104 protein-coding genes, 1 tRNA gene, 1 pseudogene and 1 riboswitch (1 of these 107 cut by a window edge) are annotated in these 115,343 nt (G+C 41.8%); of the genes and pseudogenes, 58 read left to right on the top strand and 48 right to left on the bottom strand.

The annotated features are described in order from the left end of the window. Positions 1-244 precede the first annotated feature (244 nt). The 10 genes from WKF66_RS06725 to WKF66_RS06680 all read left to right on the top strand — a co-directional run bounded on the left by WKF66_RS06725 (position 245) and on the right by WKF66_RS06680 (position 11,119). Positions 245-694, top strand: coding sequence for a GNAT family N-acetyltransferase (locus tag WKF66_RS06725; protein WP_489673655.1), 450 nt, complete (start codon positions 245-247; stop codon positions 692-694). Positions 695-716: 22 nt separating this feature from the next. Further along, positions 717-1,007 (top strand): hypothetical protein, encoded by a 291-nt coding sequence (locus WKF66_RS06720; protein ID WP_489673654.1) that lies wholly within the window; start codon positions 717-719, stop codon positions 1,005-1,007. A 10-nt stretch (positions 1,008-1,017) separates the two neighbouring features. Continuing rightward, positions 1,018-2,352, top strand: coding sequence for a sigma-54-dependent transcriptional regulator (locus WKF66_RS06715; RefSeq protein ID WP_489674218.1), 1,335 nt, complete (start codon positions 1,018-1,020; stop codon positions 2,350-2,352). 276 nt (positions 2,353-2,628) lie between these two features. Next, a complete protein-coding gene (locus tag WKF66_RS06710) occupies positions 2,629-2,706 on the top strand; it encodes a potassium-transporting ATPase subunit F (protein WP_082035969.1) in 78 nt (25 codons plus the stop codon). 9 nt (positions 2,707-2,715) lie between these two features. Continuing rightward, positions 2,716-4,434: a potassium-transporting ATPase subunit KdpA gene (gene kdpA / locus WKF66_RS06705; protein ID WP_489673653.1), complete on the top strand. Its 1,719-nt coding sequence runs from the start codon at positions 2,716-2,718 to the stop codon at positions 4,432-4,434. A 12-nt stretch (positions 4,435-4,446) separates the two neighbouring features. After that, positions 4,447-6,477: a potassium-transporting ATPase subunit KdpB gene (gene kdpB, locus WKF66_RS06700; protein WP_489673652.1), complete on the top strand. Its 2,031-nt coding sequence runs from the start codon at positions 4,447-4,449 to the stop codon at positions 6,475-6,477. 17 nt (positions 6,478-6,494) lie between these two features. After that, positions 6,495-7,061, top strand: a complete 567-nt coding sequence (locus WKF66_RS06695; protein ID WP_489673651.1) for a K(+)-transporting ATPase subunit C — start codon at positions 6,495-6,497, stop codon at positions 7,059-7,061. A 5-nt stretch (positions 7,062-7,066) separates the two neighbouring features. Beyond that, positions 7,067-8,137, top strand: a complete 1,071-nt coding sequence (locus WKF66_RS06690) for a porin (RefSeq protein WP_489673650.1) — start codon at positions 7,067-7,069, stop codon at positions 8,135-8,137. A 71-nt stretch (positions 8,138-8,208) separates the two neighbouring features. Then, entirely contained in the window at positions 8,209-9,339 is a 1,131-nt protein-coding gene (locus WKF66_RS06685) for a sensor protein KdpD (RefSeq protein ID WP_489673649.1), read from the top strand. 25 nt (positions 9,340-9,364) lie between these two features. Beyond that, positions 9,365-11,119, top strand: coding sequence for an ATP-binding protein (locus WKF66_RS06680; RefSeq protein WP_489673648.1), 1,755 nt, complete (start codon positions 9,365-9,367; stop codon positions 11,117-11,119). A gap of 7 nt (positions 11,120-11,126) precedes the next feature. Here the strand turns inward: WKF66_RS06680 and WKF66_RS06675 are convergent, their stop codons facing one another. Beyond that, complete coding sequence (locus WKF66_RS06675; RefSeq protein WP_489673647.1) at positions 11,127-12,029, bottom strand: prohibitin family protein; 903 nt, start codon at positions 12,027-12,029, stop codon at positions 11,127-11,129. A gap of 227 nt (positions 12,030-12,256) precedes the next feature. On the opposite strand from WKF66_RS06675, the gene WKF66_RS06670 reads away from it, so the two are divergent. Next, positions 12,257-12,784, top strand: coding sequence for a 2'-5' RNA ligase family protein (locus tag WKF66_RS06670; RefSeq protein ID WP_489673646.1), 528 nt, complete (start codon positions 12,257-12,259; stop codon positions 12,782-12,784). Here WKF66_RS06670 and WKF66_RS06665 read toward each other — a convergent pair. Beyond that, positions 12,777-13,238, bottom strand: a complete 462-nt coding sequence (locus WKF66_RS06665; RefSeq protein ID WP_489673645.1) for a helix-turn-helix domain-containing protein — start codon at positions 13,236-13,238, stop codon at positions 12,777-12,779. The two genes, WKF66_RS06670 and WKF66_RS06665, sit on opposite strands and share 8 nt — an antisense overlap. A gap of 172 nt (positions 13,239-13,410) precedes the next feature. On the opposite strand from WKF66_RS06665, the gene WKF66_RS06660 reads away from it, so the two are divergent. Together WKF66_RS06660 and WKF66_RS06655 are read left to right on the top strand one after the other, a co-directional pair. Continuing rightward, positions 13,411-15,189 carry a PVC-type heme-binding CxxCH protein gene (locus WKF66_RS06660; protein ID WP_489673644.1) on the top strand — a complete coding sequence of 593 codons (1,779 nt, stop codon included), beginning with the start codon at positions 13,411-13,413 and terminating at the stop codon, positions 15,187-15,189. Then, positions 15,081-16,583: a DUF7133 domain-containing protein gene (locus tag WKF66_RS06655; protein ID WP_489673643.1), complete on the top strand. Its 1,503-nt coding sequence runs from the start codon at positions 15,081-15,083 to the stop codon at positions 16,581-16,583. The genes WKF66_RS06660 and WKF66_RS06655 overlap by 109 nt, the downstream gene beginning before the upstream one ends. Positions 16,584-16,591: 8 nt before the next feature. Here the strand turns inward: WKF66_RS06655 and WKF66_RS06650 are convergent, their stop codons facing one another. Continuing rightward, positions 16,592-17,443 (bottom strand): ThuA domain-containing protein, encoded by an 852-nt coding sequence (locus WKF66_RS06650; protein WP_489673642.1) that lies wholly within the window; start codon positions 17,441-17,443, stop codon positions 16,592-16,594. A gap of 304 nt (positions 17,444-17,747) precedes the next feature. On the opposite strand from WKF66_RS06650, the gene WKF66_RS06645 reads away from it, so the two are divergent. The 5 genes from WKF66_RS06645 (at position 17,748) to WKF66_RS06625 (ending at position 23,757) form a co-directional block, all read left to right on the top strand. After that, positions 17,748-19,181 (top strand): PQQ-dependent sugar dehydrogenase, encoded by a 1,434-nt coding sequence (locus WKF66_RS06645; protein ID WP_489673641.1) that lies wholly within the window; start codon positions 17,748-17,750, stop codon positions 19,179-19,181. 87 nt (positions 19,182-19,268) lie between these two features. After that, positions 19,269-20,300, top strand: coding sequence for a tRNA 2-selenouridine(34) synthase MnmH (mnmH, locus tag WKF66_RS06640; protein WP_489673640.1), 1,032 nt, complete (start codon positions 19,269-19,271; stop codon positions 20,298-20,300). Positions 20,301-20,302: 2 nt separating this feature from the next. Further along, the gene (gene selD / locus WKF66_RS06635) at positions 20,303-21,346 is read left to right on the top strand and encodes a selenide, water dikinase SelD (protein ID WP_489673639.1); all 1,044 of its coding nucleotides are present in this window, start codon (positions 20,303-20,305) and stop codon (positions 21,344-21,346) included. A gap of 98 nt (positions 21,347-21,444) precedes the next feature. After that, positions 21,445-22,698: a PQQ-dependent sugar dehydrogenase gene (locus WKF66_RS06630; protein WP_489673638.1), complete on the top strand. Its 1,254-nt coding sequence runs from the start codon at positions 21,445-21,447 to the stop codon at positions 22,696-22,698. A 57-nt stretch (positions 22,699-22,755) separates the two neighbouring features. Continuing rightward, positions 22,756-23,757: a nucleoside hydrolase gene (locus WKF66_RS06625; RefSeq protein WP_489673637.1), complete on the top strand. Its 1,002-nt coding sequence runs from the start codon at positions 22,756-22,758 to the stop codon at positions 23,755-23,757. A gap of 2 nt (positions 23,758-23,759) precedes the next feature. Here the strand turns inward: WKF66_RS06625 and WKF66_RS06620 are convergent, their stop codons facing one another. The 5 genes from WKF66_RS06620 to WKF66_RS06600 form a co-directional block, all read right to left on the bottom strand. Next, the gene (locus tag WKF66_RS06620; protein WP_489673636.1) at positions 23,760-24,902 is read right to left on the bottom strand and encodes a glycosyltransferase family 2 protein; all 1,143 of its coding nucleotides are present in this window, start codon (positions 24,900-24,902) and stop codon (positions 23,760-23,762) included. Positions 24,903-24,944: 42 nt separating this feature from the next. Next, entirely contained in the window at positions 24,945-26,084 is a 1,140-nt protein-coding gene (locus tag WKF66_RS06615; protein WP_489673635.1) for a hypothetical protein, read from the bottom strand. Positions 26,085-26,093: 9 nt separating this feature from the next. Continuing rightward, complete coding sequence (locus WKF66_RS06610) at positions 26,094-27,830, bottom strand: alkaline phosphatase D family protein (RefSeq protein ID WP_489673634.1); 1,737 nt, start codon at positions 27,828-27,830, stop codon at positions 26,094-26,096. A gap of 136 nt (positions 27,831-27,966) precedes the next feature. After that, the gene (locus WKF66_RS06605) at positions 27,967-30,408 is read right to left on the bottom strand and encodes an alkaline phosphatase family protein (RefSeq protein WP_489673633.1); all 2,442 of its coding nucleotides are present in this window, start codon (positions 30,406-30,408) and stop codon (positions 27,967-27,969) included. Between the two features lie 5 nt (positions 30,409-30,413). Then, on the bottom strand, positions 30,414-31,208 hold the full coding sequence (locus WKF66_RS06600) for a hypothetical protein (protein ID WP_489673632.1): 795 nt from the start codon (positions 31,206-31,208) through the stop codon (positions 30,414-30,416). A 184-nt stretch (positions 31,209-31,392) separates the two neighbouring features. On the opposite strand from WKF66_RS06600, the gene WKF66_RS06595 reads away from it, so the two are divergent. Then, positions 31,393-32,526 carry an alpha/beta fold hydrolase gene (locus WKF66_RS06595; RefSeq protein ID WP_489673631.1) on the top strand — a complete coding sequence of 378 codons (1,134 nt, stop codon included), beginning with the start codon at positions 31,393-31,395 and terminating at the stop codon, positions 32,524-32,526. 190 nt (positions 32,527-32,716) lie between these two features. Next, positions 32,717-32,896 (top strand): hypothetical protein, encoded by a 180-nt coding sequence (locus WKF66_RS06590; RefSeq protein WP_489673630.1) that lies wholly within the window; start codon positions 32,717-32,719, stop codon positions 32,894-32,896. 45 nt (positions 32,897-32,941) lie between these two features. Here the strand turns inward: WKF66_RS06590 and WKF66_RS06585 are convergent, their stop codons facing one another. Genes WKF66_RS06585 through WKF66_RS06570 form a run of 4 tightly spaced genes read right to left on the bottom strand, consistent with a single transcriptional unit; the run spans position 32,942 to position 34,064 of the window. Further along, positions 32,942-33,193: a hypothetical protein gene (locus WKF66_RS06585; RefSeq protein ID WP_489673629.1), complete on the bottom strand. Its 252-nt coding sequence runs from the start codon at positions 33,191-33,193 to the stop codon at positions 32,942-32,944. A gap of 20 nt (positions 33,194-33,213) precedes the next feature. Further along, on the bottom strand, positions 33,214-33,435 hold the full coding sequence (locus tag WKF66_RS06580; protein WP_489673628.1) for a hypothetical protein: 222 nt from the start codon (positions 33,433-33,435) through the stop codon (positions 33,214-33,216). A gap of 15 nt (positions 33,436-33,450) precedes the next feature. After that, on the bottom strand, positions 33,451-33,825 hold the full coding sequence (locus WKF66_RS06575) for a hypothetical protein (protein WP_489673627.1): 375 nt from the start codon (positions 33,823-33,825) through the stop codon (positions 33,451-33,453). Between the two features lie 11 nt (positions 33,826-33,836). Further along, the gene (locus WKF66_RS06570) at positions 33,837-34,064 is read right to left on the bottom strand and encodes a hypothetical protein (RefSeq protein WP_489673626.1); all 228 of its coding nucleotides are present in this window, start codon (positions 34,062-34,064) and stop codon (positions 33,837-33,839) included. A gap of 197 nt (positions 34,065-34,261) precedes the next feature. On the opposite strand from WKF66_RS06570, the gene WKF66_RS06565 reads away from it, so the two are divergent. Further along, positions 34,262-34,927, top strand: coding sequence for a DUF2243 domain-containing protein (locus tag WKF66_RS06565; RefSeq protein ID WP_489673625.1), 666 nt, complete (start codon positions 34,262-34,264; stop codon positions 34,925-34,927). On the opposite strand, the gene WKF66_RS06560 is transcribed toward WKF66_RS06565, so the two are convergent. Both WKF66_RS06560 and WKF66_RS06555 read right to left on the bottom strand, forming a co-directional pair. Then, positions 34,924-35,994 carry a permease prefix domain 1-containing protein gene (locus tag WKF66_RS06560; RefSeq protein WP_489673624.1) on the bottom strand — a complete coding sequence of 357 codons (1,071 nt, stop codon included), beginning with the start codon at positions 35,992-35,994 and terminating at the stop codon, positions 34,924-34,926. The two genes, WKF66_RS06565 and WKF66_RS06560, sit on opposite strands and share 4 nt — an antisense overlap. After that, positions 35,940-36,326, bottom strand: coding sequence for a PadR family transcriptional regulator (locus WKF66_RS06555; RefSeq protein ID WP_489673623.1), 387 nt, complete (start codon positions 36,324-36,326; stop codon positions 35,940-35,942). The genes WKF66_RS06560 and WKF66_RS06555 overlap by 55 nt, the downstream gene beginning before the upstream one ends. 160 nt (positions 36,327-36,486) lie before the next feature. Between WKF66_RS06555 and WKF66_RS06550 the strand changes: the two genes are divergently transcribed. Next, the gene (locus WKF66_RS06550; protein WP_489673622.1) at positions 36,487-38,745 is read left to right on the top strand and encodes a M60 family metallopeptidase; all 2,259 of its coding nucleotides are present in this window, start codon (positions 36,487-36,489) and stop codon (positions 38,743-38,745) included. Positions 38,746-38,769: 24 nt separating this feature from the next. On the opposite strand, the gene WKF66_RS06545 is transcribed toward WKF66_RS06550, so the two are convergent. Further along, positions 38,770-39,033 carry a hypothetical protein gene (locus WKF66_RS06545; protein WP_489673621.1) on the bottom strand — a complete coding sequence of 88 codons (264 nt, stop codon included), beginning with the start codon at positions 39,031-39,033 and terminating at the stop codon, positions 38,770-38,772. A gap of 104 nt (positions 39,034-39,137) precedes the next feature. Next, the gene (locus tag WKF66_RS06540) at positions 39,138-39,518 is read right to left on the bottom strand and encodes a Dabb family protein (protein ID WP_489673620.1); all 381 of its coding nucleotides are present in this window, start codon (positions 39,516-39,518) and stop codon (positions 39,138-39,140) included. 133 nt (positions 39,519-39,651) lie between these two features. On the opposite strand from WKF66_RS06540, the gene WKF66_RS06535 reads away from it, so the two are divergent. Continuing rightward, positions 39,652-40,455, top strand: coding sequence for a CHAD domain-containing protein (locus WKF66_RS06535; protein WP_489673619.1), 804 nt, complete (start codon positions 39,652-39,654; stop codon positions 40,453-40,455). A 2-nt stretch (positions 40,456-40,457) separates the two neighbouring features. Then, on the top strand, positions 40,458-40,952 hold the full coding sequence (locus tag WKF66_RS06530) for a CYTH domain-containing protein (protein WP_489673618.1): 495 nt from the start codon (positions 40,458-40,460) through the stop codon (positions 40,950-40,952). Here the strand turns inward: WKF66_RS06530 and WKF66_RS06525 are convergent. Beyond that, a complete protein-coding gene (locus tag WKF66_RS06525; RefSeq protein WP_489673617.1) occupies positions 40,949-42,013 on the bottom strand; it encodes a type 1 glutamine amidotransferase domain-containing protein in 1,065 nt (354 codons plus the stop codon). The genes WKF66_RS06530 and WKF66_RS06525 overlap by 4 nt on opposite strands. A 10-nt stretch (positions 42,014-42,023) precedes the next feature. After that, positions 42,024-42,179: a hypothetical protein gene (locus WKF66_RS06520; protein ID WP_489673616.1), complete on the bottom strand. Its 156-nt coding sequence runs from the start codon at positions 42,177-42,179 to the stop codon at positions 42,024-42,026. A gap of 367 nt (positions 42,180-42,546) precedes the next feature. Between WKF66_RS06520 and WKF66_RS06515 the strand changes: the two genes are divergently transcribed. The 4 genes from WKF66_RS06515 to WKF66_RS06500 all read left to right on the top strand — a co-directional run bounded on the left by WKF66_RS06515 (position 42,547) and on the right by WKF66_RS06500 (position 47,315). After that, positions 42,547-44,499, top strand: coding sequence for an LTA synthase family protein (locus WKF66_RS06515; RefSeq protein ID WP_489673615.1), 1,953 nt, complete (start codon positions 42,547-42,549; stop codon positions 44,497-44,499). Positions 44,500-44,546: 47 nt separating this feature from the next. After that, complete coding sequence (locus tag WKF66_RS06510; RefSeq protein WP_489673614.1) at positions 44,547-45,221, top strand: response regulator transcription factor; 675 nt, start codon at positions 44,547-44,549, stop codon at positions 45,219-45,221. Continuing rightward, positions 45,218-46,258, top strand: a complete 1,041-nt coding sequence (locus tag WKF66_RS06505) for a sensor histidine kinase (protein WP_489673613.1) — start codon at positions 45,218-45,220, stop codon at positions 46,256-46,258. Before WKF66_RS06510 ends, WKF66_RS06505 begins: the two co-directional genes overlap by 4 nt. 160 nt (positions 46,259-46,418) lie before the next feature. Then, positions 46,419-47,315 (top strand): winged helix-turn-helix domain-containing protein, encoded by an 897-nt coding sequence (locus WKF66_RS06500; RefSeq protein ID WP_489673612.1) that lies wholly within the window; start codon positions 46,419-46,421, stop codon positions 47,313-47,315. Positions 47,316-47,581: 266 nt separating this feature from the next. Here the strand turns inward: WKF66_RS06500 and WKF66_RS06495 are convergent, their stop codons facing one another. The 3 genes from WKF66_RS06495 to WKF66_RS06485 form a co-directional block, all read right to left on the bottom strand. After that, the gene (locus WKF66_RS06495) at positions 47,582-48,001 is read right to left on the bottom strand and encodes a hypothetical protein (protein WP_489673611.1); all 420 of its coding nucleotides are present in this window, start codon (positions 47,999-48,001) and stop codon (positions 47,582-47,584) included. A 490-nt stretch (positions 48,002-48,491) separates the two neighbouring features. Then, on the bottom strand, positions 48,492-48,647 hold the full coding sequence (locus WKF66_RS06490; RefSeq protein WP_489673610.1) for a DUF2256 domain-containing protein: 156 nt from the start codon (positions 48,645-48,647) through the stop codon (positions 48,492-48,494). Between the two features lie 63 nt (positions 48,648-48,710). Further along, positions 48,711-49,703 (bottom strand): alpha/beta fold hydrolase, encoded by a 993-nt coding sequence (locus WKF66_RS06485; RefSeq protein WP_489673609.1) that lies wholly within the window; start codon positions 49,701-49,703, stop codon positions 48,711-48,713. A gap of 119 nt (positions 49,704-49,822) precedes the next feature. Here WKF66_RS06485 and WKF66_RS06480 point away from each other — a divergent pair, with 119 nt between their 5' ends. Genes WKF66_RS06480 through pstB form a run of 5 tightly spaced genes read left to right on the top strand, consistent with a single transcriptional unit; the run spans position 49,823 to position 54,306 of the window. Further along, positions 49,823-50,947 (top strand): metallophosphoesterase family protein, encoded by a 1,125-nt coding sequence (locus WKF66_RS06480; protein ID WP_489673608.1) that lies wholly within the window; start codon positions 49,823-49,825, stop codon positions 50,945-50,947. A gap of 36 nt (positions 50,948-50,983) precedes the next feature. Continuing rightward, positions 50,984-51,829: a substrate-binding domain-containing protein gene (locus WKF66_RS06475; RefSeq protein WP_489673607.1), complete on the top strand. Its 846-nt coding sequence runs from the start codon at positions 50,984-50,986 to the stop codon at positions 51,827-51,829. After that, positions 51,826-52,716 carry a phosphate ABC transporter permease subunit PstC gene (gene pstC, locus WKF66_RS06470; RefSeq protein ID WP_489673606.1) on the top strand — a complete coding sequence of 297 codons (891 nt, stop codon included), beginning with the start codon at positions 51,826-51,828 and terminating at the stop codon, positions 52,714-52,716. Before WKF66_RS06475 ends, pstC begins: the two co-directional genes overlap by 4 nt. Further along, positions 52,713-53,555, top strand: a complete 843-nt coding sequence (gene pstA, locus WKF66_RS06465; protein WP_489673605.1) for a phosphate ABC transporter permease PstA — start codon at positions 52,713-52,715, stop codon at positions 53,553-53,555. The genes pstC and pstA overlap by 4 nt, the downstream gene beginning before the upstream one ends. Continuing rightward, positions 53,548-54,306: a phosphate ABC transporter ATP-binding protein PstB gene (pstB, locus tag WKF66_RS06460; RefSeq protein ID WP_489673604.1), complete on the top strand. Its 759-nt coding sequence runs from the start codon at positions 53,548-53,550 to the stop codon at positions 54,304-54,306. The genes pstA and pstB overlap by 8 nt, the downstream gene beginning before the upstream one ends. A 542-nt stretch (positions 54,307-54,848) precedes the next feature. On the opposite strand, the gene WKF66_RS06455 is transcribed toward pstB, so the two are convergent. The 7 genes from WKF66_RS06455 to WKF66_RS06425 all read right to left on the bottom strand — a co-directional run bounded on the left by WKF66_RS06455 (position 54,849) and on the right by WKF66_RS06425 (position 63,934). Next, a complete protein-coding gene (locus WKF66_RS06455) occupies positions 54,849-56,534 on the bottom strand; it encodes a sodium:solute symporter family transporter (RefSeq protein ID WP_489673603.1) in 1,686 nt (561 codons plus the stop codon). Positions 56,535-56,556: 22 nt separating this feature from the next. Further along, positions 56,557-58,047 (bottom strand): L-arabinose isomerase, encoded by a 1,491-nt coding sequence (araA, locus tag WKF66_RS06450; RefSeq protein ID WP_489673602.1) that lies wholly within the window; start codon positions 58,045-58,047, stop codon positions 56,557-56,559. A 27-nt stretch (positions 58,048-58,074) separates the two neighbouring features. Then, the gene (locus tag WKF66_RS06445; protein ID WP_489673601.1) at positions 58,075-58,773 is read right to left on the bottom strand and encodes an L-ribulose-5-phosphate 4-epimerase; all 699 of its coding nucleotides are present in this window, start codon (positions 58,771-58,773) and stop codon (positions 58,075-58,077) included. Continuing rightward, complete coding sequence (locus WKF66_RS06440; protein WP_489674217.1) at positions 58,766-60,448, bottom strand: ribulokinase; 1,683 nt, start codon at positions 60,446-60,448, stop codon at positions 58,766-58,768. Before WKF66_RS06440 ends, WKF66_RS06445 begins: the two co-directional genes overlap by 8 nt. A 70-nt stretch (positions 60,449-60,518) precedes the next feature. Beyond that, a complete protein-coding gene (locus tag WKF66_RS06435) occupies positions 60,519-61,226 on the bottom strand; it encodes an NUDIX hydrolase (protein ID WP_489673600.1) in 708 nt (235 codons plus the stop codon). 92 nt (positions 61,227-61,318) lie between these two features. Continuing rightward, complete coding sequence (locus tag WKF66_RS06430; protein ID WP_489673599.1) at positions 61,319-63,463, bottom strand: glycoside hydrolase family 43 protein; 2,145 nt, start codon at positions 63,461-63,463, stop codon at positions 61,319-61,321. A gap of 165 nt (positions 63,464-63,628) precedes the next feature. Next, positions 63,629-63,934, bottom strand: coding sequence for a DUF4385 family protein (locus WKF66_RS06425; protein ID WP_489673598.1), 306 nt, complete (start codon positions 63,932-63,934; stop codon positions 63,629-63,631). A gap of 163 nt (positions 63,935-64,097) precedes the next feature. Here WKF66_RS06425 and WKF66_RS06420 point away from each other — a divergent pair, with 163 nt between their 5' ends. Further along, complete coding sequence (locus tag WKF66_RS06420; RefSeq protein ID WP_489673597.1) at positions 64,098-64,625, top strand: cupin domain-containing protein; 528 nt, start codon at positions 64,098-64,100, stop codon at positions 64,623-64,625. Between the two features lie 190 nt (positions 64,626-64,815). Here the strand turns inward: WKF66_RS06420 and WKF66_RS06415 are convergent, their stop codons facing one another. Beyond that, positions 64,816-67,035, bottom strand: coding sequence for a response regulator (locus tag WKF66_RS06415; RefSeq protein WP_489673596.1), 2,220 nt, complete (start codon positions 67,033-67,035; stop codon positions 64,816-64,818). 600 nt (positions 67,036-67,635) lie between these two features. Here WKF66_RS06415 and WKF66_RS06410 point away from each other — a divergent pair. Next, positions 67,636-69,170 (top strand): annotated as a pseudogene (locus WKF66_RS06410) (IS1182 family transposase). Between the two features lie 176 nt (positions 69,171-69,346). Here WKF66_RS06410 and WKF66_RS06405 read toward each other — a convergent pair. From WKF66_RS06405 to WKF66_RS06385, 5 genes are all read right to left on the bottom strand, one after another. Then, a tRNA-Ser gene (locus tag WKF66_RS06405) sits at positions 69,347-69,433 on the bottom strand. Between the two features lie 94 nt (positions 69,434-69,527). Beyond that, positions 69,528-70,526 (bottom strand): YihY/virulence factor BrkB family protein, encoded by a 999-nt coding sequence (locus WKF66_RS06400; protein WP_489673595.1) that lies wholly within the window; start codon positions 70,524-70,526, stop codon positions 69,528-69,530. 6 nt (positions 70,527-70,532) lie between these two features. Then, positions 70,533-70,940, bottom strand: coding sequence for an acyl-CoA thioesterase (locus WKF66_RS06395; RefSeq protein ID WP_489673594.1), 408 nt, complete (start codon positions 70,938-70,940; stop codon positions 70,533-70,535). A gap of 1 nt (position 70,941) precedes the next feature. Continuing rightward, positions 70,942-71,997 (bottom strand): endolytic transglycosylase MltG, encoded by a 1,056-nt coding sequence (gene mltG / locus WKF66_RS06390; protein WP_489673593.1) that lies wholly within the window; start codon positions 71,995-71,997, stop codon positions 70,942-70,944. An 11-nt stretch (positions 71,998-72,008) separates the two neighbouring features. Beyond that, on the bottom strand, positions 72,009-72,776 hold the full coding sequence (locus WKF66_RS06385; protein WP_489673592.1) for a PASTA domain-containing protein: 768 nt from the start codon (positions 72,774-72,776) through the stop codon (positions 72,009-72,011). A gap of 102 nt (positions 72,777-72,878) precedes the next feature. Between WKF66_RS06385 and WKF66_RS06380 the strand changes: the two genes are divergently transcribed. From WKF66_RS06380 to WKF66_RS06370, 3 genes are all read left to right on the top strand, one after another. Beyond that, positions 72,879-73,865 (top strand): D-alanine--D-alanine ligase, encoded by a 987-nt coding sequence (locus WKF66_RS06380; protein ID WP_489673591.1) that lies wholly within the window; start codon positions 72,879-72,881, stop codon positions 73,863-73,865. 182 nt (positions 73,866-74,047) lie between these two features. Continuing rightward, the gene (locus tag WKF66_RS06375) at positions 74,048-74,635 is read left to right on the top strand and encodes a Crp/Fnr family transcriptional regulator (RefSeq protein WP_489673590.1); all 588 of its coding nucleotides are present in this window, start codon (positions 74,048-74,050) and stop codon (positions 74,633-74,635) included. A 74-nt stretch (positions 74,636-74,709) separates the two neighbouring features. Next, the gene (locus WKF66_RS06370) at positions 74,710-75,120 is read left to right on the top strand and encodes a DUF983 domain-containing protein (protein WP_489673589.1); all 411 of its coding nucleotides are present in this window, start codon (positions 74,710-74,712) and stop codon (positions 75,118-75,120) included. Here the strand turns inward: WKF66_RS06370 and WKF66_RS06365 are convergent. Together WKF66_RS06365 and WKF66_RS06360 are read right to left on the bottom strand one after the other, a co-directional pair. Further along, the gene (locus tag WKF66_RS06365) at positions 75,107-76,507 is read right to left on the bottom strand and encodes an MATE family efflux transporter (protein ID WP_489673588.1); all 1,401 of its coding nucleotides are present in this window, start codon (positions 76,505-76,507) and stop codon (positions 75,107-75,109) included. The two genes, WKF66_RS06370 and WKF66_RS06365, sit on opposite strands and share 14 nt — an antisense overlap. 4 nt (positions 76,508-76,511) lie before the next feature. Further along, entirely contained in the window at positions 76,512-76,931 is a 420-nt protein-coding gene (locus WKF66_RS06360; RefSeq protein ID WP_489673587.1) for an acyl-CoA thioesterase, read from the bottom strand. Positions 76,932-77,054: 123 nt separating this feature from the next. On the opposite strand from WKF66_RS06360, the gene rpsO reads away from it, so the two are divergent. The 6 genes from rpsO to WKF66_RS06330 all read left to right on the top strand — a co-directional run bounded on the left by rpsO (position 77,055) and on the right by WKF66_RS06330 (position 84,847). Continuing rightward, complete coding sequence (rpsO, locus tag WKF66_RS06355) at positions 77,055-77,357, top strand: 30S ribosomal protein S15 (RefSeq protein WP_489673586.1); 303 nt, start codon at positions 77,055-77,057, stop codon at positions 77,355-77,357. A gap of 117 nt (positions 77,358-77,474) precedes the next feature. Beyond that, on the top strand, positions 77,475-79,622 hold the full coding sequence (gene pnp / locus WKF66_RS06350; protein WP_489673585.1) for a polyribonucleotide nucleotidyltransferase: 2,148 nt from the start codon (positions 77,475-77,477) through the stop codon (positions 79,620-79,622). A gap of 88 nt (positions 79,623-79,710) precedes the next feature. Beyond that, positions 79,711-80,385, top strand: coding sequence for a ribulose-phosphate 3-epimerase (rpe, locus tag WKF66_RS06345; RefSeq protein ID WP_489673584.1), 675 nt, complete (start codon positions 79,711-79,713; stop codon positions 80,383-80,385). Positions 80,386-80,388: 3 nt separating this feature from the next. Then, on the top strand, positions 80,389-82,776 hold the full coding sequence (locus WKF66_RS06340; RefSeq protein WP_489673583.1) for a TonB-dependent receptor: 2,388 nt from the start codon (positions 80,389-80,391) through the stop codon (positions 82,774-82,776). A gap of 46 nt (positions 82,777-82,822) precedes the next feature. After that, entirely contained in the window at positions 82,823-83,887 is a 1,065-nt protein-coding gene (serC, locus tag WKF66_RS06335; protein ID WP_489673582.1) for a 3-phosphoserine/phosphohydroxythreonine transaminase, read from the top strand. Between the two features lie 9 nt (positions 83,888-83,896). Then, a complete protein-coding gene (locus WKF66_RS06330; RefSeq protein WP_489673581.1) occupies positions 83,897-84,847 on the top strand; it encodes a D-2-hydroxyacid dehydrogenase in 951 nt (316 codons plus the stop codon). A 188-nt stretch (positions 84,848-85,035) separates the two neighbouring features. On the opposite strand, the gene WKF66_RS06325 is transcribed toward WKF66_RS06330, so the two are convergent. Together WKF66_RS06325 and WKF66_RS06320 are read right to left on the bottom strand one after the other, a co-directional pair. Next, on the bottom strand, positions 85,036-85,560 hold the full coding sequence (locus WKF66_RS06325; protein ID WP_489673580.1) for a hypothetical protein: 525 nt from the start codon (positions 85,558-85,560) through the stop codon (positions 85,036-85,038). Positions 85,561-85,611: 51 nt separating this feature from the next. Further along, positions 85,612-86,391: an SAM hydrolase/SAM-dependent halogenase family protein gene (locus WKF66_RS06320; protein ID WP_489673579.1), complete on the bottom strand. Its 780-nt coding sequence runs from the start codon at positions 86,389-86,391 to the stop codon at positions 85,612-85,614. Between the two features lie 102 nt (positions 86,392-86,493). On the opposite strand from WKF66_RS06320, the gene WKF66_RS06315 reads away from it, so the two are divergent. The 4 genes from WKF66_RS06315 to WKF66_RS06300 are packed head-to-tail and all read left to right on the top strand — an operon-like array spanning position 86,494 to position 89,765. Continuing rightward, complete coding sequence (locus WKF66_RS06315) at positions 86,494-87,462, top strand: PhoH family protein (protein ID WP_489673578.1); 969 nt, start codon at positions 86,494-86,496, stop codon at positions 87,460-87,462. A gap of 35 nt (positions 87,463-87,497) precedes the next feature. Beyond that, positions 87,498-88,448, top strand: a complete 951-nt coding sequence (locus WKF66_RS06310; protein WP_489673577.1) for a phosphoribosylaminoimidazolesuccinocarboxamide synthase — start codon at positions 87,498-87,500, stop codon at positions 88,446-88,448. A gap of 19 nt (positions 88,449-88,467) precedes the next feature. After that, on the top strand, positions 88,468-88,854 hold the full coding sequence (locus WKF66_RS06305) for an STAS domain-containing protein (RefSeq protein WP_489673576.1): 387 nt from the start codon (positions 88,468-88,470) through the stop codon (positions 88,852-88,854). Then, positions 88,854-89,765, top strand: coding sequence for a ribonuclease Z (locus WKF66_RS06300; RefSeq protein WP_489673575.1), 912 nt, complete (start codon positions 88,854-88,856; stop codon positions 89,763-89,765). The genes WKF66_RS06305 and WKF66_RS06300 overlap by 1 nt, the downstream gene beginning before the upstream one ends. On the opposite strand, the gene WKF66_RS06295 is transcribed toward WKF66_RS06300, so the two are convergent. Genes WKF66_RS06295 through WKF66_RS06285 form a run of 3 tightly spaced genes read right to left on the bottom strand, consistent with a single transcriptional unit; the run spans position 89,766 to position 92,463 of the window. Beyond that, complete coding sequence (locus WKF66_RS06295) at positions 89,766-90,719, bottom strand: MlaD family protein (protein WP_489673574.1); 954 nt, start codon at positions 90,717-90,719, stop codon at positions 89,766-89,768. It abuts the gene before it with no gap. 7 nt (positions 90,720-90,726) lie between these two features. Next, complete coding sequence (locus WKF66_RS06290) at positions 90,727-91,572, bottom strand: N-acetylmuramoyl-L-alanine amidase family protein (protein ID WP_489673573.1); 846 nt, start codon at positions 91,570-91,572, stop codon at positions 90,727-90,729. 12 nt (positions 91,573-91,584) lie between these two features. Next, positions 91,585-92,463, bottom strand: a complete 879-nt coding sequence (locus tag WKF66_RS06285) for an N-acetylmuramoyl-L-alanine amidase family protein (RefSeq protein WP_489673572.1) — start codon at positions 92,461-92,463, stop codon at positions 91,585-91,587. A 57-nt stretch (positions 92,464-92,520) separates the two neighbouring features. Between WKF66_RS06285 and WKF66_RS06280 the strand changes: the two genes are divergently transcribed. Genes WKF66_RS06280 through WKF66_RS06270 form a run of 3 tightly spaced genes read left to right on the top strand, consistent with a single transcriptional unit; the run spans position 92,521 to position 97,805 of the window. After that, positions 92,521-95,211, top strand: a complete 2,691-nt coding sequence (locus WKF66_RS06280) for a putative LPS assembly protein LptD (RefSeq protein ID WP_489673571.1) — start codon at positions 92,521-92,523, stop codon at positions 95,209-95,211. Positions 95,212-95,220: 9 nt separating this feature from the next. Continuing rightward, positions 95,221-96,468 carry a competence/damage-inducible protein A gene (locus tag WKF66_RS06275; protein WP_489673570.1) on the top strand — a complete coding sequence of 416 codons (1,248 nt, stop codon included), beginning with the start codon at positions 95,221-95,223 and terminating at the stop codon, positions 96,466-96,468. A gap of 50 nt (positions 96,469-96,518) precedes the next feature. Next, the gene (locus tag WKF66_RS06270) at positions 96,519-97,805 is read left to right on the top strand and encodes a dihydrolipoamide acetyltransferase family protein (RefSeq protein WP_489673569.1); all 1,287 of its coding nucleotides are present in this window, start codon (positions 96,519-96,521) and stop codon (positions 97,803-97,805) included. Between the two features lie 57 nt (positions 97,806-97,862). On the opposite strand, the gene WKF66_RS06265 is transcribed toward WKF66_RS06270, so the two are convergent. The 4 genes from WKF66_RS06265 to WKF66_RS06250 all read right to left on the bottom strand — a co-directional run bounded on the left by WKF66_RS06265 (position 97,863) and on the right by WKF66_RS06250 (position 103,097). Then, the gene (locus WKF66_RS06265; RefSeq protein WP_489673568.1) at positions 97,863-99,104 is read right to left on the bottom strand and encodes a homoserine dehydrogenase; all 1,242 of its coding nucleotides are present in this window, start codon (positions 99,102-99,104) and stop codon (positions 97,863-97,865) included. A 5-nt stretch (positions 99,105-99,109) separates the two neighbouring features. After that, a complete protein-coding gene (locus WKF66_RS06260; RefSeq protein WP_489673567.1) occupies positions 99,110-100,168 on the bottom strand; it encodes a homoserine O-acetyltransferase family protein in 1,059 nt (352 codons plus the stop codon). Between the two features lie 24 nt (positions 100,169-100,192). Continuing rightward, a complete protein-coding gene (locus tag WKF66_RS06255) occupies positions 100,193-101,497 on the bottom strand; it encodes an O-acetylhomoserine aminocarboxypropyltransferase/cysteine synthase family protein (protein WP_489673566.1) in 1,305 nt (434 codons plus the stop codon). 195 nt (positions 101,498-101,692) lie between these two features. Continuing rightward, positions 101,693-101,805, bottom strand: a riboswitch (SAM riboswitch). A gap of 170 nt (positions 101,806-101,975) precedes the next feature. After that, a complete protein-coding gene (locus WKF66_RS06250) occupies positions 101,976-103,097 on the bottom strand; it encodes a trans-sulfuration enzyme family protein (protein WP_489673565.1) in 1,122 nt (373 codons plus the stop codon). Positions 103,098-103,211: 114 nt separating this feature from the next. Here WKF66_RS06250 and WKF66_RS06245 point away from each other — a divergent pair, with 114 nt between their 5' ends. The 6 genes from WKF66_RS06245 (at position 103,212) to WKF66_RS06220 (ending at position 109,591) form a co-directional block, all read left to right on the top strand. Continuing rightward, entirely contained in the window at positions 103,212-103,700 is a 489-nt protein-coding gene (locus tag WKF66_RS06245; protein ID WP_489673564.1) for a hypothetical protein, read from the top strand. 145 nt (positions 103,701-103,845) lie between these two features. Then, complete coding sequence (gene mqnE / locus WKF66_RS06240) at positions 103,846-105,039, top strand: aminofutalosine synthase MqnE (RefSeq protein WP_489673563.1); 1,194 nt, start codon at positions 103,846-103,848, stop codon at positions 105,037-105,039. Beyond that, the gene (locus tag WKF66_RS06235) at positions 105,040-105,663 is read left to right on the top strand and encodes a histidine phosphatase family protein (RefSeq protein ID WP_489673562.1); all 624 of its coding nucleotides are present in this window, start codon (positions 105,040-105,042) and stop codon (positions 105,661-105,663) included. It begins immediately after the preceding gene. After that, on the top strand, positions 105,656-106,381 hold the full coding sequence (locus WKF66_RS06230; RefSeq protein WP_489673561.1) for a menaquinone biosynthetic enzyme MqnA/MqnD family protein: 726 nt from the start codon (positions 105,656-105,658) through the stop codon (positions 106,379-106,381). Before WKF66_RS06235 ends, WKF66_RS06230 begins: the two co-directional genes overlap by 8 nt. Before the next feature lie 118 nt (positions 106,382-106,499). Beyond that, complete coding sequence (gene mutS, locus WKF66_RS06225; protein ID WP_489673560.1) at positions 106,500-109,076, top strand: DNA mismatch repair protein MutS; 2,577 nt, start codon at positions 106,500-106,502, stop codon at positions 109,074-109,076. Positions 109,077-109,102: 26 nt separating this feature from the next. Next, the gene (locus WKF66_RS06220) at positions 109,103-109,591 is read left to right on the top strand and encodes a C40 family peptidase (RefSeq protein ID WP_489673559.1); all 489 of its coding nucleotides are present in this window, start codon (positions 109,103-109,105) and stop codon (positions 109,589-109,591) included. A 120-nt stretch (positions 109,592-109,711) separates the two neighbouring features. Here WKF66_RS06220 and WKF66_RS06215 read toward each other — a convergent pair whose 3' ends face one another. Both WKF66_RS06215 and WKF66_RS06210 read right to left on the bottom strand, forming a co-directional pair. After that, the gene (locus WKF66_RS06215; protein ID WP_489673558.1) at positions 109,712-111,616 is read right to left on the bottom strand and encodes a DUF3857 domain-containing protein; all 1,905 of its coding nucleotides are present in this window, start codon (positions 111,614-111,616) and stop codon (positions 109,712-109,714) included. A gap of 1 nt (position 111,617) precedes the next feature. Then, the gene (locus WKF66_RS06210; protein WP_489673557.1) at positions 111,618-113,591 is read right to left on the bottom strand and encodes a transglutaminase family protein; all 1,974 of its coding nucleotides are present in this window, start codon (positions 113,589-113,591) and stop codon (positions 111,618-111,620) included. 111 nt (positions 113,592-113,702) lie between these two features. On the opposite strand from WKF66_RS06210, the gene WKF66_RS06205 reads away from it, so the two are divergent. Continuing rightward, positions 113,703-114,719 (top strand): exonuclease domain-containing protein, encoded by a 1,017-nt coding sequence (locus WKF66_RS06205; RefSeq protein ID WP_489673556.1) that lies wholly within the window; start codon positions 113,703-113,705, stop codon positions 114,717-114,719. 17 nt (positions 114,720-114,736) lie between these two features. Here the strand turns inward: WKF66_RS06205 and queG are convergent, their stop codons facing one another. Next, positions 114,737-115,343, bottom strand: the 3' portion of a protein-coding gene (queG, locus tag WKF66_RS06200; protein WP_489673555.1) for a tRNA epoxyqueuosine(34) reductase QueG. The gene runs 329 nt beyond the window's last position; only the last 607 of its 936 coding nucleotides appear in the window; its start codon lies beyond the right edge, outside the window; its stop codon occupies positions 114,737-114,739.

Below are 115,343 nucleotides of genomic sequence, written 5' to 3'. Positions count from 1 at the left end.
AGCAACCCCCTAGCAACCCCCTGGCAACCACAGACAAAAATACGGCATGTACAAGGTGTCTCGTCCTGATTTGGCTATACACCAAAACGGAAATTACCCTACTATTTTGAAGTGGCACCCGGTGCTGGTAAATGGTACTAAAAATATTTTTTAGTCGACTCTCACCTTTTCAAGCCCGTTTTTCCAATATCCTTAAAGGAAGGCATCGCTTTTGGAACACGCGCTTCAATAAGAAAGATGAGAAATGAACAATGAAATAATATTTGTGCGTATTGCTACCATAAATGATATCAAATACGTCGATGAAATTATTAGAGAAACAGAGGCATCTGCTGTCGCAAAGGGAACCGGCATCAGCAAAAGAACCCCTGAATCTGTTGCACAAAAAATGCGTGATGGCAAAGCGGTCATCGCACTAACCAGCGCTGGGAGATGGGTAGGGTTCTCCTATTTTGACACATGGGAAAATGCGAAGTTCGTTTCTAACTCAGGGCTGATCGTGGCACCTGAATTTCGTCAGTCAGGAGTAGCAAGGTCAATAAAGGACCGCGTTTTTAAAATCTCGAGAAGGACTTATCCAACAGCCAAAATCTTCAGCATCACATCAGGTACTGCAATCATGAAGATGAATTCATTTGATCATACCTATACATCGAACGAAATTTTCAATACCATTAAATCACACTTTTTGTGACACCACACTTAGGGCCAATGTAATGACGCCATCTTCAATAGATAAAATGCATCCGGTAGTTAAAGCTGGACTTGCGATAGGAAGAAGAACCTATGCTTCACCAACAAGTTCCGACCAGGGTTGGTTAAACATGCCATCGATAAAAATGGGCCCTGGCGACTCTGCGAGGTCTCATAGCGCAAATGAATACATCTATCTCTCGGAGGTTAGCGATGGGATCACTGTTTATATAGATTTGTTAGATTCTATAATTTCCTATCTTGCGCTGAATAATTTAGGGGATTTAGAAATATATGAATCACACCACCAATAAGAATCCGGTAATGCAAGATACAGTGCTGATCATTGACGATGAGAAAAAGCTATGTGGCCTCTTGGCCCGTATTATCGAATTGGAAGGCTTCAAAGTTTTTCAAGCTTTTACTGGAAAAGAAGGGCTTAAGATTCTTAAAGCCGAAGATGTATTGGTTGTTTTAAGTGATGTAAAACTGCCTGATTACAATGGTGTTGAATTGGTTACAGAGATAAAAAAAATCAATCCGATTATAGAAGTCATTAATCTAACTGCGTTTGGCACCATATCAGATGGTGTTATGGCTATGCGAAATGGCGCTTTTGACTACATCACCAAGGGGGATGATAACGACAAAATTATTCCACTTGTCTACAAAGCAATGGATAAGGCAAAGCTGAATGCCCGCGTCTATGAACTGGAGAAGCGAATTGTAAAAAAGTATGACTTTGATGGTATTCTAGGTACGTCCAATTCAATTAAGGAAGCCATTTCATTAGCTCAAAAAGTTTCTGCCACTAGTACAACGGTTTTATTACTTGGGGAGACGGGTACCGGCAAGGAAGTATTTGCCCAGGCCATTCACTATGAAGGTCCAAGGAAGCTGAAGCCTTTTGTAGCAGTAAACTGTAGTGGATTCAATTCTGAATTACTGGAAAGCGAATTGTTCGGCTATAAAGCAGGGGCTTTTACGGGGGCAACCAAGGACAAGAAAGGTCTGCTGGAAGAAGCAAATGATGGTACTATATTTCTCGATGAAATAGGAGAGATGAGCCTGGATCTTCAAGCTAAACTGCTGCGGGTTCTCGAAAATCAAACCTATATCAAAGTGGGAGATACGCAAACCAGTCAGGTTAATGTTAGGATTATTGCCGCCACCAACAGAGATTTGAAGAATGAGGCCGAAGCTGGGCGGTTTAGATTGGATCTGTTTTACCGGCTCTCCATATTTTCAATTGAATTGCCACCACTGTCTCACAGGAGGGAGGATATTCTGCCAATCGCTATGCACTATCTCGCTGAATTTACAGCAAAGGTAAACAAGCCTGCATTCTCTGTTGACAAGGAATTTGTGAAATTGCTTACCGGGCACAACTGGAAAGGAAACATTAGGGAGCTTAAGAATGTAATGGAGCGCGTAGTTATCCTTGCTGATGATGTAAAAATCACGGCTAGCCTGCTGCCTTATGAATTTCACCATCAATCCACCGTTGCAGATCCTATGAATATGCAGACGATGGAAAAGCAGCACATTATAAAAGTTCTACACTTTACTAAAGGCAACAAGACAGAAACAGCGCGGCTACTTGGAATTGGGCTTACAACTTTGTATCGAAAAATTGATGAGTATCAAATAGAAGCTTAATAGGTAGTTGCGATAAATCATCGCCCCAGTTTGATAAAAACCCTTCCATAATGGAAGGGTTTTTACGTTTAGAACAGATTTCAATTTCTCATTTACCAATGTAATTATTTGATTAACAGTTAGTTAATAGTGTTTGTTAAATGCTTGGCACCTGTATTGGAATAGGGGTTACAACATATAAACATATCATGCTAACAATCCTATTATTCGTCGCCCAGCTGATCCTTTGCTGGGTAGTTTACAAATCCATCGACTGGTTCGAAAAAATCTAAAATTATGATCGCATTATTCATTATCGCAATCGCCGTTTTCATTTACATGATCTACGTGCTGATTAAACCTGAAAAATTTTAATTGAACGCCATGAACACAGAATTACTTGGAGTAATAGCCACCTACGGGCTCACGCTCCTGATCGCTATTCCGCTAGGGAAGTACCTGGCAAAGGTATTTGCCGGAGAAAAAGTCTGGACAGACTTTTTAAAACCTATTGAAGCAGGAATCTATAAGCTTTCTGGAATCAATCCTAAAGAAGAAATGAACTGGAAGCAGCATATGAAAGCGCTTCTTACCATTAACCTGGTATGGTTGGTATACGGATTTTTTGTACTGATCTTTCAAGATAAGCTTCCTCTTAATCCGGACGGAAACCCGGGCATGACCGCTGATCTTTCTTTTAGTACCATTATCAGTTTCGTAGTTAACTGCGATTTGCAGCATTACTCTGGAGAAAGTGGGGTCACTTATTTAACGCAACACATTGTGATGATGTTCTTGATGTTTGTAAGTTGTGCGACAGGTATCGCCGCTGCAGTGGTATTCTTTAAAGCCTTCCGTGATAAGACCAGTGAGAAGCTTGATAACTTTTGGGAGTTTTTCGTGAAATCAATCACCCGGTTATTATTGCCTCTGTCTTTAGTAGTAGCGTTGATCCTAGCCTTTAATGGTACACCAACAAGCTATGAAGGTAAGGATCAATATATTTCGCTTCAGGGAGATACGGTAAATGTTTCCAGAGGACCTGCTGCGGGTATGATCGCAATTAAACACTTGGGTACAAATGGTGGTGGCTGGTTTGGTGCCAACTCTTCTCATCCGCTTGAGAACCCTAATTATGTGACCAATTCAGTAGAATTGATCGCACAAGTAATTATTCCTATAGCCATGGTTATCGCTTTCGGTATCTTCATTAGGAGAAGAAAACTTGGCTGGATCATCTTTGGTGTAATGACCATTGGGATGTTTTTACTGCTCATTCCAACGATTAGTTCAGAACTTGGTGGAAGTCCTGCCCTTGAAAAATTGGGGATCTCTCAATCGACCGGTGCAATGGAAGGTAAAGAGGTTCGCTTTGGTCCTGCAATTACAGGATACTGGAGTACGGTTACTACCATCATCTCCACTGGTTCTGTAAACAGTATGCACGATAGTGCAATGCCATTAACAGGCATGTGGCAGTTGTTAGGCATGATGGTGAACTCCTTCTACGGAGGTTGTGGGGTTGGTGTCTTAAACTACTTTATTTACTTGATTATTGCTGTATTCATATCTGGTTTAATGGTAGGTAGAACACCTGAGTTCCTTGGTCACAAAGTAGAAGCAAGAGAGGTGAAGATAGCAGCGATCATTACGCTTTTAAGTCCTTTCTTGATATTGGCAGGAACAGCAATCGCCAGTTACACCTTTATTAGCCATGGGGACGCTGCCTGGGCAGTGCAACCACAAAACTGGCTGAATAACCCTGGCTTCCATGGCTTCTCCGAAATGTTGTACGAGGTTACTTCTTCCAACGCCAACAATGGTTCTGGATTCGAAGGTTTGGGAGATAACAACGTGTTCTGGAACGTACTAACAGGTTTCGTTCTATTGATTGGTCGTTTTATTCCAATCATTGGTCCAGTTGCTATCGCCGGTTTATTGGGTGCAAAAAAATACATCCCAGAATCTGCAGGTACCTTAAAAACAGACACGCTTACTTTCGGTCTGATGACCTTTGCAGTAATTGTTGTCTTAAATGCACTTTCTTACTTCCCTGCCCTGGCTTTAGGTCCATTAGCAGAATATTTTACCATGCTTAAATAGAAATTTACAGACATGAAAACTTCATCAAATAAATTATTTGAACCTGCTTTAGTGCAAACTGCATTAAAACAGTCTTTCATCAAGCTTGATCCAAGAGTGATGATTAAAAATCCGGTCATGTTTACTGTTGAGATCGGAACTTTAGTCATGGCTTATATGACCGTATACTCGATCAGCCATGAAGGTCAGGGATCACCTTTTTACAATTTCTTTATATTTCTTCTTCTTTTACTTACAGTGCTGTTTGCCAATTTTGCAGAGGCGATCGCCGAAGCCAGAGGTAAAGCCCAGGCAGATTCCTTACGGAAGACCCGTGAAGAAACGCCTGCAAAAGTGGTGTTGGAGAACGGCACTATTGAGACACGTTCTTCTGCACTGTTAAAAAAAGGTGATGTATTTATCTGTGAAGCTGGTGATACGATTCCGACAGATGGTGAGATTATTCAGGGTATAGCTACCATTGATGAATCTGCCATCACAGGAGAGTCTGCGCCGGTAATCCGTGAATCTGGCGGTGATAAATCTTCAGTAACCGGGGGTACTAAAGTGCTTTCAGATCAAATCAAAGTGCAGGTGAATACACAACCTGGAGAGAGCTTTTTAGATAAGATGATTGCCCTGGTAGAAGGTGCATCCAGACAAAAAACGCCTAACGAAATCGCGTTAACCATCTTGCTTGCCAGTTTTACATTGGTGTTTATCATTGTTTGTATAACCTTAAAGCCATTCGCAGATTATGCAAATACGCCTATAACAGTTGCTGCGCTGATCTCTTTGTTCGTGTGTTTAATACCCACAACCATTGGCGGTCTTTTGTCTGCAATCGGCATCGCAGGAATGGATAGGGCGTTACGTGCAAACGTAATTACCAAATCAGGTAAAGCTGTAGAAACGGCAGGTGATATTGACGTACTGCTTTTAGACAAGACAGGTACCATTACGATCGGTAACCGTAAGGCAACCCATTTTTATCCTGCTCCAGGAGTAGATAGCAATGAATTTATAGAAGCATGCGTGATGAGCTCACTCGCTGATGAAACTCCGGAAGGTAAATCGATATTGGAGTTGGCTGTCTTGCAAGAGTTTAAAGTGATGGCTGCTCCAGCAGGATCTACGTTTATCAAGTTTACTGCGGAGACCCGCTCCAGCGGTTTAGATACAACTGATGGCAAAAGAACCCGAAAAGGTGCATTTGACTCGATCCGTAATATGGTATTGATGGCAGGCAATCCGTTTCCAATAGAAACTGAAGATCAGGTTAAAGCGATCTCCAATAATGGAGGAACACCACTGGTTGTTGCCGTTAATGAAAAAACCATGGGCGTAATTGAGCTGCAGGATATTATCAAACCGGGTATTAGCGAACGTTTTGAACGCCTTAGAAAGATGGGCGTGAAGACGGTGATGGTTACGGGTGACAATCCACTAACCGCAAAGTTTATCGCTGAGAAAGCAGGTGTAGATGATTTTATCGCAGAGGCTAAACCAGAGGATAAAATGAATTACATCAAGGATGAGCAGGCATTAGGTAAACTGGTTGCCATGATGGGCGACGGTACTAACGATGCACCGGCGCTTGCGCAGGCAGATGTAGGTGTAGCAATGAACAGTGGTACACAGGCAGCGAAAGAAGCTGGAAACATGGTCGACTTAGATAACGACCCAACCAAATTGATCGAAATCGTTGAAATTGGTAAGCAGCTATTAATTACACGTGGTACGCTAACTACATTCTCTATTGCGAATGATGTGGCTAAATACTTTGCAATTGTACCCGCATTGTTTATCGCGTCGATCCCTGCGTTGCAAAGCCTGAATATAATGGGCCTACACAGTCCGGAGAGTGCAATCATGTCAGCTGTAATCTTCAATGCGATCATCATACCTATTCTAATCCCTTTGGCACTAAAAGGAGTGGAATACAAACCGATCGGAGCAAGTGCACTCTTACGCAGAAACCTTTTGATCTATGGCCTGGGTGGTGTGATTGCGCCGTTTATCGGCATTAAACTAATCGATATGCTGGTAGGCTTATTTGTATAACATTAAAATCAATAATCATGAAAAAGTACATCTTACAATCAATACGCTTAACTGCAGTCTTAATGGTATTGCTATGCGTAATATATCCACTAATCGTAGCTTTTGCCGGTGGTTTTGCCAAAGGCAGTGGTGGTGGTGAAAAAATAACGAAAGACGGCAAAGTAGTCGGTTATGCGCTGCTGGGTCAGTCCTTTACAAAACCAGAATACTTCTGGGGAAGACCATCTGCGGTGGGCTACAATGCGGCCGGTTCTGCCGGATCGAATAAAGGGCCTTCGAATGCAGATTATTTGAAACAGGTTTCCGATAGAATAGATACGCTTCTAAAGTATAACCCGGGCTTGCGAAAAGCAGATATACCTGCTGATATGGTCACTGCCTCAGGAAGCGGACTGGACCCAAATATTTCTGAGAAAGGTGCAATAATTCAGATTAAAAGAATTGCTGCAATCCGCAATGTGGACGAGAAGAAGGTTGCAGACTTGGTTGTTAAAAACACCGAAGGCCCTTTGTTAGGCTTGTTTGGACCTACCTCTGTTAACGTACTAAAACTCAATCTTGCTTTAGACGAATTAAAAAAATAGAATATATGAAAAAACTATTATTACTAGCTGCAGCATTAACTACAGGAACAATTGCTTACGGCCAGGAAGAGCCTAAAATTAAAGTATCAGGCTATCTGGAAACCTACTTTGGCTATGACTTTAACAAGCCGACTGATAATAACAGACCGGGCTTTGTTTATTCTCACAATAGACACAATGAAATGAACCTTAACCTTGGTTTTATAAAAGGGAATTATGAGAATGGAAGGATCAGAGCAAATCTGGCGGTAATGGCTGGTACTTATTCCAATGCCAATCTTGCTGCTGAACCTGGGGTATTAAAGAATGTGTTTGAAGCGAACGCTGGATTTAAACTATCCGAAAAAGCCAACTTATGGATAGATGCCGGAGTGTTCTCCTCACACATAGGTTTTGAAAGCGCGGTTTCGAAAGATTGCTGGGTACTCACACGCAACATTTCTTCGGAGAATACGCCATACTATGAGTCAGGTGCTAAGATCACGTACGGAACCAACGATGGGAAATTTACGGTTGCAGGATTCTATTTAAATGGATGGCAACGGATGACCCGTCAAAACGGAAATAGTCAGCCTGCCGGAGGGGTCCAGTTAACCTGGAAACCAACTGGAAAAATAACGGTAAATTACAGCAATTATATGGGTACAGAGGGAGCGGATTCAGTTCGTGTACAACGCATATATCACAACGTATATGGTATCTTCCAGGTAACAGACAATTTTGGCGTTACGCTTGGATTAGACTATGGAACGCAGGAAAAATCAAAAGGCAGTAATGATAACAATGAAGTATTGTCTCCAGTTGCTATTGCTCAATACAGACTTTCTGAAAAATGGGCAGTTGCAGGCGGAGTTGAATATTACGAAGACAAAAATGGTGTCTTTATATCAACAGGCACACCCAATGGATTTAAAACAACTGGTTATTCATTAAATCTGGACTATGCGCCAATAAGTAACGCGGTAATCAGGTTGGAAGGCAAAGTTTACGACAGTAAAGACAAAGTGTTCACGAGGGACTTAAATGCGGTTAACCATAATGCAGCGCTTACCGCGAGTATTGCAGTCTCTTTTTAAAATGACAACAATGGCGCCGGAGCTTTTTAAACAAAGAAGGTTACATCAATTCAAAATGGTAACGTTATACGATGGAAGATGAGAACAAATCTGGTTCCGTAAAAAAATTCCTTGAATTGGTAAAAAAATCAAGGAGAGGAAAGTTTAAGGTCTATATAGGCATGAGTGCCGGCGTAGGAAAAACTTACCGGATGCTCCAGGAAGCTCATGCATTGCGAAAGAATGGTATAGACATAAAAATTGGCTATATCGAGACGCACAATAGGGTGGAGACGCATGCACTCTTAGACGGTATCAGCATCATTCCGAGGCGTAAAATCTTTTACAAAGGGAAGGAACTCGAGGAAATGGATGTCAACGCCATCATCAATATTCATCCGGAAGTAGTAATTGTTGATGAATTGGCGCATAGTAATGTGGAGGGGAGTAAAAACGCCAAGCGCTGGCAGGACGTGTCTGATATTCTTGATGCGGGTATCAGTGTGATATCAGCAGTGAACATTCAGCATTTGGAAAGTATGAATGCCGAAATTGAGACCATCACTGGAATACCAATTACAGAGCGCATACCTGATAAAATACTGGAATCGGCAGATGAGATTGTAAATATAGATTTGACAGCTGATGAGCTTATTGATCGGTTGAAAGCCGGGAAAATCTATGATGAATCTAAAATCCAGCGGGCGCTGAATAATTTCTTCCAGCCGGAAAGAATACTACAACTAAGAGAGCTGGCTTTGAAAGAAGTGGCCCATCACCTGGAAAGGAAAATTAATGTAGAAGTGCCTAAGCAGATCAAACTTCGTCCAGAAAAGTTTATGGCTTGTATTTCTACAAACCACAAGACGGCCAAAGTCATTATTCGAAAGACTGCTAGACTCGCTTCTTACTATCGCTCTCCGTGGATTGTGCTGTATGTGCAGCGAAGTGCTGAAAATGGCGATCGAATAAAATTAGATCTCCAACGGCACCTGATCAATAATTTGAAATTGGCAACAGAGCTTGGAGGAGAGGTGCTTAGAATTAAAAGTGATGATATCACAAAGACCATTACTACGATTGCTGCGGAAAAAGAGGTGACAACCATTTGCATAGGCAAACCGCATTTGAGCCTGTTTCAAGTTATAACAGGTACGGCTCTGTTTAATCAATTACTAAAAGGCATTGCAGATACAGAGACTGATCTTGTGATTTTATCTTAACAGTTTATACAGAAAGTTTATACAAATGAAAATAAAAACGAAACTACGACTGGGCTTTGGATTCTTGTTTCTGGTCATCTTAATTTTTGGAGGTATGTCCATGTATTTCATGCATCGGATTTCAGAAGGCGCGAAAGTTGTGCTAAAGGATAACTATAAAAGCTTGAAATTCAGTGGCAAGATGAGGGCTATTCTGGAAGACAATAGTCTCCCGTTATCTCCTGAAATGAAAAAAGAATTCGGCTCTCAGCTGATACTGGAAGAAAAGAACATTACAGAGCCAGGAGAAGGAAAAGCCGTGAAAATGCTTAATAGCGCTTACCGTCAATTTACGGACCCTAACAGTAGTCCAGAGGCAATTAAATCGGCACTAAGCAATGCGCGCAAGATCCTTAGATCTATCGATGATCTAAATATGAATGCCATCGTCAGGAAAAATGATGCTGCTCAACACGGTGTTGAACAGGCTGCTACTTACTTAATATTTGCCGCTTCGATGTCTTTTCTGATTCTCTTTTCATTTGTGATAAATTTCCCTGGATTTGTTGCAAACCCATTAAGAGAATTCTCCGCAGCCCTTAAAGAAATCAGTCATAAGAATTATAAACAGCGATTGGAATTTAATGGTAGTGATGAATTCGCCGAGCTTGCCGTTGAGTTTAATGCCATGACCACGCAGCTAAACAAATGGGAGAATTCCAACCTGGCAAAACTGCAGTCCGAAAAACTCAGGATAGAGGCGATCATTGAACAAATGCAAGACGCGATTATTGGCTTAAATGAGAAAGAAGAGGTACTGTTTATGAATACTGTTGCAGCACAACTGCTTAATCTAAATGAAAAAGAAGTAGTGGGTGCTAATGCACGTGAGTTGATGAAGAGAAATGATCTCCTTAATAAGATCCTGGAGATCAACAGTGGCGATAAACCAATGAAGATCTATGCAGATAGCAAGGAGTCTTATTTTCAGCTGGAGAGAAGAGAGATTACAATCCCAGTTTTGGACGACCAACCTGATGTCGTCATTAAGACAAGCAGGAAAGCTGCTGGTGAAGTATATATTCTAAAAAATATCACGAAATACAAGGAGCTTGATGAGGCAAAAACAAATTTTATAGCAACTGTTTCGCACGAGTTGAAGACACCAATATCTTCAATAAAAATGAGCTTGAAGTTAATGGATGACGACCGTGTTGGGAATATGAATCCTGAACAGAAAGAACTCGTTCAACATATGAAAGAAGATTGCGGCCGGCTCTTAAAGATAACCAGCGAGCTATTGGATCTGGCACAGGTGGAGACTGGTAATCTGCAATTAAATTTCGTAAAATCCGATCCACGCAAAATAGCTATCTACGCTTTAGATGCAGTTAGGTTCCAGGCGGAGCAGAAAGAGGTTGAACTGGAACTGGTGTCCAGAAATGATTTGCCTAAAATCAATGTAGATACTGAAAAGACTGCTTGGGTACTGGTAAACTTCCTATCGAATGCGCTCCGTTACAGTCCGCAGAAATCAAAAGTAGTGATACAGATTGTGGAGACTGGAAACAATATTGAATTCTCCGTGCGCGATTTTGGGAAAGGTATAGATGAACAATATCAGAAGCGTCTGTTTGATCGGTATTTTCAAGTGCCGACTGATGGTAATAACAAATCTGGTTCAGGTCTTGGACTTGCAATTTCTAAAGATTTTATTAGTGCTCAGGGAGGAATGATTTGGGTAGAGAGTGCAATTGGTGAAGGAAGCAGGTTTTGTTTCCTGCTTCCTGTAGTTAGTTAATTATGGCCTAATTGGCTCCCAATAAGATTGGATTCTTACTATTGCCCATGATAATGATCTTGGTATTTGGTGAAATCGCAATGTCTTTTTGAGCCAAGATGGATTCATATTGCAACTGCTTGTCGCTTAGCCCCGTTGAAAGTATGCGTTGGTAGTCGGCAATACCTTGCGCCTCGATTCTTTTGCGCTCTGCCAATTGTCTTTCTTTCTGCAATACAAACTGCATCTTTTGAGCGTCCTGCTCTGCATTGATCTTCGATTCAATGGCTTTTCTTACAGACTCAGGTAGGGTTACGTTCCTAACAAGCAGCTGTTCAAGTTTCAGTCCACGTTTAGCAAAGCTTAGGTCAATAGCAGCGAATATCTTATTCTGAAATTCCTGGCGCCTTGTCGAATAAAGTGCTACTGCTTCATAGGACACCGCATTGTCGCGTATTGCCGTTCTCGCAACTGGACGTACGATTTTGTCTAGGTAATCATCGCCGATTTCCTTCAGGATTCTCGGCGCATCCTTAGGCGTCACACTAAAAAGAACTGATAAGTCGATGGTAACCTCCAAACCATCCGAAGTAAGAATCCTTATGGCATCATCGCCCGCCTTACTGCCTTCATCATGGATGGCAGACATGGTATAATTTTGGGTTTTTACGTCAAAAGTTGTGACTTCAACCAGTGGATTAATGACGTTTAATCCACTGTAGAGTACTTGGTCATCTACTTTCCCATAGAGTGTTTTAACGCCGACCTGGCCTGCGTCGATGACCTTGAACATAGAGAGCGCGGCTCCGAGCACTACAATTAAAATTCCAGCTGCGCGAATAGCAATGCTGTACTTTGTTAATGGGCTATCGCCTCTGGCAATTAAAAAGCTCATAATTGTGATGAGCGCGCCTAAGATTAGGAGAAACATATACTTTGATTTAAGTTATGCGATTATGGGCGCAAAATGAATGCCTCAAGGAAGCATTTAATTAAAAGATTCTTAAGCGGGCTTTAAAGCAGCATTTTTAGTTCGAAAGCTAATATCCGTATTAGCTCAACCCTTTCAAAATGGATTGGTCCTTTCCATTTTGGAAGGGTTGAGTTTAACCTGAAGTATATCTCCAAGAGCGGCAAGCATTTTGCACCATTAAGTTTATGGAAGAAAATGCTAACCTGAATACAGCTGTGAATCCACTAATTCTTACATTGGGAATAGATGAGTCCAGTCAGCGCTTTTTTAATGAGATGCGCGTTAAACATTTTCCGCCGGAGCGGAATTTGTTAAAAGCACATTTAACACTCTTCCATCAGTTGCCAAATAGTGAAGACACATTTAAAACATTAAATACCATCGCTATGAAACCTTTTAATATGAAAGTGATTGGTCTCATCAATCTTGGTGCAGGTGTAGCTTATAAGATTGAAAGTCCCGAGCTCATGTCGCTACGTCAGCAGCTTTACTCCACCTTCGTTGATCAGCTTATTCTTCAGGATAAACATGGTTTCCGCGCGCACATTACCATACAAAATAAAACCACTCCGGAGCAGGCAAGATCGCTGCTTGCGGAACTATCTGCTAGTTTTGAACCTTTTAATATTGTCGCGAAAGGCTTAGACCTTTGGGAGTACCTGGGCGGACCATGGGAACATAAGATGCATTACGACTTCCAAAAAACTATTTAGACAGATAAAAGTAAAACATGGCTTTAACAATTTGGCTCATTGCTCGTTTTCCTGTTACCCAATCAGAGATGCTCTCTCTGTCAATCCCTGTTTCGAATGCAATTTGCTTGATACGGACATCTTTCTCTTTCATCTTCCTTTCCAGCCAAACCGAATTAACGATAGAAGTTGGGTTGGGAAGGTAAGGGACGGCTTCTACTTCAATCTCAAAAGTTGAAAGTGCTTTTTCGAAAACCTCTAACGTTCTTTTGATCAGGGTAGTCTGATTTGCATATTTCCCGGAGCGGGTTTCAGATTGTGTGGTTTCAATCGAAACAGAGGTTTTATCAACGCTTAAGATGCAAAACTCAATATTGGATTGTGCTTTATGTACTGCAGCGGCCTTGTCAATTTGTTCAAGTTGATCCAGGTTTAATTTATCGCTTAGTTTTTCTACCCCTAATATAGTGCTCATATTGAAATGCAAGATTGTAGGTTCTTTAACAAAGCTTTTGCCGGTTTTGTTTAGGTGGAGACGGTTTAGCGACCTCCACTGGCCTAAGCAAAATTGGAGATTAGCATTTATTAGCCTACTTTGTAAGTCATTGCCTGGTAATGTTCGCGATCTAACCAATATGAACTCATAAATGAAGAAGAGATTAAATATAGCGCTTAGAATTGGACTCAGAATTATGGCAGTTTGGCTGGTCGCCTTTGTGACCATACAATTCACAAACCTGGAGCCACCTGCGCTGACCTTGAGAAAGAACGCCCGTATCGTATTGATTGGCAATAACCTTGGCTCAAGAATGATGAATTATGGACATTTCGAAACGGAAATGCACTTGAGATATCCAGACCTTAACCTTTTCATTAGAAACATGTGTGATGGTGGTAATACGCCCGGGTTTCGTCCTCATGCCAGCCGGATTTCTCCATGGGCCTTCCCAGGTGCAGAAAAGTTTCAGACAGAATTAGCACATCCCTCAGATAGTCAAGGTTTTTTTGAAACAGAAGATGAGTGGCTTGCACGATTGAAAGCGGATATCATTATTGCGTTTTTTGGATATAATGAATCTTTTTCTGGCCCTAAGGGCCTTGAAAACTATAAAGCAGAACTCGATTCTTTTATCAAGCACACGCTAAAGCAACAATACAATGGCCACGCCATTCCACAGCTGGTGATAGTTTCGCCTATAGCATTCGAAGATTTATCTGCCCGATACGACCTTCCTAATGGTAAGCAAGAGAATATAAACCTTTCACTGTATTCGGCAGCAATGAAGGAAGTAGCCACCAGTAACTATGTACGCTTTGCCGATACCTATACGGTTACTAAAAAATGGTTTGAGGATGCGCAGAGTCCGCTGACTATAGACGGTTCACAGTTAAGCGATGATGGTTATTTACGGTTCGCACCGCTGCTGTCGGATCTTGTATTTGGTAAGTCAGGTGTCAAATCTGAACCCAACAGAGCTATGGTGCGAGAGGCAGTACAAGAGAAGAACTGGATGTGGCACAACGATTTCAAGATACCTAATGGAGTCCATGCATACGGCCGCAGGTACGATCCTTTTGGCCCTGATAACTATCCCGCAGAAATCAGGAAGCTAAGGGAATTAGCTACGATTAGGGATACCGCGATCTGGATGGCTTCAAACGGTCAGCGCATGGACCTTGCTGCAGCAGATAAGAGAACAACGCCTATACCAACGGTTAAAACGAATTATACGCCAGGACCTTCCGAGAAAATGGGATACTTATCTGGAAAGGAAGCCATTAGCAAGTTGAAGGTCGCCGACGGGTTTAAAATAGAACTTTTTGCCTCCGAACAGGAGTTTCCAGACCTGGCTAAGCCATGTCAGATCAGCTTCGATACTAAAGGGCGGTTATGGGTAGCTACCATGCCTAGCTATCCGCATTATAAACCGGGTGACCAAAAGCCGAATGACAAGCTGATTATATTGGAAGATACAGATAACGATGGCAAGGCAGATAAGCAGACTGTTTTTGCTGAGGTGCTTCACCTCCCACTCGGATTTGAGATTACAGCGGAGGGGGTATATCTATCTCAGGGCACAAACTTTACGCTGCTCAAGGATATGGACGGCGATGGGAAAGCAGATCGCAAAGAGATTTTGCTGAGTGGTTTTGACGACCATGATACCCACCATAACATTCACGCTTTCGCCGCTGATCCGTCAGGGGCAATATACATGGGGGAAGGGGTATTCCTGCATACCAGTGTGGAGACGTCTTATGGTCTGTACGCGCTACGAATGGCGGCTTTTACCGCTACAACCCTCAGCGTAGACATTTGGAGCGTACTGCTCAGCCTTATGTTCCTAATCCATGGGGGATCGCGTTTGACGATTGGGGACAAAATTTTTATGCGGAGACGTCAAGTCCTGATGTTCGTTGGATGATGCCAGTAAGTGTAAAGTCGAGATATGGCGAAGAAACTGAGGTGTCCCGCGATCTACTGCAAGCTGATCATCGTGTGAGGCCAACCTCCGGCCTGGAGTTTGTTTCCAGTCGCCACTTTCCGGACGAGCTGCAGGGTGATTTTCTAATTAACAACACCATTGGCTTTTTAGGAACCAAAGAGCATACTTTGAAAGATGAAGGGACTGGATACAAGAGCAGGCACAGACAGGATTTGTTGGTCGCTTCCGATAGGAACTTTAGACCAGTAGATATGGAGTTCGCTCCGGACGGTTCATTGTATGTGGCCGACTGGCATAATATTCTTATCGGTCATATGCAACACAATGCCCGCGATCCATTGAGAGATCACGTGCATGGTCGTATTTATCGCATAACTTACCCTTCCCGGCCTTTAGTTAAACCAGCTGTTATTGCTGGCGCGGAGATCAAGACGTTATTGGAAAACCTTAAATTGCCGGAATACAGAACAAGATATAGAACAAGGGCAGAGCTTCGTGGTCGCGAAAGCGCTCAAGTATCGCCGCTTCTAAGTGCTTGGGCAGCAGCGTTAGATAAAGCTGACCCGAGATATGAACATCACCTTTTAGAAGCACTTTGGGTAAGTTGGGGACTGAATCATGTAGACCAGCAACTTCTACAGCAATTGCTGAAAGCGAAGGATTACCATGCCCGAGCTGCTGCGGTACGCGTGCTTCGGTATACCGGACATCAGGTCAAAGATCAGCAGGAACTTCTATTTCAGGCGGCTGCGGATGTTCATGGTCGAGTAAGGCTTGAAGCGATTACTACCGCTTCCTGGTTGAAAAAAGACCGTGGATTGGCAATACTCAATGTAGCAAGTAAAGCACCAATTGACGATTGGATGCGTGCAGCTTATGAAACGGCTTTAGCGCACCTGAACGACAGATCTGTAACCGAAAAGAAAGAATCAACGCCAGAGACCGGGCTTCAGGGCGCTGGTCGTGCTTCTTACGTTAAAGGCAAAGCGATCTTTTCTAAAGAAGGATATTGTACTACTTGCCATCAACCCGATGGTAAAGGCCTTCCGGCCTCAGGATTTCCACCGCTTTCCGAAACCAAATGGGTTACAGGCAGTGAAGACCGGTTAATAAAAATTATTCTCAGTGGTTTACATGGACCAATCAAAGTGAACGGACAAGATTACGCTGGGCAGGTTCCAATGACTCCATTTGGTGGAATGCTCAAAGATGATGAAGTAGCAGCAGTCGCAACTTACGTGAGAAATTCCTTTGGCAACCAATCCTCAACTGTCAGTGCGGGAAGAGTGAAGGCGATCAGGCTTGCTACTAAAGCTAAAAAAGGTTTTTATGCACCCGCTGAATTGCTTAAGCTGCATCCACTCGAAAATTAAGAAAGGTATTAAGGTTGTCTGTATGGAACATTCATGTCTATCTTACCCGCCCATGTTTTAGGGACGGGCTTTCCTAATGACCAGTGAATTGCATTTATTACCAGCCGCTGAAGGGATGGGTCATTAAAGTCCTGAGGATGGCCTAAAGTTGTCATGAACGATCTCCCACCAGCTGCTGTTTTCCACGTCCATGCAACCGGGTTCTCTATGGCAGCCTTGTCTGGATTCACTGATTTCCCCATCAGCAACCAAGTCGAGCCTTTTACTGGATAGTCAGGTAGAACATGATACAACCAGGAAGCTGCATGAAACGTGGGAGCTACACCTGTGAGTATAGGATGTTTGCTTTGATTAGCAATGATGGATACATCAGTAGTCGAATTATGTCCGTAGTGCGTATGACCACCTTTTCCCCAACCGCCCGGCGCACCAAAAGCGAGTTCGGCGAAGCTGTTCCATTTCTCAGAAACATGGCCTGCTGGAAAATTGAATGCATGTGTGCTGGTTCTAAAGCCAACTACTGGCTTACCAGACTTCATATAATCTTCTATATATTTAAGCTGGTCCTCTGGTAAACGTCTCCAGCGAAGAAAAAATATAGCCAGGTCAGCATCTTTAAGCACCTCTAAACCAGGGATGTTTTCTTCTGAGTTGTGGTTAGGTGAAGACTTTAATACGATTGTTCTCATTCCGTAATTCTTCTCCAACTCGGCCGCAAAGAGGGGCATCGTCGCTTCGCTGCTGTACTCGTGATCTCCGGTCACAAAAACGACCACTGGTTTTTTTAGCTTAGTTTGAGCCAACGCATGAAAAGAGCTGAACAGGAAGAGTAGCAATGTAACTAAGCCAAAGTTTTTCATGATCGTCGTTTTTGGTTTTGCGTCGTTGTTATCAAAAATAAGATTATAAAGGTAAAAAGCAAGAGAAACGGTTTTGAGGTGAGCTTAACAAAACTATCGCAGTCATACAATGTTAGTTCCGTGACAGGTAGGTTTATGCGACCGTTATTATCCGATCGTCTTTATGCGATCATCCTTATCCGATCGTCATCCCGGTGAAGACCGGGACCTCGGACTAGGTGGCATCGCTGGGCCGAGGTCCTGAAATAAATTCAGGATGGCGGGGGGGTTGTAAAACCTGCCAAAATTTAACTAAAATCACAGAATGAAAATAAACCGAAGTTGTTTGCTGATTTTCCTGCTCCAAGTGGCGATAGACCTTTCGGGCTATAGTCAGGAAAAGCCTGTTCCAATCAAAGAGGGTGCTTTAGTTTACCAGACTTATTGCGCAGGCTGCCATGGCAAACAACTTGAAGGTGCTGCGGCAGCTTCGCTTTTGAACAAAGAACTCAAGCACGGAACGGATCGACAATCGATACTCCGCACCGTCCATAATGGGATACCTGGAACTGAAATGATGAAGTGGGCTGGAGTGATCACTGAAAAAGAAATCGCATCCGTTACGGACTACATTCTGGCGGTAAGGAAGTCGCCGGAGCTTGCCCAACCAAAGACTGAAAAGCCTTCAGAAATAAACACAAAACACTATAAGCTTAAAATTGAACGACTAATTATACAGGGCTTAGAGCGACCATGGGGGATCACTTTTGTTGATGCAAAAAGGGCTTTAATTACAGGCAATAAAGGGGAGCTACACTGGATGATCAATGGGAAATTGGACACCCAGCAGGTAGTAGGGATTCCAAAAAGCTACGCGTCCGATCAGGTTGGTGGAATGATGGACATTATTGTCGATCCGCAATACGCTAAAAATGGATGGGTATACCTTGCGTATAGTCATAACCGGGCAAACAATCCCGACAAAAGAACAGCAGGGATGACTAAGGTTGTTCGTGGAAAGGTGAAAGGGCATCGGTGGCTGGAAGAACAAGCGTTGTTTCAAGTAAACGATTCTTTGCTGGTCCAGGGAGGTACAAGATGGGGCTGTCGCTTTATGTTTGACAAAGCTGGGTATTTATATTTTACGATCGGCGATATGGATCGGGCGAAAGATGCTCAAATCCTATCCAGACCTGCTGGAAAAATATATCGGATAAACAAGGATGGAACTATACCAAAAGATAATCCCTTTTATAATCGGTCGGGGGTTCTCGGGGCCATTTACAGCTATGGTAATCGAAATGCTCAAGGTCTTGCTCAGCATCCAAAAACCGGACTGATCTATGCTACAGAGCATGGTCCACAAGGAGGTGATGAATTGAACATCATTAAAAAAGGCGCAAATTATGGATGGCCGATCATCACGTATGGAATCGATTACAGTGGAAGTAAGGTCTCAGACCTGACTCAAAAAGAAGGAATGGAGCAGCCGATCACCTACTGGACGCCGTCTATTGCGGTTAGCGCTATTGCCTTCAATGGTGGAAAATTGTTCCCTGCATGGCAAAACGATCTGCTGGTAGGAGCATTAAAATTTGAAGAGTTAAGAAGGTTAGTTATTGATGGGGATCAGGTTAAAGAGCAGGAGATTCTGTTAAAAGGGTATGGCCGGATAAGAGACGTTTGTATGGGGCCAGATGGCGCATTGTACGTATTAACGAATTCGCCTGATGCGGTTTTAAGACTTAAGCCGGAATAATAATCACAGCTAATTAAGCGTGTCTTAATTTTAAGAACATGATTTGGATGGTCTTGATATTTTGCATCTTTATCGCAAATCCTGATCATGATAAAACAGATATCGATTAGTAACTTTTTATCCCTGGAAAAACCAGTTCCTTTAGTCGATGTACGCACACCAGCAGAATTTGCGCAGGGCAAGATTCCCGGTGCTTTCAATATCCCAATATTTAGTAATGAGGAGCGTGTGAAAGTTGGTACGACTTATAAGCAGGTTGGTAGGGAAGAGGCGATACTACTGGGTTTTGATTTGACGGGGAACAAATGGTCTCAATTTATTAAAGAAGCTCTAAGAATTGCACCTTCGAAAGTAATAGCTGTCCATTGTTGGAGGGGAGGAATGCGAAGTGGTGCTATGGCATGGGCATTCAATCTCTACGGCTTCGAAGTGTATCTAATTGAGGGTGGTTATAAAAAGTTTCGGAATTGGACTTTAGAACAGTTCAGCAAGACTTACCATCTAACCGTCTTAGGAGGCATGACTGGATCGGGCAAGACAAAACTACTCCATCAGTTGGGCCGTATGAATGAGCAGGTTTTGGATCTTGAAGAGCTTGCGCAACACCAGGGTTCTTCTTATGGTACCATGAACTGTTTGGTTCAGCCAACGCAAGAACAGTTCGAGAATGATATGGCGCTGCGTTTGGCGAAGTGTGACTCTCTTAAACGTATTTGGGTTGAGGATGAAAGTCTTACCATTGGTAAGCTATGCATTCCAAAACCATTTTGGAATCAAATGAGAAGTTCAATGGTTTTCAAGATTGAAACTCCGTTATCACAGCGTATAACGGCCTTAGCAAAGGAGTATGGCGCACTTGATAAAGATTTCTTGATCACTTGTACAGAAAGGATCCGGAAACGATTGGGACCAGAGCAAACAAAAAATGCAATAATCGCAATTGAAGAAAATAGAATGGAGGATTTTGTAAGTCTGCTGCTCGTATATTATGACAAGACCTATAGCGCCGGGTTGAAAAAGCGTGAGTTGACAAAGATTATTGCTGTTCAACTTGAGGCTGCTGATGTCGCTTTTAATGCGAAAAAGGTTCTGACTTCAGTAGAATCAAACAAGAAATAAGAATGGAAGAAATTAAGCTTACACAATATTCTCATGGTGCCGGTTGTGGCTGTAAAATCAGTCCTGCAGTGCTAGATAAAATATTACATACGAACGTGCCAGCCGTGATCGATAGTCGATTGCTCGTAGGGAATGATAAACGTGATGATGCTGCGGTATTTGATTTAGGTAATGGTACAGGACTGATCTCGACAACTGATTTCTTCATGCCGATCGTAGACGATCCTTACGACTTCGGAAGAATCGCCTCTGCAAACGCAATCAGTGACGTTTATGCAATGGGAGGCAAGCCAGTGATGGCAATTGCTATCTTAGGATGGCCGATAAACAAGCTTCCTGCAGAGGTCGCCCAAAGAGTTCTCGAAGGGGCGCGTTCGGTTTGTGCGGAAGCGGGGATCGTCCTCGCTGGTGGACACAGCATTGATTGTCCGGAGCCGGTGTTCGGACTTTCAGTAAATGGCTTAGTTGAAATTAGTTGTTTGAAGCAGAATTCAACTGCTACCTCAGGTTGTAAACTATACCTAACTAAAGCCCTTGGCGTAGGCATTTTATCTACGGCACAAAAGCGAGGCATATTAAGGCCTGAAGATGCCACCATTGCTTTAAACAGCATGACAACACTGAACAAACTCGGAGAAACGTTTGGTAAGCTACCCGGGGTAAAAGCGATGACCGACGTGACTGGCTTTGGTTTACTTGGGCACCTTGCCGAGATGTGCGAGGGCAGCGGCTTATCTGCAGTAATTGAGTTTGAAAAAGTTCCAGTTATCCCTTCTGTATCACGTTACCTGGAGCAGAACTGTTTTCCAGGAGGTACGGAGAGAAATTGGAATAGCTATGGTCATAAGGTGCATAAACTAAGTGATTTCCAAAGATCGGTGTTGGCCGATCCACAGACTAGTGGAGGCCTGCTTGTCGCCGTTTCTCAGGATTTTATCGAAGAGTTCGAAAAGATTTTAGGGCAGCATGGACTTGATGAAGTTCACCTCATCCCTTTTGGTTGGTTAGAAGATAAGAAAGGCGAACACCTGATTAAAGTATTATAGTTTAAGTATTTGAGTTCCTCTGCATTGATTTCCAAACGCTAGCTGCAAACCAATTCTGCGTTGATGTGTTTAATTATCAGGACGAAGCATTAGAACTTATGAAAACTAACTATCAACAACTCAGAAACGTAATTGTGGCAGGTCTAACCGTCCTGGCATTAAATGGATGTTCGGACAATAAGAATTCCGGGGAAAATCCCGAAACACCATCTCCGGGTACGACAACAGCACCCGTGGAAACATTGCCTGCAAATTCCAAATACAAGCCTGCATTTGCAGGCCAGACACGGGTTGATGGCATGAAAACCAATACTGCATACCGCTCAGAAATATTGACCACAGCGCTTAAAAGTCCATGGGGGATTGCAGCACTTCCGGGAGGGAAATTTCTTATCAATGAAAAAGTCGGGAATATGCGTATTGTTAGCACGACAGGCGCAATCGGGGAACCGATTTCAGGCTTACCTGCAGTTAATTCGGTCGGGCAGGGTGGACTTTTAGGCTTGTGTCTAGATCCCGACTTTGCTAGTAACAGAATGGTCTATTGGTCTTTCTCCCAGCCATCAACAAGTGGTAACGTTACAGCAATAGGAAAGGGAAGATTATCTAATGACGAACGAAACTTGGAAAGTGTCACCATCATTTACCGAGCCACTCCCGCATATTCTGGAACCCTTCACTACGGAGGAAGGGTAGTATTTGATCGAAGCGGCAATCTCCTGGCTAGTACCGGTGAGCGTTCAGATTTAGTGACCCGTCCAGATGCCCAGTCCTTAACTTCAGGATTAGGTAAGGTCATTAGAATTACCAGGGAGGGGCAACCTGCTGCGGGTAACCCTTTTGTGGGCCAGGTAGATGCGAGACCAGAAATATATTCTTACGGACACAGAAATCCACAAGGGTTAGCTATTCAGCCGTCAAGTGGTGCCATTTGGCAAGGTGAGCATGGACCTAAAGGTGGTGATGAGATTAATAAACTTCAGGCAGGAGCCAATTATGGCTGGCCAATCATTGGCTACGGTCTGGAATATAGTGGTGAGAAAGTTGGCGAAGGCATACAGCAACGCAACGGGCTTCAACAACCGGTTTATTACTGGGACCCAGTGGTTTCACCTAGTGGAATGACGTTCTATAGTGGTAACAAAGTGCCTGAATGGCAAAACAATCTTTTCATAGGTAGTCTTAGCGGTATGCATATTGTGCGCCTGGCTATCGAAAACGATAAGGTAGTAGGAGAAGAGCGATTACTCGAAAAAGAAGGTCAGCGTTTCAGAGACATCACCCAAGGTATCGATGGCGCGTTGTATGCGATCACTGATCAAGGAAGATTATATCGAATTGATAAGCAATAATAAATAGTCATAAACATCATTCAAAATCATTAACTTGGTATACCAAATATCAAAGTGATGAAGTCTTGGAGTATTGTTTTGTTGTATACTGTTCTTTTTTGGAGTTTCAAGTCTTCAGCCTCGGTTGTCGCTAAATCTCAAATACCAAGAATAATTTTTGATACGGACATGGGGCCTGACTATGACGACATAGGGGCTATTGCAGTTTTGCATGCACTTGCAGCAAAAGGAGAGTGTGAAATTTTGGCAACCGTCGCTAGTGATGGCCACGTCTCAATCTCGCCTGCAATTGAACTTTTCAATGTTTACTTTAACAGACCAAACATTCCGATAGGGATTCCAGGACCGAACGCTCCAAACTTCCCGAGTGGAAACAAGTGGAATGAAGCAATGCTTAGCCATTTTAAAAAAGAAGTGCTAAAACAGAAGCAATACCCAAAGGCTGTGGATATTTATCGTCAGATATTAGCCAGTGAAGAAGACAACAGTGTAACCATAGTCACTGTGGGGTTCCTTTCAAACATTAGTGACTTACTCAATTCTGTTCCTGACAAGTTTTCTAAACTGAACGGTTTGGATCTGGTAAAGAAGAAGGTTAAGAATTGGGTGGCGATGGCAGGCAGTTTTCCTCAAGGAAGAGAATTCAATGTATTAAAGGATGCGGCTGCATCGGAGAATGCGATCAACAAGTGGCCAAAGCCTATCTTATTTAGTGGGTATGAAATTGGAGATAGAATTTTCACCGGAGGTAAAGTGGCAAAACAAGGCTCCGTAGGAAGTCCAGTTGCGTGGGGTTATGCTTATAACTTACGAACCTACACAGAAAAAGAAGAACAAAACAGACAGTCCTGGGATCAAACGGCAGTGCTGTGTGCAATCAGAGACCCTGCAAGATATTTTTATGTAAATGGACCTGGTAAATTCGAAGTGGACAAAGACGGAAATAATACCTGGAATGCTGATAAAAATGCGAATCATTATTTTCTCTCCCACAAGTACCCTTACAAAAAGGTGGAGGAAGTTTTAGATGAATTGATGCGCTTTGAAGTAAAGAAGTAAGTTTAGCTTAAAACGTTCTGTTCCCTGAATGCATGGTCTTTATCAGCCTTTGTTACTGGAAGGGTTCTTCCTTTCCAACTGACCGATTTGGTGCAGCGGCGATAGACGGAAACCAACCCGATGTAGAGCAGGCTAGACATTTGTAAAGGATGTAGAAGTATCTGCCAAATCTTTTCTCCAGATAATCTACCTGTGAAGAATCGAATAAGCGTGAGAATTAAAAGTAGTCCAGCGATCATGTATGGATCAGTGCTGCTCAGAATAAGTATAGGCCCTACAATAACAATAGCTAAAAAAATCAGGAATAATGAAATGCTGTCATTAAATGGCGTAATAAAATTCTTACTGAACCCGTTTACCGCGTCTGCAAAACCAGTGTACATTCGACAAGTCATTAAGTTTCCAGACAATAAACCTTCCCCCTTTTCGCCGTTTTGCTTTACCATCTTCATAATAGCCAAATCTTCTGTAATTCTTCCCCGAGCACGATTATGCCATTTATAATGTTGATAGTTCTCGGCAGTAAACATCATGAATTGTCCACAAGCTGCGGAAAAGATGGGATAGGAATGGCTCTCTATTAGCCTAATAGGGAGCAATGTAAAGAGTAAATAATTCATTAGCGGTACAGTGATCTTTTCACCGAATGTGTGAATCTGCTGCTTACAAAATAAGCTGAGAAGAGAAAGATTCTTGGTCCGCATTTGCTGAATACCACTAGTGATCAGTTCAGGATGTAATTCTACATCTGCGTCCAGAAATACCAGATAACGGCCGTTCGCCGCTTGAGCCAACTGGTGGCAAGCGAAGTTCTTTCCTGTCCATCCCTCTGGTAATGCTTGTCCGGGTAAAAGCTTAATGTTGGAATGTTTATTGGAATATTCCTCGACTATTGCCCTGGTGCGGTCCACCGAGTGGTCATCCAGAACGATAATCTCCAACGAAACGCCTTTCTGTACCAATAAAGAGTTAAGCAGTCTTCTGATGTTATGTTCCTCATCCCGTGCTGGAACCAGAATAGAAACTAAGCTAGAAAACACAAAGGGCCGCGATTTAAGCACTGGAGCGCTGAAATAGTTGTAACCGGCTACCAGAAGCCTGAGAATTAAGAAAGTAAAGGTGACAATAATAAGAAGCAATACCATTTCTTTGACACAACCCTCCTTTCCTCGTTTAGTTTTTAAAAACTATTTAAACAGATCGAATGCCTTTTCATCGTCGCCAAGCCATTGGTATCTGAATAGAGTGCTTTCTTGTTCTCCCTCTTTGGTTTTTGCAGGATGAGAGATGTAAAATGTGCCATCACCGATAGGCCATAAACCCGTCGAGCCCCATGGAAAATGCCAGCCCCTGATGCCAGACACCGGATCTTTTTCCCCCGCTTCCAATAGTGGAAGTGTTTTTACTTTAAGTGTTTTGTTATCTGACTTAATGAAACCCTCGACAGGTTTCTTCGTAGCATCTATGACAAAAAGGTCGTAATTTGGGAAGGCAGGCTTTGATCCACGATACACTGCTGCAAACAGGTAACCAGTTTGAGAATCGTAAGCGAGGTTTTGTATGCCATATTTAGAATTACCAGTCTTAACGAAGTATTTGTCCATCGGCTGGTCTGGTCCTGAACGGTGAAGTGTCTCCTGTGAAAGTTTCCTGGAATACATCCCCCAATCACTAACGTCATACTTCAAGATCACCTGCTGGTCATTGTCCGTCCTTTTATTATCTCCATATATGCCATATGCAACGTATAAATATTCTTTGCCAGATGCTTTAGAACCGATTGCAGGTGCGAAAGCTATTCCATCAATGCCAGAACAGGCAAAACGGTGTAAGACCTTCGCACCTCCATCAGTTACTTCAGCATTATAATCATCAGTTGCTTCTTTAATAAATACGGTGCGCAACAAATCTTCTTTTTCTGCATTCATATCTGGACGGATAATGGCAGCAACATCGAAAATTGCAACATAAAACCCATCTTCATGAATGGGCTTCGAACCCAGCTTCTTCTGGATACCCTTACCTATGGCGTCATTTTTATACTCCAAGGAGCCGTAAACTTTCCCATCTTTCGTCATATCCAGATCACCCAGATGCCCGACCAGCCCGGTTACGCTCCCTATCATTTTTCCAGACAAATCCGTTTTTACTAGTTTGTCGGTAAAGGAGAAATACACAAAACCATTCTTTTGATCTACAACCACACCCTGTACATGAAAGTTGCCTTTTCTACCCGAGTATATGGAATCAGGAAGTTTGATCTGCTGCGACCAGCCCGTCGTTGTCATCGTAAGTAACGCCAGCAGAACAGAGGTGATGTATTTCATTGCTTTAATTTATGCTTCTGTAGCGGTCTTTCCAATAATTACTGCAGTATTTTCTGTTGCGATCGTATTCACGTACCTCCATTCAGATTTTGCCTGACTGGCTGTAAAGGAAGCCATCACATAGCCTCTTTTTGTTGCATCGAGATATTGCAAGTCGTTGATGAGTAGAGCAATTGCCTGTTCGAAACCTGCGACTGTTGCTGTATTGGAGCCAAAGATCGCTTCAAAACCTGGCGAAGAAACTGAAGCCGTAGCAAACTCAGCTCCAACTTTGCGTCCGCTGACGTCCTTTAGATCTGAGTACCAGGCATTGTGCGTGTCCCCAGCCAGTGAAATCAGCTTTTTTCCATTTGCAGCAACATAAACTGCTTCCCGCTCAACAGGGTAGCCATCCCAAGCATCAAGGTTGTAAGGAAGAACAGTTTCTACCCTGGCTTTTTCAGCTGCTGTTAAGGTTGGATCGTTTTTCAGTAATCGGGTTTTGATAATTACTAATTGAGTCATTACCGTATTGAACTGCGCAAGTAGTGCAGGATCTGTGGATCCCGAAGTAATCTGTGCCACCATTAAAAGCAATTCGGCAGGCATATACATTTTTCCCATCAGCACCTGGTTACCAAGAACCTGCCACTTGGCTGTACTGCCTGATAGTTTGCCGCTTAGCCAGTTCTTTTGTTCTACTCCAAGAATGGTCCGTTGTGGATTTTGCCAGGCAGCTAAAAAGGCATTGGTGTTTAGACCTGTCTGGGTCAGGTAGTCACCATAACTGATCTGTTTGTCGCGACCAACAATACGGGTGTCTAACATGACAAGGTTAACGATGCCAGCAATCTCAAAATTGCGGTATATTTTAGCGTTGTCTGTTACACGGGCAGGTAAGTATTCATGCCATACCTGTATGGCACTCATTTTCCTGGTATTGAAATCGCCTTCATTTGCCTGATGATTCTGAGCGCCATCTTTGTAAGCGTCATTCGCAATCTCGTGGTCATCCCATACACAGATGAAAGGTTTCATTTGATGTGCTTTTTGCAATTGCTTATCGCTGCGGTATTGACGATAACGTTCCCTGTAATCGGCAATCGTAAAGATTTCGCCAACAGGTTTATGGCCGCGGTTAAGCGCTGCAGTTGCAGGATCAGTTCCATAACCCCCAGCCTGATATTCGTAAATATAATCTCCCAGGTGAACAACAAAGTCAGCGTCTGACTCAGCTACAGCTCCGTATACGTTAAATAAGCCCGACTGGAAATTAGCGCAGGAGACGACCGCCATCTTTACCTCAGAACTTTGTCCTGCAGCAGGCAGCGTCTTTGTTTCTCCGATTACAGAAACAGCTTTACTTGTATCGGAACGAAAACGGTAGTAATATTTAGTATTCGATGTTAAGTTACTTACATCGACATAAACGGTATTGTCGCTTTTGGTATCTGCCTGAACAGATTGGCTGACTACCAAACTCTTGAAATCTTTATCTTTGGCAACATCCAGTAATATAATCGGCTTGCCAGATTCCTGATTCGCAGGGGTGTACCGAGTCCAAAGAATTACCCTGTTTTGTGAAGGGTCGAAACTTGCCACACCTTCGTAAAAACCTTGTCCGTCATAAATAACATCTTTCTCACCATCCTTCTTTTTGCAGCCAGCAAGGGCAGAGGGCAGTAAAAAGGCTCCGGTTGCAGCAATAGCAGAATTTCTTAGAAACTTCCTGCGACTTAATGTTTCAAGTACATGTTTTGAGTTCATAGTTTGATATTTAGCTAAGATATCTCAGGAAAGTTTTCTCTGAGTGAACCCTACGTAATCCTATCGTTAACAATGAACTTTGCATGGTTTGCTAAACCTAATTTAAGCGACAAAAAGTAATAAACCAAATGGTTCCTTAGTCATCGTCATCTTTCTTTTTCTTCTCAAGGATGACAAACGCACTTCGCTTCGGTGCAGGCATAATGCTATGCTCTCCCTTTACGGATTTCCAAACTACTTCGTTAAGATCGAGGTCAGGCGCAGCATCTTCCATGGCAAAATTGAATAGCTCAGAGCGCCTGCTGCTTTCATTGACGGCAACGTTTCTGGTATCCAGATTTATCGAAGGCTTTATAAGGGTAAAAGGTGTGAAATCCGGCTTGCTGGTAAAGCACTCATAAAGCGGCACTGCACCGGCATCATATTGGCTCATTGGTGGCAGTCCGAGGATCAGTTCCATCGTTCTTAGAAAACCAGAAGTTGAGTACATAGTATGTACAGCCGCTTCTCGTTTAACGTAGGGGCCTACAACAAAAGCTGCTGAGCGATGCGCATCTACGTGGTCAGGACCGTTTTGTGCATCATCTTCTAGAATAAATACGACTGATTCCTTCCATACCTTACTGTGGGACAAATGCTCGATGATCCGGCCGACAGCCAAATCATTATCAGCCACTGCTGCCTGCGGGGATACCTTACCTTTCTTTTGCCCACTGGTATGGTCATTAGAAATTCTGAGGGTACTAAATTGAGGTACTGCACCTGCAATCAGCAAAGAATCAAAGTCATGTTCCCAGGCGTCAACTCTCACCTGATCAGTAATATCCATATCAAAACCTGGCGATTGTGCACACATGTGTCCTTGCAGTGACTTGATATTAGCTTTCGCGTAAGCACCAAATTCTCCGTAGCTTCGGTAAGAAACACCCGCACGCTGGCAGTAGTCCCAGATAAAACCGCCTTTTGGATAAGTCACCGGTCGGCCGCCCTCAAACGTTGTCGAACCGCCACGCGAACCATAACTTGTTGGCCAGGTTTTCTCAACCACGTCCGTAGCATAAGCTGCCATACTCCAGTTGTGACCATCCGCACTTACCTCGGCATCAACATAAAAATTATCAAGCAATACAAATTTCTCTGCAAGTGCATGGTGGTTAGGAGTAATCTTCCTACCAAAAAGACATAAGGATGAATCTCCGTTACCTTGTGGCAAGTCGCCCAGGACCTGATCATAAGTACGGTTTTCTTTTATAATGTAAAACACGTGTTTTATAGGCGATTTCTCTCCGGCCCTGCGTGGTATTGGATTGCCAGCTTCACCCTCAGCTACAGTAGTTTTCTTGTCTGTAAATGGGGTGTTGGCATAAACCTGTTTGGTATAGGCTTTCAACTGTTCAGGCTTAGGAGCATTGATAAATGATAGCGTTCCTTTGAATAAACCTGCGATATACTGTAGTCTGCTATTTGCAGTACTTCCCATATGATAGCCGCTGTTGTCTACTTTAGAAATCGGCTGCGGTCCTTTTGGATTAGGTAGAGAAGTATTTCCTTTTCCATTGGTAACCAGAATTTTGTTACCTAAAGTTTTAACGCTTGTTGGATACCAACCTACCGGGATAAAACCTTGGCTTAAGCTGCTGCCGGGCTTAGTTACATCAAATACGGCGAGGCAGTTGTTATCAGCATTGGCGATATACAAGCTCTTCTCGTTGGCGCTCAAGGCCAGACCGTTTGTTGTAGAACCTGTTAACTGAGTTGCATAAAGAGTAGTGGCAATCGTTTCTATGACCTTACCCGTCACTGTATTGATGACTGATACGGTATTATCACTGGCATTAGCAACAAAAAGAAAGTTTCCTTTCTTGTTCAAAAGTAGCTCGTTTGGGTGATCGCCAACCGGGATAATCTTTGTTATTTTCTCGGTAGCGACCTGAACCACGGCTATGGCCTTGCCTCCCCAAAGAGAGATATAAAGTCTACTTTCATCTGCGGATAACACGCAGCTGTAGGCTATAGCAGGAAGCTGTACTTTACCCAGGATCTTTTTTTGTCCCGGGTTGATGATGTATAGAGTACTGTCTTCTTTTGTAACGGTATACAGTTTGGTATTCAATTTGTTAACTACAATACCAGCAGGACTGATCTTACCCTTTGGCCATATGGGGCCGAGTTTAATGGTATCGCAATCACCAAGAAGTCCATTCTTAATTTTAAAATCAAGGATCCAGTTGTCATTGCCGCCCGAAGCATATAAATGCTGCTCGTCCTTGCTGAAAGCCAATCCATACCAGGACTTAGTGAGAACCCGTTCGTCAATGATCCGTTCGGTCTTAGGATCGATCAGTTGCAGCGACTGTGTACTTTGACCATTGTTCGTTATTGCTAGAAATCTTCCTGTGGAACTTAGCTGCATGTTAAGTGGCAAGTCGCCTAGCTGTATAGAAGAACCTGCCGGACTTAACTTCCATCCGTTAGGTAGAAGAATCTGGCTGCTTGTCCCTGATTTACCCGGAAGTTGGGCAAAGCTCTGTCCGACTAAGACAAAGACTGCAAATATTAATAGGAATAAATGTTTCATGCTGTTTATTTGAATAGATTGAAGTTTACCAGAGCTCTAATGGAATATCCGTTAGAATTATCGCCAAGTTCACGAATGGCTAATGAAGATATAGCGTTGCTCCGTGTAGCGTAAAACACTGGGCCACCTGAAAAAGAAAAGGAAAGTTTTGAATTGGAGGGGGCAAGGTTCAAAGAAGGCCCTACCATTAGTTTTGCTCCTCCTTCAGCTTCGTCCGCTTCCCAGAACCCCTCTAAATCTTGACCAATTGCTTCAACACCTAAGAACAAGGCGGGCGACAGTCGGTATTGAAAGCCCAGGCTGCTGATAAAGTCTAGTTTGTCTCTGCTACTGTCGAAGGCCTTTTCAAACCTAAGGTTTCCCGTAGCACGCCATTTTTCCTGATCTAAAGACATCACGATCCTGCTTATGGCAGATTTGACGTTAGACCAGTCGCGGCTAGCGCCTAAGCTGGCACCAAGTCTAAAGCCATTGCTACTTTTTCCACCACCAATGAAGTCACGTAACACTTCTGCTTGCTGAGCGGAAGACACGCCGCCTCTGTTCGCGAAACCAAGAGAGGCTGTCGCATATAAAGTAAACCGGTTGCCAAGATAGCCTTTCACTCCAAACTGTTGACCCATTCCATCATAGCCAAACTGGCCAGAAGTGTGCTCGCCGTAACTACCTGAATAATGGACATTCCAGTGAGGGCCATCACCGGTAAGTGAGTTTACGGTATATAGAAACGGTTGGGCAGATTGCTGTGCGGTAGCCCAAAATCCGAGGCTCATTAACAGGGGGAATAGAAGCTTTTTCATGACGTGTTTTAAGTCTGCTATAGTCGACTATTTCGATGAATTAAATAAAATCTTTCTGTTAAGATTAGGTTAAGTTCTGGCCTAACGAGGCACTGTTGCAGGCCTCATCATGCGGCTTTCGTCCGCTACTAATTATTTCTAAACCTTTTTAATCTTATCCGGTTAAACTTGAAAACTTAATATTATGCCTTTAGTGATTCTGGGATTTCTGCTGACAAATTTTTTTACCATCGCCTTTGTATGGCTTGATGTTTATCTATGGAGGCAATGGTACTTATATAAAGATCTGCTCACCGAACAAGATCATGATTATGCGCAGCGCTGCCTGATTGGGGCAATCGCGTTAATTGTTTACTTATTAGTCGGCAGATTCATTATTCGGATGCTCTTTAGCAAAAGCCGTAAGGGTGAAGATGAACCCAAAGCAGAACGTTATCCTGAACAACAAAGGATTGATAGACCAGATGGAAGTGTAATCAACGTAGAGCACGGAGGTCAGAAGGGCAAACAAACAATCGTTTTCATACATGGATGGAATTCGAATAGCATGCAATGGTATTATCAGAAAAAGCAGTTTGAAAAGGACTACCACCTGGTGTTAATGGATCACCCCGGCCTTGGTAAGTCTAAACGTCCGGACAACCGCGACTATAGTCTTGAAAAGTTAGCGGCAGATTTGGATGCAGTGATTATCCAGTCGGGCGCTAAAGATCCGGTGCTTTGGGGACACAGCATGGGCGGTTTTACTATCTTGACCTATTGTAAGGTATATCTTGGAAAGCTTTCAAGCATAAAGGGCATCATTCTGGAGCACACAACTTATACGAATCCTACTAAAACTGCGATACTTAGTGGTCTGTTAACGAAGATACAAAACCCGGTACTCAAACCGCTTTGTTGGCTGATGGTTGCACTATCTCCATTATTATGGCTAAGCAGATGGATGAGTTATATCAACGGAAACAGTTTAATTATGACCAGGTTCTTAACGTTCGCTGGTACCCAAACAGGGAAGCAATTGGATTTCACTACCCTGCTTTCTACGATGGCACCTCCGGCCATTACCGGGAGAGGTGTTTTAGGAATGTTTGAATATGAGGCGACTGAGATCTTGAGTCGCATTACGGTTCCTGCGCTGGTTATCGGGGCTAAGTATGATCGTCTGACTAAACCTGAGGCGAGCATCACGATGAACAAAAACATTCCAGGGTCCAGCTTGCTAATGCTGTCTCCAGCAGGACATATGGGCTTTGTTGAAAGGCATCAGGAAGTTAACGAGGCTGCAAGTAATTTCTTTAGCTCTATTAAGAAGGGATAGTTTTATTCTTTAGTGTAACAATTATTTTCCGTCAAACTCCTACAGCTATCAGCGGTATCGTACTTGACCGCATCATGCGTATTAAATACGTCCTCTAATAACAATTCACCCGTTTTTCTTCAGTCGAAACAAAACATCGGTAAGACCCCTTCTTGGGGCAGCAATATCTAAAAAGCAAAATAGATCATTTATGACTCCTAAAGGAAAGTTATTAATGATTGGCGGCGCTGAGGACCGTAGCGACAGGGTTACCCCTGAAATTAGTGAGGCGGGAAAAGCCTCTCCTGTGTATGCGGAGAACTTAACAGTGCATCTGTTGACGGGAAACTGTAGGGTCCATCTAAGTACGCGTAAGATGTCAGCTAATTAAAAAAACAGGACCTAATATTAAGGTCCTGTTGTAAAATAAAATGGATTAGTGTTCGTCTGGGATATCGGTATCCAGATCACCATCGTCCAATCCAAGATCAAGTTCCTCCTGATCCCTATCGAATCCTTTAGAAGTGCCTTGAGCTGCAAAATCAGAATCTGCAGCATCTTCATCGCGGCTATTTACTCCGGCGGTTGCCGAAGAGTCGGCCTGCGGTTTAATGCCTTGCTGCTCGTTTTCGTCCAGGGATCCAGGATTGTGTCCCTTGCTGCTTTGTAATGAGTCGTCTGTATTCATTTGTTGAGGGTGTTTATTTTCTAGTGATCCTGATCAAGAACTCCAGGTTCCGAATCTAAATTTGTTGAATCAAGGTTGCTATTTGGGTCATCAGCGGGGCTAGGTGTGCCCTTCGAGGGCATATGGGGCAGCTCGGCATCTGCACCTCCATCTTCAGGACCACGTAGCATTTCTTCACCGTCCTCGCCGCTGGTCACCTTGTTTCCTTCTTCTTCTAGCTGCTCATTTTCTTCCATGTTCAATGTGATTTAAAATATTTAACTGCTTGATTTACCTGTCCAGTTAGTTAGTACCACGTTCGCGAGTCCAATACCTAACAAAGCTAAATTAAAAGAAAGTGAATTTTTGTCTTTCCTTATTTTGCGGTAACCGCTCAATAGCGCAATACCAGTCAAGTTAGCGATATCGATGGCCAAGTGTATGTTTGATGGAATCAGAGGTTTTAACGCATAACGATGTTTCGACAATGCTCCATACAACAACACTTGCACTGCGACTCCCTGGTACAGCCGGATTACTTTCTTGTCTGCGCCTATTAGTGTTGGGACTGTTGCTGCGGCGATGCCAAATGCATAATCAAGAAGACCATGTTGATCTATTGAGATCGGCTTGTAAGATGCGGTTGTTTCCATAGGATAGATTCTTATTTCTGTACCGGTCTTGTAGTAGTGTCTTTAACCCGTTCGTTGTTTTTAAGGCTGTCTTTTTTAGAAGTATTTTTCTTCTTAGTTGCCTTCTTTTTGGTGGAAGACTTTTTCTTAGTTTGTTTCTTCGTGGTGTCTTGGCGGGTGGTGTCTTGTTGTGGGACATCAATGGCCGATGCTGAAAAGCAGAATGCAGACAGCATGAGACTCATAAGTAACTTTTTCATAGGAGTTGTTCTAGTGTTTAAAAATATAGAATGTTTCTGGTCAACAGTCCGGCAATGCAGCGGGTTTTATAGAATTAGAGTTCAAGTATAAATCTCCTTCTTCGGTGTTTATACTTAATGTTGGCTTTTGCGAAGCCACACGAGGAAACCATTCTTCTTCATAAATGTTGAGCAGATGTAGTTTTAAATCAGCCCTCATGACGAACCTTTTACCTGCTTGCATATCCTGTAATAAACAGATACGGGACGCTATTTATAACGGCGCTTTTTATCCTAATCTCTTGATCATATTATCGGCATTTATCGTGCTCGCTGTGATATTAGCCATCTTAACGTATTTGAATCTAAATGCACAGCGACGAAGAAAGCAGCATCCGGATGGCTCAGCTTCGCGCTCCCGAGTACCTTTAAATACGGCAGGTATGGTGTTGGGTATTGGGCTTGGCGGATTTGTAGATGGCATTGTTTTGCACCAGCTGCTACAGTGGCATGAAATGTTATCTGCAAAGATACCGGCAACTAATTATGTAGGCAAAAGTGTCAATATGTTCTGGGACGGAGTATTCCATGCCTTCTGCTTTTTAGTCGTTCTATTGGGACTTATGTTACTGTGGCGTGCGGCAACTTCCTCGATCGCGTTGAAGTCGGGCCGGCTGCTAATAGGAGGGATGCTTTCAGGCTGGGCGATGTTCAACCTTGTAGAAGGAACTATCGACCATCACCTGCTAAAGCTTCATAATGTAATGGAATACGCACCAGATCATGATATTGCGAATTTCACTTTTCTAGGCGGCTCTGTGCTGATGTTGCTATTTGGTACCTGGTTAAGCAGAACTTCAAAGGATCTTAGTGTTCTGAACTAAATATGGTCGGGGACCTGTACAACTGGCGATAACTTGATTCCCAGATAGCGCCCTGCGGCAACGCCAGCGATTAAACCTGCAGTGAAGAAAGCCGTAAAATAGGTATTACCCCGGCCAAGATCTGCACTAATGCCAACGGACACTTCCAAAATAAGTCCAAGAGCGGTGGCGAAAAGGAGGTAACGGTTAACACTTGCGGCTTCGTTATAATAGGAGATCAAGAAAGATGCAGCCATATATACCATCCCAAATAGGACCGACTCAATCACTATATTGTCTATTAGTAGCCCTCTTGTACATGAAGCAAGCAATTCTACCATAAAGCCGAATGACAATAGAGACATTACTGTTGGGCGAGTGAATAATGTTCTCAATGTAGAAGCCCCAACCTGGTTAATACTGAAGACCAAACTTAAGAAAACACTTAAAATGCTCATATAAACTAGGTAATAACTAAATTCTATAAGACCACTATTGAACATATACAATGGGTATTTGATTGACATGCCAGGCATCAGTGTGTAAAGTGGTGTGGTAAACAATATTCGAACTATTATCGGAAGGCATGATAACATAAGTAAGCTAATAGGATTCTGTTCCACCTGGTTTTGTATGTAACCAGAAATATGCCGCTTGTACTTTACCAGACTCCAAAGTCCAATAATCACCATGAGGTGGATAATTGTAACCAGTGAAACTGCAATAATAGAACTGCCGAAATTCTTGTGAATCAGAAAATATAATACTGTTATAACAGTAGCGACGATGGATGGTATGCCATAGAATACATTAAAGCCCAGGAGAAGATAAGCCCAGACTTTATTACCCTTTAAGGAAGTATTGACTTTGCTGTATTCCTCAGTGAGAACTTCAACTCCACCGATTCGCTTGCAGGCAATGATAAATGATTCTTCTTCTGATAAGCCCTGTTTTATCATTGCCTCAGTTGAATCATGAAGATGGTTGGTCAGTTCGTTTTTATCTGAGTTGGTGATGCTACCTTGTTGATTAATTAAGCTGATGTAATCGTCGATTGCTTGTTTAAGATCGAAGTTGGAAGGTGCCATAATTTGTTGATTAAGTCGTTAATAAAGTTGAGTTGTGAGTATTGTGCTTCAAGTTCCTGCTTTCCCTTGCCAGTGATGGTATAATACCTCCGCTCGCGCCCAGACTCCGCTATTTTCCAATCCCCCTTGATCCATTCTTTAGCCTCCATCTTCTTTAGCACCGGATAAAGCGTTCCTTCTGCTATTTTTAGTTCGCCTCCTGTCTTGTCTTTCAGTTCCTGGATAATTTGGTATCCATAGCTTTCCTGCCTTCGCACTATCAATAGTATTAAAGGGGTAAGGGAGCTTGCCATAAATTCCTTATTCAATTCTACCATAAATCGAATATACATAGAAGTTCTATGTATGATAATGATTAATTGAAAAATATTTCTTACTTGCTCGAAAGAAGGTTTTTAATAACTTGATAGGGAACAGGGCATTAGATGTTAAATTACGTTAATTACTAAATAGCGATTGCATCGGTTCTTTAAACTAGTGTATCTTGTATTTATGAAACGCTTTTCTCTTCTTCTTTGCTTCCTTTTGCTCAATGTTTGTGCATCTTATCCTCAGGATATAAAAACTTTATTGTTAAAGAACGTTAGCCAATTGCCGATGCCGGCGAATGGCGAGCAGCCTTTGGCTACCTTTTTTACCGTGAACGAAGTTCCGCAAATCATTGCTGTTGGTAAGCTGGAAGCAAGGGATGATATACGTGCCACCGTTATAATGGCATCGATTTTAGGGAAAGGCCGGTTACTATTATTCGGTTCTCCTGCCTACTTTGAAAGCACGCAACTTAAGAACAGCAGCGTGATGCAGCTGTTCAAAAATGCCTTGCACTTGTCTGGATCTAAGCCTCGTATAGCTATTTTCGGAAAGTCGAACACTGCTCTAAAAGGGTTTGTTCACAACCAGGGCGGTGAAACATATGACATCAACTCAATCAAGCTGGAGCGAAATACAGATATTTTGATACTTAGCCAGGACGTTGAAAATCAGGTAGAGTTAGATCACATGGAAACGTTCGTCAAGGAGGGTGGCACCTTGTGGTTTGCCTCGCCTTACGGCGCCTTGAACAATAGATGGTCAGTTGCCAATCCTAGAGGTGGTGAACTAAAAATCAACTCGCTGCTGGTAAAAGCTGGTGCCTATGCCTATAACATGGTAATTAAACGTGGCCCTAAGAATGCGATGTTAACCACTGATAGCATTCCTCCCTACTTGCACATCAACACCGTGCTCCCGCACATTTCCAGTGGGTGGGACCAGTACCAACGAAACGTAGATTACTACATCATAAACCCAATGCTCAAACTGGTGTTTAAATACAATGCAAAAGGCTCAACGGTGTTGCAGAGCATTAAAAAATATTATTCTCTACCAGATTCAATACGCATCCCTACATCAGCAAACCCAATGATTCTTCCAAGCGAAAGGCATAAAGTGGAGTACAAGTTGCTTACAATGTTTTATGAAAAGGCTATGGATTTTAATAATCATCCGGAAGCAAAAGCTGGTGGCCATGAGTTATTTCCGGGGCCGGTAGCTGCTACCGCAGTAAGAGTAAAAGAAACGGCATCAATTCCTGTTAAAGTTGGAACGCAAGGGCTTATTGATCCGCCTTCCGTTTATCATCGTGCTCATTCGACTGGATACTATGTTCCAGCAGGAGAAAAGGTTAAGCTTACTATCAGCAAAGAATTATGGAAACGCGGACTTATAGCTCAGGTCGGTGTGCATAGCGATGACGTTACGAATCTGAATAAGATGACAAGAACGCCCACAAATCTTGTCAGTAAATTTCCGTTGGACAAAGAGACGACTGAAGTATATTCTCCATATGGGGGGTTGTTGTTGCTGAGTATCCCTGATAATTTAAGGTCAGACACGGTAAAACTGGTAGTTGATGGAGCAGTGAAAGCGCCCTATTTCAAGTTGGGGGAGACTAGCGAATCAGAATGGAATGCTTCAATAAGAGCATATCCAGGCCCCTGGGCAGAGCTCGCAACCGATAATATTGTGTTAACTGTGCCTTCCTATCGGTTAAGAACGCTAAATAACCCTGAAAAACTAATGCAGTTTTGGGATAAGGTCATGGACGCAGATGCAGAGTTGGCAGTAATCTCAAAAAAGCGGGTACATCAGGAAAGGATTATCGTAGACAACGATGTTGCATATGGTTATATGTTTACTACCTGGGACCGGATTGTGGTGCCAGATGACCAGAGCTGTGAATGGATGCTCAATGAAGAATTTATAAGTAAGAATGGTTCCTGGGGTACCTTTCATGAGCTCGGCCATCGGCATCAGTTCGCCTACTTAGACTTCCCGGGTACAGGTGAGGTTACTGTCAACCTTTTCACCATGTATGTCTATGATAAAGTATTAGGCAGAGGACTATACAATCATAATAATCTGAAAGAGAAGGAAGAGATGATAAAGCGGATCAAGGCTTACCTTGCTAACAATCCAAGCTACGAAAAATGGTCTGCGGATCCCTTTCTAGCATTAAGTATGTACGTTCAGATCATAGATAAGTTTGGCTGGGAAGCAATATTAAATGTGCACCGCATATATAGGAAAATGCCAACAGCACGTTATCCTAAAACAGATCAGGATAAAAGAGACTTATGGTTTGTGAATATTTGCAAGTCAACTAATCGGAATTTGTCGGATTTCTTTGATACCTGGAAAGTTCCAGTATCTGCAAAAGCAAAAAAGCAAGTGGGGGCCTTAGAAACTTGGTTTCCGCAAGAGCTGAAGTAAAAGAGCGATTAATATGTACTTTAATTACAAAGACTCTTCGATCGCTTCACCGAGGCGCTGCAGATCCTCCGCTTCCAAATGGACTTTGGAGTTTTCAAGCATCACCCATTGTCCGGTCTCGTCACGCTTTAACCGCATGTCGCTTTCTTGCAAATCAACGGGTTGCTCTCCACCTTCAAAGAAATCCACAAGGTTTAGTATGCAGGCATAAGTATCTTCAGGTAACTTTTGTATAGTGACATAGGTAAGCACGCCACTCATTTTAAACTGTGTCTTTACTGTTTCCATATTGATCGTTTAAACTTTGAACAATCGCGAGAGTTTCTTTGTTTATTCCGATTTGTTATCCCGTATTCTGCGCAGGCCAGCTGCGTATGTACAACATAACTAGGTTAATGAACCCAATAATCAATAACCATAACTTCGGCCAGCATAGGATCCACCATTGCGCTGAAGGCTTTATGTTTGGGATGCGAGCCGTAAACTTCAAGATCATGCGCATTTTTCACACTTACGACAAAGCATTGACTGAATTTCTTTTTGCCTGGCTTGATGTCATCCCCACCTTCAAAGGCTTTGATTTGGGGGATCTCCTTTTGTAATGCGTAGAATGCCTGCCTTACTTTCTGCTGTTGCTCGAAAGTGATTTCTGGCTTATAACTAAATGCAACGACATGCTGTAGTTTTCTTTCTTTGGGACCAGTACCCTTTAGGGTTATTGAAATAAGGGTAATGAACACTACGGTGAGGAGAGACAGGCTAGTTTTCATCATATCGTTTTTTATTCATCAAATGACAAGTTAGCGTTTCCATAACCTAATGTCAAGCGCCGTACTTCGCTGAACTTTGCTTTTTAGCAGACTAGATAACTAGTAGTGCGATATCAAAACTATAGCCGGTTCCTATATGTTATTTATCAGATTCCAGAATTGGAATAGATTGCCAGTACGAATTAAGGAAATTATGCGGAAAAAGGAAATAAAGAAGAGGATAGTTACTATGCATGACGGAGCTAAGCATTCGCTGCGAGGCTTTATGAAGAAAGGCGATCAGGAAAAGCTCCATCAGTTTCGCGTTGGTATCAAGAAACTGCGGGCCGTTGCAGCGCTGATTGAAGAAACTGCCGATGCCGATGATCTGCGCCGGGACTTAAAGCCTTTTAAAGGAACTTATCAGCTAAGTGGAAAAGTACGTGACAGTTATTTGCATATCGGATTAGCGAAAAAAGTCTCTGCACCTGCAGATTACCTTTCTAAACAAAAAGCAACGCTTAAAAAAGCATCTCGTCAACTTCGCAAAGGTCGTCCACATCATTTAAAAATGCTGCGGAGTTCAAAGAAGAAGATGCTTAAGCATGTTCAAGGTGCTAAGAACAAACATATTAACTTATTTTATACAACCGAATTGCAGGCCATCGCCGACTGCGTTACTCAAAGTGAAGGTGTGGAAGAACTTCACGATTGTCGGAAACGCCTTAAAGTATTGATATATAATTTGCCGTTGGTAGGGGCTGCCGTTCAGCTACCTGTTAATGAAGAATACCTTCAGCAGTTACAAGCAGCGATTGGGGACTGGCATGATAACGTGTTGGCGGCTGAACAGTTTCCAGAATTAGGTAAGAGCTCCCAGGCGTTATTTGAGGAAGTTAAGCAGTTGTCAGCAAACTTTTATGAAAGGGCAATTACGAAAACAAAAGCATTAAAGGTTTAAATATGGGACTCGAGATTGAACGTAAATTTTTGGTAAAGAAAGACCTTTGGCAGGCTTTAGATAAACCTGAAGGAAAACATTACCGTCAGGGGTACTTGCTTAATGCTAAGGACAGGGTAGTTCGTGTTAGGATAGCGGGCGACGAGGGTTACATCACTATAAAAGGGGAACCACAAGGCATCAGCAGGCTTGAATTTGAATATCCGATTCCGAAGACCGACGTAGAAGAGATGCTTGATCATTTTAAGCCTGAGGGTACAGAAAAGATCCGGTACCGGATTTCAGCTGGTGAGGGCCTAACCTGGGAAGTGGATGAGTTTCTTGGTGCCAACGAGGGACTGATTGTAGCGGAAATTGAACTATCGCATGAGGACGAAACCTTTGCGCGGCCGGAATGGATAGCGCTCGAGGTTACAACGGACGGTCGCTATTCCAATTCCAATCTTTCAATTCATGGTTTTTCTTCTTGGTTGCTCGACGAGCAAACCAAAGTTTAATTGCTAGCCGGTAATCCCGGCTTAGCACCGTTTTTAAGCTCCTTAAGTTCATCTTTCTCCAGATTATCTGCCAGATCAGTAGCATTAGAGAATCTGCTTTGGCTGAACGGACTATCAGATGGTAAGGAGCCTTCCATATCTTTTGTATTGCTTCCGGGAACATCAGTCATTTTATCAGGTAGCCCAATACGCTGTGCGTTTTCTATTTCTCCAGGGTTGGCGTTTGTGTATCCTATGTCGCTTGTTGCCGCTTCCGGCTTAAGGTCATCCGGTTTTGCTTCCAGATATTTGTTTGCCATTTCTTGCCATTGTTGCTCTTCAGCCAGCAACGTATCCTCAACTAATATAGTTTCTGTATGGGGAGCGGCCTGTTCGGGTAGCTCATCAAGTAGCTCAATTAATGCCTTAGCAACAGGTCCAGCCGAAAGTGGGTTTTGACCAGTGATCAGTAATCCGTCTTTTTCGACGTGCGAAAGAAAGGGGATAAGCGCGGTCTTTACTTCGGCGCCTAGTTCCTCTAGTCTGGTTTGCAGCAAATAAGGTACATTCCCACTTCTTCCAACCAGACTTTCCTCCGTATTGCTGAAGGCAGAGATTGTCTTACCTTTCAAAAAGCCGGGTCTTTGTAGATCAGCATTGATGAGCGCTGCTACTCCGTGACAGACGGCAGCTACAGGTTTGCCAGCATCCAAGAAGTTATGTATCAGGATGCCACTGTTATTGTCTACGGCGAGGTCCCAGATAGGGCCATGCCCGCCTGGATAAAATACGGCGTCGTAGTCGGCCGCATTAATCAGGCCTAACACCGTGGTTTGCGAAAAAGCGTTTTTAGCGCTCTCATCGTCCTGAAACCGGCGGTTTGATCCAGTTATGTTCTCCGTTAGCTCACTCATCGGGTCTACTGGCGGTCGGCCTCCCTTTTGGCTGCTGAGCGTTACGGTGTAGCCTGCGTCAATGAATTCATAATACGGGTCTGTAAATTCTCCAAGCCAAACGCCTGTTTTGCCGGCGGTGTTTTCCATAGTACTGTGCGAGGTCAGTACCATCAGTATCTTTTTCATAGGACGTAAGTTACTTTACGTCTTCAGGATCGATCTCCACACCTTCTTCGTCTACCTGCTGATTTTGCGCCCAGTTTGTATCCGTCGGTTGTTCGCGTTCTTGTTCTTTTTTAGTTTCACTTGTAATTTCTTGTTGTTGCGGATCTTTTTCTTCCAGGTCTTTCATAGCATTTCAATTTTAGGTTCAGATACTTAACAACCGGAAAATAATTTGGTTCATGAAAAATGAATGGAGATCACTCGACTTGGAAGGTCGTTCGGTTAGATTTAAATAAAGAAACCCCTTACTTATTACGGTAAGGGGTTCTAACCTGAACTAAAACAACCAAATATGTTTTTTATAGATCGCCAAACCTATAAACGAATATAGCTTGTAGTTTTAACAATAACGACAAAAAAGTATTCCTTATAGTTGTATTTAATAAATCGACTCCTTAAGTGGCAACATTATACAAAATCAGGCTTTAAGAGAAGGCCGTTCAATTCAGAATTTCTACCAAATTAGATGCTAGGTTTGCGGATTAAGTCGTCACATGCTCAAACTAATATTTAAAGGCCGATATAGCATTCTGTTTTCCTTTATACTTGTTTTTATTATCGTTTCTTTTCTAGTCAGGGCTGGATTATTGCTGATATCTTTGCCGAAAGCCAACTTTGATCTTCCCGGAATACTAAGAATTTTCTTTCTTGGATTAGACTATGATCTGGGAGTTGCATTGTTGCTTACTTCAGTATACAACCTATACTTGTTACTGTTGCCCCAAAGATGGGCGAATTCGTTATGGAATAGGTTAGTTACTTATACCGGTTTATTCCTAGTGTTGCTAATTTCTTTCTTCTCCTTTTTTGCGGAACTTACCTTTTGGCAGGAGTTTGAAAGCAGGTTCAATTTTATCGCGGTCGACTATCTGATTTACACCTACGAGGTCATTCATAATATTGATGAATCTTATCCGCTGCCTCTGCTCATTGCAGGAGTTTTAACGCTCGTGGTATTCGTGATGTGGCTATTTTGGAGACAAAGGGTACTTCAAAAGTCATTTATATCATCCATCTCCTTTAAAACACGTCTGATTATTTCTACTTTATTACTGATTGTAACCATATCTTATCCGGTGCTACTAAGTAACACGTATGCAGAATTAGGGAAAAATCGTTACGAAGATGAACTTTCGAAAGCAGGGATCTATTCTTTTTTTTCAGCGTTCAAAAATAACGAGTTGAATTACAATGATTTTTATTCCTTATTGCCCAAAGACGAAGCCTACAGGCTGATCAGAAAAGAATTGCAGCATCCGAACAGTACTTTTGCTCAAAAGGGCGCTTCTATCTTGAGAAAGATCAAAAGCAATGATAAATCCTATACTCCAAATGTAATTATGATAACGGTGGAAAGCCTAAGCGCAGATTTTATGGCGCATTTTGGCAGTGCTGAGCATTTGACACCCGTACTGGATTCTCTGGCAGATCAAGGTTTGCTTTTTACCAATATGTATGCTACTGGCACGAGGACTGTAAGAGGCATGGAGGCTTTAAGCCTTTCGATACCCCCGACTCCCGGCAGCAGCATTGTTAGGCGCCAGGATAACCAAAACCTGATGACAGTGGGTCATATCTTTGAGCAGGCCGGCTATACCAGGACTTTCTTCTACGGAGGCGACGGATATTTCGACAATATGAATGAATACTTTGGAAGTAATGGGTTTAACATAACTGACCGTGGACGTAACCTGAAAATCGGTGATACCTACAAGACCAAAAGAACGATCATATCGGACAAAGAAGTCCATTTTAAAAACGCATGGGGAATTAGTGATGGCGACTTGTATGAAGCGGTGGTGAGTGGTGCCGATAGAGATTACAAGGCTGGCAAGCGTTTTTATAATTTTGTGATGACAACTTCTAATCACAGGCCTTTTACTTTTCCTAATGGCAAAATTGAAAGGAAGCCTGGTAACCGAGAGGCTGCTGTTAGGTACACTGATTATGCCATAGGAAATTTTCTCGGAGAAATCCAGATGAAGCCCTGGTATAAAAACACCGTAATTATCATTGTTGCAGATCATTGTGCAGGGAGTGCGGGTAAAAATGAGATTGAGATCAGCAAATATCATATACCCTGCATGATCTTCAACCTTCCGAAAAAAGGAAAGAAAGTGATTGGTAGCATGTGTTCCCAGATCGATCTTTATCCTACACTTTTTAGTTTGCTGGGATGGACCTATGAAAGTAATTTATACGGCCAAAATGTATTAGACTCTACTTTTAAGCCAAGAGCAGTTCTAGGTACTTATCAAAAACTGGCATATCTAAAAAACGATAGTCTAGTTATTTTGGGTCCACAACAAAGCGTAGAGACGTTAATTTACAATAAGGCCGATGGTACGGAAACCGCACATCCGTTATCCAAAGGTGTAATTGATCAGGCAAAAGCTAATTATCAAACCGCATACGATCTTTACAAGAATGGGGGACTTCACCAATAAACCATGGTCATAATCCATATCTTTATCCTTATGAGAAGATTTGGCTTGTGAAAGTATTGATCATCGAAGACGAGCCAGAACTGGCAAAGAGCATGGTAGATTACCTTTCCGGACAGCAATATGTTTGCGAACTGGCTAGCGACTACAATCAGGCCCAAGCTAAGATTGGCGCCTATCAATATGATTGCATCTTGCTTGATCTGATGCTTCCGGGTGGTAGTGGGATACAAATACTAGATGCGCTGAAGTTAGAAAATAAACAAGATGGGGTGATCATCATCTCCGCCAAGAATTCGTTAGATGACCGCATTAACGGACTAAAGCTTGGGGCGGACGACTATTTATCTAAGCCTTTCCATCTTTCGGAACTTGCGGCACGAATATTTTCAGTGATCCGAAGAAGAAACTTTGCCAATTCCAATATAATCGTGCAGGGAGTTTTAAAAATCGATTTATTGGCTAAGACGGTTGCGGTAGGCCCCGCTGTGATTGCGCTGACGAAAAAGGAGTTTGAACTGCTGATATTCTTTGTTGGTAATAAGAATAAGGTTATTTCTAAAAGTGCGCTAGCGGAGCACTTGTCTGGTGACCTTGCGGATATGCTCGACAACCACGATTTTATTTATGCGCATATAAAGAATTTGAAGAAGAAATTAAGCGAAGCCGGGTCAGGTCACTACTTGAAAACCTTATACGGAAACGGATATAAATGGGAAGTATGAATAAACTTCTTAATAAGTCACTAAAACGGTTTACCGTCTACGCAGGAATTGTATTGGCCTGCAGTATCCCAGTTTATTATTTTGCTATTAGTCAGTTATGGGAGTATGAGTTAGCTGAGCATCATATTACACTGACCGCTGAAGCTGGCCGGGAGGACACCTTTTTGATTATAGGCGCAATCACATTATTGACGGTATTCTTTTTCACACTGATACTAGGCGGGTTTGTCTGGCTTAATCGCAGGATATCTAGACAGCTTTGGCAACCCTTTTATCAGACGCTTGAAAAGATCAAAGCATTCGATCTGAACAGCAACTCAACAGTTAAGTTTGAATCCGGAAACATCATTGAATTTGAAGAATTAAACTCCAGTATTGATAAGCTGCTGAAAAGTAATATTGAAACCTTCCGTCAGCAAAAGGAATTTACTGAAAACGCCTCTCATGAACTTCAAACACCATTAGCAATCGTACAGTCAAAACTTGACTTATTGCTTCAGGATGGCGACCTTAGTGCTGCACAGTCGCAAATTATTGAACAGACAAACAATGCTTTGTCCAGGGTTTCCAGAATCAACAAAAATCTGCTGTTGCTTGCTAAAATTGAAAATAAGCAATTTATGGAAAAACAGCTGATTTCTGTTGCCGAGCCTCTTGTAGATATTTTGGATCTGCTTTCAGGTCTATTCGAAGACCGAATGCTAGAAAGAAACATCAGTCCGGAATGTATAGTCGAAGGAAATAAAATTCTACTTGAAATTATGCTAAATAATCTGTTAATGAATTCCCTAAGGCATACTAATAAGGGCGTCAGGATATTCATTTCGCTTACCGGGTCTCGACTTGTAATTTCAAACCCGGGTACCTTTGCGCTGGATGGCCTAAGATTGTTCAAGAGATTCACGGCTGCCTTGGATCAAACGCCAGGCAGTGGTCTTGGGCTTGCAATAGTAAAGGAAATCTGCAATAGGTATGGTTGGAACATTGGGTACAGGTTTGTTGAAATGCACCATGAATTCTCAATTGAGTTTACTTAAGTCTTCGTTTAGGAGTTCAGTTTGGTGTAGGTGTGTCATAAGTCATGTTCTTTTTCATGTTTTCCCAATTTTAATTAGTAAACCACTTAAAAATATATTTAAGGGTTAGGAGTTCTAATCATAAAAAAAATGTAAGCTTTGTAAATAAAAACTTGACACTATGCTAGATAGCCGAAATCTACGGTCCGGAAAAGGCAAGTACCTCATGGGCTTCATACTGCTTATGTTTATCTCTGCAATGTGCGCAGCTTTCACGATGACTGATAGGGAAGACTTTGCAATCGCAAGGAGAGAAGTCTTGCTCCGTAAAATAGGACATGAGCTGCTCTTGCACTCGGGTGATAGTACATCAAGGGTTCAACCGGTAAAAAAGATCACTAAGAATGAGTACCAGATCAGTTTTGAAAACGAGTTTTCATTTCAACCGGATTCGCTGATGAGGATAACTCAGCGTTTGTTAGCCAAAGACCCGCTAGGGAGTGATTATGTTGTCAATGTTCTTGAAAATGGTAAGTCTGGTGTAACCTATGGATATGCGATGTCCAAAGACAAAAAAGACGATATCGTAGCTTGTGTAGGAAGAAAGCAACCTAGCGCACGTTATCTAATCAACATTAAATTTAAACCAGGTGGTATGGCTACAGCAAAGAATGAATATGTTCTAGGCGGGCTGTCTATTATGGCTTTTGTTGGGTTGATTTATTTTGGATCCACTAAGCCTAAGCCGCGCCGGATTTCACCTAATGTACAGGATACTGGGTTGGTCACTTTGGGCTCGATGTTATTCGATGCGAAAAACCGTAAGCTCATCATAGATGAAACGACAATAGAGCTGACTGGAACAGAAACCCGTGTACTGCAAATTTTCGCAGCTACTCCCAACGAGACCCTCGAACGGAGCCGGCTACAAAAAGAGGTATGGGAAGATGAAGGGGTTATTGTAGGCCGCAGTCTTGATATGTTCATATCGAAACTTAGGAAGAAACTGGAGCTTGATCCAAATAGCAATATTATTGTTGTACGCGGCAAGGGATACAAACTCGAAATTAATTCTTAATCTTCCTATACATCGCCGAACCTAATTTAAGGCATCGCCGTCTGTAAGCGATTCTATTGGTTCGGGCTTAAGTTTGCAAAATCAATTGTTTATGGTTACGCTTGCGGTACTGGAGTTGAAACGTTCCATAAATCAGTGCCTACAGGCAGCAAACGTTCTATTCTGGACACAGGGCAATTGCGAAGACATAAATAGGGGCTTCCTGTTTGATAGAGCGATTTAAATCTTCCGTAAGATGTATGTTCTATTTCTTCTAAGTGTAAAGATTACTTTCTTTTAGGCGTAAAGATAAGACCAGTGATAGCGATTCCTGACAATACTAATGCAACTGCTGAAAAGATGTATCCAAATGTTGTCCGATCCGCTACAAAGAACTTATACGCAAAGACTGCTATTAAGACACTCAATAAAGCATATATTGCAACTGCCTTGAGTTGATTACCATTTTGAGTAGCCATTAGGGCCAGGCGGGCTGCCATTACTTTGTCTTGTTTTCTTTGATAATCTCCATTTTTATATTGGTAACTGCATGAAGAGCAAATGAGCGTTAGATCGCTATCTTCACTGATCTCCGCTGTAAGTATGCCTTGTGATAAATCTCCTGTCAGCGCACTAAACTCAATATTACTTTCGTCTATTATGTATTCATTGGAAGCACATTTTGGGCATAGGTGTTCAGTAGTCATGGTATTTGGTTATCAAATGTTTATTAAAGTCAACGTAAATATAACTTATCTAAACAAATAATGAGCACTGTAGGTATAATTAGTATTCTTAAAACAATTAGCCTGTCTTCGCCTAGGCGCTCGATCGACTAGGGTATTAAGATGCCAAAAGCGTCCTTTAAAGGATTATGGGCAGTATTTTATTAATTGTTGAACTTTTTTTTCGCCTAATAATGATAACAACCCGCGGCTCTCTTTCTATCGTAAAAACGAACATGCTTCGATCACATCTCTCCCCAAGAAACTGCGCTAATTTTAGTTGATATGAGCTTAGAAAGACAGTGTTTTTGCTGGCTCTTTCTTACGTGAAATGTATGTCTTCTTTGTGTGCGGAGCGGTAGTAGGGACGTAGGTAGGACAAAGCTTACACATAGCCAAGACATAGCTCTAGTAATCTCATATAAACTCATACCGCATGTCTTTAGAATCGATAACGTTGGTGAAGATAATATTAATTTTCAAGGCTTTTCAATTTATCGCCACTGCATCGTTTACTGCAATAAAGAACCGCATCCCAGTTTTTCTCCCATTTCTTTCTCCAGGTAAACGGGCGTTGGCAGACCCGGCATATTTTTGTCGGAAGGTGTTGTTTCTTTACATCTTTCATTAGTTAGTCATGCTGCATTGAAGGTACTGGATGGAGAAGATCAATCATTAGGAGCTTATTGGCTTAAATGCCGTGTTTATGAAGAAACTGTTCCAACGCTTTATTGGTTTCCTCAGGGAACTCCGCCAGGCTTTGATGTCCGCCTTTTACCACAACCATGTCACTACCTTTAATTCGTTGGTACTGGTGCAGTCCGGCTATAGGGTCGATGAGGCGGTCGTCTTCGGCTGCAATGATTAGGCAAGGGATGTCAATGTTTTTTAGCACATTTCCAGCATCGAATGCAAAAGTAGATAACAGCGTCTCGGCAGTGGTTTTTGCTTTTGTATTTACTGCCAAAGTGGTCATAGATCTTAAAGTAGCTACACTTTGTTTCCCGGTGAACAGCACGAGCCGGTAAAACAGGGCGCTCAGGCCCGAACTGTAGGCTGCGTAAGCAAGAGTGGTAAACACCTCGCTATTTCTGGCAATGTTTTGCAAAATCGGAGTGATTAGTGTCGATTGCAGTAACCATGGCAACGGGCCAATCGGCATGGTCTTAAGTGGATTGGTATAACTGCAGCTTTGAAGGATAATGGCTGACGGGGCGGGCGTAAGTTTAAGTTTGCAATATTCCTGAATCATCATTCCACCTAGACTGTGCCCATATAGCACAGGTTGATGAATGCTCAATTGGGTTAAAACAGCACTAAGGTCGATGGCCAGAGCTTTGACGGAAAGGTCGGCCGAATCCGCAGAACGGCCATGCCCAGGTAAATCAATCAAGATCAGTCGATAGTCGTTACTGAAATGTTGCTGCTGGTACTGCCATTGGTCGCTGCTGGAATTGATGCCATGGATAAAAACTAGTGGGGTGGCGTCAATAGGTCCTTCAATTTTAACAAACAGTACATTCCCTGTAGGGCTCTCAATATGAGATTCGTGGCTTTGCTGATTATTTTCGGGACGTATCTTTTTTTCATTACGGCTAGACAGTAACCAGGATAGCGGATATCTGCCAAACATAAGTATTAGCGCTGCGGCTCCATAGCCACATGTTTTTAGGTTCAGTTTCATATATCGATAGCGATAGGTACATGATGAATCATACTTGGCTATAATAACCAAGCGGAATTATAAGAGTTTTTATTAATAATTTTAATATCGACTTAACATAGCAGGCCGTATCTTTGCTGATGAGTACCTTCCCCATTCAGAAACATAACACGCCTGTAGTCAAGCTAAATCAGCCGGACGACAACCACAAGTTTCAGCCATTGCCCAAGGCTTCAGGTGAATATCCCTATCATTTGTCTGCTGACAGTCTGTCAACGAATAGCCAAGAGCTTGTTTTTCATATGGTGGGTGACACCGGCGGAAGACTTAACCCTGACTTTCAGAAAAAGGTCGCTACAGAAATGACCCGTCACTTCGGCGGCGTTTCACAACAGGAGGGCAGCCCGCAGTTCCTTTACCACTTGGGAGATGTGGTTTATCACTTTGGTGAAGCTGCACATTACGATGAGCAATTTTTTTTACCTTATAGCAAGTATCCTGCGCCAATATTTGCCATTGCGGGGAACCACGACAGTGATGTGAACCCCGACAGCGAGGTTCCTTACCAAAGCCTGGATGCATTCCAGGCTGTTTTCTGTAATGCCGTTTCAGCCGATATCAGCTTTAGTAGTGAGCGAAGCTGGAAAAGCAGAACTCAGCCTAACATTTATTGGACGTTGGAGACGCCTTTGGCAAATATCATCGGCTTACATACCAATGTTCCCAAATATGGAATCGTCACTTCAGAACAGCGAGACTGGTTTGTTGAAGAATTGAAAGCGGCCGATAAACAGCGACCAGACAAGGCGATTATCGTTTGCCTGCATCATGCACCCTATTCTGCAGACTTTAACCACAGTTCAAGTTTGCCGATGATTAATTTTCTGGAGGATGCATTCCGTCAAAGCGGAGTGCGACCAGATATCATCTTCAGCGGACATGTGCACAATTACCAGCGTTTTCAAAAGAGTTACCCTGACGGTAAGCTGTTACCTTTTATCGTTGCGGGAGCGGGTGGGTTCGATGAATTGCACGCGCTTGCCCGAATCGACCAGGATGCCTATAGCGCCGACCACCCGCTGCTTAAAGATGTTGTACTGATGAACTACTGCGACAACCAGCATGGCTTTCTGAAAATCAAGCTGAATCGTCTGCCTACGGGTGTAAGCCTGACCGGTGAATACTATACGATTCTCCATCAGATAGATCCGGAGGAACATGCCACACTTGCCGACCAGTTTACATATACATTTAAGGGTGAATAGCGACAATCTTGCTTTACTAAACATCTTCCTCCTGCTATGAAGTATATGATTTGCCTATTCGCGTTGTTCTTGGTCTCTTGTGCAAACAACAGCCAGTCCATTAAGGTTAAGGGCTCCGACACGGAAGTCAACCTTGCCGTTACCCTGGCCGAAAACTTTTATAAGATCAATAATGATTACAGCTTGTCGATATCCGGTGGCGGGTCGGGTCTAGGCATTGCTTCCCTGCTAAACGGCCAGACGGATGCGGCCAACTCTTCCAGACCGATTAATGAGGAAGAGGAAAAGCTTTTCAAAATTAAAAATATTAGACTGCGCACGGTCGTTTTTGCTGAGGATGCAACAGCCTTTATCGTACAGAAAAGCTTTCCACTCGACTCGATTGATGTCATAACATTAAGGAACATATTAAGCGGACAATACCGAAACTGGAAGCAGTTAACGGGCCAGGACATGCCAATAAACATTTACGGCCGCCAAAGTAACTCCGGCACCCATTCCTTTATTCGTAAGAAGCTCAAAATTGATTTTAGCCGCGAGGCTAAGGAAATGAACGGAAATGCGCAGATCATGCAAGGCATCAAAACCGATAAATCTGGCATTGGTTACGTGGGGGTCGGCTACATCCTTCATAACGGCGTTAGCCAGCCCATAAAGGTTCTGAAGATCAGTGGCCGTAAAGGTGAAGTGGCCATTTCCCCGCTTGATAAGAACGCCATTCTGGCCAAGCGATACTACTTTCAGCGACCGCTGTACCAGTTCATTCCCGAATCATCATGGAAGAAAGTCTCTGCCTTTATTGCCTACGAAAAAAGCGATGCAGGAAAAAGGATTATTGAGTCTTCCGGTTATTACATCTTACCTATAGGCAAACAACTATGAATCCAACGCGAAAAGAAAAGATTGACCGTACGGCCCGGTTGCTGTTCAAAATTAGCGGCTTGCTCGTCATCGCTATCCTGGGCGGTATATTCCTGATGCTGGTCTGGAATACTTTTGCATTTTTTCTTAAAGTAAAGCCGCTAGATTTTATCACCGGTACGCAGTGGAATCCTTCAGGAAGCCATGCCAGCTTCGGCATATTGCCTTTGTTGGTCAGCACCATACTTGTTACGCTAGGTGCAATGGTTATTGCCATTCCCTTGGGAATCTTCACTGCGGCTTATATCTCAGAGTATGCAGGCAAACGCCTGAAGAACATACTCAAGCCGCTGGTTGAGATGCTAGCCGCCATACCCTCTGTGGCTATCGGCTTTTTAGGGATCGTTGTATTGGGGCCCTTCCTGGCGCAGCTGACCATGCAGTCTAACGGCTTAAATGCCCTTAATGGAGCAATATTGCTGTCTATTATGGCATTGCCCACTATCATTACTGTAACGGAAGATGCTTTGAATGGCGTGCCAAAAACCTACAAAGAAGCCAGCTACGGTATCGGCGCCACTAAATGGCAAACGTTGATCAGGATAACCATACCTGCCGCCGCTCCTGGCATTATTGCCGCCGTCATGTTGGGCGTGGGCCGGGCTATAGGTGAAACCATGACCGTGCTGATGGCTACCGGAAATGTATCCGCTTTTCCAAAAGGCTTTTTTCATTCCGTTCGTACTATCACCGCTACCATTGCCATTGAAATGGGCGAAGTACCGTATCAAACCACGCATTATTACGCACTGTTCGCTATTGCTACCGTATTGTTCATGATGACATTGCTAGTGAACTTATTGGGTGAGTATTTTGTGAACCGGTATAAGAAATATCAGGCTATATGAAGAAACTATCGTCGATTATCGAATGGGGAACACTGCTGCTCAGCACAGGCATCGTATGTTTCTTCCTGGCTGTTATTTTATGGGATGTGTTCAGCAAAGGTGCAAGTTCAGTTTCCTGGGAATTTGTAAGCGCACAGCCGCATAATAGTATGACCAGTGGCGGAGTTTTGCCTGCTATTTTAGGGACGGTTTTATTAACCGTGATCACTGCCCTTGTAGCAGCGCCTTTTGGCATCAGCTGTGCCGTCTATCTCAATGAGTATGCGCCGGATAGCTGGCTTAAAAGATTGATCCGGGCGTCTATTCGTAACCTTGCGGGCGTGCCATCCATCATTTACGGGTTATTTGGTCTCGCTCTTTTTGTACAGGGTTTGCGAATGGGAACTTCGCTTTTATCAGCCGGACTTACCCTGGGTCTGCTGTCTTTGCCCTATATCATTACGACGACCGAGGAAGCGCTGCGCCGCGTACCACGCAGGATGCGTGAAGGTGCCTTAGCTTTGGGTGCCACGCAGTTCGAATCGATCAAAGATGTGGTGCTGCCCTCCGCATTGCCAGGCATACTGACTGGCCTCGTCTTGACGCTTTCACGGGCAGCAGGTGAAACCGCGCCGATACTTTTCACCGGCGTGGCTTTTTATATCAATAAACCTGCAGGCTATCTCAATCAGGAATTTATGGCACTGCCATATCATCTATACATGCTGGCTACCCAGCACCAGGATATCGAAAAAGTAAGGCCTTTGGCCTATGCTACGGCGTTGATCCTGGTCTTGGTGGTATTTCTCTTAAATCTATCAGCGTTCTACATCCGCTATAAACATAGTAAAAATGAATGAGGAACAAAAGCTTTCTGCTCATAACGTCAATCTTTGGTTCGGTGAAAAGCAGGTATTAAAAAATATAAACGTTGTTTTCCCGAAAAACCAGGTCACTGCATTGATCGGGCCGTCGGGTTGCGGCAAGAGCACGCTGCTACGCTGTTTTAACCGGATGCATGAGCTGTCACCCGATGCAAGGATCGAAGGGAAGTTTGTACTGGATGATGAAGAGCTATACGGAAAAGCTGTCTCCGCTACACAAGTACGCCGACGTATTGGAATGGTCTTTCAGCAGCCCAATCCTTTTCCTAAAAGTATTTATGACAATATCGATTACGGGTTGAAGATCAACAATATTCCCCGGGCTGACCGTGAAGAGATTATTGAGAATGCGCTTAAAGAGAGCTTTTTGTGGGACGAAGTGAAGGATGATCTACAAAAGCCGGCCACTCGTTTATCCGGCGGGCAGCAGCAGCGCTTGTGCATTGCGCGTACGGTAGCGCTCCGGCCAGAAGTGATCTTAATGGATGAACCCTGCTCGGCGCTCGACCCATTGAGTACCTCCAAAGTCGAGGAACTTATCGTCACGTTAAAGAAGGATTACACGATCGTTATCGTCACGCACAACATGCAGCAGGCACAGCGTGTTGCCGACAAAACGATTTTTATGTACCTCGGTGAGGTGGTTGAAGAAGGAGAAACCAGCAACATCTTTGGTAATCCGCAGAACCAATTAACGCAAAATTATGTCAATGGTCGGTTCGGGTAGCCTGTACCTGATTCATAGCTGGGTGAGATGTAGGTAATTTATTGTTTCTCAGTTAGGTGCGATTTATCACAGTTACTCCTCAAATGCGAGAAATACTGCACAAACCGTTGCACAACCGCATGCTTTTGGAAACCGTAGGCAATCTTTCAGAGTATATTAACCGAAAGAAACCAAACCAAATACCAAGACTACATGCAACGGATAATTTACTTAGACATTGACCTGGGCTATAAAGCTACAGAGGTTAAAAATCAATATCAATTAATTAATAAACAGATGGAGATTTCCAGACAAGGATATCATATTGTCTGTGTTTTAGATCTAGACAATCAAACTGTAATACAAAAGTGCGACTCATTCTCGGCACATGCTGACTTTGTCAAAAAATGCTATCCCAATTATTTGCCGGAACTAGTTTTGTCATAAATCAGTGGCTAGGGGAGAGCAAGTTCATAATTGCTGAATAAATTGCCACAGAATCCTAACTCTTAAAGGCGACAATTCTATCAATTGTCGCCTTTTTTATCATACAAGTTTTGCTATTACCAAAACTTCACATAAAGTGCTGTGATGATCAATAGTGTAAGTACAATTAATACCAGCGTAGAATTACTGACTTTAAACATTCCTTTGTCTAACTCAAAAGCTTTAGGATTGACTTTAGGGCCGGCTAGACTCATCAAGATCATGATTAACATAGTAAAACCGAAGGATAGTCCCATGCAAATGTGAAATGGAATCTCGTATCCGCCAGCACCATTGGTGTAAGCAGTGTAAAGCCATGTGTCATTTCCTAATAATTTCGGTGCCAGCTCATTGAAGAATACCGAGAATAAGAAGCCGGAAATTACCCCTGCAATAGCAGCGCTTCCAGTTGTCCGTTTCCAGAACATACCAAGGATAAACATCGCAAACACACCGGGGCTGATAAACCCTGTATACTTTTGGATAAAGGTGAATCCTCCTGCTCCGCCAATTCCCAATAAGTCATTCCAGGTAAATAGTACAGCAAGAATCATCCCTACAAATACGGTAGCTCTCCCTACAAACACCAAATCTCTTTGATCTGTACCTTTTTTGAAATACTTAGCATAGACATCCAGCGTAAAAATGGTTGAAATGCTATTTACCTTACCCGCAAGCGAGGCAACAATTGCTGCTGTTAATGCTGCAACTGAAAGGCCCTTTAAGCCCACTGGGTGAAAGGTCAACACAGCAGAATAAGCACCATCTTTACCACCAATCAGTTGAGGAAGGTGACCGTTTTTGTACAACACAAATGCAGCTATACCTGGAAGCATGACGATCAATGGCATCAATAATTTCAAGAATCCGGCAAATAGAATACCTGTTCTGGCAGTCTGTAAATCAGCACCTAAGGCGCGCTGGGTAATATACTGGTTACATCCCCAATAGTTTAAATTGATGATCCAGATACCGGCAACGTAAGAGGCTAGACCAGGAAAGGTTAAATACTTGCTGATCTCATTCTGGCTTGAAGTAGCCGTGGGTTTAGGAATGATCATCTTGAAGTGTTCAGGAGCTTGCTCCATTAACACGTTGAATCCTGCAATGGCATTACTTCCAACTCCAAATTTTTCACCTACAACAGTTAAAGCAATATAAGTGGTGACCAGTCCGCCGAATATCAACACAGCTACCTGTATTACGTCTGTGTAGGCCACTACTTTCATTCCGCCTAAAGAAATTAAAAGCGCGAATACTGCCAAGCCGATCATAATTATATGCAGATACCCCCCGCCAGTTAAGCCATTAATCGCAACAGCTCCTAAATACAATATGGAGGTCAGGTTCACGAATACATACAAGAACAACCAGAATATCGCCATAATTAGCGCTACAGATTCGTTATACCTTGTCTTCAAAAACTGAGGCATTGTATAGATCTTATTTTTAAGATATACGGGTATAAACCAGACGGCCACAATAATTAATGCGATTGCTGCAATCCACTCATATGCTGCCACTGCTATTCCCAGAAAGAAGCCTTCGCCACTCATTCCAATAAATTGCTCTGCAGAGATATTAGATGCGATTAACGACGCTCCAATGGCCCACCAGGTCAGTGTTCCCTCTGCAAGGAAAAAAGCCTTTGCATCATGTTCCCCTTTTTCCCGTTTTCGGTAGATGTAATATCCGTAGCCAGAAACTACTAGAAAATAGATAAGAAAGACTACGTAGTCCGTAGTCACTAAGCTGTTGTTCATGTTATATTTGGTTCTTTAGTTACTATTTATAGTACATCTCATTCCAGTGAAGCTCATTTCTAAACTGGTTTAAGGTAGTCTCTGGTCCGATGTTAATGTACTCCAAACCCGCGATATTCGCAAAATCCTGAAGGTGAGCAGTGGTTAAGTTCTGACTATATGCGGTATGGTGAGCACCACCTGCATAAATCCATGCAGCGCATCCTGTCTTCATGTCTGGTAAGGTTTTCCATAATACTCTTGCAACGGGTAGATTTGGTAATTCTTCCTCAGCTTCAACGGCCTCTACTTCATTCACAAGAAGACGGAAACGGTTACCCATGTCTATTAACGATGCGTTTAGCGCAGCACCACCTGCCACATTAAATACCAGTCTGGCGGGATCTGACTTTCCTCCGATACCAAGAGGATGAACCTCTAAAGTTGGCTTATCTTTAGCTAAAGATGAATCAACTTCCAACATATGAGATCCCGAGACCATTGGGTTTTCCGGATTGAAGTGATAGGTGTAATCTTCCATGAAGGCATTTCCTCCTGGCAATCCCGCACCCATTACTTTGCATGCTCTAACCAGTGCTGTTGTTTTCCAATCTCCTTCGCCGGCAAAACCATATCCTGCTTCCATCAGCCTCTGAGCTGCGATACCAGGAAGTTGAACCATGCCATGCAAATCTTCGAAGGTATCAGTAAAGCCTTTAAAGTTTCCGTCTTCTAAAAACTTCTTAAGACCTAGTTCAATCTTGGCTGCTTCGTAAACTGATGACCGTTTCGATCCTCCCTTAAGAAGCTCGGACGACATAGTGTAGCTCTCTTCATAAACTTTCAAAAGATTATTGATTGCTTCTTCCGGGATAATCTCTATTACCTGGACTAAGTCGCCAATGCCATATGTATTTACAGAAAAGCCGAACTTTAGCTCTGCTTCAACCTTGTCGCCATCTGTCACGGCTACATAGCGCATATTATCGCCAAATCTAACGAATTTTGCACCCTGCCAATCATACCAGCCTGCAGCAGCTCTAGTCCAGGTATTTATCTGTTCTAAAACCTCCTCGTCCTGCCAATGACCAACAACAACTTTGCGATCTTTTCTCATACGAGAAACCATAAAGCCAAATTCACGGTCGCCATGTGCACTCTGATTCAGATTCATAAAGTCCATATCAATTGTATTCCATGGAATGTCTCTATTGTATTGAGTATGCAAATGAAGTAAAGGTTTTTGTAAGATGTTTAGACCCCTGATCCACATTTTCGCAGGAGAAAAGGTGTGCATCCAGGTAATTACCCCAATACAATTGGGGGCAATATTTGATTGCTGTAAAGTTTCAAAGATCTCCTCTGAGCTTTTAACGATTGGTTTATAAACTACATTTACTGGTATTTGCTGTGCATCACTAATTGATTTCGCAACCTCTTGAGCATGCTCTGCCACTTTTTTTAACGTTTCTTCGCCGTAGAGATCCTGACTCCCGGTAATGAACCAAACTTCTAATTCTTTTAAATCTATCATTTTATAAGCTTTAAATTTTATCAATAATTATTGTCCGTAATAGCTATCCGGTCCATGTTTGCGTTCAAAATGCTTTTTTATTAAAGCAGCTTTCAGTTTTGGTGATTGAGGGTTGATTTGTCTGGTGAGGATTGCCATTTGTGCAACTGCCTCCAGCACTGCGCTATTGTAAACGGCCTTATGAGCTGTTTTGCCCCATGTAAATGGTGCATGATTACCTACCAAAATCATTTCTACTTCCTGATGGCTTAAGCCCAATTGATCAAAGTGGTTAATGATCTGGAAACCGGTCTCGTACTCGTAATTACCGGCAATCATTTCATCAGCCATTGGCGGAGCACAAGGAATATCGACAGTTAAATGGTCTGCATGTGTAGTTCCAAATATTGGAATATCAGTTTGCGCCTGAGCCCATGCCGTAGCGTAGGTAGAATGGGTGTGGACTATGCCTGAGATGCTGTCCCAATGCTTGTAAAGAACGGCATGTGTTTTTGTATCAGAGGATGGTCTCAGGTCTCCTTCGATCGTATTTCCATCGAAGTCGACGATAACCATACTATCCGGACTTAGATCTTCATAGGGTACACCGCTAGGCTTGATCGCAAATACGCCTTGATCTCTGTCTGCCGAACTTACATTCCCGAAAGTGAACAGTACTAGCCCTAATTTTGGAAGCTGCATGTTGGCCTCGTAGGCCTCTTCTCTAATCCTGTGATAATTACCCATGTTGAACGTTTGCCTCTAAATAACTTCCCATCGATTTATACTGAGCAAATCTTTTTGTAAAATATTCCCTGTTTGCGGCATTGGGAAGATATTCGGTATCAAAACCGCTTCCCATGGCCGACATTGCATCTTCTATTGTCGGATAAATCTCTGCAACCACAGCAGCAAACATTGCGGCTCCTAAGGCACAGGTATGGTTAAATTTGTGGATCCTGATAGGCATGTCTAAAACGTCAGACATCATTTGCATCACAAATGGAGATTTCTTAGCTACTCCTCCAATACCGATGATACCTTTAACCGGAATACCTTCAGAGATGAAACGGTCAACTATGTTTTTTGCTCCAAAACAGGTGGCTTCGACAAGTGCCTTAAACATTTTTGGTGCATCGCTACCAAGATCCAATTGATAAATAGCTCCCTTTAAACCTTGATTGGCATCCGGAGTTCTTCTGCCATTCAACCAATCGATTGCCATTTCATCGTCTTCTGTATTAAGCAACAATGCTGCCCGTTCACTTAATAATGGTATAATCTTGTCCAGCATTTCTTCCTCCAGTGCTGCTAGTTTAGAAGGATCAATAAAAGCAGAGTCTGCTAGAAGATTCTTGATTGGCCAGGCCAAAATACTTTTAAACCATGCGTATACATCGCCAAAGGCAGACTGACCAGCTTCCAGACCAGCCATTCCGGGGATTACAGAACCATTCACCTGTCCGCAAATGCCTTTAATCAACTTGCCTTCAATATCAACAGTTGGAGCAACGAGGATATCACAAGTAGAAGTACCCATAACTTTACTAAGGTGATAGGGTTCAATTTGTCCGCCAACAGCGCCCATATGTGCATCAAATGCACCTACTCCCACTACAACAGACTCCTCTAGACCTAATCTTTCTGCCCATTCCCGACTGAGATGACCGGCGGATTGATCAGAGGTATAGGTATCTTCAAACAGCCGTTCTCTAAATCCGTCCAAAAGAGGATCCAGTGATGCAAAAAAGTCATTAGGAGGCAAGCCATCGAATTCCTCGGCCCATAAAGCTTTATGCCCGGCAGCGCAGCGACTACGTTTCATTTCTTTGGCGTCTGTTCCACCGGTCAGAAGAAATGGAATCCAGTCACAGTGTTCCACCCAAGAATAGCAGGCAGATTTCACTTGAGAATCAACCTTTAATGTGCGAAGTAACTTCGCCCAAAACCACTCGGATGAATAAATACTTCCTACATACTTCAGATAGTTTGTTTCAAACTTCAAAGCATGTTCATTAATCTGAGCCGCTTCTTTGATGGCTGTATGGTCTTTCCAAAGAACAAACATTGCATGGGGATTCTCTTCAAATCCTGGAACAAGCGCAAGGGGAACGCCCTGCTCGTTAACAGCTACAGGCGTAGAACCAGTAGTATCCACAGCAATCCCTTTAATCCGCCCGACAATCTCTTTGCCGCCAGCTTTCTCAATACAATCTTTGATAGTGATTTCTAAGCCTTCGATATAGTCAAGCGGGTGTTGCCTGAATTGGTTTGCAGAGGGGTTACAATAAAGCCCTTTCTGCCACCTTGAATAATAGTGCACGGACGAAGAAACTTCTTGGCCGGTGCTGGCGTCAACGATTACAGATCTTACAGAATCAGATCCATAATCAATGCCAATTACATATTTGGTTGTACTCATCATCTATATTAAACGTCTAATTAACGTTTAATATTTAAGATTTAAAAACTTCTTTGTAATTATTTTAAATCTAACTGATCATGTTCTCGGGGTTAGGCATAAAGTTCAGGAAAGAATGGAACTTTTCTTTATACTTGATATGGTCAAGCTGAAAGTAAAACGCTCCTCTTTTAGATGCAGACTTATCTTTTTCATCTAGTTTAATAAGTAATCCAGTTGAACTTAGTTTCCTGATGAAGTTTCGATTGTCAATTTGTGTATTGTAAACCTGCTCATATAAGCTCTGTAACTGAGGAATAGTAAATTTTTCAGGAAGCAGTTCAAATAAAATGGGGTGAAGCGCCGCTTTATACCTAAGCTTACGTTTTGCATCTTCCACCATTTGGTCATGGTCAAAAATGAGTTCTGGTGCTTCGCTCAATAAGAACCACTCGGCGTGGTACCTGTCGCTGATCTGAGTTTCGTATTTATGAATATCAATCAAGGAAAAATAGGCAACTGACACGGTTCGCTCCATAGGAGCTCTGTCTGGATGACCATAAGTTTTAAACTGTTCAAGATAGACGTCTTCAAGACCTGTAAGCTCCAGCAAGATTCGCGCTGCTGCACCATCGACATCTTCTGTCGCGGTCACAAATCCCCCCATTAAACTCCAATGATCGGTAACAGGCTCAAAACTTCTTTTAATCAGCAGAATCTTTAAGTCATTGCCATCAAATCCAAAAATGATACAATCGACGGCGAGCAATACGTGTGACTGCTGAGAATATTTAGTCATTTATCTTAACTGAAAATAATTGTAATTGCCAAATATAGCTTTGTTTAAATCAATAAGAAAGAAGCAATAGTCTAATGAAGTTATCCATGAAACTACTTACTGATGCGTACACCTTTTAAGGTCGGTACTACTGGTATAATGTTCCCGTTTTCGTCAAAAGTGAGTCTATCAATGCAAACTTCTCTGTTGAACCCTGCAGCGTCACCCATTTTAATTCCATTTGGACGGGTGAAACGGTGATAAACAATATAGAATTCATCTTTTCCAGGGACATGAACAACGGAATTATGACCAGTTGCATATATGCCTAACTGCTCGTTTTTTGATAGCACTCTATTGTTATCGGGAACGTTAATTTTTCCTGTAGGCGAATCTGATGTGCCATAGCGAACGCCGTAATTTGCATCGCGAGTATCATTTTCTGACCATAAAAAGTAATACTTTCCTTTGCGATAAAATACCTCTGTCCCTTCTCTATACGTATGATCTGGAGTGATTATTTTAATTGCGGCGGTATCTACGGACATCATGTCTTCATTTAGGGGGGCTACAGCCATATATCCGTTTCCCCAGTAAAGGTAACTTTTGCCAGTTTTAGGATCGGCGAATACATCAGGGTCTATCTCCTGTCCATCTTTAACGTTTTTAGGGCGTCCGGATATCAGTGGCTTGCCGTTATCTTTAAATGGCCCGGAGGGATTTTCTGCAACTGCGACTCCGATCTTTTGAGCAGCAGTGAAATAGTAGTAATAAAGGTATTTTCCATCACGCTCCTTTTCTATGATTGTTGGTGCCCAAGCATTCCGTTTTCCCCATTTAACGTCTCTTGGGAGATCAAGGATCACCCCGTCATCCTTCCAATCTGCCAGATCCGATGAAGAGAATGACTTGAAGTAAGTTCCAGACCAGCCATTAAAGCCATCGGAGGTGGGATAAATGTGGTATTTTCCGGTCTTCTTGGAGTACATGATCTCTGGATCCGCATAATATCCGTCTAATACCGGATTTAAATCAACTGAACCATTAATCTCATATGTTTTTGCCGAATTTCCTGGAACGTTAACTTTAATTTTCACCGGTACTTTACTTAAGTTGTATGGTGGTTTAGGATTAATCTGAGTTCCTGGAAACATAACGAATTTTGGATCCAAAGCACTAAGCTCAGCAATGCTTTTCACAGGTAGATATACGAGGGATTTACTGGTATCGACCACTATATTGTTGAGCTTAACTTTAGGGCTTTGAACTGAATTAATGAACTGATCAGGGTTATACCATTTTTTTTGTAAGCGCGCAGCTTCTTCACTGGTCAAAGGTAAAACCGTACCGTGGCGCGGATGAAAGTTCATTTTGATAGAATTGTCTACCACTTTGAAGTTCTTCAGATCTTTACTTTGAGTGAACTGGTATTTTCCTTTGGTGTATAAGTCATACATCATGATGTATCCACATCCATTATTTAGTTTGAAAACGCCGGAGCCCTCCACAGGATCGGTGGTTTGCTGCACGCTGCCAGGCTGTAAGACGTATCCTTCTTTCAATTGATCCGAGATAGCAACCCTAATACCAAGGTCTTTGCCCTCTGTTTTAAAGAAAAGGTGGTATTTTCCATTATTGTAAATAATGTCTCCGTCAATACAAGAATGGCCGTTTGGATGAACAAACAGCTGCTTAGGTTCGCTTTCTAAGTCGCTGAAGTCTTTGTTTGCATAAGCCCAGTATATGATATCCGGGCCACTTCCGTGTTGCATTGACCAATAAATCATATACTTTCCTACTATAGGATCATAGATGGTTTGAGGTGCCCAAACGCGATTCAGAGTTTCATGCCCCGTAAACCTTTTTTGAATATTGACCACACTGGAGGTCCATGTTAGCAGATCTTTAGATTTCAAAAGCACCATAGCGCGGTTAGAATTCCATCCTTTGGAGGAGGTCATGTCCGTGACGACCATATAGAAAGTTTTACCATCGGCACCTCGTAAAATGTGAGGATCTCTAACGCCGCCAGTTGAACTGATAGCTTCGGAACTTATAACAGGCTGGTTATTATTTAATGCTCTATATACAAATCCATCGTTGCTAAGCGCAAAACGAATAGATTCCTCTGCCTTTTCGTTCCCGGTGAAGTATACAAAAAGGTACGAACTGAACTTCTGTGATTGTGCACGGAGCGTAATACACTGAAGTGATATTAGAAAAGTTAGTACTGTTAGTTTAATTTTATACATACTCATTTCAAAGTCTGTTGTTTTATTGGGTTGAGATTTGTCTGGAAACTTATGCCGTGATTATTAAAGTTTTGGTTTTTTTAAAACGTTGATAGTGCTGGCCTTTATTAATTCATAAAGTTCTTCTGATGACGTGCGAATATAATAAAATATTAAGCGTCACATAAACGTTTAATATTTATTATTACTGCTTAAGCCCGACAAGCAAGAGCCCATGTCCATGCCCACATTCACCTTCCTTAAGGTATTTGTTAAAAAGTTCGAGGATGATCTGATTGCTTTCAGTTGCAATGTCTGGAGTTTTAAACCACCAGTGTTTACGAATTTCCGTTTTGTAAGGTTAGGAGATAGTACACCCTGCTCACCTTTATCTACTCTGTAGACCTCAGGATGTTGACGATAGTCGATATTCGGTTTCCAGTGATCACTTTCGGTGATGAATCCGAGTAAAAGGGTTTGCGAAGTGTATCTATACATAAGCTTAACATTCCGTTCGTTGATAAGTACTTTATTGAATTATCTAGGTCGGAAACTATATCTTATTAGGAAGTGTTGGGTGATTATGCAATTATCTTCCACTAGCATTCTTTCTGGTTTGTGGAAGAAATCGGTTCATGAGATGTAAAACCAAGAACTAACGATGACAGTGGCCTCTTTTGATCTATACAACTTCATTGATGACGGGATTATTCCCAATAGTAAATACCCAGTCATTGTTTACCATCATGTATCGGATAGGGAAGGTGATGCTGCTGCTAACTTTTTACAACACAGGTTTGCAGAGAACGGGTGGAGCAATGCCTTTCGATGGCGGGTGTATAATTATCATCATTACCATACCAACACTCACGAAGTGTTAGGCGTTTATGCTGGTAATGCCATGTTGCAGCTAGGCGGGCCAATGGGTGAGAAGCTGCACGTTCGCGTTGGTGATGTAATTGTTTTACCTGCTGGTACTGGACATATTGCGCTCAGCAATAGTGATGACTTTGCTGTTGTGGGTGCTTATCCTGATGGGATGAAACCCGATCTGATTAAACTAGAGGATGAGCGGCCGGAAAATGTGCTGCATAAAGTCGATTCGTTGCCTATGCCTCAGCATGACCCTTTGTATGGTGATGCAGCCGGTGCAATGTTCAGTTCCTGGAATAAGCGAGAGAACCGCTAACAGCAATTTATGAATTCTGCTAGTGCGATTAATTAGTCATTTGTAGCATAAAACATTGAAAAACGTGTTGCTGACTACCCGTTTGAGAAAAGACAGTCTGAAATTTTATCGATATTCGGTGGTAGAAAACGACAGCAAGATTTTTCTATTATAAAGATCTACTCACTAGCTGGAAGTTAATTTTTTTCAACTATATTTTCTTTAGCCATTTTTTCAAAATCTGCTCAATCTCCGATATCCGAAAAGGTTTAGCCACATAATCATCTATACCAACGGCGAGGCACTTTTCCATATCTTCCTTCATTGCGTCTGCAGTAAGGGCAACAATTATAACATCCCGATTTGGCTCCGGCAAATTGCGGATCGCTACTGTAGCATCCAACCCATCCATGACTGGCATATGGATGTCCATGAAGATAAGTTGCGGATTCTGTTTTGCAGCAATTTCGAGCGCCTGTGCACCTGTAGTTGCTTTCAAAACCTGAAATCCCATTCTGATCAGCACTTCACAGATCAATATCATGTTCATTGCATTGTCTTCGGCCACTAATATGCATTTAGCATCCTTAAAATATTCGATTGCGTCACCTCCATATGTTTGTTTATTTGCCATAGTGTTGTCAAAAATATCCATTAAAATAGTAGTCAGACCATGGAGTTTTACGGGTTTTGACAAGAATTTATGAATACCTATACCTTCGGCCTCTTGTCGGTACAGATCCATTTCTAAAGATGAAAGCATAAGGATAAAAGGACTGGCACATCGCTCATCCAACTCTTTTATCTTTTTTACCAGTGCTATCCCATCCATTTCTGGCATTTGATGATCGGTAACAATAAGGTCGAACATTTTACCCTCTGTTATCGAGTCTTTGATCATGACAAGCGCTTCTCGGCCGCTGAGACATGTTTTACATGGAATGTTTAAGAACTCAAATATGCCTTTCATCAGGCAGCAGTTCGTCGGATTATCATCTACCACCAGCACGTTCTTCAACAAAGGCTTGGGAAGGGGGTTGGTGTCTAAATCTTCCTTTACTACCTCAAGGGTGAGATGGCAAATGAAGGTGCTACCTTTCCCCAGGTCGCTCTCTACATCCAGCGTTCCACCCATTAATTCAATCAAGTTTTTACAGATGGTGAGTCCAAGGCCAGTGCCGCCATAGGTACGCGTTGTAGAACCGTCAGCTTGCGTAAAGCTTTCGAAGATCTTTTGTAGCTTAGATGCGGCGATACCGATTCCTGAGTCCTTAACCGCGATTATAAAATCAAGATATTTTACATTACCTCTTTCATATACTCCATTTTCAGCGTGTAAGCTTACAAGAATCTCTCCTTTTGGTGTAAATTTAAGTGCGTTGCCCAACAAGTTTGTCAGAACTTGTTTAATTCGACTCGGGTCACCCATAAGCTGTAGTGGCAACCGTGGATCTATACTGCAGACAAGCTCAATGTTTTTTTCATGAGCCTTAATGGACATGACATCTACGGTTTCTTCTATAATAGCCCGCGGGCTAAAGGAAAGGTGGTCAATGATAAATTTGCCAGCCTCCATTTTTGAAAAGTCAAGAATGTCATTGATGATATCCAGTAATATATAAGATGATTTCCCAACAAGTTCCAAATACTCTCTTTGTGCAGGCAAAAGCTTGGTAGTTAACACCAGATCGGTAAATCCGATGATGCCGTTCATAGGCGTTCTGAGTTCATGACTCATGTTAGACATAAAATCGCTTTTGGCTTTATTTGCAGCTTCAGCAGCGTCTTTAGCGATAAGCAGATCTCGATACTGCCTTATACTTTTCTTAAACATTGGTGTAATCACAAGCAAACCAAGGGTAACAAGCGAGACGACCAATACAGCAAGTATGAACATATTCAACCTAAAGATTTGTTCATCTACCAGTTCTTGGTTAGATCTTGCAATTTTGCTTACTAAATTCATTTTATCTAAGAATTTAGATTCACTGTCATTTAAGACCCTCGAAAAAGAACGACTAGAGGATAAAGCATTTAAATCTGAGCTTAAGGCTTTTTCTGCAGTGCGTACAATATGGTCATAAGCGGGAGTTACCGCTTTTATAAGCTTAATTAGCTGTACTTTTTCCTTATCACTTCCAAGGCTTGCATTTACTACGTGCTGGCAAACAAAACGGTGCTGCATTTGAAATTCCCGTAGGTTTTCCCGAAGCTCGATACGGGAAAAGGAAGTGTCGTTTAAGACAAGTAAAACATTTTTCAAAATTTGTTGACTAAGAATCTGCTGCCTTTCTGATACTTTTTCTATTTCTTCCCGAGCATCGTCCTGATTTGTTTTAAGACTGATGTAATAAAATCCAAAACAAGTAAATATTAGGACGACAAAAACCAGCGATACAGTTATCTTAATTAGTTTTTTGAACTTGTCCATAGCAATTAAGTGAAATCAGCTTTTTATTATGCAATTTGAATTTCTATAGCTGTTTTTCTAATTCCACTTTCAGGAATTAGCGCAGCTACAACAGAGATTATCAACCATTAGTTGTTTTTTCTTGATGACGAATGCAATTTAGGTGCCTTGGTTTTATACTGGTTAGTTTGTCTAACTAAAGACTAGATTTAAAAAGGTATGATTATATATTGGCATTACGAAAAGTTTAGCAATATACTAAGCAAGCAAATTATGAAGAAAGTTGAACTTAGACCGTAGTCTATTTCTAAAGTAATGACTATTACTATTTTGGAGAAGGCATTAGTTCTAATTTATGATTGTAATGCTGATGTATTCAAGCATTTGAATAGCTAAGCGATTTATGACAAAAGTATGCTAGGTTCAAAAATCTATTTAGGCTTACTTGCGTTGATAAAACAAAAAAGAGGCTGTATCATAAATCATGATCAGCCTCTTTTTTTTACGTGGAGCCGAAGGGGTTCGAACCCTTGTTCAGATTTCAGCACTAACTTTTTTTTCACTCTGCATTTGATTTAATCTGTTGATTTTCTTATATTTAAGTAATAAAACAGAGCGAAAATGTCAGCAAATAAACCTGTTTTCAGGCCCTACCACCAAAACCAGTTAATGGCCCTTCCTCCCAGTTTTGATGAGTTGATACCAGCCGGCCATACTGTAAGGGTTGTCAATGATGTAATCAACGCAATAAACATTGAACCGCTACTGAAAGCTTACCATGTGCGTGGAGGTTCTAACTATCATCCACTTTTGCTCCTAAAAGTATTGGTATACGGTTATGTGACGAACATCTATTCAAGTCGAAAGCTTGCTGAGGCTTGTAAGGAAAGAATACCCTTTATGTGGCTGAGTGCAATGAGCAAGCCAGACCACAACACTATAAACCGCTTTCGGGGTGTACGTCTTAAACATGCACTGCGTAACGTATTTGAAGAGGTTGTAAAACTTTTAGCCGAAGAGGGCTTGTTGAGCATAGATCAGGTTTATACCGATGGGACTAAGATCGAAGCTAATGCTAACAAATACACTTTCGTCTGGAAGAAGTCAATCCAGACTAACAAGGAAAAGATGAAAACTCAGCTGGAAGAGATCTGGAACTATGCCCAGAATATTGCAGCAGATGAAGACCTGATGCCAGAGCCGCCTACAGCAACTAATATTAATAAAGAAAGCGTTAAGGCGACGGTTGAGAAGCTTAACAAAGTGCTGGCAGATAATGATAAGGTGGATAAGAAAGTAAAAGCCAAACTCCGCTACATCAACAAGAACTTTCCTGTGAACATTGAGAAATACGAGCAGCAGGAGGCTATTCTGAAGACAAGAAACAGCTATAGTAAAACCGATACCGATGCCACCTTCATGAGGATGAAGGAGGACCACATGTTGAACGGGCAGCTGAAGCCCGGGTACAACGTTCAAATCTCCAGCTCGAACCAATTCATCGTTAATTATACAATCCACCACAACCCAACCGATACGACCACCTTAAAAGCTCATTTAGAACAACACCAAAATAGTTTTGGCAGAGCACCCGAGGTAATCACCGCAGATGCGGGGTATGGATCAGAAGAAATTACAGTTTGCTGGAAGCAAAACAGATAACAGGGTATGTGAAATACAACAGCTTTGATAAAGGGCAGGATGATAACTATAACAACAAGTTCCCTTTTGCGGCAGAGAAATTGTTTTATAACAATCAGCAAGATGTCTATATCTGCCCGATAGGCCAGCAAATGCATTATATAGGTGATGCAATCAATAAAACCAGTACAGGCTTTATACAAACCTATAGAAGATACCACGCTGAAAACTGCACAAACTGCCCGCTAAACGGGGCATGTCATAAGGCAAAAGGCAACCGGGTTATTGACGTAAATGTAAACTTGAGAAAGCAAAAACGGCGCGCCCACGAGTTGTTAAATACTGAAGAAGGAATAAAGCATCGGAAAAAGCGGTGCTTCGATGTAGAACCAGTCTTCGCAAATATCAAGCAAAACCATGGGTTCCGAAGATTCATGCTACGTGGTAAGGCAAAAGTAGAAATAGAATGGGGGTTATTGGCAATCGCACAGAACTTAAGGAAAAAAGTAGCTTAAAAGATCTTAACAGCCTTTTTATTGAATTTAATAGCCCTAAAAATCATTTTTAGACTTAGGAAAGAAACATAAGTCTCGGACAAAATAAATAATCAGAAGAACAGAGTATAAAAAAAGAGGCTGATCATTTCTTCAATGATACAGCCTCTTTTCATGCATTTTGATATTGCTTTCCGCGGAGAGTGGGGGATTCGAACCCGCGGACCCTTTGACAAGTCAACAGTTTTCAAGACTGCCGCAATCGACCACTCTGCCAACTCTCCGCTGCAAAAGTACAAATTGAACTCTATTATGCAAACAGTGATGAGAATATTTTCGCTTGAAATCGATAAATGCTTAAAACAGAGACAGAAAAAGTTATTTCCTGGTTAGCCTATCTTCCACAGAAGCCGGTTTTTTAAACAAATTGAAGTTCGGCTTGATGATTTTAACGCTCCTTTTTGAAAGGTCAACGCTCGCATTCAGCTCAAAGCCGACAAGAAGGATCAAAGAATTCAAGTAAAGCCAGATCATTATTACGATCAAAGTTCCGATTGATCCATAGATCTTGTTATAGGAACTAAAGTTGTTAATGTAAAAGGAGAATCCCCAGATTGTGAGAAAAGCCAGAATAGTCGCCAGCCAAGACCCAGCACTAAAAAAGCGCCACTTCTTCGCATGAGCAGGGCCATAACGATATAGTATTGAAATGGTCACAAAATAAAGGGTTCCCAGGAGTGCCCATCTGCTTAGTTGGATTGCAAAGGTTGCAAGGCCGTCCCGAATATTAAGGTTTGAGTTCAGATAGTTTAAAGCGAACTCCCCAATTGTCATTGCTATGATGCAGACAATCACAGATAAGGCAATGATTATAGTCAGTACAATGGCGATCAGTCTCTGCTTGAACCAGGTACGCGTTTCAATGATTAAGGAGGACTTATTAAAGGCCATCATTAGATTGTGCACGCCGTTTGTTGAGAAGAATAGCGCCAAAATAAATCCAAAGGATAGCAAGCCTCCGTTCTGCTTCAGAACGATCTCTTCTAGCGTCGTTTTGAAGGCCCCGTATGCATCTTGTGGTAAGATTAGGATGATCAGCTCCATCAGTTTATCCTGGAAGTTTAAACCACCCCATTTGGGAATGAAAGGGATTAGTGTAAATAGGAAGATAATGCCGGGGAATATAGCCAGCATAAAGTTGTAAGCAAGCGATGATGCCTTGTTGACTAATGAGTCTTTACCTATCTCTTTAAAAAAGAAAGTAGCTACCGTATAAAGGGGTAGGGGACTAAAGCCGGGAAGGATGCATACCTTTGTCCAGTCAATAAACAACGCATATATTCTAACTTTTAAGAGTTGTTTATGTACCCAATCCATATTAACTTATTTAAAACACTGTTGAATCCTACCCATGAAGTCCGGCGGGGGCAAACAAGGCTTGTTTTTAGCCATGTCTACGAATACTAATGTTGTTGCGCCGATGTTGATCAGCTCTTCAGCTTCATTAAAAAGCTCATACTTGAAGTGAATTCTGATGCCTGGTAATTGATCGACAGTTGTCTTTACAGTAATCTCCTGATCGTACAGGGCTGGTTTAATAAACTTGCTGCTCAAATCGAGCACAGGCAACATAATGCCGCTCGCTTCCATTGCAGCATAATCCATTCCCAGACTTCGCAGCATCTCCACACGACCAACTTCATAGTACTGAGCATAGTTGCAGTAGTACATGTAGCCCATTTGATCGGTCTCTCCATATCGAACCCTTATTTTCGTAGTGTGTGAGTACATGTTATCTGAAAATGTTTCTTTTATTCAATGCATTTCTATATTTCTTTGCATTGCGCTCATGCTCTTGCACCGTAACCGCAAAATTGTGGTATCCGGAGAAGTCCTCCTTCGCACACATGTAGATGTAGTTGTTGTCGTTCTTGTTCAGAACTGCATCAATGGCATTAATGCTCGGCATCATGATTGGTCCTGGAGGCAGACCAGCAAATTTATAGGTATTGTATTTTGATTGCACATTCAATAAGGCATTGGTAACCCTCTTCACTGTGAAATCGCCATTCGCATAAATAACCGTAGGATCCGCCTGAAGCAGAATACCTTTGTTAAGCCGGTTAAGATAAAGGCCAGCAATGATTGGCATCTCTTTGTCATACAGGGCTTCTGCATCTACAACAGAAGCTAAGATCGAGACCTCAATAGGAGTGAGGTTTAAAGACGCAGCTTTCGCTTTACGATCTGCAGTCCAGAATTTATCATATTCTGCATGCATCCTGTTGAAGAACTCTGACGCCGGGGTATTCCAATACATTTCGTAAGTGTTCGGAATGAACATCACATAACTGTTGTCGGCATTGAAGCCATACTTTTCAAGCAATGCTGTCGAATCCAGCACACTTAAAAATGTCAGTGAGTCGGGTTCAAGGTTGCGCGATAAATAGCCGGCAAAGTTTTCCTTCATCCTAATGTTCTGGAACTTCAGTTTTACAGGCTCCTGATTACCTGCTTTTAACATGTTAATTAAGGCCCTGTTGTTCATGCCTTTCTCAATTCTATACCGTCCGGGTTTTAATGATTTACCTAATCCCATCTTTTCAGCAGCCTTGCTAAAAGTTTCCACGTTATCTAACGTTCCTTTGTCACTAAGTTCCTTAAAAAGATCTTCTTTCGAAGATCCTGTCCGCACATACACATACTTGCTTTTGCCAGTGGTATTTGGTGCGAAGTATACATTGTAGAAACTTATTCCATAATATCCACCAACAACCAGGATTGCCAATAATAAAGCGATAACTATCTTTCCTTTTGAAGTTCCGCTTTGTTTTTGCTCTTCTGACATAAAATACGCTGTTATTTTTTATTAGATAAGGTAATATTTACTGGGGTAAATTTCTTGATTTTAGTAATCGAATCAGTCAAAAAGGGATCTTGTTTAACGATCATGGCTGATGCGGTATCTGTGATATCGCCTTCGTAGATGATCATTCCTAAGTTCAAAGATGAACCTCTTAAAGAGAATATTGCTTCGTCTTTTGTTAAGCCGATCAGCATCGGGATATCCACTTCTTCATCGCCTTTTCCATCGCCCAATACGAAGTCGATTCTTGATCCCTTCGGAATGGTCTGACCTACACTTAATGGTTGACCACCAAAGCTCACTTCGAGCACCACATCTCTACTTACATCAGCTTTGTAGGTGGTATCACCTAGTTTTAAACCATAGCTGTCGATGATGGCTCTTGCCTGACTAAAGGGTTTGAATTCAACATCAGGGAATTTCACGTCTGGAGCGGTGTTCATACTTACCGTCAGGTATATTGTTCTGTTGTCTTTGACGAAGGTATTTGCGTTTGGATCCTGATCAATCACGGTGCCCGGAGGGGTATCCATGATGTAAACAGAATCAACCTCATAACGTAGTCCCAAATCCTCCAGTTTGCTCACTGCCTGAGTAAATGATAGTCCTTTTAATGCAGGAACGTTCAGGCCTTGTCCATGTTTGGTATAATATCTCAAACTAAAAAAGGCGACAAAAATGATTACAGCAACGGTAATGACTGCTGCGGTCAAATTTGATCGGAAAGATTTAGTTTTAAGATAGGAAATGAATTTAGCCATGCTGTTTTTCTATTCAAATAGGTACAAACACCAAATTTAGGCTAAAAAATATTTTTAATAGAATTAAAATAACATCTCCACAACTAATTTATCTTTGTAGATATGAGAAAAACGATCGCATTGCTAACCGGCGGTACTACCGGAGAGTGGGTAATTTCTGTGAAAAGTGCTGCTACTATTGCACACAATCTGGATGCAGATAAGTTCGATGTTTATAAGATCATGCTAACGCATCAGGGCTGGTTTTACGAGCCGGCAGACTCTGTAAAGATTGCAATTGACCGCAATGATTTTTCTTTGATGCTAAATGGCAAAAAGATCAAATTCGATGGGGTTTTTATCGCTATCCACGGATCTCCTGGAGAGGACGGCAAGCTACAAGGCTATTTTGATATGCTTGGCCTGCCTTATACTACCTGTGATGCAATAACTTCAGCTATAACCATGAACAAAGGTTATACCAAAGCGATTGTAGCTGATATCTATCAACTGAATGTTGCAAAGTCCGTTCAAATCTTTAAAGACGCTGGTTACGACGTCGAGCAGATCAAACGGGATTTACAATTACCGTACTTCGTGAAACCCAACAACGGTGGTAGTAGTATTGGTATGAGTAAGGTAACCCATGCCGATGACCTTAAGCAAGCTATTGAGAAAGCTTTTGCTGAAGATACTCAGATTTTAATCGAAGAGTTCATTTCTGGAAGAGAATTTACCGTCGGAGTTGTGAAATTAGATGGTAAGATAACTGTGTTACCTGCGACTGAAGTAGAGACTGCAAAGGAGTTCTTTGATTTTGAAGCCAAGTATACTCCGGGTGTAGCTACAGAGACTACCCCTGCTAAAATAAGACCTGAAACCAGAGATCGTGTAGCTAAGATTGCTGAGGCAGTCTATTTGAAACTCAACTGCAGGGGAGTAGTTAGAATGGACTTCATACTTTCAGGAGATGAGGAAGGTTTCTATTTCATAGAGATTAATACCATACCGGGACAGACGGCAACAAGCTTTATCCCTCAGCAGGTAGCTGCTATGGGTATGAAACTCAATGATTTTTATACTAAGCTGATTAGGGAAACTATTGGTTAGCCTTTTAGCTTGTCTTTGTAACCTCTTAGCATCTTTTTAACCTGTTATCAATTTGTATGTGGACCGCTATTGACTGGGCATTGAGTAGGGGTTGATTCGGCCAGGGATAAACCAACCCCTACTGAACCCCTACTCAACCCCTACTGAACCCCTACTGAACCTACAGCGAAAACATTTTAATAATGAATATTAAATATTTATTAGACAGGCAGTTCAAAGTTTCTCTGTATAAGAAAGGCGAAACGATCTACCATCCGGACTCACAGCCAAGAGCTGTATACTTTATTAAAAGTGGTAAAGTGAAAATGGTGACGGTTAATAGTGAGGGACAAGAGTTCATACAAGGAATTTTTACAAATAATGAGTATTTTGGCGAGCCTGCGCTGCTACTTAATAAGCCATATCTGGCGTATACGATTGCGATTCAAGACTCGGAGATCATTTCTGTGAGCAAGACTGAGTTCTTTGATTTTCTGGAATCAGACAGGGCTTTTAGCTTGCGTTTAATTTTAACTTTGAGCGATCGGTTATTCTACAAGTCAATGATGCTGGAAGAACTGGCCAATGAGCATGCCGATCACCGGGTCAAAACGTTACTTATCTTTTTATTAAAAGAGGTGGCTCCGGGTCAGGAATTAAAGGTCACCAGGCAACAGTTGGCCGATATGGCGGGGTTAAGAGTTGAAACAGTTATTCGTCTTATCAAACAACCTCGCAATCAAAACGGCTTTAAACTTATCAAAGGCAAAATTGTTAAGGATTTAATATGATCCAGATCATAAAATTAGTTCGACGGACTTGCTACCTTTGCTTATCCGTATAATAGATCGAAAACAACAAGCACATGAAGCCAGTATCTAAGATTCAAGCCGTAATACAGTGTAAATGTCCGAGATGCCGTAAAGGCGCTATCTTTTCTGGTCCGATGTTTTCATTTAAAGGACAGGTAACTAATGAATATTGTCCTTCCTGCCGACTTCGTTTCGAACGTGAGCCAGGCTTTTTTTATGTCTCTATGTTTATCAGCTATGCGATGAATGTCGCCGAGATGATTGCGATCTGTGTTGGAGCCTATATTCTTGGCATGGAACTAACGTTTGAGAACCTGTGGGGCTACATTGGGGTCATTGTAGTTTGTGTGTTGCTTTTTGCGCCTTTTAACTACAGGTATTCGAGAGTGATGTTGTTGCACTGGCTTACTCCCGGACTTGGTTATGTACCAGAAACAAATGAAACTATTTCTAAACATTTATAGTCTTCCACTTTCCTTTCTTAAAGAGTAGGAAACCGGCAAGCGCAATCCCTAGTTCCGCAACGGGTATTGCAATGAAAACTCCCTTCGGACCCAGCTCAAGGTACTTTGCGAGAAAATAGGCTAGGGGTATTTGAAACAACCAAAATCCAAAGAAGTTGACCTTTGTTGGTGTCCAGGTGTCGCCGGCCCCATTGAAAGTGCTGATCAATACCATGCCGATTCCATAGAAAATATATCCTGCACTCATGATGTTTAAGGCCGTTCGGGCAACAGCTCTGATTGCTGAGTCGTTTGTAAAAAAGGCTATAAAATAGTCTCCAAAGGCGAAGGTAAGCGCCATAACGATAATCATGTAGATGACGACGTACTTTGCTGTTTTCATTACGGATTGCTCTGCTCTATCTACCTTTTTAGCGCCAAGGTTTTGTCCCACTAAAGTAGCAGCAGCATTACTCATTCCCCACGCAGGTAGCATGAAGAACATCATTAGCCTCAAGGCGGTCTGATAACCTGCGGACCCATGATCACCGCCGGTCGTCGCTACAAGTTGAGCCAGAAATATCCAGCTACAAGACGCAATTACAAACTGGAAGATCGCTGGTGTCGCGATTTTTAATAATGCTTTTATTTGTTCGAAATGAGGTTTGAAATAAGCCAATTTGGGCTTGAGTGAACCTTTTCCACTGAATAAATGGTACAGCTGATAGCAAACACCTAATCCTCTGCCAATTGTTGTCGCAATGGCGGCGCCAGTTAATCCGCATGCTGGAATCGGCCCCAAACCATTAATTAAAACGGGACACAGGATGATGTTAAACAGGTTGGCGATGATAAGACTTTTCATCGCGATTGCTGCATTCCCGGCACCTCTGAAAATACCGTTGATCAGGAATAGCAAAACGATAATAGTGCTGCTTCCCATCATAATTCGGGTAAACGTTACGCCTTCGGCTGCAGTCTGCGGAGAGGCACCCATTAGAGTTAAAATGTCAGCTGCGTAGATAAATGCAAAAACACTTAAGACAAGATTTATTGCAATGGCAACCACAATAGATTGCATACCCGCTTTAGATGCAGCAACTGGATCCTTTTCTCCAATCCTACGGGCAACAACGGCAGTTGCTGCCATGCTCATTCCTACGGCAAGAGAATAAATAATGGTAAGTACAGATTCCGTTAATCCCACGGTTTGTATCGCAATACTGCTGTTGTGTAAATGGCCGACAAAATAAAGATCTACCAGCGCAAAAATAGATTCCATTGCCATTTCCAGCATCATCGGAATCGCAAGCAGGATCACGGAAAGACGAATACTACCTTCTGTGAAGTCAAGCTCTTTGCCGCTTAGCGACTGTTTAATTACCGATAGTATTTTTGCTAATTCCAATCTATTAGATACTGTATGCTTTTATCATTTCTTCATTCACTTTACAGCCTTTACCTGTGGTGGTATCAATCATAACATAGTCGAACCAACCATCTGAAGCGATTTTACCAGTGCGCTTATTTTCAATCTCGAATTGTACCCTGCAGCCTTTCTCATTTATGGTGAGGATGCCTGTTCTGACTTTTATGAAATCGCCCAAAATAAGAGGCCGTTTAAAGTCAACTAGCGCTGTCCTTACCACCCAGCCAAACCCGCTACTTAAAAAGGACTCCATTGGCATTTTATAGAAGTCGGCCATTTGATCATACCTGGCAGCTAAAACGTAGTCAAAATATTTGCTGTTGTGTACATGATTAAACATGTCGATATCATCCGGACGAACTCTGAGTTCACTTTCAAAAATACTATACTGTGTTTTCTCCATTGGTCTTGGTAATTTAACAAAAATATACAAAATTGAATCAAACAGTCTATTGCTTATTTTTAAAACTTAGCCTATCTTTGCACCTAATTAATTAATCCATAAACACTTTAGTATCATTCAAGAATGTATTTAAGTACAGAAAAAAAAGCCGAGATTTTTAAACAACACGGCGAAGTAGAAACTAACACGGGTTCTGCAGAAGGTCAGGTAGCGTTATTTACGTATCGTATTGCGCATTTGACAGAGCATTTAAAGAAAAATCGTAAAGATTTCTCTACTCAGTTATCACTACAAAAATTAGTAGGTAAACGTCGTGGTATCCTGGCATATCTATTTAAGAAAGATATCAATCGCTACCGTGCTATCATCAAAGGCTTAGGCTTAAGAGATATCATTAAGCCTCTAGGAACTAGAGACGGTAAGTAAGCGTAACAATATCATTAAAAGCCATTCTTTGAGGATGGCTTTTTTACTTTGAAAAGTAAAATACAATATATAAATCCGGTGTGTCGAAAGAGGAAAACACACCACAACTAATTTTAAATGAATGTTATAAAAAAATCGTTCGACCTTGGTGATGGAAGAATAGTTGAAATCGAAACAGGTAAATTAGCTAAACAAGCTGATGGATCTGTAGTGGTAAAGATGGGTGATACTATGTTATTGGCAACTGTAGTTTCTACAGTAGGCGCAAAATCTGGTGTTGACTTTTTACCGTTATCTGTAGATTATCAAGAGAAATATGCTGCCGCTGGCCGTATTCCTGGAGGTTTCCTACGTCGTGAAGCAAGATTATCAGATTATGAGGTTCTAATCTCACGTCTGGTTGACCGTGCATTGCGCCCAATGTTCCCTGAAGATTATCATTCGGATACACAGGTAATGATCTCGTTGATCTCTTCTGATAAAAATATTACACCTGATTGTTTAGCCGGTTTAGCTGCATCTGCTGCTATTGCAGTTTCTGATATCCCTTTCAACGGGCCGATATCTGAAGTTCGCGTTGCCAGAATTGATGGTAAGTTTGTAATCAACCCTTACTTAAGTGATTTGGAACGCGCCGATATGGAGTTCCTTGTTGCCGGTACTGAAAATGATATCATCATGGTTGAAGGTGAATGTGATGAGATTTCTGAAGCCGAAATGGTTGAAGCAATCGAATTTGCACACAAAGCCATTGTTGTTCAGGTTCAAATACAAAAAGAATTGGCTGAGGCTGTAGGTAAGACTGTTAAACGTACGTACTCTCATGAGGATAGCAATCCTGAATTGAAAGAGCAGGTTTATGCAGCTACTTACGATAAAGTTTACGCCATCGCAAAAAGCAATACAGCAAAATCGGAACGTGGACATGCTTTTGGTGCTGTTCTTATGGACTTCATTGCCGGTCTTGGAGAAGGCATTGACGACGTAACCGGTTTCTTATCGAAAAAATACTTCCACGATGTACAATATGATGCGATCCGTAACCTTGTTTTAGATGAAGGAATTCGTTTAGACGGTCGTGACGTTCGTACGGTACGCCCGATCTGGAGTGAAGTAGGTTATTTGCCTTCTGCTCACGGTTCAGCTGTATTTACACGTGGTGAAACTCAAGCTCTGACTACTGTTACTTTAGGTTCTAAAGATGATGAGCAGATGATTGACGGTGCTTTCGTTAATGGATACAACAAATTCTTATTGCATTATAATTTCCCTGGTTTCTCAACTGGTGAAGTACGTCCAAATCGTGGTGCTGGTCGCCGTGAGATTGGTCATGGTAACTTAGCAATGCGTTCGTTGAAGAAAGTATTGCCAGGATTAGAAGAAAACCCTTATACAATTCGTATCGTTTCTGATATTTTAGAATCAAACGGTTCATCATCAATGGCAACTGTTTGTGCTGGTACACTAGCATTAATGGATGCAGGTATCAAAATCACAGCTCCAGTTTCTGGAATTGCTATGGGATTGATCACTGATGAGAAAACTGGTAAGTATGCTATCCTTTCAGACATTCTGGGTGATGAAGATCATTTGGGTGATATGGACTTCAAGGTAGCTGGTACTGAAAAAGGTATTGTTGCTTGTCAGATGGATTTAAAGATCAATGGTTTGAAGTGGGAAGTACTGACTGCTGCATTAAACCAAGCTAAGGAAGCTCGTTTGCACATCTTAGAAGAGATGAAGAAAACCATTTCTGCACCTCGTGAAGATTACAAAGACCACGCTCCACGTATCGTTTCTTTAACTATTGACAAAGAATTCATTGGTGCAGTAATCGGCCCAGGCGGTAAAATCATCCAGGAAATGCAACGTGAAACCGGTGCTTCTATCTCTATTGAAGAGGTTGGAAACAAAGGTATCGTTGAAATATTTGCTGATAATAAAGCTGCTATTGATGCTGCAGTTACACGTATCAATGCTATTGCTGCTAAACCAGACATAGGTGCGACTTACGATGGTAAAGTGAAATCTATTATGCCATTTGGTGCATTTGTAGAGATCATGCCAGGTAAAGATGGCCTTTTGCACATCTCTGAGATTGCATGGGAGCGTTTAGAAACCATGGATGGCGTTCTTAAAGAAGGCGACAAAATCCAGGTTAAACTTTTAGATATCGACAAACAAGGAAAAATGAAACTTTCAAGAAAAGCTTTATTGCCTCGTCCACCGAGAGCTGAAGCTGGAACTGAAAATAAAACAGTTTAGTAGATTAGTTTAATCACATAAATTATGAAAACCTCTGCACTCCGCAGAGGTTTTTTCGTTAAACAGCATTATTAATTATATTTACTGTATGAAACACTTAATCGCCCCATCTATTCTTTCTGCTGACTTCGGTAACTTGCAGCGGGATATTGAAATGATCAATACTAGTGCGGCAGATTGGGTCCATGTAGATGTTATGGATGGCGTATTCGTTCCAAACATCTCCTTCGGGTTTCCCGTGATGAAAGCTGTTGCTGAACATGCAAAGAAGCCTCTCGACGTACATTTAATGATTGTTCATCCAGAACAATATATTGAGCGCTTTGCTGAAGCTGGTGCGGCTGTTATTACCGTTCATTACGAAGCGTGTATCCATTTGCATCGGACTATCGAAGCTATCCATGATGCTGGATGTAAGGCGTCAGTGGCATTAAATCCGCATACTTCTGTGTCGTTGCTGAAAGATATTTTGACTGACTTGGACATGGTGTTGATCATGTCGGTAAATCCAGGTTTCGGCGGGCAAAAATTTATCCCTAATACGTTGAATAAGATTCGGGAATTGAGAAGTATGGCGTCCACTGTTAATCCCGATCTGCTTATCGAAGTTGATGGTGGAATTGGAATGCATAATATTCAGGAACTAGTTTCTGCAGGTGCTAACGTATTTGTTGCCGGGAACGCTGTATTTGCGGCTTCTTCTCCCACAGACATGATTTCTTTATTAAAGAACAGCGATACTGAAGCCTTCAAATCAATTTAGTTGATGCTTCGCCTCTGGTTGTTATTGCTTTTTCTAATTACCGGAGTCAGAATGGTAACTGCCCAACCTTTGGTCAAGGTTACAGGTGTAGTGAGAGACAGTGAAAGGGTATTAATGTCTAAGGTTACCGTTAGTGTTCTGGGTCAGAGCCAGTACACGACTACAGATAAAAATGGCACCTACGACATATATTCTTCTACAACTTCATTTACTTTAAAATTCACCTTACTAGGTTATAACCCGCTGCTCGTGGAGATTAAGCAGGATAAGGCCGGAAGAATAAATAAGGATGTGGTTTTAGTTAGTAACATCAACGAACTGGAGCAAGTAACGATTACAAACAAGCAAAATCAGTTGAGCAATAGTATACTCCTTAACGTTAAGGAAGTTTCAGGTATGCCTTCAGCCTCTGGAAACTTTGAAATCATTCTGAAAACATTGCCAGGGGTGTCCACAAACAATGAACTGAGTTCTCAGTACAGCGTGCGGGGGGGTAACTTTGATGAAAATATTTTGTATGTAAATGATGTGGAGATCAGCAGGCCGGTTTTAATCCGGAATGGTCAGCAGGAAGGCTTGAGTTTTATCAACAGCGATCTTTTGAGCTCGGCAAAGTTTTCTGCAGGAGGCTTTGAATCCAGGTATGGTGATAAGCTTTCTTCGGTACTGGATGTCAAGTATGAGCGGCCGGACAGCAATGAACACGTGTTAAATTTAGGTCTGCTTGGTGCATCTATTAGTTCAAAACTGGTAGGTCGCAATAGCTTTCTGCTGGCAGGGCTGAGATACAAAAATAACAACAGCATTTTAAATAACCAGGATGATAAGGGCAGCTATGTTCCGAGTTTTAAGGATTTTCAATTGGTTTATAGCCAGTTTTTGTCAGCGAATTTTAGTCTGAGTTTCTTAGGGAGTTATAACAGCGGGGTCTTTAAGTTGTTGCCGGAGAGTAGGGAGACCCAATTTGGTACGCTGGATACCCGCCTTCGTTTAGCAACCGAGTACAGCGGTAAAGAGCTGGATGAATATACTACTGTTGGTGGAGCAATTACAGCTACCTGGTTTCCCAGGTCGAATTTAGTCATAAAATGGATAAATAGTTATTTCCGGATCCTGGAGGATGAGCGCATAGATATTGAGGGGCAATACCTTTTTGAAGAAACTAACAACGGCAACTTCGGCGTGATCCGTACGAACAGGGGTATTGGAAGTTACACCAATTATGCCCGGAATAGTTTGGTTTCCCAGACGTTTAGCACGGGGTTAAAAGCGGATAAAACGTATGAAAATCATACATTTTCATTAGGAGCCCGGTTTGAACATAAAAACTATATTGATAACCTGAATGAGTATAGCTTAATAGACTCAGCGGGATATATTATTGAGGGACCTAAGAGCTTTTATCAGAATAATCCCATCGATGTTAAGAACAGAATTTCTATTCAAAACATGACCGCGTATATTCAGGATAGTTATGAGGTGAGTTCTAATACTGTGCTGCAACTCGGTCTAAGAGCCAGCTTTAATAGCTTAGGTAACCAGCAGCTGTTGCTTAGCCCACGTCTGTTACTGGCGTACAGGCCAGCTACCAATAATAAAATCTGGAGGTTTACTGCAGGGGTTTATCAGCAGCCGCCCGACTACAGAAGTATCAGGGCTTTTGATGGCGTGCTTAATACAAGCCAAAAAGCACAGCGGTCTTATAATACGTCTACGGGCTTAGACTATGCTTTTGATGGCTTAGGTACCAGGCTCAAGTTTACATCGGAATTGTATGTGAAATATCAGGACCGATTGATCCCGTATATGCTGGACAATGTCCGGATAAAGTACCTTGCCAATGAGGTTGCTAAAGGGTACACTTACGGCGCCGATTTTAGTGTAGGGGGTGAATTCGTTAAGGACTTGATATCCTATTTCAGGGTTTCATTCATGAAGGCTAATCAGGATATTGTTGGCGACGAGACTGGGTATCTGAAGCGGCCTACTGATCAACGCGTTAACTTCTCCGTTTACTTTCAAGACAGGCTGTTAAATAGTCCTACTTACAAGGTGCATTTGAATATGTTATACGGTTCAAGACTTCCCGTTGGAGCTCCGCTATTGCAAAGGTATTCTGATAGCTTCAGCATACCTGCTTACAAGCGGGTTGATATCGGCTTTTCGAAAGACTTTCTGGATGATGCGATACAGAGGAGAATGCCCTTGCTTGACAGGTATTTTAGTTCGCTTGCCGCTCACGTGGAAGTATTTAATTTGCTGAACATAAATAACACCGTTTCATATCTATGGTTAAAGGATGTAAACAACGTACAATATGCGATTCCGAACTACTTAACTGGTCGGCAATTGAACCTTAAACTGATGATAAAGTTCAAGAATTCGAAATGATAAATAATTTAAAACTGTTACATTTACCATAATAAACAAATATAAAATGAGACATAATTTTGGCGCAGGCCCCTGTATTTTACCTCAGGAAGTATTTAAGCAAGCAGCACAAGCAGTTTTAGATTTTAAGGATGGCTTATCCATTTTAGAAATATCACACCGTACTCCAGAGTTTGAAAATGTGGTTGAAGAAACAACAAGGCTTATCAAAGAGTTGATGAATGTGCCTGAAGGTTATTCAGTACTACTTTTACAGGGTGGCGCAAGTTTGCAATTTGCAATGGTACCCATGAATTTGTTACCTGAAGGTGGAACCGCAAGTTATTTGGAAACCGGTGTTTGGGCTAATAAAGCGATTAAAGAAGTTTCCACTTTTGGCAAAGCAAACATCGTAGCTTCTTCCAAAGAGTCTAACTTTACTTTTGTACCAAAGGACTATACCATTCCTGAAGACAGTGCTTATTTCCATTGTACCTCTAACAATACGATCTATGGCACAGAGATCTTTGATTTTCCTGCTACGTCCATTCCAGTTGTTTGCGATATGTCATCAGACATCATGAGTCGTGTAATTGACGTTTCAAAATTCGATCTTATTTATGCGGGTGCTCAAAAGAACATTGGCCCGGCAGGTTTAACGGTTGTTATTGTTAAAGACGAAATCTTAGGTAAGTCTGGTAGAAAAATCCCTTCAATGCTTGATTATCAAGTTCAAATTGATGGAGGATCTATGTACAATACCCCTCCTGTATTTTCAATTTATACGGCAATGTTGAACCTCAGGTGGTTAAGATCGAAAGGTGGCGTTGCTGAAATTGAGAAAGAAAACAAAGCTAAGGCGCATGCCCTATATACTGAAATTGACCGGAATCCGCTTTTTAAAGGTACTTGTGCTGTAGAAGATCGTTCAAGAATGAATGTTTGTTTTGTGATGCAAAATCCTGAATTGGAAAAACCATTCTTGAAATTTGTGGAAGAGAATGATATCGAAGGCTTAAAGGGCCATAGAAGTGTAGGAGGGTTTAGGGCATCTATCTACAATGCTCTTCCTATCACTAGTGTCCATACATTAATAGATTTAATGCAGATTTTTGCAGAAAAACATCAATAAGAAAACATAATGATTAGAATACTTGCAAACGATGGTATAGATCCAATCGGCAAAGCGCTACTTGAAGAAGCTGGTTTTATTGTCGATACGCAAACTGTACCTCAGGATAAACTAGTGGAAGCATTGAAAAATTATGATGCCATAACTGTAAGAAGTGCAACACAGCTTCGTAAGGAAACCATTGATCAGAGCCCAAGCATCAAGTTAATTGGTAGAGGTGGAGTTGGCATGGATAATATAGATGTAGATTATGCACGAAGCAAAGGCATTAGCGTAGTAAATACTCCAGCTGCTTCTTCGCTTTCAGTTGCCGAACTTGTGTTTGCGCATTTATTTACAGGTGTTCGATTTTTACAGGATGCGAATAGAAAGATGCCTGTTGAGGGAGCTACGAAATTTAACAATTTGAAGAAAGCGTATGCTAAAGGGATTGAACTTAGAGGTAAGACTTTAGGGATAATTGGCTTTGGCCGGATAGGTAGAGAGACCGCGAGTGTAGCTTTGGGATTAGGTATGAACGTAATTGCATATGATCTCTATCCTTTTGAGGGTAATATTACATTGAAACTGCAAGGTGGAATTACTGTTGATATCCCGGTGAAAACGGTATCATTAGAGGAGGTCATATCTAAAAGTGATTTTATTTCCCTGCATACACCATTTGCAGATAAGCCTATATTAGGAGTTGAAGAGTTTGCAAAGATGAAAGATGGGGTAGGAGTGGTGAACTGTTCAAGGGGCGGTACCATTGATGAAGAGGCATTGCTTGCAGCTTTAGATGGAGGAAAGGTGTCCTTCGCCGGACTGGATGTATTTGACAATGAACCTACACCGTTGGCTGCGATATTATCGCACCCGAAGATTTCGTTAACACCTCACATTGGGGCATCAACAAATGAGGCACAAGAAAGAATTGGTACCGAGTTGGCTAATTTGATTATTGCACATTTCAAAGGGTAAAGTGATTTAATGAAGTGTGCTTGATAGGGTTTTGATATCAAGCACACTTTGTTGTTGAAGGGGTAATGAAATGTGTGTACCTCCCCCCGTCATCCTGCATTCGTCATGCCGGCGAAGGCCGGTATCAGAACCTCGGCATAACAATGCCGCCCAGGCCGAGTTCCCGGTCTTCACCGGGACGATCGTGGCTAAAAAGGCCCTTTACTACTCACTATGCTCTTAACCTTATTTTGAAAGTAAAAATAACTGCCAATCAAAGCGGCCAATAAGAAAAGTATGATATAAATTGCCAGCCCTCCTAATGAGGTTGTTTTAGTCGTAGTTTTTAATCTTTCATTTTCTTCCTGCAGCTTCTTAATTGACTGCATATAGCTCAGCATCCTGCTGTTTACTTCGGAAGCTGTATTTTTCGCCGCAATGACCTCCTGATCTTTATACTCCATCAGAACCTTCAATTCTTTAAATATGTTATTGTCGTTCAGCACAATTTGACGAAGGATCTCGTTAGAGTTTTTGACATCAGACTTTGTCTGAAAGCCGAAGATTCCAGTCTTCGTATCCAGGCTTTGATCGTACTGGCCAAACTTCGCGCTGCGCTGATTTAACAAAGCATTTACTTTAAGCCGCTGGGTTTGATAGGCAGTGGTGTCTGCTTGCTGAGCATAGACCGCCTGGCCGATGACAACAAAGTATAATAGTAAAAAAGTTTTCATTAATGAGCTCTATATAGATGAACTGATAACATTAATAGCAAAGACTATGCCTTAGGGATGGAATTCAACCCTAATGATGTCGTTTAAATGTAGCCCTAGTAAGCCACTGGCTTTGCCTTTATTGATTGCAATCTCCAGATGGTTACTGATCCCGAACAAACAAAGCTTTTCACCCTCCTGAACCTCATTGTAATGCCAGCTTAACTTTGTAATCGTTTCACTTTTTCTAAAATATAGTGTGAAGTCCCTGTTTCGCTGAATTTTACTAAAAAGGTCTTTCGTGATGTTTGTAATGACATTGCAGAAAGTGTCAATGTAGATCACACTACCTCTGATAATGTCACGTTCGATCACGGGATTAAGCAGCATTCTTTGTTCTATGCCATCTGTTGCAACTCCAATATCTCTTAACCGGCCACCTTTTGCAAGTTGTACTGCTGCCTTAACAAATATATCCACTAGAGGAAAGTGGAGATATTTCAGGTCCTGCATTATATTCAATTCAACAATTTCTTCAGGGGCATCATTAAACAACAAAGAGAAGATTCCGTTATCAGCCCCTACAAAAAAGTGATCCCGGTACTTTAACGCAATGTACTTTGTGTTTTCACTAAATACGGAATCAATGCCGATCAAGTGAACGGTTCCTTTAGGGAAATAAGGATAAACGTTTTTCAGAACAAAGGCGGCGTAGGAGATGTTGAATGAAGGAACGTCATGTGTAACATCAACAATATTAGCCGTAGGCATGATGCTCAGGATACTGCCTTTTAAAGCAGCCTGATAGAAGTCCTTCGAGCCCAAATCTGTCGTTAATGTTATAATGGCCATTAAAAATTGAATATTTATTCTTAATCTTGCGTAAGCGGTTTGCCGCGTACAAATATTCAATTTTTATATCAAAATATACACTTCTATCTTAAAAACAATATTTTGAACGAACTGAAATTAACACTAGAATCTGTAAACCCTGCTCAATTTTGGGGTCCCAATAATGAGCATTATGAGATCATCAAAAACGCATTTCCAAAGTTAAAAGTTGTTGCCCGTGGTACTGAGGTAAAGGTACTTGGCGACGAATTGGAACTCAAAAATTTCGAGAATAAATACAACCAGCTTATCGCCCATTTAGAGAAATACAGTGCACTGACGGCAAGCGACGTGGATACGATAGTTGGAGCTAAAAAATCATCATCTTCTGAAGAAAACGCTACCGATAAGCCTGCACCTAGTGGTGGCGGGGGCGAGGTGATCGTTTTTGGAAATAATGGACTGATGATTAAAGCGAGAACCGCTAATCAACGACGGATGGTTGAGAGTATCAGTAAGAATGATGTTTTGTTTGCTATCGGTCCAGCTGGTACAGGTAAAACTTATACCGCTGTTGCTTTAGCTGTTCGCGCATTGAAAAATAAGGAGATCAAAAGAATTATCCTCACCAGACCTGCCGTTGAAGCGGGAGAGAACCTCGGGTTTTTACCTGGGGATCTGAAAGAGAAAGTTGATCCTTATCTCAGGCCGTTATACGATGCGTTGGATGACATGATTCCCGCAGAAAGACTTAAGCTGTATTTAGAAAACAGGACTATAGAAATCGCTCCGCTTGCATTTATGCGGGGTAGAACGTTAGATAATTGTTTCGTTATTTTGGACGAAGCACAGAACTCCACTGATCTTCAGTTGAAGATGTTCTTAACCAGAATGGGCCCCTCCGCTAAATTTATAGTAACCGGCGATGTCACTCAAATCGATTTACCTAGAAAACAAATGTCAGGTTTGAATAACGCATTACGCATTCTTGATGATATTCCAGGAATTGAAACTATCTATTTGACTGGAGAAGATGTAGTGAGGCATAAACTTGTCAAACGCATCTTGAAAGCTTACGGAGATATACAATAATTAAGAAATTACCTTAAAAGTCACTTTCCCAATACATGACAGCAATTAAAGAAACACATTTCAACCTCCCGAAGCAATCCAGTTTTTACAAAGGGAAAGTAAGAGATGTTTATACGATCAATGATCAATATATGGCAATGGTAGTTACAGATAGAATCTCCGCATTTGACGTTGTTCTTCCTGAAGCCATTCCTTTTAAGGGACAAGTATTGAATCAGATCGCAGCGAAATTTCTTGCAGCCACCAAAGATATCGTTCCAAATTGGGTGCTTGATGTGCCTGATGAAATGGTTACAATTGGAAAAATCTGTGAGCCTTTTAAAGTTGAAATGGTTATTAGAGGCTACTTAGCCGGTCATGCATGGCGGGAATACAGTGCCGGAAAAAGAGGTGTCTGTGGCGTTTCATTACCAGATGGTTTGAAGGAAAACGACAAGCTGCCGGCTCCGATTATCACCCCAACGACTAAAGCTGCAGTCGGGCACGATGAAGATATTTCAAAAGAGGATATATTAGCTAAAGGAATTGTCTCGCTATTCGATTACACTCACCTGGAAAACTATACTCAGGCGCTTTACAAACGCGGGACTGAAATTGCGAAAGAGCGTGGATTAATCCTGGTAGATACCAAGTATGAATTTGGAAAAGTCGGCGATGATATTTATCTAATCGATGAAATACACACTCCGGACTCTTCACGATATTTCTATGCGGAAGGGTACGAAGACAGACAGGATAATAATGAGCCACAAAAGCAGCTTTCAAAAGAATTCGTGCGTAAATGGCTTATAGAGAATGGCTTTCAGGGTAAAGACGGGCAGTCGGTACCCGATATGGATAATGAATTGATCAATTCTATATCTGAACGATATATTGAGTTGTTTGAGCAAATTACCGGCGATAAGTTTTTAAAGAACGAAAGCACCGATGTACTTGAACGAATCGAGCGAAACATCAATACAGGGATAAATAGATTATTTTCATAATCACACACAAAGGAAGCCTATGAACTTTGCCGTTGATAAACACCAAAAGTATGTAGTACTAAAGCTTGAAGAGTCGAATTTCACAGACGATCATAACGCTGACTTGAAGTCTCAGCTGATCTCGCTCAATGCAGAAGGTTTCCATAACATGGTACTGGACCTCTCTGCTGTGAAGGAAATTAATGATTCACAAGATTTGAGCAGCCTGCAAACCGGCAAGAAGCTTTGTAAAAAGGCGAAGGGACTTTTTATCATCACTGGCATAAATAATACAATTAAGGAAATTTTGAAGATTTCTAATCTGAATAAGTCACTGAACATCGTCGGGAAGCTCGAAGAAGCGGCCGACTTAATATTCATGGAAGAACTAGAGAAGGAACTTTTAGGAGGAGTGGAGAAGGATTAATGAAGTTTGAAGTAACAATTTTAGGCAGCAGTTCTGCGACACCAGTTCATAATAGGAACCCTACGTCACAGCTATTAAATTGCAATGAGAAGTTTTACTTGATTGACTGTGGAGAGGGAACTCAGCAACAGTTGATTAAATACAATTTCAAAGCAAATAAGATAGATCATATTTTTATAAGTCATCTTCATGGTGATCATTATTTCGGGTTAATTGGTTTACTTTCCAGTCTCCATCTGAATGGACGCATCAAGCCAATGAAGATATTTGCGCCATATCCCTTACAAGAGATTCTAGCATTGCAGTTCAAGCATTCTGAGACAATCTTGAGGTATCCACTTGAATTTAGTGGAATTACTGCGGATGAATCACGCACTATTTTTGAAAACGCTGATTTAACGGTCGACACTGTTATTCTAAATCATAGAATACCCTGTACAGGCTTCAAGTTTACGCAGAAGAAAAGGATGAGGAAATTACTGGTTGAGCGATTAGAGGAAGAGGGTATTGGAATTGAATATTATCCACTTTTAAAGAGGGGTGCTAATTTGGCGCTTCCTGGAGGTCAGGTTATTTTAAATCAAGATTATACTACTAATCCAGAGGAGCCTAAAAGCTATGGATATTGTTCAGATACTTTATTCGATGAGCGGTATTTTAGCACAATAGAAAATTGCAGCCTACTGTATCATGAATCTACATTTCTCCATGAATTATTAGAACGCGCTAATCAAACGCATCATACTACTGCTTTACAGGCTGCTGAAGTCGCTAACAGAACACATGCTGATAAATTGCTTATTGGGCACTTCTCTTCACGATATAAGACGCTGTTGCCATTATTAGAAGAGGCAATTTCAGTGTTTAAGAATACTGAACTCGCTATTGAGGGCATTACATTTCGAGTCTAACTAATTGTCTTTCTTGCTGCCGCCTCCAAATACTGAGAAGTGGACGTAGCGCTTGGGATTTTCTTTAAGATCAATTATCAGATTATCCAGATTTTTTGAAGCATTGTTCAAGTTGTCGTACATTTTGGTATCGTTAACCAGCATACCTAATGTTCCCTGACCACTGTTAACCTTGACTACGATACTTTGAAGATCGGCCACTGCTTTGTTTGCATTGTCTATTGTCTGCTTAAAGTTAGCAGCTGCAACTTGATCAGTAATCGTATTTATATTATTAAGGATGGCGTTGATCTTTTGATTGTTCTGCTTTAGATTATTAGATATCGCTTCAACGTTCGAAAGAATAGAAGAGATCCTTGAGCCCTCTGAGCCTACAAGATTATCTACTTTCTTAGAAGTAGCTTCCAATGAGGCAAGCGTAGATGCTATGCTATTGAAACTCTTGTCAACATTCTTCTGGAAGTTTGGGTTCAATATCGTGTTCACACTTGTTAAAATGGAATCCATCTTTGCAATGATGACCTCTGCTTTTTTCTGTACGGGTTCAACAGTTTCCAATAGACCTTTAGCAACATTAGCGTTGAGCGTATCGCCATCTTGAGCGAAATCTATTCCTGTGCCCAGTGCCATCACAATTGCTTTGCCACCTAATAAATCTGTGCTTTCTAACTTGGCAATACTATTTCTGGGAATCTCATATTTGCCTTTAATCTTCAAAGTTGCTACAATAGAGCCATCCGGTTGTAATTGAAGCTTATCAACCCGACCAATTTGAAATCCATTAATAAGCACTGGTTTGGAAACGCCCAAGCCATCTACATGAGAATACTTAGCATATAGAACAGTTTCGCTGGAGAAAATAGCATTTCCTTTTAAGAAGTTGTATCCGATAATTAGAAGGGCGATAGAGAAGGCAGCTAATATGCCTACTTTGGTTTCATTTGCAATTTTCATTCAGTACTTAATTTGTTTCAGTTTCTTGTCTATAAGTCTTAACCGCTCTGAAAATTGAATTAACAATTTCCGCTTGTCCGTTGGCAGAGTTGATGTATTCTTCCTCGTCTGGATTCGAAATGAATCCTATTTCGGTAAGAATCGCAGGCATTCCACAGCGTTGCAGAATAAGTAATCCTTGCTCCTTAACACCTCTGTTCACTCTGTTATCAATTTTTGTATAATTATCCTGAATAAGTCGCGCTAACTTCAAACTTTTATCCCTGAATACATTTTTAAACAAAGATAGTATAATAAATGTTTCGGGATCCTTAGGGTCATAACCATTATAGTTCTGTTTGTAATTCTTTTCAAGCTTGATGTCTTCGTTCTCACGAATCGCTGCGTCTTGTTCGTTTAAGCGGTGCGATCCTGCAACAAAAGTTTCGGTGCCTCTGGTTGTACGATTCTTCGTGTAAGCATATCTAGGAACACTTTTACCGCTCTTGCTCTTTGTATATCCAGTAATCACCCTGTTATCGGGCATCGAGTTGCAGTGGATGGAAATGAAAATGTCTGCATTGTTATCATTAGCCAGGGCTGCCCGTTTGTAGAAGTCTACGTCAACGTCTGTTTTTCGAGTGTAGAGCACTTTAATACCAGGCATATCCTCCTCAAATTTCTTTCCGAGTTTAAGTGCGACCGCAAGCGCCACATTTTTCTCAAAGGAAGTAGTTCCTCGTGCCCCTGGCTTCTTTCCCCCATGCCCGGCGTCGATGACAATAGTTCTAACCCGATAGGTTTGAGAGAACAATTCGCCGGCGAAGCCTAAGATTAAGATGGGTAATAGAAACAGTGTGTGCTTTAATCTCATTTCTGGTCGCAGTTATCCCTCGATAACTTTTCTATAGTTTTTAATAGCTTCTAACAAACAGTTTGTTATTTCGTTTTGACCAGATTCAGAATTCATGTAGTCCTCTTCCTCTGGATTACTGATAAAACCAATTTCAGTTAAAATAGCAGGCATTCCCGCCCTTGCAAGTACCGCCAGGCTTTTCTCCTGAACACCCCGGTCAACGCGACCAACGTTAATGTACTGATCCTGCACCAATTTGGCCAGCTTCAAGCTTTGGGTACGGAAGGTATTTTTCATTAGGGAAAGAATGATAAAGTTTTCAGGATTGTTTGGGTCAAAGCCTTCATAGTTTTCTTTGTAGTTTTCTTCCAGAAAGATAGCCGCATTCTCCCGTTTGATAGCTTCGTCTTGCTCATTTACACGTCCCATCCCTGAAACAAACGTTTCTACGCCGCGAGTACTTGTACTTTTCCTGGCAACTGTCTTTGTTATCGGCACTCTCTTACCGTTGCTATTTCGTCTGCTACCAGTTACGATAGTTGACCGATGCACCGGCATATCATTGCAATGAATAGAAATAAACAGGTCTGCTTTGGCATTGTTAGCAATGGAAATTCGCTCATATAAAGGAATGAAAACGTCTTCAGTTCTAGTGTAAATCACCTTAACATCTTTCATGTTTGCCTCAATCACTGAACCCAGGTGCAGCGCGGTTTTTAAGGCCACATCTTTCTCTGTAGAATACAGCCCTCTTGTGCTCCCATCTTTGCCTCCGTGGCCGGCGTCAATAACGATTGTTTTTATTTTATATTCTTGCGTAAAGCCTTGATAACTAGCTAGCATAGTAAGTGCGAAGGAAATAAATACGGTCAAAACAACTTTTGGTCTAAGCAATGGTATATTTTTCATTAATTTTGAACGTTTTGGATTATACATTTAATGCAAAAATAACATTCACACACGAAATTGAAACTTTTACTGAATATCATTTTTATTAGTTCTTTTTTATTGTTGGTTTGCACCAGTAATAAAGCCACAGCTTTTTCCAATTTCTCTATTCAGCAAGACACTACGATCAGAAGGCCTGCCACCAGTGGCCCGACTCGTCCGCAGTCGCCGGTAACAGGGTCAACTACAACACAAAGTAAACCAAAAGATACGGTTGCTTCTGAGAAAGTAGAATATAAAGCTAAAGATTCAACTGTTGTAGATAAAACGAGCGAAATCGTTTATTTGTATGGGGAGGCGCGGGTTATGTATCAGGGTTTCGAACTTGATGCGGATTATATCGAATTCAACACTAAGACCAATCTGGTTTATGCGAGAGGGAGAACCAACGCTAAAGGTAAATACGTTGGTCGGCCAATCTTAAAAATGGAAGGTCAGGGAACGTCGATGGCAGATTCGCTTAGGTATAACATCAAAACAGGTGCGGGTACAATTCACGGTGTCTTTTCAGAACAAGAAGGAGGTTTTTTCTCAGGTGGTAAGGCAAAAAAGCAACCGGATGATGAAATTCACAGTAAAGGACAAATTTACAGTACATGTAACTTACCACATCCCCATTTCGGTATTTACATCACTAAAGGTATTGTTACCGAGAAACAAATCATCACCGGCCCTGTATATCTTGAAATAGAAGATATACCATTACCTCTAGGCCTTCCTTTTGCATTCTTTCCAAAACCTAATAAGAAAAGCTCCGGATTTATTCTTCCGAGTCCAGGTGAAGATTTTACCAGAGGATTTTTTCTAAGAGACGGAGGCTATTACATTGGCTTAAATGATTTTTGGGATGCCAAAGTCTTGGGAACAATATTCACCCGTGGCTCTTATGAAGGCTCATTGCTTTCAAACTATATTAAGCGTTACAAGTACATGGGGACTATAAATTTCCGATATGCCAATTCGAGATATGGTTCTGAGGGTTCACCTGATTTTTCCGCAAGGAAAGATTTTAACATTCAATGGAACCATAGCCAAAATGCAAATTCCAAGCCAGGTACAAACTTCTCTGCATCCGTAGATGCGGGAACAAGCAGCTATAATGCAAATACTGCTGCTGGAAATACCTATGATCCTAACAGGATTGCACAAAACACGCTTAGATCAAGTATCGCCTATGGTAAGATATTTGGAAACGGAATCACCTTTGGTTCAGACTTCTCGGGTTATCAGAATACGCAAGACCAAAGTATTGGTTTAACGCTTCCAAACGTCAGTTTGGCTGTGCCAACTTTCAATCCTTTTGATTCTAAAGATCGTGTTGGAGAACAGAAATGGTATCAAAAAATAACCGTTGGTTATAGCTTACAAGCCAGCAATACCATTACAACAACGGAGAGCCAGCTATTCAAGAAGGAAAGTTTGCAGAAATTCAAAAATGGTGTCAACCACCAAATACCTATTAATATGGCTTTTAATGTCCTTGACTACTTCAACTTCAATACAGGTGTCTCGTACACGGAGAGGTGGCATTTCCAAACCATCGAAAAGACCTACTTAAGGGTTGTGAATGCTGATGATAAAATTATCACGGACACCATTCCGGGATTCAGGCGAAATAGTGAATACAACTTAAGCATGGGTACTTCCACTAAAATCTATAGTACAGCGCAGTTTACCAAATTCGGAAATTTCAAAGCCCTTAGGCATGTGATGACTCCTTCTGTCAATTTTAGTTACCGCCCGGATTTTTCAACTCTTCAACGCGGATACTATAAGGAAGCGCGATACACTGACGGAACCCAAGTCAGGGATATCGATGGAAGAGCATTAACGTATTCTATTTTTGAAGGTTCATTGTACGGTGGCCCAGGTGCAGGACAAAATGCATCAATTTCCTTCGGCATAGACAATACCGTTGAGGCAAAAGTGCTAACTCCAAGGGATACCACTGGAAAAGGGGAACGAAAGATCCCGATCATACAGGGCTTAAGCATCAATGGTTCCTATAATTTTCTTGCAACTAGAGAGAAATTGTCAATACTAAGTTTTAACGGACGTTCTCAATTCTCTGACAAATTAGGTATTAACTATAACGGTCAATTAGACCCATATCAAACTGCTCTGGTTGACGATGGCAATGGAAATAAGGTTTTGTCTATTGTGGACAAATATACCTGGGAAGCAGGTAAACTGCCCCGCCTAACTAATTTTGGCTTTAGTTTCAACTACAGCCTGAATCCTGAAGCGTTAAAGCGTCGAAACATGAACGAAGACGAACTTCGGGAAAATGCTTCAAAACTTGGGGCTGTAACCAAAGAGCAGGCTGACGCACTTGCAATGGTTAGCCGGGATCCAAACGCATTCGTGGACTTTAAACTACCGTGGAACTTTGCATTTGATTATGCTTTTCAATACAGTACCGACCGCGTCGGAGGGAATGGATCGGTTACGAATACCTTGAACTTCAACGGTGATGTGAATGTTACGCCCAAATGGAAAGTGCAGTTTCGCTCAGGATGGGATTTCAAGGCAAATACATTTTCCATTACCAACTTACAGATATATCGCGATCTGCATTGCTGGGATATGAGTATAAGCTGGGTTCCTTTCGGAGCTTATCAATCGTATTCTGTTGATATAAAAGTTAAAGCTTCCGTTCTTCAAGACCTGAAACTTAGTAAAAGAAAAGCTTACTACACTCGTTTTTAAACACCCATTATGCTAGCTGAGATTATAACCATAGGAGATGAAATTCTAATAGGTCAAATTGTGGACACCAATTCTGCCTGGATGGCTCAACAGCTGAATTTGATTGGAGTTAAGGTTAAGCAAATCACCTCAGTATCTGATGATGCTGATCACATCATGGAGGCTTTAGAACTAGCACAGAGACGAGCGAAGGTTATCTTGATCACAGGCGGCTTAGGACCAACAAAAGACGACATCACCAAATTCACTCTTGCCCGTTATTTCAATATGGGGTTAAGGCGTGATGAGGAAACACTTAAACATATTGAAGGAATCTTCGAACGTTTAAATCGCCCGATGATTGACTTAAATAGAAAACAGGCAGATGTACCCGATGGCTGTTTGGTCATTCAGAATAAAAACGGAACGGCACCCTGCATGTGGTTTGAATCTGGTGAAAACATCATCGTTTCCATGCCTGGGGTTCCCTTCGAAATGATGTATTTGATGGAGGAAGAAATCTTACCCAGGCTCAAACGCGCATTTAAACTTCCATTTATTTTTCATAAAACCATTCTCACCGCAGGCATCGGAGAGTCTTTTCTTGCCACTGAAATAGAATCCATAGAAGACAGTTTGCCACCTCACATCAAGTTAGCGTATTTACCAAAACTTGGACAGGTAAGGTTGAGACTAAGTGGCACTGGCGATGATGAGGATAGTTTAAAGCATGATATTGAATCCTCAGCACAGCTGATCATAAAAAGAATTAAGCCATATGTCGTTATAGAAGATGATGTTGCGCTGGAAAAAGCGGTGCTTGATGCGATGGAGTCCCGCGGTCTGTCGCTGTCTACTGCAGAGAGTTGCACAGGAGGCTACATCGCGCATTTAATCACCAAACATCCCGGCTCTTCAGCTTTGTATAAAGGTGGAGGTGTAGTATATGCAAATGAGCTAAAGCAATCAGTTCTTGGTGTTTCATCAGATACCCTGAGTAGTTTTGGTGCTGTCAGTGAAGAGACGGTTAGAGAAATGGCACAGGGAGCCTTAAGTCACTTTAAAACCGATTATGCTGTTTCTGTAAGTGGTATTGCAGGTCCAGGTGGTGAGCTACCTCATAAACCGGTCGGTACGGTTTGGATTGCCGTTGCAAGTAAGCATGGGGTCGTATCGAAGTTATTTCAGTTCGGTAATAAACGTATTCAAAACATAGAGCGTTCTGCTTCAGCGGCTTTAATGATGATTCTTAATGAACTAAAGCGAAACACCCTTTAAGTCTTCGAAATACTTTACTTTTGCAATCGTTATCAACATTGAAATAAAAGATGGCTCAATACGAATTATTGTTACCAAAAATGGGGGAAAGTGTTGCTGAAGCAACCGTCATTAAATGGATGAAGCAGCCTGGCGATAAGATAGCAATGGACGATACCATTTTGGAAATTGCTACAGATAAGGTTGACTCTGAAGTACCTTCACCAGTAGCTGGCACATTAATTAAGCTTTTATACAAGGAAGACGAGATAGTCCAGGTAGGCGCTGTTATTGCAATTATTGATACAGAAAGCATCGTAGAAGTTCCATTTGTTCCTGAAATTAAGAAGGAGACCCCTTTAGCGCAACAGGCACCAGCACCAAAAAAGGAAGTGCCTACAGCAGAACATACATCAATACCAGCGTCTTCGAGTCGATTCTATTCTCCTCTTGTCAAAAATATCGCCAGTCAGGAAAACATTTCTTTGGTTGAACTCGATGGCATAACTGGTACCGGAGCAGAGGGCAGACTTACTAAAGACGATCTTCTGGATTACATTTCTAAAAGAGCAGCTCAAAGCAGTGCTAAGCCTGTGATTGCTGAACCAGTTGTCGATAATGAAACTAAGCCGGCGGTTAGCCTGGGTGGGGGAGATGAGATCATAGAGATGGACAGGATGCGCAGAATGATCGCAGATCATATGGTATTAAGTGTATCGACCGCTCCTCACGTAACTTCTTTTGTCGAGGCAGATGTAACTAATCTCGTGTTATGGAGAGAAAAGATAAAGGCAGGTTTTGAGAAACGAGAGGGTGAAAAAATTACTTTCACACCAATCTTTGTTGAAGCGGTGGCAAAGGCTATTAAAGATTTTCCGATGATTAACGTAAGTGTCAACGGGACACAGATCATTAAAAAGCGAGATATAAATATTGGCCTGGCCGCAGCACTTCCAAATGGTAATTTAATCGTTCCAGTGATAAAGAATGCCGATCAGCTCAACCTTGTCGGCTTAACAAAGTCGGTCAACGACCTTGCAAGCAGAGCGAAAAACTCGAAACTTAAGCCTGACGACACACAAAGTGGAACTTTCACCTTAACGAATGTAGGTTCCTTTGGGAATGTAACGGGAACGCCAATCATCAATCAACCCCAGGTAGCGATACTTGCAGTTGGTGAAATCAAAAAGAAACCGGCTGTTTTAGAGACCGAATTCGGTGATGTAATCGCAATTAGACATATGATGTTTTTATCACTTTCCTATGATCATCGTGTAGTCGATGGCGCGCTAGGTGGATCTTTTGTACGTAGAGTAGGTGATTACCTCGAAAATTGGGATATCAACAGAGAAATATAATATAAGAAAAGGCCCTGATCGGGGCCTTTTCTCTTTTAAAACAAAACAAAGTATAAACTAAATTGACAAAACTTCTTCTTTCGCAATGTTTTGAATCTGTTGTTCGGTGTAGGTATACCGACCCGTATGAGCTATAAAAATATCTTTCTGTTCGAGCAAATTCCGATTAGCAAGAAGTGATTTAAGGCTCACATTTCCAATTACATATTTATAGTCGTTTCTCGAGAAGCGTTCTGAGATATGCTCCACCTTCAATTTCTCCAGGGTGTACTCATGAGTATATCTTATATAAACTTCAATATTAACATGGTCTGTATGGATCAAACCATTGCGCTGGTGGTATTTCTTGTATTCGTACCGATAATCGTAACGAAGTGCTGCGATGTCAGATAGTACTGCTGCCCCGGTAGGATGACCTCCTGCTCCTTTGCCAAAAAAGAACTGTTTATCTGCAAATGCCGCCTGAACAGTGACTCCGTTATACTCATTCTCTACGTTAAATAGAAAATCATCGGATTTTACAAACTTAGGTAAAACGTAGGTGACCACTTGCTTAGTACTGATCTTTCTTACCGTTGGAACAAGCTTGATCTTGTAATTCTTTTCCTTCGCATAACGTATGTCGTGCTCAGAAAGATTTTGAATCCCCACGTTAAGGATTTGGTCTGGACTAATAAAAAGACCGTAAGCATGTGCTGTAGCAATTGCCAGCTTGAATTTAGCGTCATAACCACCAACGTCCAGAATAGGGTTAGATTCTGCAAAGCCCAGGTCTTGCGCCTGCTTTAAAGCCACTCCATACTCCAAGCCTTCATTAAAGATCTTGGAGAGTATGTAATTTGAAGAACCGTTAAAAATACCGCTGATCCCGTGAAGCAATTCATTGTCGTAGTACTCTTCCAGGTTTCTGATAATTGGAATACTTCCGCAAACTGCCCCCTCATAAAGTAGTGATGATCCGTAAGTTGACTGCAATTCAACTAGTTCAGCCAAATGCATGGCGATCATCTTCTTATTTGCAGAAACTACATTCTTACCTCCTATAAGAGCACGTTTTACAATTTCAAAAGCAACGTCTGCATCATTTATTAGCTCTACGATCGTATTGATATCTGGGTTATCTAGAATTTCGTTATGGTCTGTAGTGAACAACTTCGGGTCCAGGCTTCTCTCTTTACCTGGGTTCTTAATAACGATCTTGACAATCTCGAGATTAAGGTCCTGACCACGGATAATATCATGAAGCCCCTGGCCAACTACTCCGAATCCAAAAAGGCCTATCTTAAGTTTCTTACTCATTATGATTATGCAGTTCTATGGAGTTTGACTATTTTCTTATTTGCATTGTCTTTCAGGAAATTGCCTATAATATGGGTAAGTGCATCCGTTTCGATTAAGAATCCGTCATGACCATAGGCCGAACTGATACTTTTAAAAGTCGCATCTGGAATAGTTAACCCCAGGTATGCTTGTTCAGTCACTGGAAACAGTACATCATTTTCTATCCCTATCACTAAAGTGTTTGCCTTTATTTGTCCTAACGCATCCGCTATACTTTTACGGCCCCTGCCAACATTATGACTATCCATTGCCTTGGTCAGGTAATAATAGCTGTAAGCATTAAACCTGTTACACAACTTTTCACCCTGGTAACCTTGGTAGGACGCTGCTCTGAAGTTATTTGTTTTGTCGTTCACACTCTCCAATTGCGTGGATGAGTAAGCCTCGTAAGTTCTGTATGATAAAAGAGCGATGCTACGAGCGGTCTTCAACCCTTTTAATCCTCCTTTAGGATGATGAGCATAGAAGCTACGATCCGTTGAAATTGCAAGTCGCTGACTCTCGTTAAAGGCAATGCCCCATGGAGAATGGGCAGCGTTGGTTGCCACTAAAATCAGGTTTTCAATCTTACTAGAATCAATTATAGCCCACTCCATCGCCTGTTGGCCGCCTAATGATCCACCGATCAGGACTTTAATCTTTTCAATACCCAAGTGATCAGCTAATAAACGATGCCCACCAACGATATCCCGGATTGTAAACTCTGGAAAAGCAAGATAATAAGATTGTCCGGTTGCGTAATTGATACTTAAGGGATTTGTACTTCCATAGTGCGATCCCAATACGTTAGCACATACGATGAAGTGTTCATCGGGATTAAAAAAATCGTTATCTCCAAACAAGCCTTTCCACCAGTCCAAGACGTCAGCATTAGCTGTAAGTGCATGACAAACCCAGATCACATTGTCTTTGTTGCTGTTTAACTTGCCATAGGTTTGATAAGCAATCTGTAGGTTTGTCAGCTCGTTCCCACTTTCCAGTTGAAACGGCTTATCGTAGTTGTAGGTAGCCCTGGTACTCATTATATCAGACAAAACATTTTAAAATTAAAGGTTGATACTTGCGAATGCCTGCTCAAAATCTGCTTTGATGTCATCAATGTGCTCCAAACCAACTGATACCCTTAACAAATTAGGTAATACTCCCGAAGCAGCTTGTTCTTCTACACTAAGTTGTTGGTGTGTTGTTGCCGAAGGTTGAATAATCAATGTTTTCGCGTCACCTACGTTTGCTACATGGCTCACCAACTTTAGATTATCTACAACCGCAGTTGCACTACTCGCATCTCCGTTCAACTCAAAGGACAATACCGCACCAAAACCGTTCTGTAAATACTTTTTAGCATTGGCATGATATGGACTGTTCTCCAATCCAGGGTAGTTGACTTTTTTCACAGCTTCATGAGCATCAAGCCACTGCGCCAGCGCTAAAGCATTGTCTACATGGCGTTGAACTCTCAAAGATAACGTCTCTAAGCCCTGAATAAGTAGAAACGAGTTGAAAGGGGACAAAGCCGGACCAAAGTCACGTAAACCTTCAACTCTGGCTCTAATGCTAAACTGTATATTTCCAAACGGACCTCCAATACCGAAGACATCATTAAATACCAAGCCATGATAGCCTTCAGAAGGATCAGTAAACTGAGGGTATTTGCCATTTCCCCAATTGTAAGTTCCACCGTCAACAATTACGCCGCCAATACTTGTACCATGCCCACCAATCCATTTCGTGGCCGATTGAACTACAATATGAGCTCCATGCGCTAGTGGTTTGAAAAGATATCCTGCGGCACCAAAAGTATTGTCAACAATTAACGGCAAATCATGCTTGTTAGCTATCGCTGATAACCGCTCAAAATCGATGATACTGAAAGACGGGTTTCCTATGCTTTCTAAATAGATCGCCTTAGTCTTGCTGTCAATCTTTGCTTCGAAGTCTTCTACGTCATCGCCATTGGCAAATTTAACCTCAATGCCGATACGCTTAAACGCAACTTTAAATTGGTTATATGAACCTCCGTATAAGTGTGTAGAAGAGACAAAGTTGTCGCCTACCTGAAGGATGTTATTTAGTGCGATAAACTGCGCTGCTTGTCCGGACCCCACTGCTAATGCTGCAATACCGCCTTCTAATGCGGCTACTCTCTTCTCGAACACATCAGTGGTCGGATTCATAATGCGGGTATAGATGTTGCCGAACTCTTTTAAGGCAAAGAGATTTGCACCATGCTCAGAGTTTTTAAATGCATAAGAGGTAGTTTGGTAAATCGGTACAGCTCTTGAACCCGTTGTTGGATCTACTTCCTGACCAGCATGAAGTTGTAGTGTTTCGAATTTATAGGAGGTTGACATAATTTAAGATTTAAATTGAGAATTTGAGTTAAACATAGTTGTGTTGCGTACCCTTTACAGGCCTTCCAGTTGGATTCAATTATACAAAGGGAAGATTTGAGATTTTATAGCATGCAACAGCACATATAGGAGCAAAGCCTATAGCGACAACAATTTATCTGATCAATAGCGGATGTTACATTTTTCATTCTGTCTAATTTATCTTTCCAGGTAGCACCATGCTATCCCGGTCAGGAATTGGCACCTTCTCCTCTTGGAGGGTTGCCAGTGGGTCATTGAGCCTGTCTCTCGCCACTTCTTTATAAATCAAACCGTGTAAACGAACAAGGTTGACTTCTATATAGCTCGTGCTATATACTTAGACAAATGTAGGGCATGCACGTAAATCTACCAAAATATAATTCTGAATATTTCGTAACAATCTAATAAACAATATAATAAATTTAATAAAGGTAGTAAAACAGCCCTAGTTTTACTTCTAATCTACACCCAAAGCTTGGTTAAAGTCTTCAATTAAGTCGTCTATGTGTTCAAGACCAACCGATATCCGAATTAAATTCTGTGGTGTTTTAGTGTCTGGTCCTTCTACTGAGGCCCTGTGTTCTATAAGGCTCTCTACGCCCCCGAGGCTCGTTGCCTGCGCGAATATCTTAACAGCATTAACAACCTTTCGTGCTTCTTCAGCGCCACCCTTAACTAAAACAGACATCATTCCTCCAAAAGAACTCATCTGCTTTTTGGCGATCTCATGCTGCGGATGGGACGTTAGTCCAGGGTAGTAGACTGCCTCAATCTGTGGATGTTGCTCAAGATAGTTGGCCAAAGCCATTCCATTTTCACTATGTGCACGCATCCGGTAGGGAAGTGTCTTGATGCTTCGAAGTAAAAGGAAGCAATCAAAAGGGGACGGCACCGCGCCACCAATTTGCTGAACGTTTCTAATCGCTTCCCAAAGTGAATCCACTTTGGCAGTAATCAATACTCCGCCTAGCACGTCACTATGACCACCGATGTATTTTGTGGAGGAATGCATAACGATATCGGCGCCAAGGTCAATAGGATTTTGAAGACATGGAGAGGCGAAGGTACTGTCGCAAGCCAGTGTTAGGTTATGTTTTCTAGCAATAGCTGAAATCGCAAGGATGTCAGTTACCTTTAACAAAGGGTTTGAAGGGGTCTCTATCCAGATTAAGGTCGTATTGTCTTTTATGAAACTTTCAACGTTTTCAAGGACAGTAAGGTCAATGAAATCGAACTCAAGGGTGCCAGCGAAGATGGACATCAACTGTTTCTTGAAACCCCAATACATGTCATCCGGAGCAATGATGTGGCTGCCAGGTTTTAGCGCTTGAAACAGACTCATACCTGCTGTATTTCCGGAAGAAAAAGCGCAGGCTTCAGCACCATGCTCTAAATCAGCCAGTGTTTTTTCCAGGTTGGAACGGTTAGGATTACTTACCCTGCTGTACATATGTCCGCCTGAATAGCCACCTTCTTCATTTCTCAAGAAGGTTGTGGAAAGGTTGATAGGAGTGGTGACATCATTGGTGCTGGCTTTGAATAAATTTCCGGCATGTATCGCAAGTGTTTCGGGCTTCATTATGATAATGTTAGGTAAATAAGCACTTAAAAAGTATAACTAGTATAAAGGTAGAAATTATTCTGTTTATGTTTTGGCAAGATTTATGTAATTGGAAAGCAAACAAACGTTGATATGAAAAGAATATTCCTAATAGCAGCCATTTTATGCAGTTCATTAATGGTACTACAAAGTTGTTCACCAAAAGGTGCTGCAAACACAACAGTTAAAAGAGGTAACATCACCGGTAACTGGGTTTTGAGCGATATTACTTTTGAAGGACTTCCACAATCTGCAGTTAAAACATTGTTTGATGAAGGTTCTTATACTTGTTTTCAAGGAAGTACGTGGAGTTTAACAAACAGTGGTAATGGTACCTATACCTTGCCAGGTGGTGGCGCTTGCGCAGCAAAAACACAATCTATCTATTGGTCAGCTTCACCTGCGGATCAAACTTTCCAGTTTAAAAAGATCTTTGAAGGAGATAAGGCTAAGAACGTAACTTCTGGTTATCGTTTAGTGCTTACTTCAAGCGATGGCGACAGTATGGTGATCAAATCACCAGTAGAATACGGTACTTCACCAGCTTACATCGTTCTTAACTTCACAAAAGCAGTGAAATAATTCTAAAACCTATTTATAAAAAGGGATTCAATTAATTTTGAATCCCTTTTTTTTGTCCTCTTTTACATGTGCCTGACAGGATACAACTCCAATTGAAACTTCTTCTCTTGATTTTATCTTACTTTTGCCTTATTATAAAGACTTAATGAATACAACGTCAGCATTAGCGGTTATAATTAACGATCAGGACTTATCTGAGCAACTTAGGTCAATAGCTAAAAAGGTGTTGACTCAGGAACGTATCAGTTTTAACGAAGGTGTTTACCTGTACGAACACGCGGAGCTTGGATACCTGGGTACCCTCGCTAACCATATTCGGGAACGCAAACACGGAGACAAAACCTATTTCAACAAGAACTTCCACCTGGAGCCTACAAATCTTTGTGTTTACGATTGCAAGTTCTGTTCCTATTCCCGTCTGATCAAACAGAAGGATGAGGGATGGGCCCTGACGCTCGAAGAGATGCTCGACGTGGTCAAGAAATATGATGGGGAAGATGTTACTGAAGTTCATATTGTTGGAGGTGTTCTACCACAGTACGATGTAGCCTTCTATTCTGCACTTTTTACTGCGATAAAACAACACCGGCCTGAGCTTCATGTAAAAGCGCTCACACCTGTTGAGTATCACTATATATTCAAAAAAGCGAAGATTGATTATGCAACCGGAATGAAGCTCATGAAAGAGGCCGGACTCGAGTCTATTCCAGGCGGTGGCGCAGAGATCTTTCATCCAGAAATTCGGGAGCTAATTGCGAAAGACAAATGCACAGGCGAGCAGTGGTTGCAAATTCACGAAGAGTGGCACAAATTAGGCATGCGTTCTAATGCAACGATGCTTTATGGCCACATCGAGAAATACGAACATCGGGTTGACCATATGGAGCAGCTGCGCCAGTTGCAAGATAGAACGGGAGGGTTCCAGACATTCATCCCATTAAAGTTCAGAAATCAACACAACCAGATGGAACATGTACCAGAGGTTTCGGTGATTGAAGATCTGAGAAACTATGCCATATCAAGGATTTACCTTGACAACTTTGACCACATCAAAGCTTACTGGGCAATGATTAGCAGACAAACTGCTCAACTTTCCTTAAACTTTGGTGTTGATGATATTGATGGGACACTTGATGATACCACTAAAATTTACTCCATGGCGGGCGCAGAAGAGCAACACCCGGCTATGAGCACCAAAGAGCTTGTTAATTTGATAAAACAAGTGAAACGCAAACCGATAGAAAGAGACACCCTATACAATGTAGTTACCGATTTTAGCGACGTGGTGTTTGAAGAGGATATAAAACCCCAATATTATAAACTACCAGTAATTAACTAGATGGACAAAGAACTATATATCATCAGACACGGTGAAACGGAATTAAATAAGCAGGGAATCGTTCAAGGCAGAGGTATAAACAGTGATCTTAATGATACCGGCCGGGCGCAAGCAGCAGCTTTTTATGATCGATATAAAGATGTTCCTTTTGAAAAAATATACACATCAACCTTAAAACGGACGCATCAAACTGTTCAACGTTTTATTGATGCAGGTATACCTTGGCAACAACTTGCGGGTTTGGATGAGCTCGCCTGGGGAGAATGGGAGGGTAAGCCTAATGATGCTAATGCCATTGCTGCCTTTAGAGAAATAATGGATAAATGGCAGTCAGGCGATTACGATTCTAAGTTTGAAGGGGGAGAAAGCCCTAATGAGGTGCTTGCTCGTCTAACTGAAGCTGTCAGTATCATTAAAAGCCATCAAAAAGAGAAACTGGTTTTGGTTTGTATGCACGGTCGCGCTATGCGTTTACTGCTGTGTTTACTTGCAAACAAGCCGCTATCTGAAATGGGTGATTTTCCACACCTGAATACAACGCTTTACAAAGTAGAGTTAACCAACGATATTTTTACCATCGTTGAATTTAACAATACCGATCATTTAAAAAAGTCCCTTGAATAAAATAAAAGTTTCTGCAGTAGCTTATACCAACACAAAGCCGTTCATCTACGGCATAGCACGTTCAGAAGTAATTGATAAAATAGATCTTAGTCTGGATATACCTTCAGATTGTGCCGCCAAGCTGATTAATCAGCAGGTTGATATCGGCCTTATACCAGTGGCAGCTATACCTTTTGTGCCTAATGCAAACATAGTGGCAGACTATTGTATCGGTTCTGTTGGCGCAGTAAACTCCGTATTTATATTTAGTAACGTTCCGGCAGAGCAGATCAAAACCCTGAGACTTGACAGTGAATCAAGAACCTCCAACAACCTTGCAAAAGTACTTCTTAAGTTTCACTGGAAGAAAGAGGTGGAGTATACAACCGACGTAAATGCCGCAACAGATGCACTTGTTTTGATTGGCGACCGTACATTTGGTAAAAAGGAGACCTATCCCTACGCATACGATATGGGAGAGGAGTGGATGCGCTTTACTGGCCTTCCCTTTGTTTATGCTGCCTGGGTTGCTAACAAGCCGATTGACCCCTCATTCATTAAAGAGTTCAATACAGCATTGGCTTTAGGACTTGCTCACCGGACTGAATTGTTAAATGAATTACCTGTGCAGCAAGGGTTTGACCTCAAAGATTATCTCTTCAACAAGCTTGATTTCGACTTAACGCCTAAAAAGCGCGAAGCTTTAGACCTTTTCCTTTCCTATATATCAAGGTTGTAACCTATACACAATCGTTAAATTTTCCACAAACCATAAAGGCTCCAAATGAAGGTGGTATATTTACGATTTTGTAAACAGATATATTTTGGCGAAAGACGTATATAAAGAAACCCCGTTAATGCAACAATATAACGCCATCAAGGCGAAATATCCTGGCGCATTACTTTTATTTAGAGTCGGTGATTTTTATGAAACCTTTGGTGAAGATGCGGTTAAAACCGCACAGATATTAGGCATCGTATTAACCCGCAGGGGCACCGGGCCTAATGGTGCACTGGAGCTTGCAGGTTTTCCACACCATTCGCTCGATAACTATCTTTCTAAACTAGTAAGGGCCGGTCAGCGAGTAGCAATATGCGATCAACTCGAAGACCCGAAAGCTACTAAAACAATCGTTAAACGAGGGGTTACAGAACTGATAACACCTGGTGTTGCCTACAGTGACAATATATTAAACCAGAAATCCAACAACTATCTTGCAGCTGTTTATTTTGAAAAAAGTACGCTTGGCGTATCTTTCGTCGACATATCCACCGGTGAATTTCTGGTTGCACAAGGGGATGCAGAATATATCGACAAATTATTGCAAGGTTTTAAACCGAACGAGGTTGTTTTCCAGAAGACGAAACGCAAAGAATTTCTTGAACTGTTTGGTGATAAGTTTTACACTTTTCACCTCGATGACTGGGCCTTTACGTCCGACTATGCAAATGAAATTCTGACCAGGCATTTTGAAGTGAATTCTTTAAAAGGCTTCGGGGTAGATAAGCTTCAAGCAGGTGTTGTAGCCGCCGGGGTGGTATTGCACTATCTGAATGACACGGAGCATCGCAACTTAAAGCACATCAGCGCTATATCCCGATTGGAAGAAGATAAGTTTGTATGGCTGGATCGCTTTACCATCCGTAACCTGGAACTCGTTAGCTCTCCACATGACAATGCGGTAACACTTTTTGAGGTACTAGATAAAACTTCCACCCCAATGGGTGCCAGATTATTGTATAAGTGGATCATCATGCCATTAAAGGAGCTTAAACCTATTGAAGAGCGCCTGGGCATGGTAGAGTATCTTGTAAAAGACGAATCCCTTCTAGAATCTTTTACCAACCATATCAAACAGATTGGAGACCTGGAGCGCCTGATCTCTAAAGTCGGCTTGCAACGCGTCGGTCCTAGAGAACTTTGCGCCCTTAAAAAGGCATTATATCATATTGAATCGGTAAAAAAGATAGCCGAAGAAAGTAAAAATCCCTACCTCGGTATATTGGCAGAACAGCTTAATCCTTGTTTAACGATCAGGGAGAAACTGGAAAGGGAACTGCAGCAAGATCCTCCAGCGTTGTTGATTAAGGGTAACGTGATATCGGATGGCATTGATGATGAACTTGACCGCCTGAGAAAGATTGCTTTTGGCGGGAAAGACTACCTGGTTGAAATACAGAAACGGGAGGCAGCCTCCACAGGAATACCTTCATTGAAAGTAGCCTTTAATAACGTTTTTGGATATTACCTCGAAGTAACCCATACCCATAAAGACAAGGTGCCTGAAGACTGGATCCGTAAGCAAACGCTGGTAAGTGCAGAGCGATACATCACACCAGAACTAAAAGAATACGAAGAGCAAATTCTTGGCGCTGAAGAAAAGATACAGGTTATAGAAGTGCGCATGTACAACGAATTGATGTTTCAGGTATCTGCGTATATCAAACAAATACAGCTGAACGCCTTCTTGATTGCCCAATTAGATGTGCTGCTATGTTTTGCTCAGCTCGCTATCAAAAACCATTACGTAAAGCCAGAAATGAATAGCGAAAGAACGCTGGACATCAAGGGGGGCAGACATCCGGTTATTGAGCAACGACTCCCGGTTGGAGAAGAATATATTACCAATGATGTGTTTTTGGATAATGAGACGCAACAGATAATCATCATCACAGGGCCAAACATGTCTGGTAAGTCGGCTATATTAAGGCAAACCGGCCTTATCGTGCTGATGGCTCAAATGGGCTGTTTCGTGCCTGCTAAAACCGCCTCAATTGGTTTGGTAGATAAAATATTTACCCGAGTCGGTGCGTCAGACAATCTATCTTCGGGGGAAAGTACATTCATGGTAGAGATGAATGAGACAGCCAGTATCCTTAATAATATATCGGACAATAGCTTGATTCTTCTTGATGAGATCGGCCGGGGCACCAGCACGTATGACGGGATATCTATTGCATGGGCAATAGCTGAGTTTCTGCATCAACACCCTACAGCTAAACCCAAAACCCTATTTGCAACTCATTATCATGAGCTCAACGAGTTGTCAAATACCATGGGAAGGATCAAAAACTTTAACGTCTCTATTAAAGAGGTCGGCAACCGTGTCATCTTCTTAAGAAAGCTTGTTCCTGGAGGGAGTGAACACAGTTTTGGTATTCATGTCGCAAAAATGGCAGGTATGCCTCCCAAACTGATCAATCGGGCCAATGAGATTCTTAAGAAACTGGAGATAGACAGAACTGAGGGACAAAGTATTAAAGACAGCATAAAGAAAGTACAGAACCAGGCATATCAGCTCCAGATGTTTTCCGTAGAAGACCCTGTACTGGTTAAGATACGGGACTCAATAAACAACCTTGATGTTAATATTCTGACACCCGTAGAAGCCTTATTGAAATTAGATGAGATTCAACGTATTATCAAGCAATAGGAATTATGGGCTTTAAAAGAGGATTCTTGAATAAGCTTATCTTTGGAATGGTAGTTCTTACTTTTTTAGCATCTTGCTCTTCCAGGAGGCCAGCGGTAAAAACCACCGCTGCGGCTGCAAATATGGCGAGTGCGATGGCCAATTTAAGGAGCAAGCAGCTTTACCGTTTCATCACGGAGTGGACCGGGGTAAGGTACAAACTAGGTGGATTGGACAAGTCTGGCATCGACTGTTCCGGATTTGCATTGCTATTGGAAAGAGATATATATAGCTTAGATTTGCCCAGACGATCGCGCGAACAAGCAGAAATTATAAAAGAGAAAGAGCTCAGGCAGTTAAAAGAGGGAGACCTTATATTTTTCTCTTTTGGAGGCTCAGCTGTAGACCATGTCGGAGTGTATCTGAATAACAATTACTTTGTTCATGCTTCAACAACCAGGGGAGTAGTAGTTGATGACCTTACACTACCCGCTTACCAAAAGGCAATGGTAAAGGCTGGTACTATTAAAAACTAATAATATGTCGAATAACGAACAAGATTCCTTCTGGAACAAATATAAACGCTTTGCTACTACTGAGATCTTAATGTATCTGATCATGATTATCGGCATCGCCGTTGGGATTATGATATTAAGTTAGTTCACGCTGAAAATGATCTTGTTATGATCGTTACTCGTTACTGTGTTAAAGAAATCAGCAAACTTCACGTAATCTTCGGCGGGGAAAGTTCCGTTATTAAGTATGATCTTTCTACTATAATGTAACTTATTCCCTTCCAATTTTGTGGTTAGCGTATAGGAACCAAACGGAGACTGCAAGTCCACATCCTTAGGCTTTAAATCTATTTTATACCCCTCGGGTAAATTGTATACCACCACATCAATGTCTGTGTATCCACGATTAATGTAGACAGGTAAAGTTCGGTTTCTAACCTCTGGAACTTGCTTCGCCTTGTTAAATGCGTTTAAAGTAAGGTAAACATGCTTGTTGTTTTCTGGTGCGTATCTAGGGATACTGAGGTCCAGACTTTCTAATGTCAACGGATCAATTTCCTTTTTCTGAGAAAGCTTTACGTTAGTAAAATTAATATTGTCAATATCATACTGATCTTTAAGCAGCTTCAACTGATCTGAATAAGGTTTGTTAATCAAGCGATCATAGTTGTCATATTGTGAGCCACTAAACACAGTATTGATTTTTCCTTGTATACTCCCATCCGCTGCAAGAGTCAATTCTGCCTCTCTCTTTAAAATGTTTTGAACGGTACTCAATGCAGGTGTTTTGAGCACCTTTCCGCCTTCAGGAGTGCAAGCGAGTACATACCGGTCATCTGTAAATGTCCCTAAATAGCCAAAAGGATTTTCCTGACTCGTGCATTCTAACCAGGTGGTATCTTTTTCAAATGGCAGACATAAGATGATGTGATTTCCCTGATCCATACTGGCAAAGTCGGGGTCAATGCTTTTCTTCATGCTCCCGGCAAAGACTACACAATAGTAACTCTCTACATCAACCGCCTTTAATAGGGTTTGAGCATAATTAACCAAAGCTTTACAGTCGCCATAGGATAGCCGATCTACCTCAGAAGCCGCAAAGGGTTGGAAACCACCAATACCAACCTGAACACTTATATAGCGGGTCTTCTTTTGCAAGTACTCGTAAACGCGTTTCGCTTTCTCTTTGTCGCTTGACGCTCCCTTCACCAGGTCATTCACCATTTTTACAGTCTGTGGACTAAGCTCTTGTCTGCTTTTAATCAAGTCGTCATAAACCCACTTACCTAGTTCTTTCCAATCTTTATAATTTCCCTGGTGACCATAGTAGCTAAACTTTTCAGCAGCTACTTTTACATAGGTGAGATAGGTATCAGGATCCGGTGCGTAGGGTTCTGATTTGAAAGCATTTACTTTACTGACACTCCATTTGTAACTTTCCAGCTTGTCGGTTTTGACAACCTCAGGTTTACTCTTATAATTGTATTCTTTAATGCGGATTTTATCGCCCGGTTTGCAGGTGAACGTATAGGTGCTGAGTTCAACTGCCAGGTCAGGAGAGGGATTAGCGTACCATTCCGGAAGGTTGAGATTCTGCTTAAACCTCATTTCATACTCATAAATAACGGTATATGGATAAGTGTTCACTGATGGCGTAAAGTGCTTTATCCGGTCATCTTCAAAAAGCGAGAAGTCGCTTACTGCACTCTCATCTGTGAAGTCACTCAGACTAAATTTGCCTACAACAATACCCGATTCGTTTAGCACCAGACCCTTAACACTTTTAATAATTGTGTTTTTGTTATAGTAAAGGCCGAGTCCAGCTTTTTCAGTCGCATTCTTGTTTAAGACGGTAATGACTTTCTTAACCGTAAAAATTACGTTTTCAGGCGCGCGCATGTCAACAGCCGTTTCCATGTTTCTGATTACGGCATTGGCCCTTGTCTTTAGGGTTGCTGGTATGTTTTCAACATTATAGTTGCTGTAATCCTGAGCCCAGCATCTCATACTTATTAGTAAGGCAATCAGTAGAAATCTAACTTTCATCCTATTTACTTTTCTTTAAAACTATGTCAGTCTTTTGCTGCTGTATCATCCTGCTATAAAACTCCTTTAGCGATAAGTACTCATCCGGACTATATATCGGTTTGTTCAACTGGAAAACCTGGCTTATTGATAACGTTTCGCCTACTAATGTAGTATTTGACACGAACCTGCCGCCGTTTTCCGGTAAGGCCATGGAGAGGTTCTTAGGCTGTTCAGCCAGACCCCAGTTCTCTGGGAGCTTAATGATCATCGTTACACGTTCCTCACGGGCAGCACCCATGTCAACAGGATAGGTACGATCATTCAAATTGAAGGGGTTTTTATTGATCCTGCCAATAAAAAAGGGATTAAAGAATAGTTGCGAATAGTTTAACCCATCAAACAACTTCATGTCAATCTCGTACTTCTCAACCAATGCATTATCAAGGGTATCTACATTCTCGATAGAATGATTCAGAATCTTCATATTGGGCCACCGTTCATCCAGCTTCTCGACAAACTCGTCAATGGATCCTGCAGCATTAATCTGTTCTCTTTTCGAAAGGGCAGCATAGCCCATGGAATAGGTCGTTAACATTCCTTTTAAGTTTCCATTTGGTGCTATCGCCGCTTCTAAAATATATTTGGTGGTTTCTCTTTGAGGAGCTTTAATCTCATACCAATAGGATGATTTTTTTAAGCCTATTGCCCTGGCGTTGCCATTAACACAGGATAGCGGGATAAGGCCAAAGGGCAATCTCGCATCGGTAGCATCTAATAAATACACCTGATCATCAATGTTCAGCTTAGCAATTACATAGTTGAAATCAGAGATCACAGGGTAGAGGCTATTTACTAGTCCGTTCTGTCTTGTAGATAAGATCAAGGCTTCTGCATTCAACCCCGCCGCGGTTAAAGCCGTAACTAATGACAGATTTATATCACCAACGTTTCCTGATCTGGTCTCTAAAGCTTTTTTTATGCCGTTCTCCGCATAAATACCTATAAATTCATTACGCTTAATGTTCTTGCCAATGTAGTTATAGATCGCTCTTGCCTTACTTAAGTCGTCAGTAGCATCTTTGATAATAGTGGGTAATAAGGGTAAGAAAAGATCCTTACGCTTGAGCTGTGCACCGAATGATTTATTGTCCAGCAACTCTTTATCTACATCTTTCCATGTTTTAGTTACACTCACCTTTCCTCCTGATGGAACCTCATAGTCCGAGAGTTCATAATAGATTGCCGACTTAAAGTTCTCCGCTGAAGTCATGTAATCCTCTTCTACAAATGCGGGTATATCAGTCATGGTGTATGTCAGCTTCGAACAATCCGCTTTTATGCCTGATGCAACGAAACATTCTCTTATCAGTTCAGACTTCGTCGATGTTAGTTTCTTTGCACCTCGCAGAGATACATTGTAATTGTAATTTGCGGGGATGCTGGCTACAAACTGACTTTTTAACTTTGGGATTCGGGACTGAAACTCCCAACTCTTAAAATTGAAGATGCTGGGAATGTGCAGCCTGTAACTGTACTCGATGATACTACCCTCCATCAGATTAGGCATCGCAAACTTAGTAAGGTTCACATATTTGTTTCTTCTCTCTGTGAAAACTTTCTTTTTATCCAGTTCGTACCGTACTAATTTGCCATCAACAAAGTTGACGGTTGTCGCCTTCAACTCCTCTATAAAGTCTTCGTTTTCGGCATAAGTTCTCAAGGGAATGACTACGTTTCCATTGTCGAAGCCGTTCTTGTTAAAGATTTTTATTCTTACATGGTATTCATAATCTATATAGAGATAACCTTTGTCGTTGTTAACCCGCATGGCTGCGGCGCCATACTCGTTAATGACCATCGCATTTGCATTACTGTCTAACTGCGTGTTCTTCAAATTGATGTCAGTTCCAGTTATGGAAGCGTAGGGAAAATCCTGCCCAAAAGCAGAGAAAGAAAGGATAGAAAGAAATAAAGTAAGAAAACGGTATCTCATAGTTAAGAGCTATTTGGCATCACAATATAATCACCAGATTCAGAAATAAAAAAACATATTCGGTTTAAATGAATCATTTTCACGACTTTTGAATGTTACAAAACGCTACACATGAAACTTAATTTAATACGTCCCCTCGCTTTTTTTGATCTTGAAACTACTGGTGTCAACGTTGGTGCTGATCGCATCGTAGAAATTGCCATACTAAAAGCAATGCCAGACGGCTCAGAACTGATAAAGACCTTGAGGATTAATCCAGAAATGCCAATCCCTTTACAATCGTCATTAATTCACGGCATTTATGAAGAACACATATTAAATGAACCTACTTTCAAATCAGTAGCACAAGAATTGGCAGATTTTATCGGTGATGCCGACCTGGCAGGTTACAATTCCAATAGGTTTGATATCCCCGTTCTATTAGAAGAGTTCTTAAGGGCAGGCGTTGATTTTGAAATGAATGACCGGAAGTTTGTTGATGTTCAAAACATATTCCATCAAATGGAGCAGCGCACATTGCGTGCTGCCTATAAGTTCTATTGTGATAAAGACATTATCAATGCGCATTCCGCAGAGGCTGACATCACAGCAACTTACCACGTTTTATTGGCGCAATTAGACCGCTACAAAGACACTGATTTTGAGGATAAGCAAGGCCAATTTTCAAAGCCAGTTCAAAACGATGTAGATGCATTACATGCATTCACTAACATGAATAAGCCCGTAGACTTTGCAGGACGTATGGTGTTTAACGAAGAGGGACAAGAGATGTTTAACTTCGGTAAACATAAGGGCAAAACCGTAGAACAGGTATTCGACATAGAGCCTAGTTATTACGCCTGGATGAAGCAGGGAGATTTCCCGCTATATACCAAGAAAAAGCTGACTGAAATCTGGGAACGTTGGAACAAGAAGAAAGAAGCACTTAAGCAGGAAAAGAAAGAACTGGAAAGAGGACTTGCAAACGCAGCTGCTAAGCCTGCAGACGCATCACCTGTACAGGCACCTGTTCCACCTAAACCAGTTTATACACAGCCACGGCCGCAGTTTGCACCTAAGAAAGAACCTAAGGCAGTTGAAGTAACCAACGATATGTTGGAACAACTAAAAATGAAGTTTGGTAAGTAAGCGCTCCGGATCAACGGTTAAACTTGTTTCAAGAAATCAATATTCCTCGTCAGGCCTTTAAATTTAGTCCGCTTTACCGCAGAGTTCTTAAAGATCTTTTGAAAAACATCCTCTGTAATGTCCAACCAGTCTTCCTTTTTCATCTGAAGTAGATTGTCGTTTGGCTTGAAAGCAGGTTCTGAATGTGGAGTAGCGAACCGATTCCAGGGACACACATCCTGACAAATGTCGCAGCCGAACATCCAATTGTCCATCTTGTTGTTGAAATGACTGGGAATCTCGTCTTTAAGCTCAATGGTCAAATAAGAAATACACTGCTGCGCATTTATAATGAAGGGAGACAGTATGGCTTCGGTAGGGCAGGCATCAATACATTTGGTACAAGTGCCGCAATGGTCGGCTTCAAAGGGATTGTCGTACTCCAGATCCAGGTCTAGTATTAATTCAGCCAGGAAAAAGAAGGAGCCACTTTTTTTGCTGATCAGGTTACTGTTTTTGCCGATCCAACCAATCCCTGAGCGTTTTGCCCAAGCCCGGTCCAACACCGGTGCAGAGTCCACAAAAGCGCGTCCGGAAACCTCCCCAACCTGAGCGGAAATGAATTCCAGAAGTTCAAACAATTTC

This window comes from Pedobacter sp., assembly GCF_037719805.1.
Classification (GTDB): Bacteria; Bacteroidota; Bacteroidia; order Sphingobacteriales; family Sphingobacteriaceae; genus Pedobacter.
The sequence above is the reverse complement of the archived record's forward strand: the minus strand, read 5'-3'. Positions and strand labels throughout refer to the sequence as shown.

Bases quoted from the DNA above. Each gene is read 5' to 3' on its own strand.
- WKF66_RS06715 (WP_489674218.1), top strand. From the start codon at position 1,018: ATGCAAGATACAGTGCTGATCATTGACGATGAGAAAAAGCTATGTGGC.
- kdpB (WP_489673652.1), top strand. From the start codon at position 4,447: ATGAAAACTTCATCAAATAAATTATTTGAACCTGCTTTAGTGCAAACT.
- WKF66_RS06490 (WP_489673610.1), bottom strand. From the start codon at position 48,647: ATGAAAGATGTAAAGAAACAACACCTTCCGACAAAAATATGCCGGGTC.
- WKF66_RS06325 (WP_489673580.1), bottom strand. From the start codon at position 85,560: ATGAAAACTTTTTTACTATTATACTTTGTTGTCATCGGCCAGGCGGTC.
- WKF66_RS06615 (WP_489673635.1), bottom strand. From the start codon at position 26,084: ATGAAATACATCACCTCTGTTCTGCTGGCGTTACTTACGATGACAACG.
- WKF66_RS06665 (WP_489673645.1), bottom strand. From the start codon at position 13,238: ATGAGCACTATATTAGGGGTAGAAAAACTAAGCGATAAATTAAACCTG.
- WKF66_RS06505 (WP_489673613.1), top strand. From the start codon at position 45,218: ATGAATAAACTTCTTAATAAGTCACTAAAACGGTTTACCGTCTACGCA.
- WKF66_RS06610 (WP_489673634.1), bottom strand. From the start codon at position 27,830: ATGAACTCAAAACATGTACTTGAAACATTAAGTCGCAGGAAGTTTCTA.
- WKF66_RS06330 (WP_489673581.1), top strand. From the start codon at position 83,897: ATGATTAGAATACTTGCAAACGATGGTATAGATCCAATCGGCAAAGCG.
- WKF66_RS06415 (WP_489673596.1), bottom strand. From the start codon at position 67,035: ATGGACAAGTTCAAAAAACTAATTAAGATAACTGTATCGCTGGTTTTT.
- WKF66_RS06650 (WP_489673642.1), bottom strand. From the start codon at position 17,443: ATGAAAAACTTTGGCTTAGTTACATTGCTACTCTTCCTGTTCAGCTCT.
- mltG (WP_489673593.1), bottom strand. From the start codon at position 71,997: ATGTCAGAAGAGCAAAAACAAAGCGGAACTTCAAAAGGAAAGATAGTT.
- WKF66_RS06515 (WP_489673615.1), top strand. From the start codon at position 42,547: ATGCTCAAACTAATATTTAAAGGCCGATATAGCATTCTGTTTTCCTTT.
- WKF66_RS06590 (WP_489673630.1), top strand. From the start codon at position 32,717: ATGACTCCTAAAGGAAAGTTATTAATGATTGGCGGCGCTGAGGACCGT.
- WKF66_RS06520 (WP_489673616.1), bottom strand. From the start codon at position 42,179: ATGAAAGACCTGGAAGAAAAAGATCCGCAACAACAAGAAATTACAAGT.
- WKF66_RS06215 (WP_489673558.1), bottom strand. From the start codon at position 111,616: ATGAAAGTTAGATTTCTACTGATTGCCTTACTAATAAGTATGAGATGC.
- WKF66_RS06400 (WP_489673595.1), bottom strand. From the start codon at position 70,526: ATGGATTGGGTACATAAACAACTCTTAAAAGTTAGAATATATGCGTTG.
- WKF66_RS06210 (WP_489673557.1), bottom strand. From the start codon at position 113,591: ATGAGATACCGTTTTCTTACTTTATTTCTTTCTATCCTTTCTTTCTCT.
- WKF66_RS06235 (WP_489673562.1), top strand. From the start codon at position 105,040: ATGGACAAAGAACTATATATCATCAGACACGGTGAAACGGAATTAAAT.
- WKF66_RS06270 (WP_489673569.1), top strand. From the start codon at position 96,519: ATGGCTCAATACGAATTATTGTTACCAAAAATGGGGGAAAGTGTTGCT.
- WKF66_RS06530 (WP_489673618.1), top strand. From the start codon at position 40,458: ATGGGACTCGAGATTGAACGTAAATTTTTGGTAAAGAAAGACCTTTGG.
- WKF66_RS06605 (WP_489673633.1), bottom strand. From the start codon at position 30,408: ATGAAACATTTATTCCTATTAATATTTGCAGTCTTTGTCTTAGTCGGA.
- WKF66_RS06555 (WP_489673623.1), bottom strand. From the start codon at position 36,326: ATGTATATTCGATTTATGGTAGAATTGAATAAGGAATTTATGGCAAGC.
- WKF66_RS06360 (WP_489673587.1), bottom strand. From the start codon at position 76,931: ATGGAGAAAACACAGTATAGTATTTTTGAAAGTGAACTCAGAGTTCGT.
- mqnE (WP_489673563.1), top strand. From the start codon at position 103,846: ATGAATACAACGTCAGCATTAGCGGTTATAATTAACGATCAGGACTTA.
- WKF66_RS06500 (WP_489673612.1), top strand. From the start codon at position 46,419: ATGCTAGATAGCCGAAATCTACGGTCCGGAAAAGGCAAGTACCTCATG.
- WKF66_RS06540 (WP_489673620.1), bottom strand. From the start codon at position 39,518: ATGATGAAAACTAGCCTGTCTCTCCTCACCGTAGTGTTCATTACCCTT.
- WKF66_RS06380 (WP_489673591.1), top strand. From the start codon at position 72,879: ATGAGAAAAACGATCGCATTGCTAACCGGCGGTACTACCGGAGAGTGG.
- WKF66_RS06670 (WP_489673646.1), top strand. From the start codon at position 12,257: ATGGAAGAAAATGCTAACCTGAATACAGCTGTGAATCCACTAATTCTT.
- WKF66_RS06695 (WP_489673651.1), top strand. From the start codon at position 6,495: ATGAAAAAGTACATCTTACAATCAATACGCTTAACTGCAGTCTTAATG.
- WKF66_RS06340 (WP_489673583.1), top strand. From the start codon at position 80,389: ATGCTTCGCCTCTGGTTGTTATTGCTTTTTCTAATTACCGGAGTCAGA.
- WKF66_RS06265 (WP_489673568.1), bottom strand. From the start codon at position 99,104: ATGAGTAAGAAACTTAAGATAGGCCTTTTTGGATTCGGAGTAGTTGGC.
- WKF66_RS06565 (WP_489673625.1), top strand. From the start codon at position 34,262: ATGACGAACCTTTTACCTGCTTGCATATCCTGTAATAAACAGATACGG.
- WKF66_RS06545 (WP_489673621.1), bottom strand. From the start codon at position 39,033: ATGGAAACAGTAAAGACACAGTTTAAAATGAGTGGCGTGCTTACCTAT.
- selD (WP_489673639.1), top strand. From the start codon at position 20,303: ATGGAAGAAATTAAGCTTACACAATATTCTCATGGTGCCGGTTGTGGC.
- WKF66_RS06480 (WP_489673608.1), top strand. From the start codon at position 49,823: ATGAGTACCTTCCCCATTCAGAAACATAACACGCCTGTAGTCAAGCTA.
- WKF66_RS06625 (WP_489673637.1), top strand. From the start codon at position 22,756: ATGAAGTCTTGGAGTATTGTTTTGTTGTATACTGTTCTTTTTTGGAGT.
- WKF66_RS06535 (WP_489673619.1), top strand. From the start codon at position 39,652: ATGTTATTTATCAGATTCCAGAATTGGAATAGATTGCCAGTACGAATT.
- WKF66_RS06295 (WP_489673574.1), bottom strand. From the start codon at position 90,719: ATGAAAATTGCAAATGAAACCAAAGTAGGCATATTAGCTGCCTTCTCT.
- WKF66_RS06595 (WP_489673631.1), top strand. From the start codon at position 31,393: ATGCCTTTAGTGATTCTGGGATTTCTGCTGACAAATTTTTTTACCATC.
- WKF66_RS06550 (WP_489673622.1), top strand. From the start codon at position 36,487: ATGAAACGCTTTTCTCTTCTTCTTTGCTTCCTTTTGCTCAATGTTTGT.
- WKF66_RS06495 (WP_489673611.1), bottom strand. From the start codon at position 48,001: ATGACTACTGAACACCTATGCCCAAAATGTGCTTCCAATGAATACATA.
- WKF66_RS06255 (WP_489673566.1), bottom strand. From the start codon at position 101,497: ATGTCAACCTCCTATAAATTCGAAACACTACAACTTCATGCTGGTCAG.
- pstB (WP_489673604.1), top strand. From the start codon at position 53,548: ATGAATGAGGAACAAAAGCTTTCTGCTCATAACGTCAATCTTTGGTTC.
- WKF66_RS06725 (WP_489673655.1), top strand. From the start codon at position 245: ATGAACAATGAAATAATATTTGTGCGTATTGCTACCATAAATGATATC.
- WKF66_RS06440 (WP_489674217.1), bottom strand. From the start codon at position 60,448: ATGAGTACAACCAAATATGTAATTGGCATTGATTATGGATCTGATTCT.
- WKF66_RS06300 (WP_489673575.1), top strand. From the start codon at position 88,854: ATGAAGTTTGAAGTAACAATTTTAGGCAGCAGTTCTGCGACACCAGTT.
- araA (WP_489673602.1), bottom strand. From the start codon at position 58,047: ATGATAGATTTAAAAGAATTAGAAGTTTGGTTCATTACCGGGAGTCAG.
- WKF66_RS06285 (WP_489673572.1), bottom strand. From the start codon at position 92,463: ATGAAAAATATACCATTGCTTAGACCAAAAGTTGTTTTGACCGTATTT.
- pstA (WP_489673605.1), top strand. From the start codon at position 52,713: ATGAAGAAACTATCGTCGATTATCGAATGGGGAACACTGCTGCTCAGC.
- serC (WP_489673582.1), top strand. From the start codon at position 82,823: ATGAGACATAATTTTGGCGCAGGCCCCTGTATTTTACCTCAGGAAGTA.
- WKF66_RS06645 (WP_489673641.1), top strand. From the start codon at position 17,748: ATGAAAATAAACCGAAGTTGTTTGCTGATTTTCCTGCTCCAAGTGGCG.
- WKF66_RS06275 (WP_489673570.1), top strand. From the start codon at position 95,221: ATGCTAGCTGAGATTATAACCATAGGAGATGAAATTCTAATAGGTCAA.
- pstC (WP_489673606.1), top strand. From the start codon at position 51,826: ATGAATCCAACGCGAAAAGAAAAGATTGACCGTACGGCCCGGTTGCTG.
- kdpA (WP_489673653.1), top strand. From the start codon at position 2,716: ATGAACACAGAATTACTTGGAGTAATAGCCACCTACGGGCTCACGCTC.
- WKF66_RS06320 (WP_489673579.1), bottom strand. From the start codon at position 86,391: ATGGCCATTATAACATTAACGACAGATTTGGGCTCGAAGGACTTCTAT.
- WKF66_RS06680 (WP_489673648.1), top strand. From the start codon at position 9,365: ATGAAAATAAAAACGAAACTACGACTGGGCTTTGGATTCTTGTTTCTG.
- WKF66_RS06430 (WP_489673599.1), bottom strand. From the start codon at position 63,463: ATGAGTATGTATAAAATTAAACTAACAGTACTAACTTTTCTAATATCA.
- WKF66_RS06720 (WP_489673654.1), top strand. From the start codon at position 717: ATGACGCCATCTTCAATAGATAAAATGCATCCGGTAGTTAAAGCTGGA.
- WKF66_RS06385 (WP_489673592.1), bottom strand. From the start codon at position 72,776: ATGGCTAAATTCATTTCCTATCTTAAAACTAAATCTTTCCGATCAAAT.
- WKF66_RS06620 (WP_489673636.1), bottom strand. From the start codon at position 24,902: ATGGTATTGCTTCTTATTATTGTCACCTTTACTTTCTTAATTCTCAGG.
- WKF66_RS06435 (WP_489673600.1), bottom strand. From the start codon at position 61,226: ATGACTAAATATTCTCAGCAGTCACACGTATTGCTCGCCGTCGATTGT.
- WKF66_RS06425 (WP_489673598.1), bottom strand. From the start codon at position 63,934: ATGTATAGATACACTTCGCAAACCCTTTTACTCGGATTCATCACCGAA.
- WKF66_RS06290 (WP_489673573.1), bottom strand. From the start codon at position 91,572: ATGAGATTAAAGCACACACTGTTTCTATTACCCATCTTAATCTTAGGC.
- WKF66_RS06690 (WP_489673650.1), top strand. From the start codon at position 7,067: ATGAAAAAACTATTATTACTAGCTGCAGCATTAACTACAGGAACAATT.
- WKF66_RS06250 (WP_489673565.1), bottom strand. From the start codon at position 103,097: ATGAAGCCCGAAACACTTGCGATACATGCCGGAAATTTATTCAAAGCC.
- WKF66_RS06260 (WP_489673567.1), bottom strand. From the start codon at position 100,168: ATGAGTACCAGGGCTACCTACAACTACGATAAGCCGTTTCAACTGGAA.
- WKF66_RS06375 (WP_489673590.1), top strand. From the start codon at position 74,048: ATGAATATTAAATATTTATTAGACAGGCAGTTCAAAGTTTCTCTGTAT.
- pnp (WP_489673585.1), top strand. From the start codon at position 77,475: ATGAATGTTATAAAAAAATCGTTCGACCTTGGTGATGGAAGAATAGTT.
- WKF66_RS06305 (WP_489673576.1), top strand. From the start codon at position 88,468: ATGAACTTTGCCGTTGATAAACACCAAAAGTATGTAGTACTAAAGCTT.
- WKF66_RS06685 (WP_489673649.1), top strand. From the start codon at position 8,209: ATGGAAGATGAGAACAAATCTGGTTCCGTAAAAAAATTCCTTGAATTG.
- WKF66_RS06420 (WP_489673597.1), top strand. From the start codon at position 64,098: ATGACAGTGGCCTCTTTTGATCTATACAACTTCATTGATGACGGGATT.
- WKF66_RS06245 (WP_489673564.1), top strand. From the start codon at position 103,212: ATGAAAAGAATATTCCTAATAGCAGCCATTTTATGCAGTTCATTAATG.
- WKF66_RS06560 (WP_489673624.1), bottom strand. From the start codon at position 35,994: ATGGCACCTTCCAACTTCGATCTTAAACAAGCAATCGACGATTACATC.
- WKF66_RS06585 (WP_489673629.1), bottom strand. From the start codon at position 33,193: ATGAATACAGACGACTCATTACAAAGCAGCAAGGGACACAATCCTGGA.
- WKF66_RS06710 (WP_082035969.1), top strand. From the start codon at position 2,629: ATGATCGCATTATTCATTATCGCAATCGCCGTTTTCATTTACATGATC.
- WKF66_RS06395 (WP_489673594.1), bottom strand. From the start codon at position 70,940: ATGTACTCACACACTACGAAAATAAGGGTTCGATATGGAGAGACCGAT.
- WKF66_RS06630 (WP_489673638.1), top strand. From the start codon at position 21,445: ATGAAAACTAACTATCAACAACTCAGAAACGTAATTGTGGCAGGTCTA.
- WKF66_RS06475 (WP_489673607.1), top strand. From the start codon at position 50,984: ATGAAGTATATGATTTGCCTATTCGCGTTGTTCTTGGTCTCTTGTGCA.
- rpsO (WP_489673586.1), top strand. From the start codon at position 77,055: ATGTATTTAAGTACAGAAAAAAAAGCCGAGATTTTTAAACAACACGGC.
- mutS (WP_489673560.1), top strand. From the start codon at position 106,500: ATGCAACAATATAACGCCATCAAGGCGAAATATCCTGGCGCATTACTT.
- WKF66_RS06310 (WP_489673577.1), top strand. From the start codon at position 87,498: ATGACAGCAATTAAAGAAACACATTTCAACCTCCCGAAGCAATCCAGT.
- WKF66_RS06205 (WP_489673556.1), top strand. From the start codon at position 113,703: ATGAAACTTAATTTAATACGTCCCCTCGCTTTTTTTGATCTTGAAACT.
- rpe (WP_489673584.1), top strand. From the start codon at position 79,711: ATGAAACACTTAATCGCCCCATCTATTCTTTCTGCTGACTTCGGTAAC.
- WKF66_RS06485 (WP_489673609.1), bottom strand. From the start codon at position 49,703: ATGAAACTGAACCTAAAAACATGTGGCTATGGAGCCGCAGCGCTAATA.
- WKF66_RS06445 (WP_489673601.1), bottom strand. From the start codon at position 58,773: ATGGGTAATTATCACAGGATTAGAGAAGAGGCCTACGAGGCCAACATG.
- WKF66_RS06525 (WP_489673617.1), bottom strand. From the start codon at position 42,013: ATGAAAAAGATACTGATGGTACTGACCTCGCACAGTACTATGGAAAAC.
- WKF66_RS06370 (WP_489673589.1), top strand. From the start codon at position 74,710: ATGAAGCCAGTATCTAAGATTCAAGCCGTAATACAGTGTAAATGTCCG.
- WKF66_RS06570 (WP_489673626.1), bottom strand. From the start codon at position 34,064: ATGAAAAAGTTACTTATGAGTCTCATGCTGTCTGCATTCTGCTTTTCA.
- WKF66_RS06455 (WP_489673603.1), bottom strand. From the start codon at position 56,534: ATGAACAACAGCTTAGTGACTACGGACTACGTAGTCTTTCTTATCTAT.
- WKF66_RS06675 (WP_489673647.1), bottom strand. From the start codon at position 12,029: ATGTTTCTCCTAATCTTAGGCGCGCTCATCACAATTATGAGCTTTTTA.
- WKF66_RS06600 (WP_489673632.1), bottom strand. From the start codon at position 31,208: ATGAAAAAGCTTCTATTCCCCCTGTTAATGAGCCTCGGATTTTGGGCT.
- mnmH (WP_489673640.1), top strand. From the start codon at position 19,269: ATGATAAAACAGATATCGATTAGTAACTTTTTATCCCTGGAAAAACCA.
- WKF66_RS06575 (WP_489673627.1), bottom strand. From the start codon at position 33,825: ATGGAAACAACCGCATCTTACAAGCCGATCTCAATAGATCAACATGGT.
- WKF66_RS06660 (WP_489673644.1), top strand. From the start codon at position 13,411: ATGAAGAAGAGATTAAATATAGCGCTTAGAATTGGACTCAGAATTATG.